At 66.3% G+C, this 115,343-nt stretch carries 97 protein-coding genes, 5 tRNA genes and 1 pseudogene (1 of these 103 only partly in view); 48 read left to right on the top strand and 55 right to left on the bottom strand.

Annotation, left to right across the window (positions count from 1 at the left end; genetic code table 11):
• The first annotated feature begins 168 nt into the window (after positions 1–168).
• Positions 169–510 carry a hypothetical protein gene (locus N5J29_RS08920; RefSeq protein ID WP_065181234.1) on the top strand — a complete coding sequence of 114 codons (342 nt, stop codon included), beginning with the start codon at positions 169–171 and terminating at the stop codon, positions 508–510.
• 93 nt (positions 511–603) lie between these two features.
• Here N5J29_RS08920 and N5J29_RS08915 read toward each other — a convergent pair.
• The 3 genes from N5J29_RS08915 to uvrB all read right to left on the bottom strand — a co-directional run bounded on the left by N5J29_RS08915 (position 604) and on the right by uvrB (position 2,980).
• A tRNA-Val gene (locus N5J29_RS08915) sits at positions 604–678 on the bottom strand.
• A 97-nt stretch (positions 679–775) separates the two neighbouring features.
• Positions 776–850 (bottom strand) — tRNA-Val (locus N5J29_RS08910).
• A gap of 105 nt (positions 851–955) precedes the next feature.
• Entirely contained in the window at positions 956–2,980 is a 2,025-nt protein-coding gene (gene uvrB, locus N5J29_RS08905; RefSeq protein ID WP_053520440.1) for an excinuclease ABC subunit UvrB, read from the bottom strand.
• Positions 2,981–3,108: 128 nt separating this feature from the next.
• Here uvrB and N5J29_RS08900 point away from each other — a divergent pair, with 128 nt between their 5' ends.
• Positions 3,109–3,639, top strand: coding sequence for a GspH/FimT family pseudopilin (locus N5J29_RS08900; protein WP_164152706.1), 531 nt, complete (start codon positions 3,109–3,111; stop codon positions 3,637–3,639).
• Between the two features lie 57 nt (positions 3,640–3,696).
• On the opposite strand, the gene N5J29_RS08895 is transcribed toward N5J29_RS08900, so the two are convergent.
• The 11 genes from N5J29_RS08895 to grxD form a co-directional block, all read right to left on the bottom strand.
• Positions 3,697–3,773 (bottom strand) — tRNA-Asn (locus tag N5J29_RS08895).
• A 66-nt stretch (positions 3,774–3,839) separates the two neighbouring features.
• Positions 3,840–4,253 (bottom strand): type IV pilin protein, encoded by a 414-nt coding sequence (locus tag N5J29_RS08890; protein ID WP_053516619.1) that lies wholly within the window; start codon positions 4,251–4,253, stop codon positions 3,840–3,842.
• Between the two features lie 23 nt (positions 4,254–4,276).
• The gene (locus N5J29_RS08885) at positions 4,277–8,854 is read right to left on the bottom strand and encodes a PilC/PilY family type IV pilus protein (RefSeq protein ID WP_164152708.1); all 4,578 of its coding nucleotides are present in this window, start codon (positions 8,852–8,854) and stop codon (positions 4,277–4,279) included.
• A complete protein-coding gene (locus N5J29_RS08880) occupies positions 8,851–9,339 on the bottom strand; it encodes a PilX N-terminal domain-containing pilus assembly protein (protein WP_065181230.1) in 489 nt (162 codons plus the stop codon). Before N5J29_RS08880 ends, N5J29_RS08885 begins: the two co-directional genes overlap by 4 nt.
• A 7-nt stretch (positions 9,340–9,346) precedes the next feature.
• Positions 9,347–10,534, bottom strand: coding sequence for a PilW family protein (locus N5J29_RS08875; RefSeq protein ID WP_239519813.1), 1,188 nt, complete (start codon positions 10,532–10,534; stop codon positions 9,347–9,349).
• Positions 10,534–11,001 (bottom strand): type IV pilus modification protein PilV, encoded by a 468-nt coding sequence (gene pilV, locus N5J29_RS08870; RefSeq protein ID WP_164152710.1) that lies wholly within the window; start codon positions 10,999–11,001, stop codon positions 10,534–10,536. Before pilV ends, N5J29_RS08875 begins: the two co-directional genes overlap by 1 nt.
• Complete coding sequence (locus tag N5J29_RS08865; protein ID WP_065181387.1) at positions 10,998–11,516, bottom strand: GspH/FimT family pseudopilin; 519 nt, start codon at positions 11,514–11,516, stop codon at positions 10,998–11,000. Before N5J29_RS08865 ends, pilV begins: the two co-directional genes overlap by 4 nt.
• Before the next feature lie 162 nt (positions 11,517–11,678).
• Entirely contained in the window at positions 11,679–13,067 is a 1,389-nt protein-coding gene (gene ppnN / locus N5J29_RS08860; protein WP_065175860.1) for a nucleotide 5'-monophosphate nucleosidase PpnN, read from the bottom strand.
• A 252-nt stretch (positions 13,068–13,319) separates the two neighbouring features.
• The gene (locus N5J29_RS08855; RefSeq protein WP_164152712.1) at positions 13,320–16,553 is read right to left on the bottom strand and encodes a TonB-dependent receptor; all 3,234 of its coding nucleotides are present in this window, start codon (positions 16,551–16,553) and stop codon (positions 13,320–13,322) included.
• 233 nt (positions 16,554–16,786) lie between these two features.
• Positions 16,787–17,563, bottom strand: coding sequence for an SDR family NAD(P)-dependent oxidoreductase (locus tag N5J29_RS08850; protein ID WP_164152714.1), 777 nt, complete (start codon positions 17,561–17,563; stop codon positions 16,787–16,789).
• Complete coding sequence (gene grxD / locus N5J29_RS08845; protein ID WP_053516610.1) at positions 17,560–17,880, bottom strand: Grx4 family monothiol glutaredoxin; 321 nt, start codon at positions 17,878–17,880, stop codon at positions 17,560–17,562. The genes N5J29_RS08850 and grxD overlap by 4 nt, the downstream gene beginning before the upstream one ends.
• A gap of 121 nt (positions 17,881–18,001) precedes the next feature.
• Between grxD and N5J29_RS08840 the strand changes: the two genes are divergently transcribed.
• Positions 18,002–18,580 (top strand): superoxide dismutase, encoded by a 579-nt coding sequence (locus N5J29_RS08840; protein ID WP_065181386.1) that lies wholly within the window; start codon positions 18,002–18,004, stop codon positions 18,578–18,580.
• Between the two features lie 58 nt (positions 18,581–18,638).
• Here N5J29_RS08840 and N5J29_RS08835 read toward each other — a convergent pair whose 3' ends face one another.
• The 3 genes from N5J29_RS08835 to purE form a co-directional block, all read right to left on the bottom strand.
• The gene (locus N5J29_RS08835; protein WP_053516609.1) at positions 18,639–18,980 is read right to left on the bottom strand and encodes a carboxymuconolactone decarboxylase family protein; all 342 of its coding nucleotides are present in this window, start codon (positions 18,978–18,980) and stop codon (positions 18,639–18,641) included.
• A gap of 97 nt (positions 18,981–19,077) precedes the next feature.
• Entirely contained in the window at positions 19,078–20,223 is a 1,146-nt protein-coding gene (locus tag N5J29_RS08830) for a 5-(carboxyamino)imidazole ribonucleotide synthase (RefSeq protein ID WP_065175858.1), read from the bottom strand.
• Positions 20,220–20,723, bottom strand: a complete 504-nt coding sequence (purE, locus tag N5J29_RS08825; protein WP_053516607.1) for a 5-(carboxyamino)imidazole ribonucleotide mutase — start codon at positions 20,721–20,723, stop codon at positions 20,220–20,222. The genes N5J29_RS08830 and purE overlap by 4 nt, the downstream gene beginning before the upstream one ends.
• 58 nt (positions 20,724–20,781) lie before the next feature.
• Here purE and N5J29_RS08820 point away from each other — a divergent pair, with 58 nt between their 5' ends.
• From N5J29_RS08820 to N5J29_RS08805, 4 genes are all read left to right on the top strand, one after another.
• Entirely contained in the window at positions 20,782–21,051 is a 270-nt protein-coding gene (locus N5J29_RS08820; RefSeq protein WP_005408847.1) for a Trm112 family protein, read from the top strand.
• Positions 21,048–21,899, top strand: a complete 852-nt coding sequence (nadC, locus tag N5J29_RS08815; RefSeq protein WP_111186038.1) for a carboxylating nicotinate-nucleotide diphosphorylase — start codon at positions 21,048–21,050, stop codon at positions 21,897–21,899. Before N5J29_RS08820 ends, nadC begins: the two co-directional genes overlap by 4 nt.
• Before the next feature lie 168 nt (positions 21,900–22,067).
• A complete protein-coding gene (locus tag N5J29_RS08810) occupies positions 22,068–23,054 on the top strand; it encodes a DUF2272 domain-containing protein (RefSeq protein ID WP_053516604.1) in 987 nt (328 codons plus the stop codon).
• A 68-nt stretch (positions 23,055–23,122) separates the two neighbouring features.
• On the top strand, positions 23,123–23,473 hold the full coding sequence (locus tag N5J29_RS08805) for a DUF3301 domain-containing protein (RefSeq protein ID WP_053516603.1): 351 nt from the start codon (positions 23,123–23,125) through the stop codon (positions 23,471–23,473).
• A 933-nt stretch (positions 23,474–24,406) separates the two neighbouring features.
• On the opposite strand, the gene N5J29_RS08800 is transcribed toward N5J29_RS08805, so the two are convergent.
• The 7 genes from N5J29_RS08800 to N5J29_RS08770 form a co-directional block, all read right to left on the bottom strand.
• A complete protein-coding gene (locus N5J29_RS08800) occupies positions 24,407–24,859 on the bottom strand; it encodes a ClpXP protease specificity-enhancing factor (RefSeq protein WP_053516602.1) in 453 nt (150 codons plus the stop codon).
• 85 nt (positions 24,860–24,944) lie between these two features.
• Complete coding sequence (locus N5J29_RS08795) at positions 24,945–25,580, bottom strand: glutathione S-transferase N-terminal domain-containing protein (protein WP_053516601.1); 636 nt, start codon at positions 25,578–25,580, stop codon at positions 24,945–24,947.
• A 134-nt stretch (positions 25,581–25,714) separates the two neighbouring features.
• Positions 25,715–26,464: a cytochrome c1 gene (locus N5J29_RS08790; RefSeq protein ID WP_164152716.1), complete on the bottom strand. Its 750-nt coding sequence runs from the start codon at positions 26,462–26,464 to the stop codon at positions 25,715–25,717.
• On the bottom strand, positions 26,457–27,716 hold the full coding sequence (locus N5J29_RS08785) for a cytochrome bc complex cytochrome b subunit (protein ID WP_053516598.1): 1,260 nt from the start codon (positions 27,714–27,716) through the stop codon (positions 26,457–26,459). Before N5J29_RS08785 ends, N5J29_RS08790 begins: the two co-directional genes overlap by 8 nt.
• Positions 27,716–28,336 (bottom strand): ubiquinol-cytochrome c reductase iron-sulfur subunit, encoded by a 621-nt coding sequence (petA, locus tag N5J29_RS08780; protein WP_053516597.1) that lies wholly within the window; start codon positions 28,334–28,336, stop codon positions 27,716–27,718. The genes N5J29_RS08785 and petA overlap by 1 nt, the downstream gene beginning before the upstream one ends.
• A 189-nt stretch (positions 28,337–28,525) precedes the next feature.
• Complete coding sequence (locus N5J29_RS08775; RefSeq protein WP_164152718.1) at positions 28,526–29,443, bottom strand: lytic transglycosylase domain-containing protein; 918 nt, start codon at positions 29,441–29,443, stop codon at positions 28,526–28,528.
• Positions 29,444–29,489: 46 nt separating this feature from the next.
• Entirely contained in the window at positions 29,490–30,458 is a 969-nt protein-coding gene (locus N5J29_RS08770; protein ID WP_164152720.1) for a WYL domain-containing protein, read from the bottom strand.
• An 81-nt stretch (positions 30,459–30,539) separates the two neighbouring features.
• On the opposite strand from N5J29_RS08770, the gene N5J29_RS08765 reads away from it, so the two are divergent.
• Together N5J29_RS08765 and miaB are read left to right on the top strand one after the other, a co-directional pair.
• Positions 30,540–31,160, top strand: coding sequence for a glutathione S-transferase (locus N5J29_RS08765; RefSeq protein WP_053516594.1), 621 nt, complete (start codon positions 30,540–30,542; stop codon positions 31,158–31,160).
• A 133-nt stretch (positions 31,161–31,293) separates the two neighbouring features.
• On the top strand, positions 31,294–32,715 hold the full coding sequence (gene miaB, locus N5J29_RS08760; RefSeq protein WP_065176220.1) for a tRNA (N6-isopentenyl adenosine(37)-C2)-methylthiotransferase MiaB: 1,422 nt from the start codon (positions 31,294–31,296) through the stop codon (positions 32,713–32,715).
• Between the two features lie 244 nt (positions 32,716–32,959).
• Here the strand turns inward: miaB and N5J29_RS08755 are convergent, their stop codons facing one another.
• From N5J29_RS08755 to N5J29_RS08745, 3 genes are read right to left on the bottom strand one after another with little or no spacing between them, the layout of a single operon-like run.
• Positions 32,960–34,516: a hypothetical protein gene (locus tag N5J29_RS08755; RefSeq protein ID WP_164152722.1), complete on the bottom strand. Its 1,557-nt coding sequence runs from the start codon at positions 34,514–34,516 to the stop codon at positions 32,960–32,962.
• A complete protein-coding gene (locus N5J29_RS08750) occupies positions 34,513–37,821 on the bottom strand; it encodes a phospholipase D-like domain-containing protein (protein ID WP_164152725.1) in 3,309 nt (1,102 codons plus the stop codon). Before N5J29_RS08750 ends, N5J29_RS08755 begins: the two co-directional genes overlap by 4 nt.
• A 2-nt stretch (positions 37,822–37,823) precedes the next feature.
• Positions 37,824–41,003: a type VI secretion system Vgr family protein gene (locus N5J29_RS08745; RefSeq protein ID WP_164152727.1), complete on the bottom strand. Its 3,180-nt coding sequence runs from the start codon at positions 41,001–41,003 to the stop codon at positions 37,824–37,826.
• Between the two features lie 297 nt (positions 41,004–41,300).
• Between N5J29_RS08745 and N5J29_RS08740 the strand changes: the two genes are divergently transcribed.
• The 6 genes from N5J29_RS08740 (at position 41,301) to N5J29_RS08715 (ending at position 46,586) form a co-directional block, all read left to right on the top strand.
• The gene (locus tag N5J29_RS08740) at positions 41,301–42,287 is read left to right on the top strand and encodes a PhoH family protein (protein ID WP_053516587.1); all 987 of its coding nucleotides are present in this window, start codon (positions 41,301–41,303) and stop codon (positions 42,285–42,287) included.
• Positions 42,284–42,769, top strand: coding sequence for an rRNA maturation RNase YbeY (gene ybeY / locus N5J29_RS08735; protein ID WP_053516586.1), 486 nt, complete (start codon positions 42,284–42,286; stop codon positions 42,767–42,769). Before N5J29_RS08740 ends, ybeY begins: the two co-directional genes overlap by 4 nt.
• A 61-nt stretch (positions 42,770–42,830) precedes the next feature.
• Positions 42,831–43,385 (top strand): hypothetical protein, encoded by a 555-nt coding sequence (locus N5J29_RS08730; RefSeq protein ID WP_053516584.1) that lies wholly within the window; start codon positions 42,831–42,833, stop codon positions 43,383–43,385.
• A 64-nt stretch (positions 43,386–43,449) separates the two neighbouring features.
• Positions 43,450–44,331, top strand: coding sequence for a transporter associated domain-containing protein (locus N5J29_RS08725; RefSeq protein ID WP_053516583.1), 882 nt, complete (start codon positions 43,450–43,452; stop codon positions 44,329–44,331).
• A complete protein-coding gene (locus N5J29_RS08720) occupies positions 44,328–45,557 on the top strand; it encodes a DUF4105 domain-containing protein (protein WP_065181220.1) in 1,230 nt (409 codons plus the stop codon). Before N5J29_RS08725 ends, N5J29_RS08720 begins: the two co-directional genes overlap by 4 nt.
• 6 nt (positions 45,558–45,563) lie before the next feature.
• Positions 45,564–46,586, top strand: a complete 1,023-nt coding sequence (locus N5J29_RS08715) for a magnesium and cobalt transport protein CorA (protein WP_053516581.1) — start codon at positions 45,564–45,566, stop codon at positions 46,584–46,586.
• A gap of 57 nt (positions 46,587–46,643) precedes the next feature.
• On the opposite strand, the gene N5J29_RS08710 is transcribed toward N5J29_RS08715, so the two are convergent.
• From N5J29_RS08710 to N5J29_RS08665, 10 genes are all read right to left on the bottom strand, one after another.
• The gene (locus tag N5J29_RS08710) at positions 46,644–48,008 is read right to left on the bottom strand and encodes an NAD-dependent succinate-semialdehyde dehydrogenase (RefSeq protein WP_065181219.1); all 1,365 of its coding nucleotides are present in this window, start codon (positions 48,006–48,008) and stop codon (positions 46,644–46,646) included.
• A gap of 63 nt (positions 48,009–48,071) precedes the next feature.
• The gene (locus tag N5J29_RS08705; RefSeq protein ID WP_005415928.1) at positions 48,072–48,914 is read right to left on the bottom strand and encodes an ABC transporter permease subunit; all 843 of its coding nucleotides are present in this window, start codon (positions 48,912–48,914) and stop codon (positions 48,072–48,074) included.
• A complete protein-coding gene (locus tag N5J29_RS08700; RefSeq protein WP_053516578.1) occupies positions 48,911–49,843 on the bottom strand; it encodes an ABC transporter permease subunit in 933 nt (310 codons plus the stop codon). The genes N5J29_RS08705 and N5J29_RS08700 overlap by 4 nt, the downstream gene beginning before the upstream one ends.
• The gene (gene potA / locus N5J29_RS08695; RefSeq protein WP_065176213.1) at positions 49,840–50,976 is read right to left on the bottom strand and encodes a polyamine ABC transporter ATP-binding protein; all 1,137 of its coding nucleotides are present in this window, start codon (positions 50,974–50,976) and stop codon (positions 49,840–49,842) included. Before potA ends, N5J29_RS08700 begins: the two co-directional genes overlap by 4 nt.
• A gap of 164 nt (positions 50,977–51,140) precedes the next feature.
• Positions 51,141–52,682 carry an efflux transporter outer membrane subunit gene (locus N5J29_RS08690; RefSeq protein WP_164152729.1) on the bottom strand — a complete coding sequence of 514 codons (1,542 nt, stop codon included), beginning with the start codon at positions 52,680–52,682 and terminating at the stop codon, positions 51,141–51,143.
• Positions 52,682–54,238: a DHA2 family efflux MFS transporter permease subunit gene (locus N5J29_RS08685; protein WP_053516574.1), complete on the bottom strand. Its 1,557-nt coding sequence runs from the start codon at positions 54,236–54,238 to the stop codon at positions 52,682–52,684. The genes N5J29_RS08690 and N5J29_RS08685 overlap by 1 nt, the downstream gene beginning before the upstream one ends.
• Positions 54,235–55,401: an HlyD family secretion protein gene (locus N5J29_RS08680; protein WP_164152731.1), complete on the bottom strand. Its 1,167-nt coding sequence runs from the start codon at positions 55,399–55,401 to the stop codon at positions 54,235–54,237. The genes N5J29_RS08685 and N5J29_RS08680 overlap by 4 nt, the downstream gene beginning before the upstream one ends.
• A 152-nt stretch (positions 55,402–55,553) precedes the next feature.
• Complete coding sequence (locus N5J29_RS08675) at positions 55,554–56,663, bottom strand: polyamine ABC transporter substrate-binding protein (RefSeq protein WP_074901055.1); 1,110 nt, start codon at positions 56,661–56,663, stop codon at positions 55,554–55,556.
• Positions 56,664–56,755: 92 nt separating this feature from the next.
• Positions 56,756–58,153 (bottom strand): glutamine synthetase family protein, encoded by a 1,398-nt coding sequence (locus N5J29_RS08670; protein WP_065181214.1) that lies wholly within the window; start codon positions 58,151–58,153, stop codon positions 56,756–56,758.
• Complete coding sequence (locus N5J29_RS08665; RefSeq protein WP_065176208.1) at positions 58,150–58,911, bottom strand: gamma-glutamyl-gamma-aminobutyrate hydrolase family protein; 762 nt, start codon at positions 58,909–58,911, stop codon at positions 58,150–58,152. The genes N5J29_RS08670 and N5J29_RS08665 overlap by 4 nt, the downstream gene beginning before the upstream one ends.
• Positions 58,912–59,072: 161 nt before the next feature.
• Here N5J29_RS08665 and N5J29_RS08660 point away from each other — a divergent pair, with 161 nt between their 5' ends.
• The 3 genes from N5J29_RS08660 (at position 59,073) to N5J29_RS08650 (ending at position 63,825) form a co-directional block, all read left to right on the top strand.
• Positions 59,073–60,350, top strand: coding sequence for an FAD-binding oxidoreductase (locus N5J29_RS08660; protein ID WP_065181213.1), 1,278 nt, complete (start codon positions 59,073–59,075; stop codon positions 60,348–60,350).
• 98 nt (positions 60,351–60,448) lie between these two features.
• Positions 60,449–62,050 carry an MASE1 domain-containing protein gene (locus N5J29_RS08655; RefSeq protein ID WP_164152733.1) on the top strand — a complete coding sequence of 534 codons (1,602 nt, stop codon included), beginning with the start codon at positions 60,449–60,451 and terminating at the stop codon, positions 62,048–62,050.
• Positions 62,051–62,244: 194 nt separating this feature from the next.
• Complete coding sequence (locus N5J29_RS08650; protein ID WP_065176206.1) at positions 62,245–63,825, top strand: MASE1 domain-containing protein; 1,581 nt, start codon at positions 62,245–62,247, stop codon at positions 63,823–63,825.
• A gap of 39 nt (positions 63,826–63,864) precedes the next feature.
• Here the strand turns inward: N5J29_RS08650 and N5J29_RS08645 are convergent, their stop codons facing one another.
• Positions 63,865–64,275, bottom strand: coding sequence for a hypothetical protein (locus N5J29_RS08645; protein WP_227255205.1), 411 nt, complete (start codon positions 64,273–64,275; stop codon positions 63,865–63,867).
• A 358-nt stretch (positions 64,276–64,633) separates the two neighbouring features.
• On the opposite strand from N5J29_RS08645, the gene N5J29_RS08640 reads away from it, so the two are divergent.
• Complete coding sequence (locus tag N5J29_RS08640; RefSeq protein WP_164152737.1) at positions 64,634–65,977, top strand: diguanylate cyclase; 1,344 nt, start codon at positions 64,634–64,636, stop codon at positions 65,975–65,977.
• An 86-nt stretch (positions 65,978–66,063) separates the two neighbouring features.
• Positions 66,064–66,525 (top strand): bacteriohemerythrin, encoded by a 462-nt coding sequence (locus N5J29_RS08635; RefSeq protein WP_053516564.1) that lies wholly within the window; start codon positions 66,064–66,066, stop codon positions 66,523–66,525.
• On the opposite strand, the gene N5J29_RS08630 is transcribed toward N5J29_RS08635, so the two are convergent.
• Positions 66,526–67,806, bottom strand: a complete 1,281-nt coding sequence (locus N5J29_RS08630; RefSeq protein WP_053516563.1) for an MFS transporter — start codon at positions 67,804–67,806, stop codon at positions 66,526–66,528. It abuts the gene before it with no gap.
• A gap of 149 nt (positions 67,807–67,955) precedes the next feature.
• Entirely contained in the window at positions 67,956–69,452 is a 1,497-nt protein-coding gene (locus N5J29_RS08625; protein ID WP_065181211.1) for an aldehyde dehydrogenase, read from the bottom strand.
• 147 nt (positions 69,453–69,599) lie between these two features.
• Between N5J29_RS08625 and N5J29_RS08620 the strand changes: the two genes are divergently transcribed.
• From N5J29_RS08620 to N5J29_RS08595, 6 genes are all read left to right on the top strand, one after another.
• Positions 69,600–70,952: an aspartate aminotransferase family protein gene (locus N5J29_RS08620; RefSeq protein ID WP_111185729.1), complete on the top strand. Its 1,353-nt coding sequence runs from the start codon at positions 69,600–69,602 to the stop codon at positions 70,950–70,952.
• A 63-nt stretch (positions 70,953–71,015) separates the two neighbouring features.
• Positions 71,016–71,894 (top strand): plasmid replication/partition related protein, encoded by an 879-nt coding sequence (locus tag N5J29_RS08615; protein WP_164152990.1) that lies wholly within the window; start codon positions 71,016–71,018, stop codon positions 71,892–71,894.
• Positions 71,895–72,009: 115 nt separating this feature from the next.
• Complete coding sequence (locus N5J29_RS08610; protein ID WP_128987861.1) at positions 72,010–73,296, top strand: DUF445 family protein; 1,287 nt, start codon at positions 72,010–72,012, stop codon at positions 73,294–73,296.
• 276 nt (positions 73,297–73,572) lie between these two features.
• Complete coding sequence (locus N5J29_RS08605) at positions 73,573–73,887, top strand: DUF3649 domain-containing protein (protein ID WP_164152991.1); 315 nt, start codon at positions 73,573–73,575, stop codon at positions 73,885–73,887.
• On the top strand, positions 73,884–75,512 hold the full coding sequence (locus N5J29_RS08600; protein ID WP_164152992.1) for a PepSY-associated TM helix domain-containing protein: 1,629 nt from the start codon (positions 73,884–73,886) through the stop codon (positions 75,510–75,512). The genes N5J29_RS08605 and N5J29_RS08600 overlap by 4 nt, the downstream gene beginning before the upstream one ends.
• Complete coding sequence (locus N5J29_RS08595) at positions 75,509–75,835, top strand: DUF3325 domain-containing protein (protein WP_053518217.1); 327 nt, start codon at positions 75,509–75,511, stop codon at positions 75,833–75,835. The genes N5J29_RS08600 and N5J29_RS08595 overlap by 4 nt, the downstream gene beginning before the upstream one ends.
• Positions 75,836–75,866: 31 nt before the next feature.
• Here N5J29_RS08595 and rlmKL read toward each other — a convergent pair whose 3' ends face one another.
• Both rlmKL and N5J29_RS08585 read right to left on the bottom strand, forming a co-directional pair.
• Positions 75,867–78,005, bottom strand: coding sequence for a bifunctional 23S rRNA (guanine(2069)-N(7))-methyltransferase RlmK/23S rRNA (guanine(2445)-N(2))-methyltransferase RlmL (rlmKL, locus tag N5J29_RS08590; protein WP_164152993.1), 2,139 nt, complete (start codon positions 78,003–78,005; stop codon positions 75,867–75,869).
• A 145-nt stretch (positions 78,006–78,150) separates the two neighbouring features.
• Positions 78,151–78,678: a hypothetical protein gene (locus N5J29_RS08585; protein WP_111185879.1), complete on the bottom strand. Its 528-nt coding sequence runs from the start codon at positions 78,676–78,678 to the stop codon at positions 78,151–78,153.
• A gap of 72 nt (positions 78,679–78,750) precedes the next feature.
• Between N5J29_RS08585 and N5J29_RS08580 the strand changes: the two genes are divergently transcribed.
• Positions 78,751–79,317 (top strand): N-acetylmuramoyl-L-alanine amidase, encoded by a 567-nt coding sequence (locus N5J29_RS08580; RefSeq protein ID WP_065174726.1) that lies wholly within the window; start codon positions 78,751–78,753, stop codon positions 79,315–79,317.
• A 71-nt stretch (positions 79,318–79,388) separates the two neighbouring features.
• Here N5J29_RS08580 and N5J29_RS08575 read toward each other — a convergent pair whose 3' ends face one another.
• The 3 genes from N5J29_RS08575 to N5J29_RS08565 form a co-directional block, all read right to left on the bottom strand.
• A complete protein-coding gene (locus N5J29_RS08575; protein WP_053518214.1) occupies positions 79,389–80,291 on the bottom strand; it encodes a sulfurtransferase in 903 nt (300 codons plus the stop codon).
• Positions 80,288–81,100, bottom strand: coding sequence for a CoA pyrophosphatase (locus N5J29_RS08570; protein ID WP_065181204.1), 813 nt, complete (start codon positions 81,098–81,100; stop codon positions 80,288–80,290). Before N5J29_RS08570 ends, N5J29_RS08575 begins: the two co-directional genes overlap by 4 nt.
• A gap of 166 nt (positions 81,101–81,266) precedes the next feature.
• Positions 81,267–81,968 (bottom strand): FKBP-type peptidyl-prolyl cis-trans isomerase N-terminal domain-containing protein, encoded by a 702-nt coding sequence (locus N5J29_RS08565; RefSeq protein WP_005408797.1) that lies wholly within the window; start codon positions 81,966–81,968, stop codon positions 81,267–81,269.
• Between the two features lie 167 nt (positions 81,969–82,135).
• On the opposite strand from N5J29_RS08565, the gene N5J29_RS08560 reads away from it, so the two are divergent.
• From N5J29_RS08560 to rnt, 15 genes are all read left to right on the top strand, one after another.
• Positions 82,136–82,918 (top strand): enoyl-CoA hydratase-related protein, encoded by a 783-nt coding sequence (locus tag N5J29_RS08560; RefSeq protein WP_065181203.1) that lies wholly within the window; start codon positions 82,136–82,138, stop codon positions 82,916–82,918.
• Positions 82,919–82,922: 4 nt separating this feature from the next.
• Positions 82,923–83,276, top strand: a complete 354-nt coding sequence (locus tag N5J29_RS08555) for a hypothetical protein (RefSeq protein ID WP_053518210.1) — start codon at positions 82,923–82,925, stop codon at positions 83,274–83,276.
• Positions 83,276–83,965, top strand: coding sequence for an endonuclease III (gene nth, locus N5J29_RS08550; protein WP_065181202.1), 690 nt, complete (start codon positions 83,276–83,278; stop codon positions 83,963–83,965). Before N5J29_RS08555 ends, nth begins: the two co-directional genes overlap by 1 nt.
• A gap of 192 nt (positions 83,966–84,157) precedes the next feature.
• Positions 84,158–85,369, top strand: coding sequence for an OprO/OprP family phosphate-selective porin (locus N5J29_RS08545; RefSeq protein WP_053518208.1), 1,212 nt, complete (start codon positions 84,158–84,160; stop codon positions 85,367–85,369).
• 208 nt (positions 85,370–85,577) lie between these two features.
• Positions 85,578–86,597: a phosphate ABC transporter substrate-binding protein PstS gene (gene pstS / locus N5J29_RS08540; RefSeq protein ID WP_065174722.1), complete on the top strand. Its 1,020-nt coding sequence runs from the start codon at positions 85,578–85,580 to the stop codon at positions 86,595–86,597.
• Between the two features lie 349 nt (positions 86,598–86,946).
• Positions 86,947–88,035 (top strand): phosphate ABC transporter substrate-binding protein PstS, encoded by a 1,089-nt coding sequence (gene pstS, locus N5J29_RS08535; RefSeq protein WP_164152994.1) that lies wholly within the window; start codon positions 86,947–86,949, stop codon positions 88,033–88,035.
• Between the two features lie 82 nt (positions 88,036–88,117).
• Positions 88,118–89,086: a phosphate ABC transporter permease subunit PstC gene (pstC, locus tag N5J29_RS08530; RefSeq protein WP_053518204.1), complete on the top strand. Its 969-nt coding sequence runs from the start codon at positions 88,118–88,120 to the stop codon at positions 89,084–89,086.
• Entirely contained in the window at positions 89,086–89,949 is an 864-nt protein-coding gene (gene pstA, locus N5J29_RS08525; RefSeq protein WP_164152995.1) for a phosphate ABC transporter permease PstA, read from the top strand. Before pstC ends, pstA begins: the two co-directional genes overlap by 1 nt.
• Positions 89,950–89,968: 19 nt before the next feature.
• A complete protein-coding gene (gene pstB / locus N5J29_RS08520; RefSeq protein ID WP_053518202.1) occupies positions 89,969–90,799 on the top strand; it encodes a phosphate ABC transporter ATP-binding protein PstB in 831 nt (276 codons plus the stop codon).
• A 67-nt stretch (positions 90,800–90,866) separates the two neighbouring features.
• Positions 90,867–91,574, top strand: coding sequence for a phosphate signaling complex protein PhoU (gene phoU, locus N5J29_RS08515; protein ID WP_053518201.1), 708 nt, complete (start codon positions 90,867–90,869; stop codon positions 91,572–91,574).
• A 257-nt stretch (positions 91,575–91,831) separates the two neighbouring features.
• On the top strand, positions 91,832–92,182 hold the full coding sequence (locus tag N5J29_RS08510; RefSeq protein WP_053518199.1) for a hypothetical protein: 351 nt from the start codon (positions 91,832–91,834) through the stop codon (positions 92,180–92,182).
• Positions 92,169–93,047 (top strand): DUF692 domain-containing protein, encoded by an 879-nt coding sequence (locus N5J29_RS08505; protein WP_164152996.1) that lies wholly within the window; start codon positions 92,169–92,171, stop codon positions 93,045–93,047. The genes N5J29_RS08510 and N5J29_RS08505 overlap by 14 nt, the downstream gene beginning before the upstream one ends.
• Complete coding sequence (locus N5J29_RS08500) at positions 93,040–93,795, top strand: putative DNA-binding domain-containing protein (protein WP_128987826.1); 756 nt, start codon at positions 93,040–93,042, stop codon at positions 93,793–93,795. Before N5J29_RS08505 ends, N5J29_RS08500 begins: the two co-directional genes overlap by 8 nt.
• Positions 93,796–93,818: 23 nt before the next feature.
• A complete protein-coding gene (locus tag N5J29_RS08495) occupies positions 93,819–94,349 on the top strand; it encodes a DoxX family protein (protein WP_111185747.1) in 531 nt (176 codons plus the stop codon).
• Between the two features lie 140 nt (positions 94,350–94,489).
• Positions 94,490–95,074, top strand: coding sequence for a ribonuclease T (gene rnt, locus N5J29_RS08490; protein WP_053518226.1), 585 nt, complete (start codon positions 94,490–94,492; stop codon positions 95,072–95,074).
• A 63-nt stretch (positions 95,075–95,137) separates the two neighbouring features.
• On the opposite strand, the gene N5J29_RS08485 is transcribed toward rnt, so the two are convergent.
• The 6 genes from N5J29_RS08485 to N5J29_RS08460 form a co-directional block, all read right to left on the bottom strand.
• Positions 95,138–98,164, bottom strand: coding sequence for a ligand-binding sensor domain-containing diguanylate cyclase (locus N5J29_RS08485; protein WP_065181197.1), 3,027 nt, complete (start codon positions 98,162–98,164; stop codon positions 95,138–95,140).
• A gap of 432 nt (positions 98,165–98,596) precedes the next feature.
• Positions 98,597–99,271 (bottom strand): PoNe immunity protein domain-containing protein, encoded by a 675-nt coding sequence (locus N5J29_RS08480; RefSeq protein ID WP_164150828.1) that lies wholly within the window; start codon positions 99,269–99,271, stop codon positions 98,597–98,599.
• A gap of 401 nt (positions 99,272–99,672) precedes the next feature.
• Positions 99,673–100,437: a PoNe immunity protein domain-containing protein gene (locus tag N5J29_RS08475; RefSeq protein WP_279924275.1), complete on the bottom strand. Its 765-nt coding sequence runs from the start codon at positions 100,435–100,437 to the stop codon at positions 99,673–99,675.
• Positions 100,438–100,449: 12 nt separating this feature from the next.
• Positions 100,450–102,168: a PAAR domain-containing protein gene (locus N5J29_RS08470; protein WP_204313616.1), complete on the bottom strand. Its 1,719-nt coding sequence runs from the start codon at positions 102,166–102,168 to the stop codon at positions 100,450–100,452.
• Positions 102,169–102,381: 213 nt separating this feature from the next.
• Positions 102,382–103,791, bottom strand: coding sequence for an ATP-binding protein (locus tag N5J29_RS08465; protein ID WP_053518188.1), 1,410 nt, complete (start codon positions 103,789–103,791; stop codon positions 102,382–102,384).
• Positions 103,792–103,797: 6 nt separating this feature from the next.
• The gene (locus N5J29_RS08460; RefSeq protein ID WP_053518224.1) at positions 103,798–104,526 is read right to left on the bottom strand and encodes a response regulator; all 729 of its coding nucleotides are present in this window, start codon (positions 104,524–104,526) and stop codon (positions 103,798–103,800) included.
• A gap of 205 nt (positions 104,527–104,731) precedes the next feature.
• On the opposite strand from N5J29_RS08460, the gene N5J29_RS08455 reads away from it, so the two are divergent.
• From N5J29_RS08455 to N5J29_RS08445, 3 genes are read left to right on the top strand one after another with little or no spacing between them, the layout of a single operon-like run.
• A complete protein-coding gene (locus N5J29_RS08455) occupies positions 104,732–105,976 on the top strand; it encodes an efflux RND transporter periplasmic adaptor subunit (protein ID WP_111185757.1) in 1,245 nt (414 codons plus the stop codon).
• The gene (locus tag N5J29_RS08450; protein ID WP_065181192.1) at positions 105,973–107,931 is read left to right on the top strand and encodes a MacB family efflux pump subunit; all 1,959 of its coding nucleotides are present in this window, start codon (positions 105,973–105,975) and stop codon (positions 107,929–107,931) included. Before N5J29_RS08455 ends, N5J29_RS08450 begins: the two co-directional genes overlap by 4 nt.
• Entirely contained in the window at positions 107,928–109,367 is a 1,440-nt protein-coding gene (locus tag N5J29_RS08445) for an efflux transporter outer membrane subunit (RefSeq protein WP_164150826.1), read from the top strand. The genes N5J29_RS08450 and N5J29_RS08445 overlap by 4 nt, the downstream gene beginning before the upstream one ends.
• A gap of 93 nt (positions 109,368–109,460) precedes the next feature.
• On the opposite strand, the gene rlmB is transcribed toward N5J29_RS08445, so the two are convergent.
• From rlmB to rnr, 3 genes and pseudogenes are all read right to left on the bottom strand, one after another.
• Entirely contained in the window at positions 109,461–110,204 is a 744-nt protein-coding gene (rlmB, locus tag N5J29_RS08440) for a 23S rRNA (guanosine(2251)-2'-O)-methyltransferase RlmB (RefSeq protein ID WP_164150824.1), read from the bottom strand.
• Between the two features lie 92 nt (positions 110,205–110,296).
• Positions 110,297–110,791, bottom strand: coding sequence for a GFA family protein (locus tag N5J29_RS08435; protein WP_164150823.1), 495 nt, complete (start codon positions 110,789–110,791; stop codon positions 110,297–110,299).
• A gap of 30 nt (positions 110,792–110,821) precedes the next feature.
• A pseudogene (gene rnr, locus N5J29_RS08430) lies at positions 110,822–113,053 on the bottom strand (ribonuclease R); the annotation flags it as partial.
• Positions 113,054–113,409: 356 nt separating this feature from the next.
• On the opposite strand from rnr, the gene N5J29_RS08425 reads away from it, so the two are divergent.
• Both N5J29_RS08425 and N5J29_RS08420 read left to right on the top strand, forming a co-directional pair.
• A tRNA-Leu gene (locus N5J29_RS08425) sits at positions 113,410–113,494 on the top strand.
• 130 nt (positions 113,495–113,624) lie between these two features.
• Positions 113,625–113,709: transfer RNA gene (locus N5J29_RS08420), tRNA-Leu, on the top strand.
• Positions 113,710–113,772: 63 nt separating this feature from the next.
• Here the strand turns inward: N5J29_RS08420 and N5J29_RS08415 are convergent.
• Entirely contained in the window at positions 113,773–114,519 is a 747-nt protein-coding gene (locus tag N5J29_RS08415; RefSeq protein ID WP_164150820.1) for a sulfite exporter TauE/SafE family protein, read from the bottom strand.
• 100 nt (positions 114,520–114,619) lie between these two features.
• Between N5J29_RS08415 and N5J29_RS08410 the strand changes: the two genes are divergently transcribed.
• Positions 114,620–115,343, top strand: the 5' portion of a protein-coding gene (locus tag N5J29_RS08410) for a LysR family transcriptional regulator (protein ID WP_279924338.1). 176 nt of this gene lie beyond the right edge of the window; 724 of the gene's 900 nt are visible here — the first part of the coding sequence; the start codon lies at positions 114,620–114,622; the stop codon falls past the right edge of the window.

Raw genomic sequence — 115,343 nt, 5'->3', positions numbered from 1 at the left:
TGTGATGGCCGCGATTGCGCGGGCGCCGCAAGTCTACGCCTGCCCGGTGCGGATTCATCGGCGCCTGGCTGCGTTTGGCGGCTCAATCCGGGTGTTCGTCGCAGGCTGGCTGTGGTCCCGGCGGCGAAGTGCCAGTCTGCCTGCACTTTCCCGCTGGAGCACCGTGCCATGCCGATGCTTGCCCTGTTGCTGCTGTGCGCTGGCGCGTTCGGTCACGCCACCAGTGCCGACGAGCCCGTGCTGGTCGATCTGCCCCTACAGTCCGGATCATCGACGAGGGTGGCGCAGCCCGCCATGCAGCGCGAACTGGAACCTGCGAGCCTGCGGCTCTTCCACCTGCGCCAGGATCGACTGCTGCGGGTGGGACAGCAGTGCCTGTCGCAGGAACAGGCCGATGGCCATCGCGAAATCGTCGGCGAGGCACGCATGATCCAGCTGTGGGAGCGTATCGATGGGCACTGGCGGATACGGCGGACGCTCGTCATTGACCACCGGGCCACGCGGACGTGACATCACGCGGCCATTGCATGCGCCCATGAAAAAAGCCGGCGATGGCCGGCCTTTCGTATTACCACCGCTGCACCGGCAGGGCCGGGAGCCAGGTGGTGGGCGGTACAGGGTTCGAACCTGTGACCCCTACCATGTCAAGGTAGTGCTCTACCGCTGAGCTAACCGCCCATCGTGTTACTGCGGCCCGCCAGCGGGCCTCTTTACGTAAAAACCCGGCGCCAGGGCCGGGCTTTCAATTCACGACCGCCCTCTTTCGAGAACGTCGTGGTGGGCGGTACAGGGTTCGAACCTGTGACCCCTACCATGTCAAGGTAGTGCTCTACCGCTGAGCTAACCGCCCGTTTGGGGTCTGAACGTCCGCGAATGCGTCGGTGCAGGCCGCGTATATTACGGATGCCGGCCCGGAAGCGCAACACTTTTGTGAAGACGTGCGGCACTGTCGCGTTCAGCCCAGGCTGGCCTCCTTCAGCTGTCGGATCTGGTCGCGGACGCGGGCCGCGTCCTCGAATTCCAGGTCCTTGGCGTGCTGGTACATCTGCTGTTCCAGAGCCTTGAGACGCGCCGCCAGCTGCGCCGGCCCGAGCGCGCGGTAGTCGGCCACATCCTCGGCCACTCCAGGCCTGCCCTTGCCTTTTCCCTTGCGCGATTCCTTCTCGGCCGCTTCGGATCGGGCACCTTCCAGTACGTCGGTGATCGGACGCGCCACCGAGCGCGGAATGATCCCGTGCTCTTCGTTGTACTCGACCTGCTTGGCGCGTCGGCGGTCGGTCTCGTCGATCGCGGCCTGCATCGAACGGGTCACCTTGTCGGCGTACAGGATGGCCTTGCCGCGCACATTGCGGGCCGCACGGCCGATGGTCTGGATCAGCGAACCGGTGGAGCGCAGGAAACCCTCCTTGTCCGCGTCCAGGATCGCTACCAGCGACACCTCGGGCATGTCCAAGCCCTCGCGCAGCAGGTTGATGCCGACCAGCACGTCGAACTTGCCCAGGCGCAGGTCACGGATGATCTCCACGCGCTCGACGGTGTCCACGTCCGAATGCAGGTAGCGCACGCGGATGCCATGCTCGGTGAGGTACTCGGTCAGGTTCTCGGCCATGCGCTTGGTCAGCGTGGTGACCAGCACGCGGTCGCCGGCCTTGATGCGCTCGTTGGCCTCGCTCATCAGATCGTCGACCTGGGTGGCGACCGGGCGGATCTCCACCATCGGGTCGATCAGGCCGGTCGGCCGCACCACCAGCTCGGTCACTTCGTCGCCCGACTCGCGCATTTCATACGGGCCCGGCGTGGCCGACACATAGATGCTGCGCGGCGAGCGCGCCTCCCACTCTTCGAAACGCAGCGGACGGTTGTCCAGCGCCGAGGGCAGGCGGAAGCCGAATTCGACCAGGGTTTCCTTGCGCGACCGGTCGCCCTTGAACATCGCGCCGATCTGCGGAATGGTCACGTGCGATTCGTCAATCACCAGCAGCGCGTCGGCCGGCAGGTAATCGAACAGGGTCGGCGGTGGCTCGCCAGGGCCCTTGCCGGTGAGATGCCGCGAGTAGTTCTCGATGCCGTTGCAGTAGCCGACCTCGGCCATCATCTCCAGGTCGAACTGGGTGCGCTGGGCAAGGCGCTGCGCCTCGACCAGCTTGTTCTGTGCGTAGAGCTGCTCAAGCCGCTCCTTCAGTTCCACCTTGATGGTCTCGATCGCCGCGAGCACGCGTTCGCGGGTCGTCGCATAGTGGGTCTTCGGGTAGACGGTGAAGCGCATCAGGTTGCGCAGGGTTTCGCCGGTGAGCGGATCGAACATCGTGATCTTCTCGACCTCGCCATCGAACAGCTCGATGCGCAGCGCCTCGCTGTCCGACTCCGCCGGGAACACGTCGATCACTTCGCCGCGCACGCGGAAGGTGCCGCGCTGCAGCTCGTATTCGTTGCGGGTGTACTGCAGCTGCGTCAGATGATTGATCAGGTCGCGCTGGTCGATGCGTTCACCCTTGGACAGGATCAGGCGCAGCGACAGGTAATCCTCGGGCGCACCCAGGCCGTAGATCGCCGACACGGTGGCCACCACGATCGCGTCGGGCCGCGACAGCAGGGTTTTGGTCGCCGCCAGCCGCATCTGCTCGATGTGCTCGTTGATCGAACTGTCCTTCTCGATGAAGGTGTCCGACGACGGCACATAGGCCTCGGGCTGGTAGTAGTCGTAGTAGCTGACGAAATACTCCACCGCGTTGTGCGGGAAGAACGCCTTGAATTCACCGTACAGCTGTGCGGCCAGCGTCTTGTTCGGCGCCATGATCAGCGTCGGCTTCTGGATCTGCTGGATGACATTGGCGATGGTGTAGGTCTTGCCCGAGCCGGTCACACCCAGCAGCGTCTGCTTGGCGATGCCGGACTCGAAATTGCTGGTCAGCTTCGCGATGGCGTTCGGCTGGTCGCCCGCCGGTGAATACGGCGAGACGAGTTCAAAACTGTCGCTCATGATGTTGCCAGATCCCGGGAACGGCCAGTATACGGGGCATCCGGTGACGGCCGGCTGAGGGGAAGCCGGACACCCCGACGCGCCAACCTCCAATGGAGACCGGCCGGCGGGGCCGGCAGGCTGGGGGCATGCTCCAGACCCTCTGCAAACACCCCGCGCGCAAGGCCCGGGGGCTCCACCTGCCTGAAATGCTGGTGGTCCTGATGATCCTGTGCGTACTGCTGGCTGTGGCCTGGCGCCCCTGGCAGCGCGCGATGCGCCAGCTGCAGGCCGAATCCCTGCGTGCCCAGCTGGTCGGCAGCCTGTCGCTGGCGCGCAGCACCGCCATCACCGAGGGACGCCCGGTCACCGTGTGCGGCTCCGGCGACGGCAGCCGCTGCGACAACCGCTGGAGCCAGGGCTGGCGCGTTCAGGTTGAGCCGCGGGTGGCCAGCGGGGGAATGACCACCCTGCTGCACACCCTGGAGAACCGCCATCGCCATGTGGAACTGCGGGCGAGCGACCATCGCGCCCACATCCGATTCCGCACTGACGGGCGCAACGCCGGCACCAACCAGTCCATCGTGCTGTGCGTGCAGGGCCTGGAACACAGCCGCGTGATCATCAACATCCCCGGACGGATCCGGAGCCTGCGCCCACGCGTGCCTACGCCCTGCTGATCCGGCGCGGCCTGCCCCAACGAAAAAAGCCGCGATTGCTCGCGGCTTTCTCGAAACTGGCGCCCGAAGTTGGACTCGAACCAACGACCCCCTGATTAACAGTCAAGTGCTCTAACCGGCTGAGCTATTCGGGCGGGGTGCGCATTCTAGCCAATTCCAGAAGTGGGGTGCAAGCCCCTTCCACACTCGCCGCTGCCGTCTTACCAGCACTCCGGGTTGGTCTTGCTGTCCGGCGTCTTGCGGCCCGCCTGATCGAGTGTCAGCGTGCCGCACGCGTCCTTGTCCTGGCCGGTTTCCGGAACCGCCTGCAGGGTATAGGTCCCGGCGGTCGCCTTGCCGTCGAACGATATGGCATAGCGGGCCGAGCCCTGCCGCGGCGACTGGCTGAACGGCAGCGAGAATCCGTCGTAGCTGTTCTGCACGGTGTGATGCCGCTCGAGCAGCTGCGCGATCTCGACCAGGTCAGCCTTGGCCATCGCGCGGTGCGTCTTCAGCACATGTCGCTGGTAGGAGGGCAGCGCCACAGCCGCAAGTACCGCGATGACGGCAACGGTGATCATCAGTTCGATCAGGGTGAAGCCCGTTACCTGCTGTTGTCTGCTGGATGTGCGCATGGCAGCTCCCGTATTCCTGGTAGTCATCGGATCTGGCGCCACGACTGGCGACCACAGGCACGCTGGCCATACGCAGTATCCGCGCCCGGCGTGTTCAGAGCCACGATGCAGCGGTCCAGCGATCCATCGACCGTGCACTTCGGATCGCTGGGATCGCAGCCCTTCAAGGTGGTGCTGTTGACATTGGTGGACAGCACGGGGGCACCGGTTGCGATGTCTCCGCCTCGGGTCAGCGCACCGGCACCGCAGTTGGCGCCGCACAGCGCGTTTCCGCCGACCTCGTCGGTCAAGCCGCTCATCGCCGGCTGGCCGGTCAGCATGTTCAGGCGATAGCGCCAGTTGGTGCCGCCGCCGGTGCCGCAGACCGCCTGCCCGGGCACATAGGTGGTGAACATCACCGCGCCGCCCTGCAGCGTCGGATAGCCGAAGAAGCGCTCACCCTCCACGTCGGAACCCACGATCAGGTCGACGTACCAGCCGCGCTTGCTCGCGTAGTCCACGCCGTTGCCCGACACGTCACGGAAGCCGGCACCATTGGCACTGACGGTCTGCCCCACCAGCGAATCACGGCTGGAAATGGCAGTGGAGAGGTTGTCCCAGAGCCCATACAGCGTCTGCACCGGCGAATTACGGGTCACTGCATTGTCGTCAGCGGTGAAGTAGCGACCGGTACCGAAGAACAGGCTGACGCCACCGCCCGGCCCCGCCGAGACTTCGATCGCGCCGGTGATCGGCTGAGCGACAGCGCTGCGCACCGCAGTGAACAGCGGCGTGCCGTTGAGGGCCACATTCCAGGCGCTGGGATCACCGCCACGCAGGTCGAAGCGCCACATGTTGCCCTGCATGTCGCCGCCATAGACGGTATCGGCCAGGCCACTGCTGTTGTGCAGCGCTACCGCGGTGACATGGTTGAGGCCATTGGCGACTGCATACTTGCCCGCCGTGGGGTACACGCGCTTGAGGATCTCGCCGGTGCGGATGTCGACCACATAGAGCACCGGTCGGCCGGTGCTGGAATTGACACCGTTGCCGAACAGGGCGACGAACCGGGGCGGACTGTCCGCATTGGGCCCGGCGACGGGCACCACGACCGGCTTGCCCATGACGAAGCCCAGGTCCGATTCGGTCTTGCCGGAAATCTCCCACAGCACGTTGCTGGAGGTGAATCCGGTCGGATTGCTGATATCCAGGGCGAACACCGAACCGTTGCCCACTGCCGTGGCCGACGGCCCGCGCGACGCGCCGCCGCCGCCGGTCGAACCGACCAGTACCGTGCGCCATGCATCGCCGTAGTAGACGTCCGACGAGGTCAGTCCGCCGTCCACGTAGTAGCGATGTCCATAGGTGGGGTTGGCCAGCTCCGCCATGTGCTGCAGCGAAGCCGATGGAATGAAGGCGAACTGCTCGCTGCCCGCCGAGGTGCCGGTGCTGGCATTGAAGCCATGCAGCATGCCGTCGTTCGCACCGACGTAGACCATCGAAGGTGGGCCACCGTTTGCCACCTTGGTCGCCAGGTAGGCCCGATAGCTCAAACCGAGCGTGGTCTTCCAGCTCACTCCCCCCTGCGCCTGCCACGAGGTGAAGCCGTAGTCGTCCTTGTTGGACACAATCTCCACGCTGGAATTGACGATATCGCCGAGCAGTGAGCTGCGCGGGCGGAAACCGCTCACCGGTGAGCCGCGCAGGTAACTGACCAGATCCGCCACGGTGTGCGAACCGAACCAGTTCGGCACCGTGTTGAGCCCCATGTTGCCGAGCTTCTCGGCGCGATCACGCCCGGGAACGTTGTCGGCGGTGAAATCGGCCGCTGCCACCGGCACCAGTTGGTTGGACGTGTTCACATAGGTGGGTGCGGTCGACATCACGATGGTCCGCCCGGAGGCGCTCATCTTGGTCGACGCACGCCACAGTTCAGCGCCGGCGCCTCCGGTGCTCGTGGTCTGGCTGGCGATGACATCACCGGTCCAGTCGTTCGAGCCCGACGGCACCGTGTAGTGCGCGGACACGGTGAAGGAGCCGGCGTTGACACGGGCGCCGGTGCCGCTGCCACCCACCGGGGCCTCGCCAGCCGCAGCGCTGTCGAAGATCGATTCCAGCGCGGACTTCAGCTTGGCCGGATTGCGCGCCAGGAAGTAGTTGTCCGGTACACCCGGCACCTTGCTGTCCCACTTCCTGCCTTCCGGCACGCCGTACTTGGCGGCGTACCACAGCGGGCTTTCCAGCTGCCCGGCCTGGCCGGTACCCAGTTTGTAGCGCATCACGACCGCGCCGGTCCAGGTAGCCGGCGGATCGGCGCTGGTGCTCAGCACAGAACCGTTGCGGTTGCCGGGGCGCAGCACCAGCCGCTGCACGTTGTCAGCCGCATTGGAGCCCACGATCGTGTAGCCGGTCAGCATCGCGTTGCCTGCATAGGCGGACAGGTTCTCGATGCGGACCAGCACTTCGTCTTCGCCGACCTTGTTGCGAACGGCGTTGTTGCTGCATTCACCACTGTTGGAGCGCCAGCAGATGTTGCGGAATGGCGTCGTGCCACCGTCGCTGCAGGTGCTGCCAACGCAGTAGCTGAGCATGGAGACCACGTCGTTGTCGTGGTCATTGCCCCACAGCGAATCCTCCCAGACCAGCGAGAAACTGCCGGCCTTGCCATCGGCTCGGTAGTCACGGCCATAGACGTAGTTCGGCGATACCGCTGATCGCTTGGTGCCGACGCCGACCGAGCCGAGGAAACAGCTGCGCCAGCCGCTGCTGTTAATGCCCGCTCCTTCGGTGTTGTTGGCCTGGCACAGGGGGGCCAGGGTGATCTTGCCATTGCCCACCGGAATCTCGAACTTCGGCAGGCTCTCAGCCATGGCCACGGTGTAGGTGGTGGCGGTCAGCTTGTAGGTGTTGGGTTTGTCCTGCACGCCCGGACGCAGATCGGTCTCGGCAGCGGCCTTGGCCAGCCCCGAGATCAGGTAACTGCCTTCCGTGGACGGCACGTCCGGGCAGATGCCGCGCACGAGCGAAAGGCCTGTCACCTTGACCGCACGGCAGATGTCCTCATGGGTGTTGATCGAGGCATAGCGATTGGTCAGGCCGACACGGCCTGCCATGTAGCTGCCACCGGTGATGTTCTCCTGGTTGCCGATCGCATCGGTCGCCGCCGCTGCCGTGGTCAGGCCAGTGACCGTACCGATGTTGTCGCTGTCGAAGGACGGCAGGCCCGAGGACATCACCAGGATGTTGCAGGTAGCGCAGTAGGAGTTGCCGCCGTCGTTCGGCGAGCGGTACGGATCCTTCCAGGCCACCGAATTGGGCAGGCCGCTGAGATCACCGCTGGCGCTGTAGATTCCCTTCGTTTCTCCCTTGATGTAGCGCAGCGCTTCGGCATACATCTCCGCCAACGGATTGCCCCAGGCGCTGCACTTCTTGGATGCGTTGCCCGGGTCGGTCAGGTTGCCCCGGCCGTCGAAGCCCTGGCGATTCAGGATGCTGTAGTCGTCACAGTCAGTCCATTTGTCCTTCCAGTTCCACTGGTCGATGCGGAAGTTGGAGATCGTATTGATGATGCCCTCGGCCCCGCCCGTCAGCGTGTTGCAGAACTGGCCATTGGACAGGTTGATCTCGTCGCCGGCTGCGCAGAAGGTCGTGCCGTTGCCGGCGATCTTGCCGATGTTGCGACGGACCACGCCGCCATCGCGCGGATTGACATAGGTGCCGGTGACCAGACCAAACCGCAGACGGCCACTTTCACCATAGGACTGCAGCAGTCCCGCCGGTTTCAGGTAGTCCCGGGTGCCGTCGTTGTACTTGCGGCAGAACGCTTCCTGGAAGGTTCCAGAACCGGTGGCGCAGACTTCAACCCGGACATTCAGGTCGGCCGCGACCGATCGGGGGGAGTCATCCTTGCCCTCGTCGCTGCGCCCCACGATGCACTGATAGCCGGCAGTCGAGGCCCATTCACCCCAGCTGCCACTGGCAACGCGCATCAGCGGTGCGCCGGTGGCACTGATGCTGGCATTGCAGAACGACATGGTCGTCTTGTACGGGGTGAAGTTGTTGATGTCGGCGCCGCTGTACACCTTGACCCAGGCGTGCAGGTCGTTGGGAATCTGCGCCCGCTCCAGCACCGTCTTGCTGGCGGTATCGGTGATGCGATGGCCGCCGTACAGCACGTAGCGCATCACATCCAGGCGGCTCATGGTCGCCCAGTTGAGGAAGTTGCCGGACCAGGTACCCGAACAGGTGTGTCTCTGCGTGCCGGTCGCCTTGGCCGTGGCCTTGAACTGGCTGCTGCTGTACGTGTAGCAGAGATTGGAGTCGAAGTACCCGGAGTAGTCGAATTTGTCCTGGTAAGTGGTGTCGAGCGTGCCGTCCTCGTCCAGATCGCTGTAGTCGCTGTAGGCCTTGTTGAACAGCTGCTCGTCGCGCGACATCACCATCATCATCAGCGGCGGCTGTGTCTTCTTGCTGTAGAGCGGCTCCTGCGCGATGTCATAGTCGCCAAGCGCAGCGAACAGCGGATAGACCAGTGCGCCCACGCCCACCAGCACGGCAGCGGCGGTGCCTGCACGCAGCCACGGGGAGGAGACAAGGCGGGAGAATCGGCGCGGAGTATTCATGGAATGAAGATCGTGTCGATGACGGCGCTGGAAGAAGGATTGGCCGGATCGTCACTGGCCAACACGGTGATCTGGTAGATGTTCTCGGTCTCTTCGTTCTTGCGCCGCCCCAGGCCCAGCGGCCCGACCGGCACGCATTTGTCCAGGCGGCGGGTATTGATCGCCGTTGCCGTGGTCTTGCCATCGGCCCAGGTCGCCGGGTCGAACACCGGGCTGCACTCTTCCTGGTTGGCCTCGAAGATCTTGCCGCTGTCGATGACAGCCTGGATCGCCGCTTCCTGCGAACGCACGTCGGCCTCGGCGTTCTGGAACGCCTGGTTCGAGCGCAGGTAGTTGGCGGCCATGCGTTCCTGCATGCCGGTCACCTGCATGCCGGCGATGCCGATCAGGGCCAGCAGGATCAACATGATCAGGGCGACATACAGCACCGCGCCGCGCTGTTGGCGGTGCGATGCGAAGGAGGGGGGGCGCGGGCGCGGATGCATGGTGGCCTCAGTTGCCGAAGAGGCGATTGCGGAGGGCGATGGTGGTCTGGTAAACGGCGCGCATGCGGCCGTCCTCGGGCGCGGTGAATGTCACGCCCATCGAGGTCAGTACCGCATTCTGGTCGGCCTGAGGGGCTGCCGAGGGATCGGGACTGGCCATCACCAGGCCCATCTGCACGGCGCCCACGCGCCGCCAGGCGTTGATGTTGGGATTGGCCGATGCCTGCACGGTGGCAGCGGTACCCTGGCGATCAATGAAGCCGGTCGGGTAGGCACTGGTCAGGCGACGATCCTGGCCGTACAGCAGCTGCATGTTCTCCACACCCTCCACCAGGGCCTCCGGCGCGCCGGCGACCAGCGCACCGTTGGGCGTGGCGTTGAAACGCACACGGTACAGTGAGGAACGTGCGCTGGCAGCGTCGTAGCCCACGTAGTACACAGCGCTTTCCGCACGATGCAGCATCGCCTGGCCTGCGGTCACCGGACGGATGAAGTTGCTCGCATTGTTCGGTGCATCGCCGAAGGTGATCGTGCCCCCTGCCTTGTCGATGCTGCGCGCCTGGAAAACGGTGGCGCTGGCGCAGTCGGCAGCGCCGTACAGCCCGGAATCGGCAACGCCACTCTGCAGCACGGCGAGTCGCGCCTTGTCGAAACTGAAAACCGGCTGCGCGACGGTACCGCCGGAAGCCGTGACCGGCACGCCGTCCGGCATCAGGTATCGCAGGGCGACGATGTCGCTGCCGTTGACCCGGTTGGGCAGCGCCGCAGCGAATTCATCGGGCAATGCGGGTGTGTAGGCGGTGCCGCCCGTCGCCGGAGTGGCCGGCAGCGTCACCGCATCGCCGGGCGCCGTATCGGTCGCCTCGTAGCCCTGGATGGATCGCTGGAAGTCCAGAGCCGGATGAGGCGTGGCCGCGAACGTCGTAAACAGCGAGACGCCATCCGGCGACTGCCGGGCCTGATCGTTGACGCAGCCGAAATGACCTGCCATGCGCAGTTCGCGCTGCAGGGTATCCATGGCGAAGCGACTGTTCTCCTGCACGCGCGCCAGGCCATCGGACAGCTGATAGGCAGCACGCGAGGCCGCGAACACCTGGACGACACCAAGCATGACGATCACGCCGATGGTCAGCGCGATCATCAGTTCGACCATGGACAGGCCGGCCATGCGACGGGCCGGGGAATACACACGCATCACAGGCGGCTCCCGGCACTGAAGGTGGTATCGCTGGCGTCCGCGTTCCATCGCTCGTCACCCCACGTCACGCTGACCGTGTACTGGGTACCGGCACGTGCGACCTTGGCCGTGGCCCCGTCCCCCAGCGCCTTGCCGAGACGACAGGTCCAGTCCAGGGTGAACGCGTCCTTGCCGATGTCGTTGCCGACCGGTGGCAGGCAGTTCTTGGCCGCGGTGGTCGCGGTGTAGTCGCCCACGTAGGACGGTGCCATCGAGCGGTTCATCCGCAGCTGATCAAGCATTTCGTAGGTCAGGTTGGTCGCCTGGGTGCGATAGTTGGCGCTCTGCACGAAGCGCACGTTCATCGTCTGCAGCAGTGCGAAACCCAGCAAACCGACACCCAGCACCAGGATCGCGATCAATACCTCGATCAGGCTGAAGCCGCCCTGCGCTTGGCGCGGGGAACGGAAACGCGGCGTTCTCACTTGCAGTCCTCCTTCAACAGACGCACCTGCCCGGTCGGGGACAGGCGCAGCGTGCGCTGCAGCGGCTGCTTGCCGCAGTTGTCCGGGCGCAGCGTCAGGTCGAGCGTGGCATTGGCGCGATTGCGGCCCCGCGGGTCGAAACTCACCGACAGGTCGGGCGTACCGACGGCGACCAGCGCCGAACGCCCGGGGCTGTAGCGCAGGACGGTTTCGCCGGCACTGAGCGCGCCGTCGCCGTTGCTGTCTGCCCAGACCAGCCAGCCATCGGTCCAGCTGTCGCCATCACAGGACGTGCCTCCGGCAGAGGCACACACGCCGCCGCCCCTGCGGTTCTTCACCGCTTCACTGCGGGCCAGCGCCATCGACGCGATGAGGTCATTGCTGGTGGTGGCTATGCGGTTGGAGCGGATGGTGCTCTGGAAGCTCGGAAACGCGATCGTCGCCAGCACGCCCAGCACGACCACCGCGATCATCAACTCAACCAGCGTGAAGCCGTTCTGCCGGCGCAAAGACATGTGGACGCTCCCCAGCGTATTGATCGCCACCATGGGCCATCGCCCTGCCGCCAGCAAGCGGCGGCAGGATGAACGGTCAATCCGGGGCGACGGGCGTCAAACGCTTGACGAACCGCCCTTCCCCACCGCTGCCGGCGCGATCCCCATCGCGCCGGCACGGTCTCAGGCCAGCACCTGGTAACAGGGCTGGTACTCGCCGGAGATCTTCATCCGGCGCTGCTCGACGAAGGCGCGCAGCAGCGCGTCCAGGGCCTGCATCATGTCCGGGTCACCGTGGATCTGGAACGGCCCGAACTGCTCGATGCGGCGCATGCCATCCTCCTTCACATTGCCGGCAACGATGCCGGAGAAGGCACGACGCAGGTCCGCCGCAAGGGCATGCGGCGCACGCCCATGGTGCAGATCCAGTGCAGCCATGGCCTCATGCGTCGGCACGAAGGGCTGCTGGTACTCCCACGGAATCTCGATGGACCAGTTGAAGAAGAACGAATCCTTCTGCGCCAGACGATGCTCGCGCACGCGCTTGATGCCGGCGGACATCTTCCTGGCCACGGCAACCGGGTCGCCGATGATGATCTCGTAACGCTCGGCGGCAGCATCGCCCAGGGTCAGCCGGATGAAGCGGTCGATCTGCTCGAAATACGGCGCAGCCACGGTCGGGCCGGTCAGGATCAGCGGGAACGGCAGGTCCCTGTTCTCGTCGCGCAGCAGGATACCGAGCAGGTACAGGATCTCCTCGGCGGTGCCGACACCACCGGCAAACACGATGATGCCGTGACCGATGCGGACGAACGCCTCCAGGCGCTTCTCGATGTCCGGCATGATCACCAGGTGGTTGACGATCGGGTTGGGCGATTCGGCGGCGATGATGCCCGGCTCGGTCAGGCCGATGTAGCGCGTCACCGTCTTGCGCTGCTTGGCGTGGGCGATCGTGGCCCCCTTCATCGGGCCCTTCATCGCACCCGGTCCGCAGCCGGTGCAGATGTCCAGGCCGCGCAGGCCCAGCTCGTAGCCCACCTGCTTGGTGTACAGGTATTCGTCGCGCGAGATCGAGTGACCGCCCCAGCAGACCACCAGGTTCGGGTCACCTGGGTTGAGGATGCGCGCGTTGCGCAGCAGGCCGAACACCGCGTTGGTGATGCCTTCGGAGGACTCCAGTTCGGCCGCGTAGGCCGGGCCCATTTCGATGGCCATGTAGGCGAGGTCGCGGACCACGGCAAACAGCAGTTCGGCCACGCCGCGGATGATTTCGCCATCGACGAAGGCCATCGCCGGCGCATTGACCAGGTCGATGCGCACACCGCGATCCTGCTGCGCGACCTGGATGTCGAAGTCGGGATAGAGATCGCGCGCCGCGCGCGGATCATCCGACGCACTGCCGCTGGTCAGCACAGCCAGCGCGCAGCGGCGCAGCAGCTCGTGCATGCCGCCGCCGGAGGCGTCGCGCAGGCGCGCCACCTCTGCCCGCGACAGCACATCCAGCCCACCGCGCGGGTAGATCCGCGCGTCCTGCACCGGCAGCGCACGGGCTGCCTTTTCGTTCGTGGTCATATCCAACGTTTCGCTTCCTTCAAGGTTTCCGACTGTACTGCCGCCCCCTTAAAAAGCAAAACGGCCGGGAATCCCGACCGTTGGATGTGTGCTGACCGCGTTCGCCATTCCGGGACCGCATCTGCGGCATCGGCGCCGCGCACGAAACCGGATGCTACGCCGATGTCGTGGCCACTGCAAGAACTTTCACCCGAACGGGAAACGGCCGGGTTACCCCGGCCGTTTCCGTCTACTGCGTGATGTTCCGACGGATCAGAACTTGTACTTCAGGGTCAGCTGCATCGACCAGCGCGACACGGCAGTGTTGCCCTTGTCGTTGTTGTTTTCCTGGATCGCGGGGTTGTCGGTGGAACCGGTGAACGAGTACACGTACTTGCCGGTCGCCGGGTCGATACCCGCGTAGTTGGCGACGCGACGGGTGGCGTAGAAGCCGTAGTCGTCGATCAGGCCCCACTTCTTGTTCAGCAGGTTGCCGACATTCATGATGTCCAGCGCGATCTCACCCTTGTGGCTCCTCACGAAGCCCGGGAACTCCTGGCTGATGCGGACGTCGAAGGTGTTGATCCACTTGGCACGGTGCGAGTTGGCCGGGACCACGCTGCCACGGTAGGCATCGAGCTCCGGATTCTGCGCCAGCCAGTTGAAGAAGTCCTGCTCCATCTGCGCGCTCTGCACGAAGCGACCACCGACCACCGAACCGAACAGCACGTCACCCGGGCCGCTCGGCACATAGAACAGATCGTTGGTGGTAGCACCGTCGCCGTTGGCATCGTTGTAGAAGATGTAGCTGTACGGACGGCCCGAACGACCTTCGTAGAACAGGCCGACGCGGGTGGCGTTGTCACCGAAGAAGTTGTGCTTCCACTCCAGGGTGCCGGTGATGCGGTCCTTGATCGCGTAACGCGAGTCGTAGGCCACGTCTTCGTTGGCGTTGAAGATCAGCGTGTTGTTCCAGTTCGAGGTGTTCTGCGAGCTGGTCAGCGGGCTGACTTCCTTGGACTTGGTATAGGTGTAACCCAGCGACCAGCCCCAGTTCTCGGTCAGCGGCTTGGCCAGCGAGAAGGTGGCCTGCGTACCACGACCCTTGTCGGTGTTGCGCATGACCAGCACGTCGCCGATGTCGCTCGGACGGTTGGCACGGTCGGTGGCACGGTTGGTGCCGGTGGTCATGCCGAAGTTGGTGCCACCCGACATGCGGCTGTTTGCCGGATTACGGCCATTCGCATCCCAGTAGATCGCACGACCGTCCTGGCCGTAAGCGGTCGGCGCCGAAACGTCGAGACGGTCGAAGTAGATGCCGTCCTTGACCTTGGTCATCAGGACTTCGGCCGACGCCACGATGCCGTACCACGGCAGCTCATGGTCGAACGCCAGGTTGGCCTTCCACACCGACGGCAGGCGGGTGCCCGGGGCGATGATGTCGACGTTCTGGCGCGCAGCTGCGGGGCCACCAGCCGGAATGTACGGATTGTTGCCGTCCGGGGTGAAGCCGCTGGTCAGGTTGCGCTCATCGTACTCGATGTAGTTCAGGCCGGTGTTCTGGTAGGCACCCGCCAGCCACACGTTCGGGGCAGCGCCGCCGAACAGGCCCACGCCGCCACGCAGCTGGGTCGGGCGCTCGCTGTCGAAGGTGTAGTTGAAGCCGACGCGCGGCTGCACCAGGTTCTTGTCGACCAGCTGGGTGTTGTTGAAGCCGTACAGCTGCTCGATGCGCGGGTTGTACAGGCGCTGGCTGCTGAAGTCAGGCATGTCGACGCGGACACCGAACATCAGGCTCAGGTTGTAGTTGATGGCCCAGGTATCCTGGACGAACACACCGGTGTTCTTCAGGGTGAAGTCTGCCGGGATATCACTGCGGCTGCCGCCGGCGCGCGGGGCACGCAGCTGGTAGCGCGCGATGCGACCGTTCAGGAAGTCCTCGACGCTGTTGAACTCGTAGACGCCGTTGAGGTTGCGGCCGTAGAAGTTCATCAGGTCGTTCTTCGAGTAATCGAAGCCGAACTTGACGGTGTGATCGCCGATGTACCAGGTACCGGCACCGAAGGCGCTCAGTTCCTTCGATTCCACGATGTTGACGTGCGTGTTCTGCTCGGTACCGACGTACAGCGAGTCGTTACCCGAACGGATGCGGATCTGCGGCATGTCGACCAGCGGAACGCGGTTGGCCGAGTAATCCTTGTGCGAGACCTTGAACTCGGTCGAGAAGTTCTCGGACCAGTCGCTGAACAGTTCGCCCATCCAGGTTTCGTATTCGGTCGGCTGCTGGTACCAGAAGTTGCTCAGCGAGATCGCACTGGTGCTGACCTGCGGGAAGCGGACGACGTTCTGCTCCATCTTGTTGTAGCGCAGGGCCGCACGGTGGTTTTCATTGATGTTCCAGTCCAGCTTGACCGCGTACTCTTCGATTTCGGTCTTGCTGTTCGGTGCCGTCAGGCTGCCCGGGTCATAGCCGAGTCCACCCAGGAAATTCTGGACGTCGGTGATCTGCTGCTGGGTGATGGTGCCCTTGCCGATCGGGGTGTCGCTCAGGCTGATGCCAGCGGCCGAACGCTCGTACTTCTCGTAGTTGCTGAAGAAGAACAGCTTGTCCTTGACGATCGGGCCGCCGAAGGTCATGCCGTAGGTCTTCTCGTCCTCGAAGCCGTTGAACTTCTCGCCACGCAGTTCCTCGCGGACCATGTCCTTGTCGCGGTAGGAACCGTAGACAGTGCCATGGAACTCGTTGGTACCCGACTTGGTCACGGCATTGATCACCGCACCGGTACCACCGGCGATGGTGGTGTCGTAGTTCGCGAGATCGATGTTGATTTCCTGGATGGCATCCATCGACACCGGCTGACGCTCGGTCGGCAGGTTGTTGGAGCCCAGGCCGAACGGATCGGAGGCACTGATGCCGTCGATACGGATCGCGTTGTAACGGGTGTTCTGACCGCCAGCCGAGATCGCGCCGTCAGCCTTGCTGACCTGCGAGATGCGCGGGTCCAGGCGGATGTAGTCCTGGATGTTGCGGTTGGCCGACGGCAGCGCGTCCATCGTTTCGCGGGTCACGTTCGAGCCGGTACCCATCTTGGTGGCGCTGAAGATGTCCAGGCCGCCCGCGGTGGCGACAACATTCACGGCGTCCAGGTTGGTGGCCGCCACGTCGCCGGTCAGGTTGGCATTGACGGTGTTGACCTGGTTCAGGTTCAGGTAGACACCCTCTTCGGTCTTGGTGCCTTCACCCGGCTTGGTGATGGTGATGGTGTACGGACCACCCACGCGCAGGCCGCGCGCGTTGTAACGACCCGACGCATCGGTCGTGGCGCGCGAAACGGTGCCCGACTCGGTGTGGGTGATGGTGACTTCAGCACCGGCGACAGGCTGGCCAGCGGCGGACACGACCTGGCCGCCGACACCTGCAGAGGTGCTCTGGGCGAAGGCGGGAGCGGCAGCAAGTGCGGCCACGAGACCAAGGGTGAGCTTGGACATCCGGAGTGGGTGGGTCATCTAGGGTAGCCTCGATACGAGTTGGCGATGGCGGAAAAAAAGACGCATCCAAGCGGCCTTGCGGGTGGCCGACTGGACAGTGATCTGGGGTTCCCGACCGTGTTGGCTGAAGGCAGCCATAACGGTTAACACTAGATTAACACGCTACGCCATCAATGTGACGGTTGTGCGACAAACGGCACCGGATCGCAACGCAATCATGACGGGATCTTCATTCCGCCTTACGTCGCCCTTCACCCTGCCGGGCGTGCGCTGCCTGCATCCAGGATCTGCCCCCGCCAGGCCGAGCCGGCGCTGGACAGCAGGGTCACGGCCGCGGCGGCGGCGGCCTCGGGCCCCTGCGCAGCCGGGTCCTGGTCGATCGAGTAGGCACGGGCGCGCAGGGCCGTGCGCAGGGGCCCCGGGTACAGGCCGCTGACCCGGACCGGACTGCGGCCCAGCTCATCATGAAGGCTGGCGATCAGGCCGCGCAGGCCATGCTGGGCGGCGCCATAGCCTCCCCAGTAGGCCTGCCCCACCCGTTCCGGGTCATCGACCGTGAACACCAGCGCCGCATCCTCGCGCTGGCGCAGCAGCGGCAGGCAGGCCTGCGCCAGCCAGGCGGGTGCGGTCAGGGTGACGTGGACGGCGCGGGCGAAACTTGCCGGGTCGGCCAGTTCGAACGGGGTCAAGCCCGGAAAGTGGGCGGCGCAGACAAGTAGCCCGTCCAGTCGCCCCAGCTCCGTCTGCAGCGCCTGGGCGAGGTCGGCGTAGTCATCGGGACCGGCCCCTTCCAGATCCAGCGGATACAGCAGGGGCTCGGGACCGGCTGCCTGCACCTGGGCGTAGACCCGGTCCAGCCGGCGCGGCTTGCGCCCCAGCAGGACCACGGTCGCGCCTGCGCTGGCGGCGGCCACTGCGGCGGCACTTCCGAGGCCACCACCGGCACCGGCCACAAGCACCACGCGGTCCTGCAACGGGCGGCCATCGAGCGCCCCGTTGGTCGGTGACGTCGATGGCGGCGCACTCATCCCAGGGTCGCCTCTTCGACGATGCGCTTGAGCTCGCCGGATTCGAACAGCTCCATGATGATGTCGCAGCCGCCGATCAACTCCCCGTTGATGAACAGCTGCGGAAACGTCGGCAGGTTGGAGAAACGCGGCAGGTTCGCGCGGATTTCCGGCTCCTCCAGCACATTGACGGTGCGCAGGGAGACGGCGCCGGCAGCCATCAGCGCCTGTACGGCGCGGCTGGAGAAGCCGCACGTCGGGTATTGCGGGGTGCCCTTCATGAACAGCACGAGCGGGTAACGATCGACCTCGGCCTGGATTTGCTGCATTACCGCCACAACCACACTCCTTGCTTCGCCGGACAAACCGACCGCGATGGTCGGCTAGACTGCCCAAGGTAGCCGCCATTGTAAGCGGATGGAACCGGCTGCCGCCGCCCCTCTGTCCACGAACCTGTCCATGCCCGTCGAACTGCCTGCCCTGCCCTACCTGTCCGGCTCCCTGCAGCCCCATCTTTCCGCGCAGACCGTGGAACTGCATCACGGCGCGCACCATCGTGCCTACGTCGATGCGGTCAATGCCGGCATCCACGGCACCGAATGGGAAGAGGCCTCGCTGGAGGAGATCGTCCGTCATGCCCAGGGCGCCCTGTTCGACGCCGCGGCCCAGGCCTGGAACCACGGCTTCTATTGGCAGTGCCTGCGCCCGCGCGGCGGCGGTGAGCCACAGGGACGGCTGGGCGAGCTGGTCAAGCGCCAGTTCGGCGACGTGCAGCGCCTGCGCGAGGAGTTCAACCGTACCGCGCTGGGCCTGTTCGGCTCCGGCTGGGTGTGGCTGGTGCAGCATCCCGGCGGCCAGCTTGGCATCCAGGCCACCCGCAACGCCGGCACCCCGCTGACCGGCGACAGCACGCCGCTGCTGTGCTGCGACGTGTGGGAACACGCGTACTACACCGACTACCAGAACGACCGCACGCGCTACCTGGAGGCATTCTGGCAGCTGGTCAACTGGGAATTCGCCGAGGGCCGGCTGCGCTGAGAGCATCCGCCGGGCGTCGCCCGGCAGCACCGGGCCATGCCTGGCGACACGGCGGGCATCAGGCGCTCTCGTGCGCCGCCACCGCATCCATGACCCGGGCCGAGTACACCAGTGCCGCGCCCGCGTTGAGCGAAACCGCCACCCCGAGCGCCTCGGCGATCTCCTCGCGGCTGGCGCCCTGCTTGAGCGCGGCATCGACGTGCACCGTGATGCAGCCGTCGCAACGGGTGGTCACGGCGACCGCCAGCGCGATCAGTTCGCGGGTTTTTGCATCGAGATGGTGAGTCTGGGCACCGGCATTGGCCAGAGTGGCGTAACCCTTGATGGTATCCGGCGAGAGCTTGCCGATCTCGCCGATACGGCCCTTCAGTTCCTTGCGGTATTCGTTCCAGTCGAGCATGACGATGACTCCGGGGAAAGGAGCCTTACGCTATCACCCTGGTTGATGCGCCGATGCGTGCATCGGCGCGTCACAGCGTTGCGCTTCCGCGTCGCGGTCAACCGCGCAGCGCCCGCACCGCCGGTGCGACCTGCAGCTGGCGCCCCAGTGCCTCGCCCACCTGTTCCAGCGCCGTGGCCAGTGCGCCGGCCTGGTCGTCGCGCAGCGTGGCGTGGCCCACCTTGCGGCCTTCGCGGGGCTGCTTTCCATAATCGTGCCAGTGGCCGCTGGCCTGGGCCAGCACCGGCGCCGGGTCCGGCATCTCGCCCAGCCAGTTGAGCATGCAGGCGTGGCCGAGCATGCGGGTACTGCCCAGCGGCAGGCCCAGCACGGCGCGAAGATGATTCTCGAACTGCGAGGTCTCGCTGCCTTCGATGGTCCAATGGCCGGAGTTGTGCACGCGCGGCGCCATCTCGTTGGCCAGCAGTTCGCCGTCCCGGCAGAACAGCTCCAGAGCGAACACGCCCACGTACTGCAGATGCTCGGCCAGCCGTCGGGCATAGCCGATGGCGGCATCCTGTTCGGCGGCCGACAGCACAGCAGGCGCCACACTGGCCGAAAGCACGCCATCCACATGCCAGTTGCCGGTCACCGGCCAGGCCTGGAAACCGCCGTCACGACCGCGCACGGCCACCACGCTGACCTCGCGCTGGAAAGCCACGAAGCCCTCCAGGATCAGGCCGGTGTGCTCGACCTGGGCGCCCAGGGCCTGCCAGGCAGCGTCGATGTCGGCTTCGCTGCGCAACCGGAACTGGCCCTTGCCGTCATAGCCGAGGCGACGGGTCTTGAGGATGCACGGCAGGCCGAACGCGGCCGCCTTCGCGGCGAGCTCCTCGCGGCTGCGGATATCGGCGAACGGCGGCAGCGGAATGCCCAGCTGCTGGAACAGCGTCTTCTCGCTCAGGCGGTCCTGCGCTACAGCCAGCGCTGCGGGCGGCGGATACACCGGCACCCGCTCGGCCAGCCACTGCGCACTGTCCGCGGGCACATTCTCGAAGTCGAACGTCACTACATCGACTTTGGCGGCGAAGTCCGCCAGCGCCTGGCGGTCATCGAAGGCACCGACGGTGAGCGGTGCCAGCGGCCCGCTGCAGGCGTCCGCCGCCGGATCGTACAGTTCGAAGCGCAGTCCCAGCGGCGCACCGGCCAGGACCATCATGCGGGCCAGCTGGCCGCCGCCGAGGATGCCGACAGTCAGGTTCATTGGCGCGGGTCGTCGTGGGCCATCACATCTTCGGTCTGGCGCGTGCGGAAGGCATCCAGCGCCTGGCCGATGGCCGGCTGGTCGCTGGCCAGCATCGCGGCGGCGAACAGCGCGGCGTTGGAGGCACCCGCATTTCCGATGGCGAAGGTAGCCACCGGAATGCCGGCCGGCATCTGCACGATCGACAGCAGCGAGTCCATGCCATTGAGCGCCTTGGACTGCACCGGCACGCCCAGCACTGGAACCGCGGTCTTGGCCGCGATCATGCCCGGCAGATGCGCGGCACCGCCGGCGCCGGCGATGATCGCGCGCAGGCCACGTCCACCCGCCTGTTCGGCATAGCTGAACAACACATCCGGCGTCCGATGGGCGGACACCACCTTCACTTCAAACGGAACACCCAGGGCCTCAAGCTTCTGGGCGGCGTGCTGCATGGTTTCCCAGTCGGAGCGGGAACCCATGACGATGCCGACGAGCGGCGCGTTCGGATTGGGGGTCATTGGCCGTCACCTGCCTTAAAGACGTATTCTAGCCGTCTTCCACGCAAGACGAAGAACCATGGATCGCAAGCTGCTCGACCTGCTGGTGTCGCCGGACACCCGCCAGCCCTTGTCCCTGCTGGATGGCAAGGGCCTGGAAGCCCTCAACAAGGCGATTTCCGCCGGCGCGGTGAACAAGGCCGACGGCAACCCGCTGGCACAGCCGCTGCGCGAGGCCCTGGTCACCCGTGACCGCAAGCAGGTGTTCCGGGTCGACGACGGCATCCCGGTGCTGCTGGCCGAGGAGGCCATTCCAACCGCGCAGATCGCTGACTTCCCGGCCGCATGAGCATGCTGCCGACGCCGGATGCGGCCGTCGTCGCCGCCGATGTCGCCCGCGCGCTGGCGGAGGATCTGGGCAGCGGCGACGTCACCGCCGCCCTGCTGCCCGACCAGGCTGACAGCGCCTACCTGCTGTGCAAACAGGATGCGGTGATTGCCGGCCGGCCGTGGTTCGATGCCACCCACCGCGCGCTCGACCCGGACGTGCGCATCGAATGGCGCATCGCCGAAGGCGAGTCCGTCACTGCCGGTACGGTACTTGCGCTGCTGCACGGCCGCAGCCGCAGCCTGGTCAGCGCCGAGCGCACGTCGCTGAACTTCCTGCAGACCCTGTCCGGCACCGCTACCACCACGGCGCGCTACGTGGCCGCCGTGGCAGGCACCGGCACGCGCATTCTCGACACCCGCAAGACCCTGCCCGGCCTGCGCCTTGCACAGAAATACGCAGTGCGCTGCGGAGGCGGGGAAAACCATCGTTTCGGCCTGTACGACACGGTGATGCTGAAAGAAAACCATATCCGTGCCGCCGGTTCGCTGGCCGCTGCGGTGGCGGCCGCGCGTCGGCAATGGCCACGGTTGCCGCTGGTGGTCGAGGTCGAAGACCTGACCCAGCTTCGTCAGGCGCTGGAGTCCGGCTGCGAGCGCATCCTGCTCGATGATTTCAGCCCCGACCTGCGCCGTGAAGCCGTACGCATCACCGCCGGCCGCATTCCGCTGGAGGTGTCGGGCAGCGTCGGCCTTGGCGGCCTGCGCTCGATCGCGGAGGACGGCGTGGACTGCATCTCCATCGGCGGCCTGACCAAGCATGTACAGGCCATCGATCTGTCACTGAAGCTGGGCCCACCGCCGGGTTGAGGCCCGGTAACGCCTGACGCAACCGCGTTGCCCGCCGGGCATGGCCCGGCGCTACCGGACGCGTCATGCACTGGGGAGCGCCGGGCCATGCCCGGCCGACATTGACGGATCCACCCGGCGTTCACGACGGCGCTGCGACGCTGCGCGCATCCCCCACTGGAGCCGCGCATGCGCCGGATGCTGTTGCCTGCCTGTCTGCTGCTCGCGTCAATGCCCTTGTCCGCCGCTGCGGCCGAGGCCTGTGATGTCCCGCCGCGCTTCGGCCTGAGCCCCTTGGCCATTGCCATCCGCAACGCGGCATGCAACGAGCATCGGCTGTGGTTCCGCCCCTTCATCGACCGCGATGGCCGCGCCGCCAGCCTCAGCGTCACGGAAGCCGAGAACGAGCATCTGGCCGACAACGGCCTGATTGCCTGGCAGCGCGTCTCCCACTACTGGCGTGACAGCGGGACGCTCAACGCCATGGGCAGCATCGCCGGTGCCAGCAGTTGTGCCGCACCACTGGGCTCGCGCTATACCGACAGCGACTGCCGTGCCTTCCTGATCGACAATCCCTGGTCGGCTGCCTTCATTTCCTGGGTGATGGTGCGCGCCGGGGTCCCCGGCTTCAACACCTCGCCGCGCCACATCGACTACATCCGTGCTGCCTACCAGGGTGGCCCTTCCGGCGTGCCTTACCGGCTGGCCGATCCAGCCACGGCTAAGCCGGCCCCCGGTGATCTTCTGTGCTTCCTGCGCGACCGCAGCACCACGCTCAGCTACAGCGGACTGGTACAGGCGCTTGGCAATGGCTCGGTCGGCCATTGGAAGTCGCACTGCGAAGTGGTGGTCGCGGCCAATCTCGGCGGTGACCAGACCTTGTACCTGGTAGGCGGCAACGTCATGAACACCGTGGCGATGCGGCTGCTGCCGCTGGATCGGACCGGACTGATCCAGTTGCCTGCGGCCCGCGAACGCGACAGCACCGGCATCGAGCCCAGCTGCACGCCGGGGCGCGAGGACGAATGCAGTTTCAACCGCCAGGACTGGGCCGCACTGCTGCAGCTGACTGCGACCGCGCCGTTGATCGCACCGGCACCGGCAGCGGCAACGCCACCGATGACCACAGCGCCCGCAGTGCAGCCGGCTTCCGGTGATCCGCAGCGGATGAACTGAATCTTCTGCTTGATCCAGCAGGCATTCGCCGCCATCTTTGCCGCATCGACACCCGACGCCCTGGAACCATGCCCACCCTGCTGCTGTTGCTGATTGCCGGCGCCATCGTCTACTTCTTCTGGAACGCTGCCCGCTCCGCCGCCGAGCGCGCGGTCGAGCTGGGACGCAACGCCTGCCGCGCCGCCAATGTGCAGTGGCTGGACCAGGCGGTGCATGCCACCGGCCTGCGCCTGTCGCGCGGCGAGGATGGCCGGCTCGGTTTCGAGCGCACCTTCAAGTTCGAATATTCCTACGATGGCATCGATCGGCATGTGGGCCGGATGGTGCTGCGCGGCGATCAGCTGGTGTCGTTCACCGGCCCGGGCGCGGCGCGGATCAGCCAGATCCGGCCGGATGTGGACGATGCCGAGGATGTCTGAGATTCGAGCAATGCAGAGCGCGTGACCGATCCTTCCCGGGCCACCTCTTCCCCGTCCTTTGAAATGGGGGCAGCGCCCTCTGCGCCTTCTGCGGAAATGCGGGCGAGTAGGCGAAAACGCAATTTTTCACGTTGATAATCGCATACCCCCGTGTTAGAACCTGAGGCGAGCGAGCTTCTGGAATCCCTCGGCAACTGGCACCCTATTCAGTTGATTTCGCTCGCCTTGGCGGCGATCTGCTAGCGATCTACCGCCCACTCTCGAAAGACTCGACTGCGTAACAGGCACATCAAGGAGAGATGTTGATGTCAATGATTCTCAATCAGCAGCTACGGAAAGGTGCAAGCTGGATTCGCGTGGGATTGATCGCCACATTCTTAGTGGTTATTTCTTCGTTTGCGCCGAGCGCGTTCGCTGGGCAATGGGTGCAAACGGGACGGGCATTCCATCTGGACTCGGAAGGAATAGCCCCATACGCGGTGTTCTGGACGAATTACTGCCACGGCGGCGTAGCAGGACCAACTGGCGTTTACACCTATGGGGAGACTGGACCCGAGGGCTACGGGTCATGCCCTACTGACGTAAGCACCGGCTGGGCGGCAAACATCGGGTCCCACGTCGGCTACTGCCGCCCGGATCCCGAAAGCATGGGTGGTGGGTACTCCTGCGAGGAGCGCACCTACACTATTGTCGGCCAACCCCAACTTCCAGGAACATTGCCCTCCTCCTGCAGTGTCCCCGGGACCTACGCATTGACCTACTTTCGTCGGGCAGAACTGGTCTACTTTGGAAGCGGCGATAATCCCAACGACTACTACGACCGAGTCTTGGAAACCTCGCTCGAGTACTACTGCCAATAGATTTCAAATCTGACAATTGAATGGAGTCGGCGATTGACCTCGCCGACATCCGTTTGCGCATCCGAATTCTGAACTACTTGACCACGCGCAGGTTCGGCCGGCCCTTCGGCGGCGGCCCTGCCGGCGGCGTATCCTCCGGCGGCGTGTCGTCGTCATGCAGCACTTCGTCGCCGGTCGACGCCGGTTCGCTGCCCGGAATGTCATCCGGCAGTGCCATGCCCTGCCCGGTCTCGCGGGCGTAGACGGCCAGCACGGCACTGATCGGCACCTGCACCGGGTAGCTGGTACCGGAAAAGCGCGCCGAGAAGCTCACCATCTCGTTGTCGATCATCAGGCGCACTACCGCGCGTTCGGCGATGTTGAGCACCACTCTGCCATCCTTGACCGCCGAAGGCGGCACCTGCACGCCGGGGACGCCGGCGTCGACCAGGATGTGCGGGGTCAGCTGGTTGTCATTGATCCATTCCACCAGTGCCCGCAGCAGGTACGGGCGGTGGCTGGTCATGTGGAAGAAGTCTTCGGTCATGCGTGAAGTGTACGCGCCCGACGCCCCGACCGGGGCGGATCGCCTGCACGCCGGTCGGCGTGCAGACGGGAAAGCAGCGGCCGGCTCAGACGGGCAGGTCGCGCAGCTTCTTTTCCTGCTCGGTCAGGCTGCGCACGAACCCCGGGTGGCGGAAGATGCGGTTGCCGTAATCCTCGATGGCCTTGCCGTCCTTCGGCAACGGCACATCAAGTGACTGCAGGCGCCAGATGATCGGCGCCATCGCGCAGTCGGCCAGGCTCATTTCCGGGTTCAGGAAGAACTTGCTGGCCTTGAACAGCGGCAGCGACGCGGTCAGCAACTCCTTCAAGCGCTTGCGCCCGGCCTCGGCCTGGGTCTTGTTGCCCAGCTGGATGGCCTGCACCTGCGGCACCCAGTCGTGCTCGATGCGCAGCATCGCCAGGCGGATGCGTGCACGTGACAGCGGATCGACCGGCATCAGCGGCGGATGCGGATAGCGCTCGTCAAGGTATTCGCTCACCACCGAAGCGGCGTACAGCACCAGTTCGCGCTCGACCAGGGTCGGCACCGAATGGTACGGATTGAGGTCGATCAGGTCTTCGGGCGGATTCTGCGGATCGACCGCAACGAAATCGAACGTCACACCCTTGGCCGCAAGGACCAGGCGCACACGGTGGCACAGTACATCGTCGTTCGAGGAAAACAGCGTCAGTGTATTGCGCATGCGTACGCTCGCCGCCATCAAAGGCTCTCCTACGACAGGAGACCGCCTGCCGCATCGGCGCCGCCAGCACCGTGCCGGCGGTCGACTTCTCCCCGAGTGTGCAACCGACCATCACAAAAGCCAATAGGCCCAGCCAACGGCCGGCGGCAGAATCAGTGAACGTCCTTCCAGTATTCCTTCTTCAGCAGGTACACCAGGAAGGTCAACAGGGCCAGGAACAGGATCACCCACACGCCCAGCTGCTGCCGCTTGAGCGCAGCCGGTTCGCCAGCGTATTCGAGGAAGTTGGTGATGTCCCGCACGGCCTGGTCGTACTGGCCGGCATCAACCGAGCCGGGGCTGTCGATGCGCAGCCCGGTCACCGGCGGGTCCATGCCTGGCCCTTCGGCCTTGCCGTGCACGGCATGCTGCAGGCCCTGCATTTCCCAGAGCGGGTTGGGCATGGAGGCGTTGGCGAACAACGCGTTGTTCCAGCCCAGCGGGCGGCTGCTGTCGAGATAGAACGACTTGAGGTAGGTGTAGACCCAGTCGCTGCCCCGCACACGCGAGATCAGGCTCAGGTCCGGCGGCATCTTGCCGAACCACTTCTCGGCCTGCTCCTTGGGCATCGCCACCGGCACCGGATCGCCGATTGCCGCACCGGTGAAGTTGAGGTTGTTCATCACCTCTTCCTCGGTCAGCCCCAGGTCCTGCGCCATCCGCGAGTAGCGCAGGTACTTCAGCGCGTGGCAGCTGGAGCAGTAGTTCATGTACAGCTGCGCGCCGCGCTGCAGCGATGCGCGGTCACCGAGGTCGTTGCCGGCCTGCAGCAGCTTGGTGCCGCCTTCGGCAGCGGTGGCCAGGGAACTGCCCAGCATCAGGGCGGCCGCGAGGGCCAGCCGGACCATCCAGCGCTCAGTCATGCGTGGTCACCCTCTCCGGTACCGGCTTGGTCTTGTCCAGCCTTGTCCATAGCGGCATGGTGATGAAGAACGCGAAGTACAGGAAGGTCAGCACCCGCCCGATGTAGGTCTCGTGCACGTCGGTACCCGGACCGGAGCCGATCACGCCCAGCCACACGAAGCACACGGCCAGCATGCCCAGCATCACCTTCGAGATCCAGCCGCGGTAGCGCACCGACTTCACCCGCGCCTTGTCCAGCCAGGGCACCAGGAACAGGATGGCGATCGCCGAGAACATCACCAGCACGCCACCGAGCTTGTTCGGCACCACGCGCAGCATCGCGTAGTACGGGGTGTAGTACCACACCGGTTTGATGTGTTCCGGGGTCACCAGCCGGTTGGCCTCGGTGAAGTTGTCGTGCTCCAGGAACAGGCCGCCAAAGCCGGGGGCGAAGAAGATGATGAAGGCGGCGATGATCAGCAGGAAGCCGGCGCCGACGCCATCCTTGAGCGTGTAGTAAGGATGGAAGGGAATGCCATCGGCCGGTGCATTGGGCGACCAGCGGTTGCCCTTGGGCCCCTTCTTGATCTCCACGCCATCCGGGTTGTTGGACCCCACTTCATGCAGCGCGCCCAGGTGCAGCACCACCAGCAGCAGCAGCACCAGAGGCAGTGCGATCACGTGCAGCGCGAAGAAGCGGTTGAGCGTGGCATCGCTGGGCAGGTAATCGCCCATGATCCACTCGGTCAGGCCATTGCCGATCACCGGAATCGCGCCGAACAGCGAGATGATCACCTTGGCGCCCCAGAACGACATCTGGCCCCACGGCAGCACGTAGCCCATGAAGGCCTCGGCCATCAGCACCAGGTAGATCAGCATGCCCAGGATCCACACCAGCTCGCGCGGTTTCTGGTAACTGCCATACAGCAGCCCGCGGAACATGTGCAGGTAGACCACGATGAAGAACAGCGATGCACCGGTGGAGTGCATGTAACGGATCAGCCAGCCCCACTCGACATCACGCATGATGTATTCGATGGAGCCGAAGGCCTCCGCCGCGCTGGTCTTGTAGTGCATCGTCAGGAAGATGCCGGTGACGATCTGGTTGACCAGCACCAGCAGCGCCAGTGAACCGAAGTAGTACCAGATGTTGAAGTTCTTCGGCGCGTAGTACTCGCTGACGTGCTTGCGGTAGATCGGCATCAGCCCCGGCGCGCGGGCGTTGACCCAGTCGGCGACGCCTGTCGCGGTACGGCTCAGGATATTGGCCATCAGGCTGCCCCCTCCGGATCGACACCGATGATGAGCGTGTTGTCGTCCTGGTAGTGGTGCGGTGGCACCAGCAGGTTGATCGGCGCCGGCACGTCCTTGAAGACGCGGCCGGACATGTCGAAGCGCGACTTGTGGCAGGGGCAGAAGTAGCCGCCCTTCCACTGCGGGTCATACGGTTCGGGGCGGATCTCGGCCACCATCTCCGGCGAGCAGCCCAGATGCGTGCACAGGCCGACCAGTACCGACACATCGGGCTTGATCGAGCGCAGCTCGGGATTCTGCTTGAGCACGTAGGCGGGCTGCTGGTCCTTCTCGCCGGACTCCGGGTCCTTGAGGCGGTCGTCGAGCCCATGCAGCGCGTCGAGGATCGCCTTGGACCGTTTGACGATCCAGATGGGCTGGCCGCGCCATTCCACGATCAGGCGCTGGCCTTCCTGCAGGGCACTGATATCGGCCACCACCGGTGCTCCCGCGAGCTTCGCGCGGGCACTGGGGTTCCACGATTTGATGAAAGGAACTGCGGTGAATCCGACGCCGACGGCGCCAACCACGGCTGTGGTGGCAGTAAGAAAACGCCGACGTCCGGTATTGACTGGATCGTGTACCCCATCGTTGGCCATCCGGCACTCCGATATTGATTAGGTAGCTTTAAGGCTGCCAGCGGTCTGGTGGGGGCCAGAGCCGCATTGAATCATGGGCGAGTGTAGCGGAACCGTTACGCGCCACACAACGCATTGCAACAACTCTTTGCACCGTGTGCCGACCGGCAGCCGGCGATGGGCCGTCAGTCGGCACCGGCACCGGCCGGACTACTGGTGACTCAAGGCACTGCGGTAACGCTCGGCCAGCTGGCCCACCCGACGCACGTAGTACTGGGTTTCGCTGTAAGGGGGCACGCCACCATGGCGGTCGACCGCACCTTCCCCGGCGTTGTAACCGGCGGCGGCCAGGGTGAGGTTGCCGTTGAATCGCTTCAGCAGCCACGACAGGTACTGCACGCCGCCACGGATGTTCTGGCCCGCATCGTAGGAATCACTGACCCCGAAGCGCGCGGCAGTCGGCGGCATCAGCTGCATCAGGCCCTGCGCACCGGCGCGGCTGAGTGCGGTCGGATTGTAGGCCGACTCGGCATGGATGATCGCCCGGACCACCGCCTCCTCCACGCCGAACTCGCGCGCGGCCGAAGCGATCTCGGTCTGGAACGCCGTCGTGTTCAGACGCACGGTGCCGAAGTCCACGCGCGGGTTGGCCCCGCAGGCGTAGCAGCGCTCCATGAAGCTGTAGCGGATGGTGCGCACCGGCCCCAGGTGGGCAACCTGGCTGGGCCGCGCACTGGTGTAGTGGCGCACCCCATCCTTCATATAGGAATAGACCTGGCCACTGACCATGCGCCCGGTGCGGGACGTGCCGGCAGCAACTGCCGGAGTCGAAGCAGGCACCGGTGCAGCCGGCACGGGCACGGCTGCACTGGCGGCCACCGCCACCGGATTGCGCTCGATGCTGGCCACGGTGGCCGGCACAGGCCTGGCGACAGTCGCTGCCGGGCGGGCCGGGCGGGCGGCCTCCCGGCTGTAGCGGATGGTGCTGCATTGGGCACCGGCCACACGCTTGCTCACATAGCTGGTGACCCCGTCTGCCCCCTGGCACTTGTACAGGGTGCCGGCGCTGGCCGGCGCAGCGGTCAGCGCAGCGATGATGATCGCCGTTGTCCCCAGTCTCCCCTTCATGGCCGCGAGTGTCCCAGCTTCGCCCCGCGTTGCCAAGCCGTGCGGCTCAGCCTGTGACGTCAGGCACAGCCAGCAGCTGCGCCAGCCCGCCCAGGCGCTGCGCCAGTTCCTGGCGCAGCGCCGGCGGCGTGGTCCACAGCTCCAGCGGCACCCGGTCGAGGCTGAGAATCTGCGCCAGCATCATGCCGCGGCTTTCCGCGCCCATGCGCAGCAGGCAGTGATCGGCACCCTCGGCTTCGAGCACGCCACACCAGGGGGGAATGCGACCTTCCAGCTCGGTGTGGCTGCCGGCCAGGCGCAGCACCACCTGCAGTGCGAACGGCGCCTGGCTGACCGCCTGCCGCACCATCACATCCGGCGGTGCGGGCGTGCGCCGATGCAGGCCGGGCTCGGCCAGCGCGCGCACCGCGCCCATCCGGTCCACCCGCAACGTGCGCCAGTCCTGGCGGCCCAGATCCCAGGCCAGCAGGTACCAGCGACGTCCGTAGTTGACCAGATGCTGGGCCTCGACCTCGCGCTGGGTCACCGCGTCCTGCGCGCTGCGGTACTCGAAGGCCAGCCGGGTTGCCTGGCGGCAATGCTGGGCCAGGCGCCCCAGCAGACGTGCATCGGTGGAAGGCAGATCCGACAGCGTCGCGGTAGCGGCGTGCACCTCGCCAGCCTGCTGGCGGCGGCGGGTCGGCACCAGTGGATCGAGCTTGGACAGCAGACCGCGCGCGGTCTCGTCGATGCCGGCCACCGTCGCCGAGGCCGCACGCAGGGCGATGGCCAGGGTGGTCGCCTCCTCTTCGTCCAGCAGCATCGGCAGTACCGGTGCGCCCGCTCCCAGCTGATAGCCGCCCCCTACCCCGGCCGACGCCCTGACCGGATAGCCCAGCTCGCGAAGGCGCTCGATGTCGCGGCGGATGCTGCGCCGATTCACCCCCATGCGCTCGGCCAGTTCAGCCCCCGACCACTGTCGGCGGGCCTGCAGCAGGGCGATCAGGCGGAGCAGGCGATGGGCGGTATGGCGCATGAGGGATCGAGGACAGAAGTCGTCCGCAATAGTGCCCCAGCATGGTCCCCAGTTCACCCCTCTGCTGCAAGGAGCACTGCCATGACGTCCCGCCAGATCACCCTCTATCACGCTGCCCGTTCACGCTCGAGCGGCGCCGTGGCCCTGCTTGAAGCCCTGGGTGCCGACTACCGCCTGCATGTGCTGGACCTGAAAGCCGGCGCCAACCTGGCCCCGGCCTACCTGGCCATCAACCCGATGGGCAAAGTGCCGGCGATCATCCATGAGGGCGCGCTGGTGACCGAGCAGGTGGCGATCTACCTGTATCTGGCCGATCTCTACCCCGAAGCCGGCCTGGCACCGCCGATCGGCTCGCCGCTGCGCGGCCCCTACCTGCGCTGGATGGCCTTCTACGGCGCCTGTTTCGAGCCGGCGATGATCGACCGCGCGATGCGCCGCGACCCGCCTCCGCAGTCGATGTCGCCCTACAACGACGCCGAAACCGTCCTGCAGGTGATCGAGGCGCAGCTGGCGCAGGGGCCTTACCTGCTGGGTGAGGAAATGAGCGCCGCCGACGTGCTGTGGGGCAATGCCCTGAAATGGACCACCGACTTCGGTTTGGTGCAGCCCGCCCCCGCCACGGCGGACTACATCGCCCGGATGGGCGCATTGACGGCCTTCGACCGGTCGCGGCAGATCGACGCGGAGCTGATCGCGGCGTAAGGGCGCCCGCCGGGCACGGCCCGGCGCTACCGGGCGCGGCAGGGGCCGTGCCCCATGAGCGTGCACCGCGGCGGGAGGCGCAGGATGCGGGTAGAATTGCCCGCTTTCCCGCCACCCGAATGGATTAAGCGCCATGACCGGGACGCCAGACGTCTTTCCGCCCGCCACGCCGGGCGGCACCCCGCTCGTTGCCCTGCCCTCCGCTCCGCGCACGCCGGAGCAGATCAAGGGCAAGCTGTACATCAAGACCCACGGTTGCCAGATGAACGAGTACGACTCGGCCAAGATGGCCGACGTGCTCGCCGCCAGCGACGGCCTGGTGCTGACCGACACCCCGGAGGATGCCGACGTCATCCTGGTCAACACCTGTTCCATCCGCGAGAAGGCGCAGGAGAAGGTGTTCAGCCAGCTCGGCGTCTGGAAGGGGCTGAAGAACCAGGGCCGCGAGGTCATCATCGGCGTCGGTGGCTGTGTCGCTTCGCAGGAGGGCGAGGCCATCATCAAGCGCGCGCCGTTCGTGGACCTGGTGTTCGGCCCGCAGACGCTGCACCGGTTGCCGGAGCTGATCCGTGCGCGTCGCGAGCAGAAGCGACCGCAGGTGGACATCAGCTTCCCGGAAATCGAGAAGTTCGACCGCCTGCCGGAGCCGCGCGCTGAAGGCGCGTCGGCGTTCGTGTCGATCATGGAAGGCTGCTCGAAGTACTGCTCGTTCTGCGTGGTGCCCTACACGCGCGGCACCGAAGTCAGCCGTCCATTCGAGGACGTGGTGGTGGAAGTGGCACAGCTTGCCGCGCAGGGCGTACGCGAGATCAACCTGCTCGGCCAGAACGTCAACGCCTACCGTGGCCCGTATGGCGATGGCGAGTTCGCCGATCTGGGCCTGTTGATCCGCACCATCGCCGAGATCGATGGCGTCGGCCGCATCCGCTTCACCACCTCTCACCCGCTGGAGTTCAGCGACTCGCTGGTGGACGCGTTCCGCGATGTGCCGCAGCTGGCCAACTTCCTGCATCTGCCGGTGCAGGCCGGCAGCGACCGCGTCCTGTCGGCGATGAAGCGCGGCTACACCGCGCTGGAGTTCAAGTCGAAGATCCGCAAGCTGCGCGCGGTGCGCCCGGACATCTCGATCAGTTCGGACTTCATCGTCGGCTTCCCCGGCGAGACCGAGGCGGACTTCGAGAAGACCATGAAGCTGATCGAGGACATCGGCTTCGACCACAGTTTCTCCTTCATCTATTCGCGTCGTCCGGGCACTCCGGCCGCCGACCTGGAAGACACGCTCAGCGATGCCGAGAAGCACGCGCGGCTGTCGCGCCTGCAGGAGCGCATCAACGCGCACGCCGCCGGCATTTCCGCGAAGATGGTCGGCACCGTGCAGACGGTGCTGGTGGAAGGTCCTTCGCGCAAGAACCCGAACGAGCTGACCGGCAAGACCGAGAACATGCGCTCGGTGAACTTCCCGGCGCCGGCACGCCTGATCGGTCAGTTCGTGGATGTGGTGATCACCGAGGCATTAACCAATTCGCTGCGCGGGCGGGTGGTGACGGAAGGCTGATCGCCGGGGCGGGGGGAGCCATGTACGGCTTGCCCCCACACAGCAGTCGTGGTGATTTTCTCACCACGCCACGCATACCCTCTGTGCAGAAGGCTCTGCGTCACCTATCCACAGGTTGATTGCGCGTCGTTCCACAGTGATTGTGGAAAAGCGGTGGGTCTCAGGGGCGAGCCCGCCGGGCCTCGTTGCTGGCCGCAACCTTCGCTTAACGGGTCTGCTCTGAGCCTCAGAAGGACGCACCGCGCTACTCGCTCAGGAATCCCAGCTTCGTCGTCCCGAATCCGTACCGGGTCTCCATCAGCTTCTTCACCGGTCCCATGCCCTCTATGATCATCCTGCCGTCCGGCGTCCCGCAGCGTGTGCCCACCTGCGTCCTGCCGTACTGCAGTTCGGCTTCACGACTGCGCTTGGGACGGGGATCGGGCTCCCACCAGGGGAAATGGGCATACGGCTTGTTGGTCGAGACTTCATGGCGCCAGCACACGAACGAGAGCGTCTCGTTGCCTGCTGCGTCATAGTCGTAGACGCGGTAGGAGCTGTAGCCGCTGGTCAGCGGCGTGAGCTTCAACACACCCTTCTCTGCGTATGCGCGCAGGTTCTCGGTGTAGCCACCACTACCGGGAACCGGGCCGAACAGGATCACCCGCGTGAGCCTGCCGTTTGCGTCGTAGTTTTCCTGGCGATTCAGATCCAGCGTGCGCCACTGGCGTTCGTGGGGCTGCTTGGCACCGGGCCCGAAGACCTCGAAGATCCGTCGATGCGAGCGATGGTAGTACTCCCGGACGCGGGTGTAGTCAGTTACTCCTTCGAACAATCCCGTGGCAAGTTCCATTGGAACGCGCTCGCCGGGGAAGGTATACCGCAGCTTGTGCCGACGGTCCCGGCTACGCTGCGCGAAGAGCGCAGTAGCGTCGGATTGCACGACAGTCATGGAGGAGTCCCGAACCCCCAAAAGGCCTTGCCTATCACTTCCGTGAAAGGTGATCGCCACTTCTCTGCGACCATTCGCCCCATCAACATACATGTAGCCACTCGCAATCCACGCTCCGTCCGTAGTTTCGGCGTCCGTTGCCGTGTCGTCACGTTCTGGCTGCTCACCACGCTTCCTTGTGGCCTCCTTGTCAACAACTGAAACCAACGCGCCATCCGACCGATACGTGAAGTACCAGGTCATCTTCTTCGAGGCCTTTTCACGCAACTGCGAGCACGTGAAGTCAGGAACATCCGAAACACTCATCCCGGAACTCTGATTGGCCACCTCTATGCGGCCATCATTATCATAGAGCGCACAGAACGTAGTCTCCCTATGCCCCTTCGCGTCAGTTGCATGAATCGACGTCAATTGACCGACCGAATCATAATCGAGCTCATACATCTTGTGCAGCTCGAAATACGGATACACGGGCCTCACCGCAGGATGCAGGCGCTCAGGAGGTGCTTCACCAGTCAGCTTGGATTTCCGCTTTCTCCATTCCTCAGCACGGCAAATCCGTTGCCCTTGACCACTGCTTTCCAAGTAGTAGACCGAACCGCCATTCGAGTCGAATGGCTCATTCTTCAACTCAGACAGGTCAGGACCGATACTGATCCTTATGTAAGGTTCCGCCTCGTTCGCGCGACTGAGACTGGCGCCCACTGCATCTCCTCCGCCAACCAAGCTCGGCGTGAACTTAACCACCAATCCGTTGCCCTGAGAGCGGCCATCGTCTTCATTGATTGAAATACAACCTGCATGCGCGGCTTGCACAGCGCACAGAGCACCAACCGCATGCAGGGCTTTCAACAGCAAGCGCTCAATCACACCTTCTCTCCTTGATTCAATGCAGCATGTCGAATCGAATATGCCAATTCACTTGAACTGCCTCCCTCAACAGGCACGGCTGCAATGATCTCGCTCGGCATCGTGGCAACCGGATCGTCCATGTTGCTCCCCCAAAGCAGCGGCATGGTGACCCAGAAGCCTTTGATCCGTGGGCGTCCCGGCTCGCCCCGAAGAAAGTCTGTCGCCCTACGCACATCGTGCCGACCTACTACACTGGTCACATAGTCGCTAACGACACTAGGCTCCTCCATGAAATCTGGCTGCAGGTCAGGTGGTTGCGCATGCAACATGCGTTTGACGTGACCCTTGTCATTCAAGCCTGCGGCGGGAAATCCATGAAGCACGGAGTCGTAGCGAGGGAACGAGTCGCGGGGGACATTGGTGAAGACACGCTGATAAGCGGCGGAATTTGAATCGGCAAGATTCCTGATGCTTCTCCACGTCTCGGCACTTGCTGGCCTGTCCACCGTCAGGGTTGGCACGTTCTTGTTGAACCAAGGCAGATACGTCTGCGCCGCTTCCACTGCCGAGTATGGCTTGTTCTCCTTCTCCGGCAGCTTTTGAATCTCCTGGCCCAGAAACTTCCTCCACAGCTTCAACCGCAGCTCCCGCGCAAACGTTCGGGTTATTACCTGCACGCCGTTGCCCAGATCCATCCGCTTCGCCTCGCCATCAACGATCACCGCGGCGATCTCGGTATCGCCTGTCCCCAGCAGGCTGCGGTCATTGCAGTTCGCGCTGCCGATGATCGCCACCGCGTCATCAACGATCAGCAGCTTGGAATGCACATAGCACTGCTCAGTCACCACATACAGGGAGGGGCCATGCTCGGAGCCGATCGTGTGCGGCGGCAGATGATCGCTTCTGCGCGTTTCGGCCAGCACGCCGTAGCTGCGCAGATTCATCACCGACAGGTATTCCTTCCAACGCCCGGCCTTGACCTCGGCCTGCAGGTCGGCCTCCTCCACGCTGGCCTCGCGGATGTCCTTGTCGCGTGCGATCAATGATCGGCAGATGCGCCGGATCAGGCTGTCGTCACCACGCAGCAGGGTCTGCTGCACCCAGTACTGCTGCTTCACCACGGCACCGTCTGCCAGGCTGCCCTCCGGGTGCACCGGCAGGGTGATGTACACATGGAAGCCTTGCCGGGCCAGGATCGCACGGCGGATGCGCGCGGCGAGGGCGGCCACCAGCGGGTTGCTGGCCGCCGACTTCACTCCCTGCCTGCGCTCCACAACATCCTGCACGATGTCGGCCCTGCCTACCGGGCCGCTCATGGCCACACCGCGTTCCACGTGACCAAGCTTCGCCTTTTCGGCATCCGTCGCATCCCGCCGCTCCCCGCCCTTCACTGCGGTTTCCACCACGCTGCCCGGATCCGCGTCGGACCAGCCACAGTCGGAAATGAGGAACTGCGTTTCCAGATAGATGTAGGCACTGGCCGATGCGATGCAGTTGACCATTGCGTCGAGAATGGAGTGCATCGGCTGCTCACGCTCCCAGTACGGCTGCAGGCAGCTGGCGTCGTCCAGGTTCAGGCCGAGTTCCCTGCACCCCTTCTTCTCCAGCGCATGCAGGGCGGTGCCCGAGGAACGCACGATCTGCACGCTGATCTTTCCCGCCGTGCCGGGCACCGTCAGGTCACCGAACACCGCCTGCATGCCCCCCATGGACTGCAGCCACTGATCGCTCAATGGCGTCAGTTCCATGCCACGCGCCAGGGTGGTCTGCTCGGGCAGCGCTGTGTCGAGCCATTCATTGGTCTTGCGAAGGCCAGTATTCAGACCCTTGCGCAGCAGCGAGCCGATGGTCCGGTCGCCACGCTGGTTCTGCCAGACCATGGCATTCCAGCGGTGCATGAAGTTGCTGCAGATATCGAACACGGCCGGGCCCGCGATCTGCGCGTGCACGTCCTGCCAGGGCATGCGAGGCTGGCGGCCACTGTCGAGCAGCCGCTGGGTGCGATCAACCGGCGTATTGATCCACTGCACCAGCGATTCCCAGTCTTTCTTCGCCTTGTCGATCTTTGCTTCTATTTCGCTGAGTCGGCCTTCGATGTCCGCGCGCAGGCTGCGCGGATCGAGCAGGTAGCCCGCCGCTTTCTCTGCAGTCTGGAAGGGCCGCAGCGCTGCCGCCCGGATGTCGTTCTTCTGCTGGTCGAGCCAGCTGCCGAACTTCTTCGCCTGGATGGCGCTGAAGCCTGCCACCGCACGCCCTGCTGCGGCAGCCGCCTGGACCGGATTCAGTTTGATGGCTTCGTCGGCGGCACGGTTCGACGCGGCAATGACATCTGCATATTCCTTGCCGATCTCCTCCAGTGTCGTCTGGATGGCCAGGAACGTGCGCGCGACGGTGCGCTTGACCGCCATCCCCTCTTCCATGCCGGGGATGATCCACTCGGCGATCTTCCTGAGGCCTTCGCGCTCAAGCGCGTCGGGTACGCCCAGCTTGTCTGCATAGTCCTGCAGCTCCGCCAATGCGGCCCCGGCATCCCACTGCGCCTTCATCTGGTCCAGTGCGATGGCCATGCCAGGCACATACGCCTGTGCGAAGCCGGGACGGACGCGGCCTGCCGCATCCGGGCTGGTATCGGGCTTGTCCAGCGTGAGCTCCGTCTCATCATCCGTCATGCTCCGATACTTGCTCAGGCAGTTGTTGTAATGGTCATTGATCACGTGCAGCGTCGGGTCGCAGACCACGTCGAAGTTGCCGTCGTCCCAACGGCCATGGGCGACGTCGAGTCCTCCGACGAAGCCGATGCGTCCGTCTACCACCAGGATCTTCTGGTGGTGCGAGAAGGCGATGTTGAAGGCATCGGTGCGGCCGGTCGCCGGGTTGTGCAGGCCCACCTGGACCTGCCCGGGCGTCTTGTCATCCTGCATCTTGTACAGCGCCGTGCGCACCTCGTTCTCGTGGGTGTAGGCGGCCGCCTCCACGCTGTCGTAGAGCAGTACCCGCACATCCACGCCGCGCTGGTTGATAGCGTCGAACAGCAGCTCGCTCAGCCGCGCGGAGTGCGCGTCGCCGCGCGCGTCCATCTCGGTATCGAAGTTCATCTGCCAGTCGGCGATGAAGATGAACTTCTGCGCGCCGCGGATGGCATCGGCCATCGCCTTCATGGCCGAGCGCCCGTCGGTGAACGCGTCGACGCGGTTCCCGTGCCGCACCGGCGCGAACTGACGGTCCGGTGGTGCGTAGTAGTCGCCGCTGGTCGTGCCTTTCTGGCCATCCCTGCAGATGAGAGAGGCGCGCTCGACCCTGCCCCATGCGTTGGCGTCTGCCATGATCAGATCTCCTTGCGCCGGGCCGGGCTGGCGTCGATGTGGGACTGGAACTCGTACTCGGCGCGCTGCCGGTAGGCATGCAGTGCGGCATCGTCGGGCAGGTCGGCCAGACTCTTGCCATAGTTGATCGCCTCCAGCGTGTCCAGGGTTGCCCGCACCCCCGGGGAGCCGCTGTATGGCCGGGGCCGCTGCAGCGGGATCACGTCGATTCCGTGTACCAGGAACAGGCAGCCGGGATGGCGGCCTGCGTCACTCCAGATCCTCGCGCACAGCGCATCGTCCAGGCTGACATCGCCCTGTGCGTCGGCCTCACCTTCGGCCAGGGTCTCGGCCCAGCGTTCCGGCAGCAGGGCGCTGTCACGCTGCTCATCGTCCAGGGCGCGGTGCGTGCGCACGATCCTCCAGGGCTGCCCGCCCAGCGGCACACCCTGTGGGCCCGGGATGTCCTGCAGCCTGAAAGCAAGCTTCGGAACCTGCCCGTCCAGCGCGCTGGACGGCATGTCCGGCAGGGGACGGGTCAGCTGCGCCGGGCCGACGAAGGTGCGCTGCCCGGCCTGGACGGTCACCGTGCCGGGGCAGACCAGCACCAGGTTGCCATCTTCCAGCGTAATGCTGGCGCCACCGGCGGTGGCGACGTGCAGGGTGTGCGGTGCGGCAAGCTCCACAGCCCCTTGCCCGCTCGCTGCACGCACGGTGCTGCGCGCCTGCAGGTGGATCATTTCGGACTGGGCCCGGATGTCCAGTACCTCCTGCCCAGCGACGATGGTCAATGCCGCATCACCGGCAAAGGTGCGGCCACTGGCCGCCAGCATGCCCACCGCCTGCGCCGCGTGCAGGCGCGCACCGCCGGCCACGTTGGCATCGGTGTGCCCGCCACTGGACAGTGCCACATTCCGGGCACCGCCCCAGTGCAGTGCCTGCCCGGCCACCATCATCAGACCGGCCTGCCCATGCAGGCCCAGCGTTGGCTGGCCGGTATGCGGAACATCGCCGGGCGCAGGGCGGCCCTCCTCATCGGCGCTGGCCTGCGCATAGGAAAGTCCGGTCACACTGGCCCGCGCAACCCGTTGCAGACCTGCCACGCCGGTGCTGTCCTCCCGTACTGCGTGGCTGTCCAAGCCAGCCGTGCCGTGCATCGTAGCCGCGCCATGGCTGGACGCGGCCAGGAGGGCGGCCTGCTGCAGCAGCGCGCCGGCCGCAGCCACTTCGCCTGCGGGTGACAGCGCAGCGTGGCCACGCGCGGTCAACCAGACGCCCCGTTCGGCACGCAGCGCGCCCCACGCGTCAGTGCGCAGTTCCGCGCCTTCTCCGCGCAGGGAACCACGATGGTTGTCAGCCATGTGCAGCAGATGACCAAGATTCAGCTCGCTGCTGGCGTGGCTGCTGGCCAGCTGCACGCGCAGCTGTGCGTCGGAATCATCGAAGGCCAGCCGGTTGTAACCCGTTCCGGACCATTCCCGTGACTGGATGCCCCATACCGCCCCGGCATGCCGGTGCTGGTCCTGCCCCGGTGCCATCGCGTGCCAGACAGGCGCATGGCCGCCGGCCGCATTGCCCTGTGCGCTCGGGCGGGAGTCGGTGGCATGCCCGAACAGGCCGCCGCTTTCGTCTGCGGCCGCTGCTCCGGCCGGGGTGCGCGCAACGCCCGCCTCGCCACGACCGTTGTACAGCGCGCCCAGCACCAAGGGCTGATCGATGTTCCCGTCCAGAAAGCCGATCACCACCTCCTGGCCGACACGCGGCAGGAACTGTGCACCGACGCCCGGCCCAGCGTAGCGCTGCGCGACCCGCAGCCAACAGGCCGTACCGGCATCTGTGGCGTCCTGAAGATGCAGACGCACCCGTACCCGGCCCAGGTGATCGGCGTACAGAGCGGCATCATCACGGCCATCGCCAGCGATCACCGTAGCGGTCTGATGGCCTGGCGCGAGCGGCCGCGGGTGGATGCGTTCGCCGGTGCCGTCGGCCAGCACGGGCCGCCACGGTCGATTCCGATCGACGGCGCGGAAGCGATTGGCATAACCCAGGGTTGCGTTTGCCTCCAGCGCCACGCCGGGCATGGCTGAACCGGCCTCAAGCCAGCGGGCCGGTGCCGCAGCGCGTGGTTGCTCCGCCCCCTGCGCGATCGGCGGCGGATTGCACCCGTAATGCAGCAGTTCGGTCGGCAGCAGGCTCGGCGTCGAACCAGCGCCCGCGGCCAGAACGCGGATGAAGCGACCGACCTGCAGGCTGCGTACGCTGCCTGCCGCCAGCCAGCCTGCACTGCCGGCCTCGTGCGCTTCAGCTGCTCGCCGCGCGCGACGATACCCCTCATCGGCACCAGCCAGGGCGTGTGTGCCCACCGGCTCATAGACCTCGCGCGGGCTGCGCCCGGCGTCCTGCAGTGGCATCTGCACATGTCGGACGGTGGCCGCCGGGCCATCGTCGGTGACAAGCGAGAGCCGGCTGCTGCCCAGCCGACGCCACCTGCCCAGCTGCTGCAGGACATCTGCGCGCTCGGTGGCGTCGTCACGGTGGAAACGGATACCGCCGTCCCGGGCCGATTGTGGATTCTCAGGTTGCACGCTGCTGTCGGCGAACAGCACGAGCGTCGATCCGCCGCTGCTGTCGCTCTCGAACGTGCCCGCAATGCCTTCATCGGCCAACAGCCGCTGCACGAACTCAAGGTCCGGCTCCCGATACTGGATGCAGCAGTCGCGCACGGGTGCGGCGGCCAGAGCGGCCAGGGCATCGTCGCTCCAGCGCCAGCGGGCCAGTCCGCTGTGCGTGCCGAACACGTCCTCGACGATGTCCCGCACGGTCCGCTGCTGATGGACACGGCTGCGCCGCGCATGCCGCAGGAACCACGTCCATGGCACGAGATGCAGCCGATAGCGCGCCAGACCGCCGTCTGCGCCAAGGAGGTGAGCGGCGGCGATGTAGCCGCAGCGATGGTGGTCCTGGCCATCATCGAGGCAGGTGACCAGCGCGGCGCTCAGTCCCGGCCAGTCTGCGCATGACAGGCCCGCATCCGGGTGCACGGCATCTACCCAGTAATCGAAACCGTTGACCAGGCTTTCGTGGCCCCACCACTGTTCGACGAACAAGGGAGGCAGGCCCTCAGCCTGCAGCCGATGCAGTTGCCCGTTCGACCCGAGCCCCGCCAGCGGCGCGTGCGCAGCTGCCGTATGTGAAACATCCATGACCTCTCCCTGGCCGGGCGCTCCGCCCCGACGCTCAATGCCTGTGAACCTTCCCGTGGCCACCGCTGCTTCCGGTTTCCGTTCCCCACCCGGCCGTGACGCTTTTTTCACCACCGGCGCAGGAAGCTTGTGGCACAAGCATTGCGAACGTCTATCCACAGGTTCCCGCAGGCCCGATCCACACCCCGTGTGGAAAACCGCGTCACAGCCCCCGTACTGGCCGTGTGCGCCCCCGCGCGCTACCCTTGTTTCCCCTTGAAGACACTGTGGTGGAAGGCTTCCGCCCCACCTCCAGCAATGAAAAACATCGAGCATCGAGACTTCACCCTGTCGCCGGAAGACAACGCGCGCCTGGCCAACCTGTGCGGCCCGTTCGACGGCCATTTGCGACAGATCGAACTGAAACTCGGCGTGGAGATCGCCAATCGCGGCTTCGTGTTCCGCATCAGTGGACCGAAGGAAGCCAGCGTGGAAGCGCAGAAGCTGATCGAGGCCCTGTACGCCGAAGCCGGCGAGACCACCTTCGACAACCACGCCATCCACCTGCGCCTGGCCCAGGCCAACGTGGAGCAGATCGCCGAACGCTCGTACGAAGCACAGGACGTGGCGATCCGGGTCAAGCGTGGCACCGTGCGCGGTCGCGGCGCCAACCAGGGCCGCTACCTGCACCAGATCGCCACCCATGACATCAACTTCGGCATCGGCCCGGCCGGTACCGGCAAGACCTTCCTGGCTGTGGCCAGCGCGGTGGAAGCGCTGAACGAGTCGCGCGTGCAGCGCCTGATCCTGGTGCGGCCTGCGGTCGAGGCCGGCGAGAAGCTCGGCTTCCTGCCCGGCGACCTGACCCAGAAGGTCGACCCCTACCTGCGGCCGCTGTACGACGCCCTGTACGAAATGATGGGCGTGGAGAAGGTGGTCAAGCTGCTGGAGAAGAACGTCATCGAGATCGCACCGCTGGCGTACATGCGTGGCCGCACGCTCAACGACGCGTTCGTGATCCTGGACGAGGCGCAGAACACCACCATCGAGCAGATGAAGATGTTCCTGACCCGGCTGGGCTTCGGCTCCACCGCCGTGGTCACCGGCGACCTGACCCAGACCGACCTGCCCAAGCACCTGAAATCGGGCCTGCGCGATGCCATCGACGTGCTGCGCGATGTCGAGGGCGTGAGCTTCACCTTCTTCGAATCGCGCGACGTCGTCCGCCATCCGCTGGTGGCCCGCATCGTCAGTGCCTACGACCGCCGCGACCTGCATCAGATCCAACCCGGAGCGACATCATGACCCGTGGTCCCGTACGGCTGGACGTCGCCGTCAGTTACGCCCTGCCCCGCGCCGGACTGCCGGCTGCGGTGAGTTTCCGCAGGTGGGTTGCCGCGGCCCTGAAGGGCCGGATCCGCGAAGCCGACCTGGCGATCCGCGTGGTCGATGCCAAGGAGGGGCAGTCGCTGAACCGCCACTACCGTGGCAAGGACTACGCCACCAACGTGCTCAGCTTCCCGGCCGAAGTGCCCGAAGGCCTGCCCAAGGGCGTGAAGTTCCCGCTGCTGGGCGACCTGGTGATCTGTGCCCCGGTGGTCGAGCGCGAGGCCGGCGAGCAGGGCAAGGCGCTCAACGCCCACTATGCGCACCTCACCGTGCACGGCGTGCTGCACCTGCTCGGCTGGGACCACGAAGATGACAAGGAAGCCGAGGCGATGGAGCAGCTGGAACGCGAGATCCTGGCCGAGCTCGGCATCGCCGACCCTTACGCCGGCGAGCGCTGAGCCCGCCCCCCTGACCGGAAGGCAGCCGAGCCCAGGCTCGGCGCCACCACGGAGTGCCGCTGTGTTCCTGCCCCTGCTGCTTGCCACCTCTGCGTCCGCCGCTCCGCTGGACCTGCCTGCACTGATCGAATGCCGCCAGGACGTGGCCGCCCATGCCGCGCTGGCGCCGCTGCTGGCCGACCCGCTGAAAGCGGTCGCCAGCGGCCTGCAACCCCTGCCGCAGGGCAACCGGTTCCTGAGCGAGTACCGGCTGGCGCAGCCCATCACGGTGTTCGGCACCCGCACGGACCGGGTTGCGATGGCCGGTGCCAGCATCATGGCCATCCTCGATGAGGCCGACCCCCGGCCACTGGCCAGGCGGCTCGGGCTGGAGACCGGATACGACCAGGACGGCAAGTTCATGGCGGGGCGCGAACTGGTCAGCCGTGACGTGACCGACCCGACCACCGGCGAGGCGCAGATCGAGTCGATCATCCTCAGTGTCTCAACGGTGGCCTCCCACCCGGGCCGGACGCTGGCCGGCTGCACCTACAGCCTGGACCTGCCCGAAGCACCGGCGTCCCGGCCTGAACTGGCGCCGCCCCCGATCACCGGCCCCGGCAGCGGGGGGCGCTGACAGGCCGCTACATCCTGCTAGACTGGCGCCAACGCCCGGCATGCCGGGTGCCCTTTTTCCAGAGATGTCTGAAGACGACAGTAGTAGCTCCCTGCAGGAGCACAGTGAAAAGAAGCGCGGCTGGCTGGAACGCCTGACGTCCGCGTTCTCCGGCGAACCCCATACCCGCGACGAGCTGGTCGCTGTCCTGCACACCGCGCAGGAAGAAGGTCTGATCGCCGCCGATACCCTGAAGATGATGGAAGGCGCCATTTCGGTGGCCGAGCTGACCGTGGGCGACGTGATGATCTCGCGTTCGCAGATGGTCTCGCTGCCGGTCGAAGCGCCCTTCCTGGAACTGATGAAGCAGGTGGTCGAATCCGGCCATTCGCGCTTCCCGGTGCATGGCGAGAACAAGGACGACATCCTCGGCATCCTGCTGGCCAAGGACCTGCTGCGCGGCGTGGTTGCCGACCACGGCCCGGCCAACGTACGCGAACTGCTGCGCCCGGCGGTGCTGATTCCTGAAGCGAAGAAGCTCAACGTGCTGCTGAAGGAGTTCCGCCTGTCGCGCAACCACATGGCCATCGTGGTCGACGAGTACGGCGGCGTCGCCGGCCTGGTCACCATCGAGGACGTGCTGGAACAGATCGTCGGCGACATCGATGACGAGCACGACGAAGCCGAGGACCCGTCGGCACAGATCGCGATCCAGGCCGACGGCCAGTACGTGGTCGATGCCCTGACCCCGATCGGGGATTTCAACGAGCGCTTCGGTGCCACGTTCTCCGACGAGGACTACGACACCATCGGCGGCCTGGTCACGGAAGCGGTCGGTCACCTTCCGGAGATCGGAGACGAACTGGCGCTGGACCGCTTCATGTTCCGCGTCGCGCGTGCCGATGCGCGCCGGGTACAGGCCTTCCACGTGACGGTGCTGCCACCGGACGCGCAGGACGACGCTTGAAACGGCGCGGGCTGATCCTCACCCTGTGGCTGGCACTGTGCATGCTGGCCACGGCCGTGCCTGCCATCGCCTTCGCGCAGGCGACGGCTACAGTCGCCGGAACTCCGGCGCCGCGCATCGGCGTGGTGACGATGCAGCCCGGCACGGTGTTCTTCGAGCGTTTCGGCCATGACGCCATCGTGGTGCTCGATCCGGCCAGTGGTGAGGCAACGTCGTACAACTTCGGCTACTTCGATCCGTCCGAGGATGACTTCATCGGTCGTTTCGTGCGTGGCGACATGATGTATTACCTGGTGGCGCTGCCCCTTCAGCAGGACCTGTCGTACTACGACGAGACCGGCCGCGGAGCGAGCGTGCAGTGGCTGGATCTGCGCCCGGACCAGGCGCGCGCACTGGCCGCCGACCTGGCCGAGCGGGCCAGGCCGGAGAACGCGCGCTACCACTACGACTACTACACCGCCAACTGCGCGACGATGGTGCGCGACACGCTGGACAAGGCGCTGGGTGGTGGACTGCATGCTCAGCTGTCCGGACGCTCGCGCGGTAATACCTACCGCAGCGAATCGGTCCGCCTGGCCTCGCCCGCGCCGTGGATGTGGCTGGGCTTCGACGTGGGCCTGGGCCCGTTCGCCGATCAGCCGCTGTCACGCTGGCAGGAAGCGTTCGTGCCGATGCGCCTGGCCGATGCCCTGCGCCAGGCGCGCAACAGCGACGGTCGTCCGCTGGTGCAGTCCGAGCAGGAACTGCTGCCGCACCGCATCGATCCGGAGCCCAAGGAATTCCCGCGCCGCTGGTGGCCGTGGCTGCTGTGCGGCCTGGCCATCGCTGCCGGCGTGCTGGCGTTGCGCAACCGGCCGCGCCTGCTGGCCGGACTGGGACTGCCGTTGTGGCTGCTGTGTGCCGTCGCAGGTGGCCTGCTGGTGTTCCTCTGGGGCTTCAGCACCCATTACGCCGCCTGGGCCAACCGCAACCTGCTGCTGCTTTCGCCGTTGTGCGTGCTGCTGCTGCCGGGCGCGGTCCGGCTGCTGCGCCGTCGCCCGCCGGGCCGCATGTTCACGGTCGTGCTGTGGCTGGTGGCACTGCAGGCCCTGGCCGCGCTGGTCCTGCACTGGCTGAGCCTGCAGGCACAGTACAACGTGCAATGGATCGTGCTGCTGCTGCCGATCCATGCTGCCCTGGCCTGGGTGCTGGGGCGCGATCGTCACTTGTCGGATACGCGGCACTGACGCACGATGGCGGGCATGTCACTGCCCGCCTCCGCTGCCGCACCTGCTTCGGCCAATCCCGCCTGCGTCATCAACTGCGTCCACTACGATGAGCAGGGCGTCCGCCATGACATCAGCCTGGACGCCATCAGCGACGTCATCGCCAGCGGCAACGGCTTCGTCTGGGTCGGCCTGTTCGACCCCAATGAAGACGTGCTGCTGAAGCTGCAGGAGGAATTCTGCCTGCACGACCTGGCGATCGAGGACGCGCGGAATGCGCACCAGCGGCCGAAGGTGGAAGCCTACGGCAACTCGCTGTTCGTGGTGATGACCACCGCGCAGATGGTCGATGAGCGCATCCAGTACGGTGAAACCCACGCCTTCCTCGGGCCGCGTTTCCTGGTGACCGTGCGCCACGGTGCTTCGCTGTCGTATGCACCAGTACGTGCCCGGGTGGAACGCGAGCCGCAGCTGCTGAAGATGGGTCCGTCGTATTGCCTGTATGCCGTCACCGACTTCGTCGTCGACAACTACCTGCCGATCACCAACCGCTTCCGCGACACGCTGGAGCTGCTGGAGAAGGACATCTTCGCCGAGAGCTACAAGCGCAGCACCGTGGTGCGCCTGTACGAGCTCAAGCGCGAGTTGAACAAGATGCGGATGGCCGTGGCCCCCTTGCAGGACGTGCTGGCGCAGCTGCGCCGCTACCAGGGCGAATTGATTCCGGACGAAGTGAAGCTTTACGTGCGCGACGTGCATGACCATGCGGTGCGCATCAGCGACGTGATCGATACCCTGCGCGAGATGCTGGGTACCGCACTGAGCGTGAACCTCTCGCTGGTGACGCTGGCGCAGGGCGAAACCGTGAAGCGGCTGGGTGCGTGGGCGGCCCTGCTGGCGGCGCCGACACTGATCACGAGCTGGTACGGCATGAACTTCAGTCACATGCCGGAGTTGAGCCAGCCATGGGCGTACCCGCTGATGATCGTCGGCGTGGGCGGCGTCTGCGTGGGCCTGTACCGGTTGTTCAAGCGCGCGCGGTGGTTGTAGAGCCGAGCCCAGGCTCGGGCTCGGCTGCTTCTTTACCGTGGCACACGGAATGCACCATCAGGCCACGTAGACAGTCTTGATGTTCATGAACTCATGGATGCCATGGTCCGCCAGTTCGCGGCCGAAGCCTGACTGTTTGCTGCCGCCGAACGGCAGCCGCGCGTCACTCTTGACGATGGCATTGACGAAGGCCGCACCGCATTCCATGCGCTGGGCGAAGGACTCGCCACGCACCGGGTCTCCGGTCCAGACACTGCCGCCCAGCCCGAAGCGGGTGTCGTTGGCCACGCGCAGCGCTTCCTCTTCATCCTTGACCCGGATCACCGCCGCCACCGGCCCAAACAGTTCCTCGTCGTAGGCGGGCATGCCCGGCCCGACCTGGTCCAGCACGGTGGCCGGATAGCCGGCATGCGTGCCCGCAATCGGCTCGCCGCCCAGCAGCACCCGCGCCCCCTTGGCCACACTCGCCTGCACCTGCTTGTGCAGCTCGTCGCGCAGGTCCGCGCGGGCCATCGGTGCCAGCGTGGTCTCGCGCTCGCTGGGGTCGCCATACCGGCGCTGACCAGCGGCCTCGACGAAGCGGCGGGTGAATTCATCGGCCACGCGCTCCACCACGATGAAGCGCTTGGCAGCGATACAGGTCTGCCCACTGTTGTCGAAGCGTGACTTCACTGCGGCCGCCACGGTCTTGTCGAGGTCGGCATCGTCCAGCACCACGAAGGCGTCACTGCCCCCCAGCTCCATCACCGACTTCTTCAGCTGGCTGCCCGCATTGGACGCGATCGAACGCCCGGCGCGTTCGCTGCCGGTCAGCGTCACCGCCTTCACCCGCGCATCGCGCAGCACCTCGGCTGCCTGGTCGTTGTCGATGTGCAGAACGTCGAACACACCGGCCGGCAGGCCACCGTCGCGGCACACCGCCAGGATCAGGTCCGCACACTGGGGCACGTTGCTGGCGTGCTTGAGCAGCGCCACGTTGCCGGCCATGAAGGCAGGCGCAAGGAAGCGGAACACCTGCCAGACCGGGAAGTTCCATGGCATCACCGCGAACACGCAGCCGATCGGCTCGTAGCGCACGTAGCTGCGCTGTGCCTCGGTATCGATCAGCTGGGGCTTGAGGTAGTCGGCGGCGTGATCGGCGTAGTACTCGCAGGCCGCCGCGCATTTGTCGACCTCGGCCAATGCCTCGGCCTTCAGCTTGCCCATCTCGTGCGTCATCGCCTGCTGCAGCTCGTCACGCCGCGTGCGCAGCTGCGCGGCAATGCCTCGCAGGACGGCACCCCGCTCCTGCAGCGAACGTGCGGCCCAGGCCGGGAATGCGTCGGCCGCGGCCTGCAGGCGCTGCTCGACGTCGGCAGCGCCCATCAGTTCATGGCGGTAGGTCACCTGGCCGGTGGTGGGATCGATGATCTCGACAGTCATGGGGGATCTCCTTCAGGCAGATCCCCAGTGTGCGCCCTTGCCCGTGAGCCGCGCGTTGCCGGATCAGCCGTTGTCCTGCCGGGCCAGCTGCAGGTCGCGCTGGCGCCGCTTCTCGGCGCGCGCGTTGATGTACCAGCCGATTACCGCCGCGATCGACACCGCCGATACCAGCAGCGTGGCCAGCGCATTGATCTTCGGGCTGATGCCCATGCGGACCGAGGCGAAGACCTTCATCGGCAGTGTTGTCGAGCCCGGCGTGGCGACGAAGCTGGCCACCACCACGTCATCCAGCGACAGCGTGAAGGCCAGCAGCCAGCCCGCTACCAGTGCTGGGGCGATGATCGGCAGCGTGATGCGGGTGAACACGGTCAGCCGGCTGGCCCCCAGGTCCATCGCCGCTTCTTCCAGCGACAGGTCCATTTCCTGCAGGCGCGAAGACACCACTACGGTGACGAAGCACAGGGTGAAGGTGACGTGGGCGATCCAGATGGTCGCCAGTCCACGCGCCGGGAAGCCCGGAATGGCCCCCATCGAGGCCAGCAGCGCCATCAGCGAGAAGCCCAGGATCACGTCCGGCATCACCAGCGGCGCGGTGACCAGCGCGCCGAACAGCGGCTTGCCGCGGAAACGCTTGAATCGGGTCATCACCATGGCCGCCAGCGTACCGAGCACCGTGGCGGTGCAGGCGGTCCAGAACGCCACCACCAGGCTGGTCCACATCGCGTCCATCAGTGCACGGTCGGCGAACAGATCGCTGTAGGCGCGGGTGGAGAAGCCCGCCCATACCATCGCCAGCCGCGAACTGTTGAACGAATAGAACATCAACAGCAGGATCGGCAGGTACAGGAAGGCGAAGCCGAGCAGCAGCACGCCCAGACCCAGGCCCTTGGCGGTACGCGGGCTCATGCCTGCTTCCCTTCCAGCAGGCGCTGCTGGGAACGGTTGAACAGCAGGATCGGCACCAGCAGCAGCAGGATCATCGCCACCGCCATCGCCGAGGCGCCCGGCCAGTTGCGGTTGTTGAAGAACTCGTTCCACAGCTGCCGGCCAACCATCAACGTCTCCGATCCGCCGAGCATCTCAGGGATGACGAACTCGCCGACCGCCGGAATCATCACCAGCATGCAGCCGGCGATGATGCCGGCCCTGGACAGCGGCAGGGTGATGCGCAGGAAGGCCTGCCACGGCTTCGCACCGAGATCGTAGGCCGCCTCCAGCAGGCGGTGGTCATGCTTGACCAGGTTGGCGTACAGCGGCAGCACCATGAATGGCAGATAGCAGTAGACGATACCGATATAGGCCGCGGTCGGTGTATCGATCAGCTGCAGCCTGGGCAGCCCCATGCCGGTCATCAGCGTCTGCAGACCGGTGAACTGCAGGAACTGGTCGAGCAGGCCGTTGCGGTCCAGGATCGCCTTCCACGCGTACACGCGGATCAGGAACGAGGTCCACGACGGCAACACCACCAGCATCATCGCCACGTTGCGCGCCGCCGGCGACAGCCGGGCGATGGCATAGGCCATCGGGTAGCCGATCAGCAGGGTCAGGAAGGTGGAGATCGCTGCGATCTTGATGGAACTCAGGAACGCCTGGGCGTAGATCGAATCGCGGAACAGCGCCAGATAGTTCTCGAGATTGAGCTTGAGCGAGAACCCGCCGTCCACGTACTGCAGCAGCCAGGTGTACGGCGGCGAGCCGACACGGCTGTGCGAGAAGCTGATCATCAATACGATCAGGAAGGGCACTGCGAAGAACAGCAGCAGCCACAGATACGGGACACCGATCACCGTGGCGCGCAGTCCCGGCAGCCAGCGCTTCAGCCCGGCGACACTCATGAGGTCAGCACCACGCCGTCATTGTCGCGCCAGTGCACCCACACGCTGTCACCCCAGGTCAGGCCATCGCTGGCCCAGCGCTGCGAATTGGCGAAGTTGGCCAGCACCTTGGCTCCACTGGGAAGCCGCACGTGGTAGACCGAGTGACTGCCGAAGTAGGCGATGTCCTCGATCACGCCCTGTGCCTTGTTGGTGTGCCCTTCCGGTTCGTCCTTGCCGATCATCACCTTTTCCGGGCGCAGCGCGAATGCGACCGGCTGCCCTTCATATCCAGTGATGCCATGGGCGATGTAGATCGGCGCCGGGAACAGCGGCGATCGTACGGTCACATACTCCGGCAGGTCCTCGTCGATCACGCCGTCGAACAGGTTCACCGAGCCGATGAACTCGGCGACGAACCGGTTGGCCGGCTGCTCGTACACTTCGTCCGGCTTGCCGACCTGCTGGATCCAGCCCGCATCCATCACCGCGATGCGGGTGGCCATGGTCATCGCTTCTTCCTGGTCGTGGGTGACCATCACGCAGGTCACGCCCGACGATTCGATGATGCTGACCAGTTCCAGCTGCATCTGCGAGCGCAGCTTCTTGTCCAGTGCACCCATCGGCTCATCCAGCAGCAGCAGCTTGGGGCCCTTGGCCAACGAGCGTGCCAGCGCCACGCGCTGCTGCTGTCCGCCGGACAGCTGATGCGGCTTGCGCTTGCCGAGGTGGCCCATCTGCACCAGCTCCAGCATTTCGCCGACGCGCCTGCCGATCGCATCCTTGCCCAGCCCGTCCTGCTTGAGGCCGAACGCGATGTTCTGCTCGACCGTCATGTGCGGGAACAGGGCGTAGGACTGGAACATCATGTTGACCGGCCGCTGATAGGGCGGCAACGCGTCCAGACGCTGCCCATCAAGGGTGATACTGCCCTTGGTGGGTGTCTCGAAGCCGCCCAGGCAGCGCAGCAGGGTGGATTTGCCGCTGCCGGAGCCGCCCAGGAGGGCAAAGATCTCGCCCTTGCGCACATCCAGATTGACGTCGTCGACGGCGACGAAACCGTCGAATTCCTTGCGCAGGTCACGAATGGAGAGATAGCCGGGCGCACTCACCGTATCAACGGCGGCGGCTTCCGGCTGGGCTTCAACGGGCATGGGGGCTCCGGGAGCGGGCGGTGGACAGCGGGCGCCATTCTACCGGCCAGGGGGCGATGACGGTATGACGGGGTATGGCGAGCGGCCGTCGCCCGGCGGGCATGGCCCGGCGCTGCCGGAGCCGGGCCATGCGGGTAGCGCCGGGCCATGCCCGGCGCAGAGGATCAGCGAACAGCCACCGGCGGCGCCTCCTGCCAGCCCAGCCCCAGGCTCTTCTGCAGCGCCACGTACCGCACCAGCAACTGCAGCCGCGCCTGGGCGACGGCATCCTGCGCCTGCAGCCGCTGGCGCTGCACGTCCAGCAGATCGATCTGCGAGGTGGCACCCGCCTGTCGACGCTGGCTCATCAACGCCAGCGAACGGTCCGCCGAAGCCTCGGCGCGGACACTGGCCTGCAGTTGCTGCCGGGCCGCACCGAAGCGCGCCAACGCGGTGTTGGCATCCTGCAGTGCAGCCAGCACCGTGCCCTCGTAGGCCGCCAACCGGGCCTCATTGCCGGCCCGAGCCTGGGCCACACGGGCCTTGTTCACGCCGAAGTCGAACAGCGACCAGCGCAGGAACGGGGCGACGATGGTGGCGGCTGAATCCCGCCCCAGGTCGGAAACCGAGGTGGCGCCCGCGCCGATGCTGCCCAGCAGGGTCACCTGCGGAAAATACGCCGAGATCGCCTGGCCGATCTGCGCCGAGGATGCCGCCAGCTCGCGCTCAGCCTTGCGCACATCCGGCCGGCGCTGGATCAACGCGCCCGCATCGTCCACCGGGACGCTGGCCGGCAGCACCGGCAGCGGCTGGTCTGCCGCCAACCGCGCATCCAGCGCCCCCGGCTCGCGGCCAACCATCAGGGCCAGCACATCTCGGGCTTCGTCGGCCTGTGCCTGTAGCGGCGGCAGCGCAGCCTGCTGCTGTTGCAGCTGGGCCTGCGCGCGCTCCACCTGCAGGTCCGAATCCGCACCGCGTTGGCGACGCTGACGGGTCAGCTGCAGGCTTTCATCGGCGGCTCGGAGGTTGTGCTCGGCCAGGGCGATACGCTCGCGGCTGCTGCGGTAGCCGAGGTAGACCTGGGTCAGTTCCGCGGCAAGCTGCACCTGCGCATCGGCCAGTGCTGCGGCGTTGGCCTCGGCTTCGGCGGCGGCCTGCTCGGCCGCGCGGCGTCGGCGGCCGAACAGGTCCAGTTCCCAACTGGCGTCGAAGCCCGCCACGTACAGCTCGGTGTCCAGATCGATATCGGCGAACTGCTGGCGCAGCTGCGCCGCCTCCTGCGGACGGCCGTTGGCCTCGGCCACGCCGGCGATGTTCTCGCCCAGACCGCGCACGCTGTTTTCCAGCGAATCCGGTGCCTTGATGTTGGCGTAGCCCGCCGCCGCGCCCACGCTGGGCAGCTGCTCGGCGCGGCGCTGTCGCTGCAGCGCGCGCGAGGCCAGCAGCTTGGCTTGGGCGGCGCGCAGGTTGGGGCTGTTGCGCAGCGCTTCGTCCACCAGCTGGTCCAGCAGCGGATCGTTGAGCGCGCGCCACCACTGGCTGGGCGGGCTGGCGGGCTGCACGCCGGCCTGCGCCGCGCGTGGGAGCTGCGCCTGCGCGGTAGCGACCGTGGCCACGTCCGGTTTCACGTAATCCGGCCCCACCATGCAGCCCGCCAGCAGCAGCGGCAGGGTGGCCGGGCACAGCCGGCGCAGAAGGAGGGGAACGGGCAAGGTCGTCGAAGTCATCAGTGCATCGCCAATGGAACGCCCTTGGGCAGGGGCTTGAGCAGGAAGACCAGCGGCAGGGTGGCCACCACGATCAGGCCGAAGATCCAGAACAGGTCGTTGTAGGCCATCACCATCGCCTGCATCTGCACCGTCTGCGCCAGCACGGCCATCGCCTGGGTGGCGTCGCCCAGCTGCTGGCCGTAGGCATGCAGCGCGTCCTGTGCGATGGTCGAGTTTGCGGTAACGCTGCTGCCGATCGCATCGATGTGCAGGGTGGTGCGGCGTTCCTGGAAAGTGGAAATGATGGCCAGCCCGATCGAGCCGCCGAGATTGCGCGCGGCGTTGAACAGGCCGGACGCATCGCTGGTGTACTCGCGCGGCACCGAGGTGATGGCCGCCTGGTTCAGCGCCATCATTGCCAGCGCCAGCCCACACCCCTGCAGCAGCTGGCCTATGACGAAGTGCGGGCCGATGCTGTCCGGAGTCAGCCCCAGATTGACGAAGCAGGCAGCGGCGAAGCACAGCATGCCGCCGAACACCATGATGCGTACGTCGACCGTTTCCAGCATCTTCGGCATCAACGGCATCAGCAGGATGGTCGGCAGGCCGGCCAGCAGCAGCACATAGCCGGCCTGCTCGGTGTTGTAGCCGGCGATGATCGCCAGGAACTGCGGGATCATGTACATGACCCCGAACAGGATCATGCCCACCGCCATCACCATCACGAACACTGCGCCGAAACTGCGCTGGAACAGGATGTTGAGGCGGATGACCGGCGCCTTGCTGGTGAACTGCGAAAGCGCGAGCAGCGCGAAGCCCAGCACCGAGACGATGCTGAGAACCACGATCATCGTCGATTCGAACCAGCGCTCGCGCTGGCCGTCTTCCAGCACCACGGTAAGCGCGGACAGGCCGGCGGTCATGCCGACGATGCCCAGCCAGTCTGCGCGCAGCAGCCCACCCCAATCAGACGTTTCATGCGGAAGGCCGAGCAGCAGCAGGGCAACCAGGCCGGCGCAGATCGGCACGTTGATGAAGAACGCGTAGTGCCAGCTGACGTTCTCGGTCAACCAGCCGCCCAGCAAGGGGCCGATCACCGGGCCCAGGATGACGGTCATGCCGAACAGCGCCGTGCCCAGAGGCTGCTGCTTCGGCGGCAGCCGCGTGCCGACGATGGTCAGCGCGGTCGGGATCAGCGCACCACCGGCAAAACCCTGCCCTACCCGTCCGGCGATCATCATCGGCAACGAATCGGCCAGGCCGCACATCACCGAGAACGCAGTGAACAGCGTGGCGCAGATCAGCAGGAAAGTGCGCAGGCCCAGCGTGCGCACGAACCAGCCGGTCAGCGGAATCATCACGATTTCCGAGACCAGGAAGGCTGTGGAGATCCAGGTGCCTTCGGTGCCGCTGGCACCCACTTCGCCCTGAATGGTGGGCAACGCAGCGTTGACGATGGAGATGTCCAGCGTAGCCATGAACGAACCGATGGTGCCGGCCGCGACGGCCAGCCAGGCCGCAGCATCCGCCTTGCCTCCGGCGACAGGTGCTGCATGGGCACGGGTGGCGTTCATCGCGCCGGCGCGGCCATGGCCTCGGCCTCGTCCTGGGTGCGCTCGCGCGCATCCTTTGCATTGCGGGTATCGACGGTCACTTCCACCGACATGCCCGGCACCAGCACCTTGCGAGCTTCGGCACCTGCCTCAACCCGGATGCGCACCGGCACGCGCTGCACGACCTTGGTGAAGTTGCCCGTGGCGTTCTGTGGCGGCAGCAGCGCGAACTGCGAGCCGGTACCCGGCGAAATGCTCTCCACCGTGCCGCGCAATGGGGTGCCTGGCAACGCATCGACCTTGATTTCGGCCGCCTGGCCGGCGCGCATCAGGCCCACCTGGGTTTCCTTGAAGTTGGCAACGAGGTACAGCGAAGCAACCGGCACGATGGTCATGGTGCGGGTACCGGCAGCAACAAACTGGCCAACCTGCACGGTCTTGTTGCCGACACGGCCGTCGATGCGCGCGCGCAGCTCGGTGTCCTCAAACGCCACTCTGGCCTGCGCAGCGTCGGCCTGCGCCTGCTTCAGTCCGGCCTGGGCCTGCTCGAGCTGGGCCTGGCTGGCTTCGATCTGGCTCTGCGCGCCCTGGATCTGTGCCTTGGCCGCGTCGTACTGGGCCTGTGCGCGCTCGACATCGTGGCGCAGGCTTTCAACGTGTTCATGGGTGTCGGCACCACTGGCCGCCAGCGGGGTGAAGCGCGCCAGCTCTGACCGGCCGAAACGCAGCGAGGCGGCGGCCGCGGTGAGCTGGGTCCGTGCCTGCAGCAGGCTGGACTGCTGGCCCTGCACCCCAGCGGCAGCAGCGGCGATGTCGGCTTCGCGCACGGCGATCACGGCCTCGGCCTGGTCCAGCGTGGCACGGTAGGTGCGCGGGTCGATGCGCAGCAGCGGTTCGCCAGCCTTGACCCACTGGTTGTCCTGCACCAGCACTTCGGTGACGTAACCGTTGATGCGCGGAGCGACCGCGACAGCGTCGGCCTGCAGATAGGCGTTGTTGGTGTCCTGCAGGTAGCGGCCGACCAGCAGGTGGTAGATCAGCCAGGCAACCAGGGCGATGACCACGACGGCGCCGATGATGGCCAGCGTCCAGCGGACCTTGGGGTTCTTCAGCGGCGAAGGCTTGTCCTCGGTGGAAGGCGTTTCGTCAGGGGCGGCGTCGGCGCGCTGGGGCTGTTCGGTCATTGTCTGAAGGCGGTGGTCGGTGCCATACGGGACGGTAGGGGAAGCGATGCGGAGGCAAGGTGAAAAAAAAAAAACGGAGGCCATTGGCCTCCGTTTCCTGTGCGCTGACGTCTGCCCGCATCCGCCGGGCATGGCCCGGCGCCACCGTCATCTCACCTGCCGGTCTTCACCTCGGTCCACAGACGGGTGTACAGCTTGTCCGTCTCCGGGGTGTTGATCGAATAGGTGAACATCTTCGCGGCCACATCGGCCGGCGGGTAGATGGTCGGGTCGGTACGGATCGCCTCGTCTACCAGCGGGGTCGCGGTCGGCACCGGGTTGGCGTAGTGGATGAAGTTGGTATTGGCCGCAGCGACCTTCGGCTCCAGCAGGTAATTGATGAACTTGTAAGCGGCTTCCGGATGCTTGGCGTCCTTCGGGATCGCCAACATGTCGAACCACTGCGGTGCGCCTTCCTTCGGAATCGAATAGGCGACATGCACGCCGTTGCTGGCCTCCTCGGCGCGGTCGCGGGCCTGGATGATGTCACCCGACCAGCCGACCACCAGGCAGGTGCCGCCGTTGGCCAGCGAACCGACGTACTGCGAGGAGTGGAAGTTCTGCACGTACGGGCGGATCGACTTCAACAGGTCGGCCGCCTTCTGCAGCTCGGCCGGATCGCCGCTGTGCGGGTCCAGGCCCAGATAGTGCAGTGCGATCGGGATCATGTCGGCCGGCGTGTCCAGGATGGTCACGCCGCAGTCCTTCATCTTGCTGATGTTCTCCGGCTTGAACACCAGGTCCCAGCTGTTGGCGATGTCGGCGCTGCCGCCGAAACGCTCCTTCAGCATGTCCACGTTGTAGCCGATGCCGGTGGTGCCGACCATGTACGGCACGCCGTAGCGATTGTCCGGATCCTGGGTGGCGATGCGCTTCATCACCGCCGGGTCCAGATTGGCCAGGTTCGGGATCTTGCTCTTGTCCAGCGGCAGGAACACGCCCGCCTGGATCTGCCGGCCGAAGAAGTTCAGCGTCGGCACCACCACGTCGTAGCCGCTGTTGCCGGCCAGCAGCTTGGTCTCGACCATCTCATCGCTGTCGAACACGTCGTAGGTCACCTTGATCCCGGTTTCCTTCTCGAAGGTCGGGATGGTGTCCTCGGCAATGTAATCGCTGTAGTTGTAGACGTTCAGGACCTGGCTGTCCTGACTGCCACCGTTGCCACCGCCACAGGCGGCGAGCATGGCGGAGGCCAGGCCGAGCGTGAGGATACGCAGCTTCATCGGGTGCTCCAGAATGCGGGGAGGGGGGCCGGCTCGGGCCGGCGACGGATGCCAGCCTACCCCCCGGCGGCGGATTTTTCTATTCCACGCTTTCACACGTTCAGCAGCAGGAACTCGCGCTCCCACGAGCTGATGACACGGAAGAAGGTCTCGTACTCCTTGCGCTTGACCGAGATGTAGGCCCGGCAGAAGCGCTCGCCCAGCAGCGCCTGCAGTTCGCCGCAGCGCTCAAGCCCGTCCAGCGCTTCGCCCAGCGAGCGCGGCAGGTTGTAGCCCAGCTCCTTGGCGCTGCCGGTGACCGGCGCGTCCGGCGCCAGCCGCTCGCGGATGCCGAGCAGGCCACAGGCCAGGGTGGCGGCCATCGCCAGGTAGGGATTGGCGTCGGAGCCCGCGAATCGGCTCTCCACTCGCATGTTCTCCGGTGTATCCAGCGGCACGCGCAGGCCGCAGGTGCGGTTGTCGAAGCCCCAGTGCACGTTGCTCGGCGACACCTCGCCGAACACCAGCCGGCGATAGGAATTGACGTTCGGCGCGAAGAACGCCATCGCCTGCGGCGCATACTTCTGCAGCCCCCCAAGATAATGGCCGAACACCGGGCTGAACTCGCCTTCGGCATCGGTCTCACCGGCGAAGACGTTGCTGCCATCGCTCACCCGCACCAGGCTCTGGTGGATGTGCATGGCGCTGCCCGGTTCGTTCTCCATCGGCTTGGCCAGGAAAGTGGCGTACACGCCGTGGCGCATCGCCGCCTCGCGCATGGTGCGCTTGAACAGGAAAACCTGGTCGGCCAGATCCATCGCATCGGCGTGGGTGAAGTTGACTTCCAGCTGTGCCGCGCCGGATTCGTGGATCAGCGTGTCCACGTCCAGCTTCATGGCATCGGCGTAGTCGTACATCAGGTCGAGGATGGGGTCGAACTCGTTGACCGCATCGATCGAATACGACTGCCGCGCTGTTTCCGGGCGACCGGAGCGGCCGGCAGGCGGCAGCAGCGGGAAATCCGGGTCGGTGTTCTTCTGCACCAGGAAGAACTCCAGTTCCGGCGCCACCACCGGGCGCAGGCCCAGCTCGGCGTAGGCCGCCAGCACGCGACGGAGCACATTGCGCGGCGCCAGCTCATGCGGCTCGCCATTCTTGGTGTAGCAGTCATGGATGATCTGCGCGGTGGCATCGGCGGCCCACGGCACCATGCGCACGGTGTCCGGATCCGGGCGCAGCATCATGTCCGAGTCCGACGGCGAGGTCAGTTCGTAGTAGTCATCCGGAAACTCGCCGGTGACAGTCGTGGCGAAGATGCCCTCGGGCAGGCGGGTCCCGTAGTCGTGCGAGAACTTATCGGCGGGAATGATCTTGCCGCGCGCGTTGCCGGTGATGTCGGGCACCAGGCATTCGACTTCGGTGATACGCCGCTCCTTCAGCCAGCGCAGCAGGCTGCTCTCCTGCGGTGCGGGGGGCGTTGCCGTCTTGCGCGGGCGCGTTCGGGAACTCATCGGGAATCCAGTTGGTTCTGTTGATGCTGCCGGCAAGCTTGGCCGAACGCACGGAAAATAGCGTGATAGAACGGCGCCTGCATGACGCGCCACTCCGGGTGCCACTGTACGCCGAGCACGAAGCGGTGGCGCGGGCTGCGTGCCGCCTCGACCAGCCCGTCATCGGCGCGGGCCTCGACCTGCAGGCCGCTGGCCAGGCGGGCAATGCCCTGGCCGTGCACCGAATTGACCTGCACCCTCCCCTCGCCGTGCCAGTCCGCCAGCCACCCATCCGCCACCAGTGTGACCGCGTGGGACGGCCCGTACTGCACGTCCACGGGCGCCTGCGGATCTTCGCGATGATCGGCCAGCCCGGGTACCCGATGGACCTGTGGATGCAGGCTGCCTCCCAGGGCGACGTTCAATTCCTGGAAACCACGGCAGATCGCCAGCACCGGCAGGTCCATCGCCAGCGCCTCGTCCAGCAGTGCGAAGGCATTGGCATCGCGCGCAGGATCATGCGCATTGCCGGGCCAGCTGCGGCCACCGTCGTAATGCTGCGGCTCGATGTTGCTGACCGCACCGGTCAGCAGCAGACCGTCGAGGCCCTGCAGCCAATCGCGCGCAGGTAGCGGCGGCTGCAGGCTGGGCAGCACCAGCGGCGTGACCTCCGCTGCCTCGGCCAGGGCGCGGACATACTTCTCGCCGGCCACCGCAAAGCGATGATGGCCAAGCACCGTACTGTCGGTGGGCAGGCCCACCCAGGGCAGGCGACGCATGGGGAAACTCCTTGGCGTGCAGACACGTTACCCGCAGGTCCGCGAGTGCGGCAAGTCGTCGCCATCACGCGCGAGGTGCCAAGTATCGGCGAAACTGGGGGCGTGAACGCCGATCAACCTCCTCCGCCCCGTCTTCCCACCCTGCGCCCGCGAGGCCCGCAGTGACGTCCGCCTTTCCAGCCAGCTGGTATGCCGCCAGCCTGCCGGAGCCGGCCGCCCTGCCTCCGTTGCAGGGCGACATGCAGGCCGATGTCGCAGTGCTCGGTGCAGGCTACACGGGCCTGACGGCGGCGCTGGAACTGGCCTCACGCGGCCAGCACGTGGTCCTGCTGGACGCCCACCGGATCGGCTGGGGCGCGTCCGGTCGCAACGGTGGCCAGGCGCTGGTGGGCTATGGCTGCGAGGTGGACGAACTGGAACGGCAGCTGGGCCGGGACGATGCCCGCCATCTGTTCGACTGGTCACGTGACGCCGTGCAGGCCATGCGCACCCGCATCGACCGCTACGGCATCGACTGCCATTGGCGTGAGGGCCACGCCAGCGTCGCCATCCGTGCCCGCCACGAGCGCGAGCTGCGTGCCCACTGCGAGCACCTGCAACAGCAATACGATTACCCGATGCAGTGGTGGGATCGGCAGACACTGCGTGGGCAGCTGGACAGCCCGCGCTATCGCGCGGCCATGTTCGATCCACTCAGCGCGCACCTGCACCCCCTGGCGTATGCGCGCGGCCTGGCCGACGCAGCGCGCGCGGCCGGGGTGGTCATCCACGAGAACTCTGCGGTCACCCGCGTGCAGCGCGGGCCTCGCCCGGCCCTGCACACCGCGCACGGCAGCGTCAGCGCCGCGCATCTGGTGATCGCCGGCAATGCCTGGCTGCAGGGCCTGCTGCCAGTGCTGGAGCACCGCATCATGCCGGTAGGCACCTATATCGGTGCCAGTGCGTGCCTCGGCCCCGAACGGGCCCGCGCCCTGATCCGTAATGACATGGCAGTAGCAGACACTGCCTGGGCGCTGGACTATTTCCGCCTGAGCCACGACCACCGTCTGCTGTTCGGGGGCCGCGCCAGCTACTCGGCGCTACCGCCGCCCGGGCTGCGCGGAGTGATGCAGCGACGCATGCACGCGGTTTTTCCGCAGCTGGCCGACGTCGCTCTCGATCAGGTCTGGGGCGGCTATGTCGACATCACCCGCAACCGCGCCCCGCATTGGGGACGGCTGGACGGCAATCTGTACTTCGCGCAGGGATTCTCCGGCCACGGCGTGGCGGCAGCCGGCCTTGCGGGTGACGTGATCGCCGCGGCAATCGCCGGCCAGAGCGAGCGCCTCGACGTGTTCCAGCGCCTGAAGCACGCGCCGTTCCCGGGCGGGCGCCTGCTGCGCATGCCGCTGCTGGTGGCTGCGATGTCGTGGTACAGGCTGCGGGATGCGTTGTGGTGACGATATCAGCGCCCTTGACGGGACTCCACGGCAGCGCGACTTGATCCCTTCACACCGATTGTTTGCATAATCTGCACAGGAGCAGGGGGAGCACGTGGATGCAGTGGTGGAAGGAAGGTCTACCGGTGAACATCCGGATCAGTCCCCAGGGACTGGTGCTGATGCTCATCTATGCCGTCGCCTGCGTGGCCACGCGCAAACTTTCGGTAGACCAGTTCTACCTGCCGGCAGGTGTGCGTGTGGCCGCCTTGCTGCTCTGTCCACCGCGCCTGTGGCCTTACCTGTTGCTGGGCGAGTACGCCTACTTCGCCCATCTGCGGATTCCGCTGCTCGAAAAATACGGGTTGGCATGGGTGCTTCTGGCCTCGGCATTTCTCATGCCGGCAGTGATGCTGATCGTACGCATGCACCGGAAGTTGCTTGCGCGCACCACGGTCCTCGGCGTGATCTCGATCGCGGTCTGTGCCGCGACGATCATCAGCCTGCTCAACCTCGGAATCTCGTACCTGCTCTGGGAGCCGCTGCATAACGCGTCGTTTATCACCAACGTAATGCGCTATGCGCTGGGCGACTTCACTGGGATCCTCATCCTGGCGCCACTCGCGCTGCTCTGGATCCGTCGCGCCGAGGAACAATGGACACCCCGGTCCGTTGCGGCCACAGTCGGAGCACTAGTAGCCATGCTGGTCATTGGCCTGCAGGCGACGCCGGTACCCGCCTCGATCACGGCCCCTGGCTCGCTGCAGTTGTTGTTGATCCTGCCTATTCCCGCAATCGCCCTGACCTGCCTGCTGGGATGGCGCGGGGCGGCCGTCGGTGTCGCCGCAGTGAACATGATTCTTGGTCTGAGCACCCCTTCTGACCACCCCGCATCATTCGATCAGGCGACCTTTGCCACCCAGCAGGCCATGGCCATCGCCAGCGTCGCCCTGTTGTTGCTGGGTGCGCGCATCACGCATTTCCAGAGCCAGCATCGGCTGCGTGAGGAAGACGGCAGAAACTCGATGAAACTGGCCCGCAGTACGCACATGGCCAGCGAAATGGATCTGCGAGAGCGAGCGGCGCACCTGCGCAGGCTGGGCGAGGGGATGGACCTGTCGCTCAACGAGATGGTGAACTGGCTGCACGCGCAAGGGCACCACGCTGTCGCCAACAGCCTGAAACACACATCAGAAGTCCATTCGCGCCAATTCCGCGCGCAGGCGAGCATGATCTACCCATCCGCCCTGGAGCGTCTCGGGCTTTACGTCGCTCTTCGTGCAGGTGGCGTGCGGGAGGCATGGGACAATACGCACCGGGTTACGCAGCCCCGGCTGACGGGCGACCCATGTCAGTTGGGAGTGGATCTGCAGCTGGCCGCATACCGGACCGTGGTTGAGGCCGTATCGTTGCTGCTCAGGTATGAGCCCGGTCAGATCTCCGTGCGCATCAGGTGCGGCGTCTTCAGACAGATGCACGGAGTACTGATTTCCGCCGCTCTTGTCGATCCTCACCATGCGCTTTCGCAACAGACTCAGGAACTGGTCCGTTCACAGCTATTGGGCCGGATCGTCGCCTATTCCGGGGTCGTCGATGTTCAGAAAAACAGGATCCGGATCGCCTTGCTGGATGGGCTGGCCACCTATCCGCAGGCCCCTCTGGCAGCACACTGTCCAGATGCGCCGTGGCCGTTCGACCAAGGTCGGCAATCTGCAACCTGACATAGAATTGCCAGTCAAAGCGCGATGGATGTCACTAATTCGCAGCAGTGCTGAACTGGTGTCGGCGGCAAAGAGCCAGGTAAGGAAGAAGAGATCCGATTGCGTAGGCGGGAATCTGCCGATACTGTCGCCAGAGGTGTAGACGTCCAGAGTGGATGGAACGCCACCATGGTACGAGCAAGGGAGGCTTGGGATTGAACTGGTGGAAGAACGATGTCGAGCTGAGCTTCCGGATACGCCCCATCGGACTTTTCATCGCTGGGATGTACGCCGTCACGTGCTGGGCCGCTCGTCAGGTCTCGCTCGACCAGTTTTACCTGCCGGCAGGCATACGGGTCGCTGCGCTGCTGCTCTGCCCTCCCCGCCTCTGGCCCTATCTGCTGCTTGGCGAATATGCTTACTTTGCCCAGATGCGATATCCACTCATCGGGAAGTATGGGCTGGCTTGGGTGATCCTGGGCTCCGTGTTCCTCATGCCAGCGGTAGCCTTGGTCGTGCGGGCGCATCGCAGATTCATGACTGCGACAACGGAGGGCTGGCTTCTCTCGATGGCGGTTTCCGCCGCGCTCATCGCCACCGCATTGAAACTGGGCTTGGCCCACCTGCTCTCCGAGAACCCGTCTTCCGTGCCATTTGCGACACGAGCTGTCCGCTTCGTGCTCGGTGATTACATCGCAATACTGACTGTCGCCCCACTCGCACTGCTCTGGATCCGGCGCCGGTCACTGTACGAGTGGAAGTTTTGGAAGCACGCGCCTACCGTAGCCGCATTGACACTACTGATATCACTGGGCGCATTCATGGCCTCGGGTGTCGAGCTCCCAGATGCCACCAAGACATCCCTGCAACTGGTGATGGCTTTGCCGGTTGTTGCCTTGACCTGCATCCATGGCTGGCGAGGAGCAGCTGTGGGTGTTCCGCTGTTGAACATAGTGATTGCAATGACAACACCAGCATCAGGACTGCCTGGTTCGTTCGACCAGCGAACATTCATGATGCAGCAGCTCATTGCCGTTGCAGGGACGGCGCTTCTTCTACTCGGTTCCCGCATCACTCAGCACTATCATCAGCATGCGCGCCATGATCTGGATGGGAGTCAGACGGCCAGGCTTTCGAGAACTGCTCATATGGCCAGCGAACTCGATCTGAGGCAGCGGGCGCTTGATCTCAGGAAGATCGCAGACGGCGTCGAGAAATCACTGAACCAGACTGCCGATCTTCTGAAAATGCACGGACACCATGCACCTGCAATGGATCTGCTGCACACCTCGACGACACATTCACGCCAGTTCCGTGAACTCACAAGCCTGGTGTATCCAACCGAAGTCGAGCAGGTCGGGTTGTATGTTGCCCTGCAGGTCAGCGGCATCAGCGAAAACTGGGACCGGACCAGCAGGGTTGCGCTCCCCCGCATGACGGGCGACCCCTGCAGGCTGAGCATTGCACTGCAGCTTGCTGCCTATCGAACCCTTACCGAAACGGTCGCACTGCTGCTCAAACACGAACGGGGGCAGATCCAGATCCAAGCACGCTGCGGCAGCCTGCATGGTCAACAGGGCATCCTGATCAGTGCATCTCTGTTGGACAGAGATCGCCACTTGTCGCTGGAAACCGCAAAACTGATCGTCGAGCGCCTGAGTTCACGTGCACTGGCCTATGGCGGTAAAGTGCAGACACGTCAAAACCGCGTAAGAGTGCTACTGCAGGAAACGGCCACGGGTGCAACCCACGGCAGCACGCATGCAGCGTGGATTGCTCGCGCCGACATCACCTGACTCTCACTCATCCGCCTCGATCAAGGAAAAGATCATGCTTCAGCGACTCGTAGCCGGCAGTTCGATCGCCCACGTTGCGTTGCTACCAGCACCATAGACGACCAGCGAGAACTCGGCTTGCCTGAGTACCACATGCCGCTGGGACTTTTCCGGCAATGCCAGCCGCTGCGACGGCAATGACACGGTAATCGGACTTTTGCCGGCCGGGAGCGTCCAGAACGTGGTGTCAACCTTGCCGATTATCAGCAGGACCTGTCCGGAGAGGTCATTCACCTGATAATAGTTGATTCCCTCACGCTCGAACCCATACACCAGCCAGTTCGGATCTGCACTCAGATTCGTCGCTGCTGGACGGGACTCACCAAGCCCCGCCTGAGCCATATGTGTTCCGTTGTCGTCACTCGGGCAGCATGCCGCCTCGGCGACGGCAGGTGCGGACAACAGAGTCATTGCAGGCATCAAAAAACGCAGACCAGAGAAATTCACACTCACCCCCGTGTTCGGTTGGACAACGCCAGGCAAACTCACTTCGCCACCCCATGACTGGATGGGCTCTCGGCCTCGCTTGCGGGCTGCCTCAGCCGGACGGAGTCAACCTCAGGCCGCCGGCAGGGTGGCGCAGCCAGCATAACCATCATCCAGCACCAGCGCCACGAGCAGAACTTCCGCCACTCCGCTCGTCGGGCCCCGACACTGAACGTGTCGGCCGGCGTTCACGCGATGACAACGCATGCGGTACCACCACTAAAGTTACGGCCGAAACCGCCGCTACCCGTGCCAAGACTTCCCTGACGTGAGCCTCCGCATCATGCCCGTCCTGCCGCAGGCCGCCGTCGATGGCGACCTCGCCGATCCGCTTCCGCAGCGGATCCTGCTGGTCGAAAACTCCCGTGCCTTCACCGGCATGCTGCGCGAGGCGATCGAAGAGCGCCTGGAGCTGCCCGTCGTGGTCGCCTCCACCCTGGCCGAGGCCGACCGCCTGCTCAATGAGGGCGGCGGCTGGTTCCTGGTCCTGACCGGCCTGGTTCTGGCCGATGGCGACAGGGACGCGGTGGTCGAATTCTTCCTGAAACGCGATCTGCCCACCGTGGTGGTCAGTGGCGTGTATGACGAGGATCTGCGCAAGCGCGTGCTGCAGCAGCAGATCATCGACTACGTCCTGAAGAACACGCCCGGCAGCATCGACTATCTGGTGTGGCTGGTGCAGCGCCTGGAACGCAACCGTCGCATCGCCGCGCTGGTGGTGGACGATTCGCCCTCGGCACGCGGCTATGCGGCCGCGCTGCTGCGCATGTACGGCCACGAAGTGTACGAGGCTGCCGATGGCAATGAAGGCCTGGCGGCGATCGAGGCCCATCCTGCGATCCGGCTGGCGGTGGTCGACCAGGAGATGCCCGGCATGCAGGGCGTGGAATTCACCCGCCGCCTGCGCACCCTGCGCTCGCGCGACAAGGTGGCGGTGATCGGCATTTCCGGCAATACCGACGCATCACTGATTCCGCGCTTCCTGAAGAACGGCGCCAACGACTTCCTGCGCAAGCCCTTCTCGCGCGAGGAATTCTTCTGCCGCGTGTCGCAGAACGTGGACCAGCTGGAGCTGATCGGCACCCTGCAGGATCTGGCCACCCGGGACTTCCTGACCGGCCTGCCCAACCGCCGCTGCTTCCTGGAACAGAGCCAGCGCCAGCTGCCCCAGCTGCAGACCCATGGCCAGAGCGTGGCGGTGGCGATGATCGACATCGATCACTTCAAGCACATCAACGATACGCACGGCCATGAGGCCGGCGATGACGCCCTGCGTGCCGTGGCCGGGGCGGTGGCCGTGCATGCGCGCAGCCAGGACTTGATCGCGCGCTTCGGCGGCGAGGAGTTCTGCCTGCTGGTGCCGGACATGGAGCAGGACGAGGCAATGCTCTACTTCGAGGAACTCCGCCAGCGCATCGCGGCGCTGGAAGTGGATATCGGCACCGCCACACTGCGCATGACCGTCAGCATCGGCCTGTGCTGCCTCCGCCCGCAGCGCGATGCGCTGCATCGCCTGATTTCCGAGGCCGACCGTCAGCTGTACCTGGCCAAGGCCGGTGGCCGCAACCGGGTCAGCTGCACCACCATGGGCAGCCCGCTGCGTCCGCGCGAGCCCGCCCTGCCCTGATCGATCCGCTTTGATCCAGATCAACGCTGCCTGCCGGCAGCAGCCCTACAGTCGGCCCCGACATCACGCATGAAGGGGAGCCGGGGATGGCATTACTGGTCTGGCAGGACGATCTGAACATCGGCATCGATGTGATCGACCAACAACACCGCCGCATCATCGAGATGCTCAATCACCTGCATGTGGCCCAGGCCAGCATGCAGCGTGCCGCTGTCGGCGAAGTGATCGACGAGGTGGTTGATTACACCATGTCGCACTTCGCGTTCGAAGAAGAGCTGATGGAGGAAGCCGGCTATCCGTTCTGCGCTGCCCACAAGCGCGTGCATGAGGTCTTCATCAAGCGCGTGGCCGAGTACCGGCTGCGGTTCCAGGCCGGCGAGGACATCAGCGACGAGCTGCGCACGATGCTCTCGCGCTGGCTGTTCAACCACATCCGCGGCGACGACCAGGCCTACGCCGAACAGGTCAAGTCACATCTGAACCAGTTCACCCGTGAACACCAGGGCGGGGGCTGGCTGGGCCGCACGCTCAAGCGGATCTTCGGCTGATCAGCGCACGCGACGCTGCAGTGCCACCAGCGCGGCCAACGTCGCAACCGCGGTCAGGCACAGGTAGTAGCCGACCGCGACCAGGCCGAAGCGCTCGGCCAGCCAGGTCGCCAGGTACGGAGCGGGCGCCGCACCGAGAATGCCGGCCAGATTGAACGACAGCGATGCGCCGGTATAGCGCACTTCGACCGGATAGATCTCGGCCAGGAATGTGCCGCAGGGGCCATAGGTCAGGCCCATCAGGAACAGACCCAGGCACAGGAAGCCCAGCACCAGCCACGGGCTGCCGGGCTGGAACAACGGCGCAAACAGCAGGCCGAAGCCCAGGATCAGCAGGCTGGCCACGATCATCGTCCGGCGGGTGCCCCAACGGTCGCCGTAGCGCGCCGACAGCGGGATGCCCAGCGCGAAGAACAGCATGGCGGCCATCTGCATCAGCAGGAACTGCTCGCGGCTGTAACCGAGTACCGCCGTGCCATGGCCCAGGCTGAATACCGTCATCAGATAGAACAGCACGAAGGTGGCGAATGCGCCCAGCGTACCCAGCAGCATCGGCACGGGATGGTCGCGCAGCACCGTCCACATCGGCAGCCGCACCGGCGCTCTGCGTTCCAGTGCCTTCTGGAAGTCCGGCGTCTCATGGATGTTCAGGCGCACCCACAGGCCCAGCCCGACCAGCAATGCGCTGGCCACGAACGGAATACGCCAGCCCCACTGCAGGAAGTCGTCCTGCCCCATGCTTCGGCCCAGCACCAGGAAGATGCCTGCCGACAGCAGGAAACCGAGCGGCGCGCCCAGCTGCGGGAACATGCCGTACCACGCGCGCTTGCCCGGTGGTGCGTTCTCGGTTGCCAGCAGCACCGCCCCGCCCCACTCGCCGCCCAGCCCCAGCCCCTGGCCGAACCGGCACAGCGCCAGCAGCGCCGGAGCCCACAGCCCGATCTGCGCATGGGTCGGCAGCAGGCCGATTGCGACAGTCGACAGTCCCATGGTGAGCAATGCCGCGACCAGGGTGGCCTTGCGGCCGATGCGGTCGCCGAAGTGGCCGAATACCGCCGAACCCACCGGCCGCGCGATGAACGCCACGGCGAACGTGGCCAGGGATTGCAGCAGCGCGGCCTGGTCACTGCTTTCCGGAAAGAACAGATGCGGGAACACCAGCACCGCGGCGGTGGCGTAGATGTAGAAGTCGAAGAACTCGATGGTCGTGCCGATCAGGCTGGCCAGCAGTACACGGCGAGGGGAATTCACGGGTGACGCGGCAGCGGTGATCGTCGACATCGGCAAGGCAGGCAATCCGGATCGTCCGATTCTGCCACGCATGACCCGGCAGGCGTGACGATGGTTTCAGCCGACACGGATGCAGCCACACGCGATCCGATGTGTTCAGGGCGGCGGTGCTGCCGCTCCCTTCGGGGCGCGGCCTGCTGCTACAGCTGGATCCAGGTGGCCTTGATCTCGCTGTACTTGTCGAAGGCATGCAGTGATTTGTCGCGCCCATTGCCGGACTGCTTGTAGCCCCCGAAGGGGGCGGTCATGTCACCGCCGTCCCAGCCGTTGACCCAGACGCTGCCCGCGCGCAGCTGCCGCGCAACCCGGTGTGCCCGGCCCAGGTCCCGCGTCCACACGCCCGCCGCCAGGCCGTAGCGGCTGTCATTGGCCAGGCGCACCGCTTCGGCCTCGTCGTCGAAACCCAGCACCGCCAGCACCGGACCGAACACCTCCTCGCGCGCCAGGGCCTGTTCCGGCCGGACTTGGTCGAACACGGTCGGCTGCACGTAGCAGCCGCCTGCTTCCACCTCGGCGCGGCGTCCCCCCAGCAGCAGGCGCGCTCCGTCAGCTTCGGCCATGGCGATGTCCGCCAGTACCTTGTCCACATGCGCGGCATCGACGAGGGCACCCATCGGTGCGTCGGCCTCCAACGGGTGGCGCGGCTGCATGCGCTGGCCATGGGCGATCACCCGATGCACGAACTCCTCGCGGATCGAACGCTGCACCAGCAGCCGCGAGCCGGCGGTGCAGACTTCTCCCTGGTTGAAGAAGATGCCCTGCGCCACCCCCTTGGCCGCCTGCTCCAGGTCGGGCGCATCGGCAAACACGATATGCGGGCTCTTGCCGCCGCACTCCAGCCAGACCCGCTTCAGATTGGAGCGCCCGGCATGCTCGAGCAGCTTGGCGCCGGTGGCGGTGGAGCCGGTGAAGGCCAGCACGTCGACATCCCTGTGCAGCGCCAGCGGCTCGCCCACGCGGGCACCATCGCCCGGCAGAACGTTGAGCACGCCATCAGGCAGACCGGCCTCGCTGGCCAGCGCTGCCAGCCGCAACGCCGTCAGCGGCGAGCGCTCGGAAGGCTTGAGGATCACCGAATTGCCCATGGCCAGCGCCGGCGCGATCTTCCAGCAGGCCATCAGCAACGGGAAGTTCCACGGCACGATGGCGCCGACCACACCCGCAGGCTCACGCGTGACCAGGCCCAGCTCCTGGGGGCCGGTCGGTGCGATCTCTCCGTACAGCTTGTCCACCGCCTCTGCGGTCCAGGCCAGGCAACGCACCACGCCCGGCAGGTCGATGCGCCGTGCATCGCGCACCGGCTTGCCCATGTCCAGCGTTTCCAGCAGGGCCAGTTCGTCGGCATGCGCTTCCACCAGCGCCGCCAATGCCAGCAGCACGCGCTTGCGTTGCGCAGGGCTCACCTGCGACCAGTGGCCGGCCTCGAAGGCGCGCCGTGCCACCTGCACGGCACGCTCCACGTCCTGCGCGTCGCAGTCGGCGACGGTGCCAAGCACGCGGCCGTCGATCGGGCTGACGCAGTCGAAGCGGGCACCGCTGGCGGCATCCACGTAGCGGCCCGCGATGAAGGCCTGGCCGGGAATGGAGAGCTGGCCGGCCAGCGCCTGCCAGTGGCTGCGGTCGGGGAAATCGGCCATGACAGGATCCTGCAGTGCGTGTCGTTCCGGTTATACCGGTGCCGCCGCGACCTCGCCGTGACAGGCCATGCCCCGTGTGCACGGCGGGCATGGCCCGGGCGATGACGGCTGCGCTACAGTCCCTGCATCGGACCCGACGGAACCGGCATGAAGAACCCCGCGAGCGACGTGCACGAGCTGGCCATCCAGCGCCCCGACTCCCTGGAGGCGTACTGGATGCCCTTCACCGCCAACCGCCAGTTCAAGGGCGCGCCGCGCATGCTGGTACGGGCCGAAGGCATGCATTACGAAGACGTGGACGGGCGCCAGGTTCTCGATGGCACCGCCGGCCTGTGGTGCTGCAATGCCGGCCACGCCCGCCCGCGCATCGTCGAGGCGATTGTCGAACAGGCACGCACCCTGGATTACTCACCCGCCTTCCAGATGGGTTCGCCACCGGCATTCGCGCTGGCGCAGCGCCTGGCCGCGCTGGCTCCGGCCGGGCTCAACCACGTGTTCTTCACCAACTCGGGCTCCGAGGCGGTGGATACCGCGATGAAGATCGTGCTGGCCTATCACCGCCAGCGCGGCGAAGGCCAGCGTACCCGTTTCATCAGCCGCGAGAAGGCTTATCACGGTGTGGGCTTCGGCGGCATGGCGCTCGGCGGCCTGCCCAACAACCGCCGCCAGTTCGGCCTGCAGCTGGCGGGCGTGGACTATCTGCGGCACACCCTGGATCTGCAGCGCAATGCGTTCAGCAAGGGCCTGCCGCGCCAGGGCGCGGAACTGGCCGACGATCTGGAGCGGCTGATCGGCCTGCACGACGCGTCCACCATTGCGGCCGTGTTCGTCGAGCCCATCGCCGGTTCTGCGGGAGTGATCCTGCCTGCGCCCGGCTATCTGCAACGGCTGCGGGAGATCTGCGACCAGCACGGCATCCTGCTGGTGTTCGACGAGGTCATCACCGGTTTCGGCCGGGTCGGCATGCCGTTCGCCGCGCAGCGTTTCGGCGTCACGCCGGACCTGCTGACCTTTGCCAAGGGAGTCAGCAACGGCGCGGTTCCGCTGGGTGGCGTGCTGGCCAGCGATGCGGTGCACGCCGGCCTGATGCAGGGCCCGGCACAGGCCATCGAGCTGTTCCATGGCTATACCTATTCGGGGCACCCGCTGGCCTGCGCGGCAGCCCTGGCCACACTCGACGTCTATGCAGAGGAGCGCCTGTTCGAGCGCGCCATCGAACTGGGCGAGTACTGGCAGGAGCGGCTGCACGCCCTACAGGGGCTCCCCAACGTGATCGACATCCGCAACTTCGGACTGGTCGGTGCGGTCGAGCTGGCCCCGCGCAAGGATGCTCCGGGCAGCCGTGGTCACGAGGTCTACCGGCGCTGTTTCCACGACGGCGGACTGCTGGTGCGCTGTACGGGCGACATCATCGCGCTGTCGCCGCCACTGATCGTGGACAAGCCCCAGATCGACCAGATCACCAGCACTCTGGGCGAGATGATCCGGGCCACCGCGTAAGCCCGGGCCGGCGACAGCAAGCAGGTACAATGGTCGGTTCCGTTCCTGCCCGTTGCCGTGCCCATGGACATCGTCGTCAAAGAAGAACTCAAGGCCTACATCGACCCGCTCACGCCCGACGAATATGAGGCGCTGGAGCGCAGCATCCTCGCCGAGGGCTGCCGCGATGCACTGGTACTGTGGGGCGATGTCCTGGTGGATGGCCATAACCGCTACGGCATCTGCCAGAAGCATGGCCTGCCGTTCAACACGGTGCAGAACAGCCGCTTCCAGAGCATGGAGGACGTGCACCTGTGGATGATCGAACAGCACCTGGGCCGCCGCAGCGTGTCCGATTTCCAGCGCGGCGTGCTGGCCCTGCGCAAGCGCGACATCCTGTCGGCACGCAAGCAGATCGAGCAGGCCCAGCTGCAACGCGAAAGCGATGGCACCGCCGCATCGGCCGACGATGCCGGTGAAGACAGCCCACCGTGGGAACCCGCGCCGAAACTCAGCCGTGCGGAACTGGCCCGCGAAGCGAAGCTGAGCACCAGCCAGGTCGGGATGATCGAACGCATTCACGCACAGGCGGCCGCCGAAGTCGTGGAAGCGGTCAAGGCCGGCGTGATCTCGATCAGCGCGGCCGCGGCCGTGGCCAACCTGCCCGAGGAAGAGCAGCGCGCGGCAGCCGCAGGCGGCAAGGACGAACTGAAGCAGGCCGCCAAGCGCGTACGCGAGTCCAAGCGCAAGCCGCGCGCGGCGAAGCCAGAACCGGCGGAAATGGCGTTCGATGAGCCCAGCGAGGACGAGATCGCCCTGCGCGATGCGGAAGTGCTGTCCGCGCTGGAGCAACTGGGTGAGGATGCGCCGGCGCTGCGCCGACGCGTCGTCGCGCTCACTCGCGAGAACGATGCCCTGCGCACGCAGCTGGCGGCATTGCGCAGGCAGCTGGAAGCGCTGTAGCAAATGGTTAGCGCTGGGCGATGCCCGGCGAGCGCAGCGGGCCCTGAAAAGCCGCCAGGCATGGCCCGGCACTACCGATGCGCCGGCATCATCCGGTGGCGGTTAGACTGCCGCCATGACGTCCGCAATCGATCCGCGCCGCGCCCAGCTGCGACGCCTGAAAGCCATCGCCCTGGGCCTGCTGGTGTTGATGTTGGCCGGTTTTGCGGTCAGCCACTGGCAGGGCGAGCGCGGCGCCTGGGCCTGGGTATCCGCCTTCTGCGAGGCGGCAGCGGTGGGCGCGCTGGCAGACTGGTTCGCGGTGGTCGCCCTGTTCCGCAGGCCGATGGGCCTGCCGATTCCCCATACCGCCATCATTCCGCGCAGCAAGGAGCGCATCGGCGACAGCCTGGCGCTGTTCGTGCGCGATCAGTTCCTGGAACCACAGGTGCTGCTGGCCAAGCTGAAGGTGTTCGATCCGGCTGGCCGTCTCGGCAGTTGGCTGGCCGAACCGGCACGCGCACGCATGCTGGCCGACATGGCACGCGGCTGGGCGTTGCAGGCACTGGACTTCTTCGATGAACGCGCCGTGCGCCGGCAGCTGCACGCGTTCGTGGTGCAGCAGTTGCGACAGTGGAACGCGGCATCCACCGCCGGCGAGCTGCTTGCCCTGCTGACCGCCGACGGGCGCCACCAGCGTGTGCTGGACGAGGGCCTGCAGAGGCTGGGACGCTGGCTGGAGCAGCCGGAAGTGAAGGAGCGCGCGTCGCAGCTGATCGTGCGCTACATCCAGCGCGAATGGCCGACGCTCTCAAGCACGGTGAACTGGGTGAAACCCATCGACGAGATCGGGGACAGCCTGGCCGAGCGGCTGGCACGCGCCGTGCTGGAGGAGCTGCAGCAGGTACTGGCCGAGCCGCAGCATCCGCTGCGGCAGGATTACGAGGCGTGGCTGGGCAACTACGTCCAGCGCCTGCGCGAAGACCCGGCGCTGGCCGAGCGCATCGAACAGCTCAAGCAGGAGATGATCGACCATCCTGCCCTGCAGGAGTACGTGCAGGGGCTCTGGGCACGCATCCACGCCAGTCTGCGCGCCGACCTGCAGCGCGAGGATTCGGCGCTGGTCGGCCACCTGCAGCGCAGCCTCGCCTCGCTGGGAAGCACCCTGCAGTCCGACCCGGCACTGCGCGACGCACTGAACCAGCATCTGCTGGAAGGCGCACAGCGCCTGACCGGGCGACTGCGCGAGGGGGTCACCACGCACATCGCACAGACGGTCAGGGGCTGGGATGAGCGCCATCTGGTCGAGCAGCTGGAACTGAGCGTCGGCCGCGACCTGCAATTCATCCGCTTCAACGGCACGCTGGTTGGCGGCCTGATCGGCCTGCTGCTGCACGCGGCAACGGTGGTGTTCCGCTTCTGAGCGGCGGGTCCGCTGACCTGCTGCGTGGGCACGGAACGACTCATCTTTCGTCACGCAGCCTTGATTAACAGAATGCGAATGCCTATCATTTACTGATCGGTGGTGCGCTTGGCCGCACGGGCAAGGAAGACCTGTCCGGTGCCCATGTACAGCCCTGACCTCCGGCTGCCCGTCTGCGCGGGCAGCGCTGCATTGATGGGACACGCTGGGCGACGTGCGCGGGGCGCAAGGGGGCCGCAGGCGCGTTCGATCCCCTCCCCGACCGACAGGACCACCGTGGACCGCTCGCCCGCAACCGCCAGCTCCCGTGTTTTCTTCCGCAACCCGCGCTGGGGCATCCTGTCGCGCTCGCTGGCCGCGATCTTCGGTGGCTATGCGCTGGCCTCCATGACCGGCGTGTTCTGTGCCGTCGTCCTGCCGGGCGCGCGGGGCCAGACCGTGCTGACCGGCATGCTGCTGGCCATCCTGGTTGCCGCCTGTGCCGCGCTGTGGGCATTCGCCACCCGCAGTGCCCTGCGTGCGTGGATCGGCATCCTCGCCCCTGCCCTGCTGATGACCGGCATCGCGCGGCTGATGGGAGCCTGGGCATGAAGAATGGATTCCGCCAGTCGATGGCCTGGCTGCACACCTGGACCGGCCTGCTGGTCGGCTGGCTGCTGCTGCTGATCTTCATGGCCGGTACCGCAAGCTACTACCGTGAAGAGATCAGCCGCTGGATGCGCCCGGAACTGCCGGCCAGCACCGTCAGCATCGATGTGGCCGCGCAACGCAGCGTGGACTACCTGCAGGCCCATGCGGGGCAGGCCCAGACCTGGTTCGTGACCCTGCCACAGCCGCGCAACCCGGCCATGCAGCTGTTCTGGCGCCTGCCACCCGAGCTGGCCGATCCAAGCCGTGGCCGACGCGGTGCCTTCGGCGATGCCACGCTCGACCCGAACACCGGCGACGAACTGAACGCCCGCCAGACGCGCGGCGGAGATTTCTTCTACCGCCTGCATTTCGACCTGCACTACATCCCCGTGCTGTGGGCCCGTTACCTGGTCGGCTTCTGCGCCATGTTCATGCTGGTGGCCATCATCACCGGGGTGATCACCCACAAGAAGATCTTCAAGGACTTCTTCACTTTCCGCAAAGACAAGGGCCTGCGCTCCTGGCTGGATTTCCACAATGTCAGCGCGGTGATGGCGCTGCCCTACCACGCGATGATCACCTACACGGGCATCGTCACCCTGATGATCATGTACCTGCCCTGGGGCGTGAAAGTGGCCTACCCGCAGGATGAGGACAAATTCTTCAGCGAAGCCTTCGGTGGCCTGCCTGAAGTAACCGCGCCGGCCGAAGGCCGCGCCGCGCCGCTGCCGATCGCCCGCCTGCTGGACGATGCGCGCGCCCACTGGCATGGCGCCGAAGTGGCCGGCTTCACCGTGTCCAATCCGGGCGCGCGCAACGCGGTCATCGACATCCGCCAGCGTGACGGAAAGCGTCTTTCCATCGACACGCCTTCGCTGCGTTACGACATGGTGGACGGCAGGCTGCTGGAACAGACCCCGGCCTCCGGTGGTGCCACCGCCACCCGTGGCGTGCTGTATGGCCTGCACCTGGCGCGCTTCGCCGACTGGGGGCTGCGTGCGTTGTTCTTCCTGTCCGGCCTGGTCGGCTGCCTGATGGTGGCCAGTGGCGTGGTGCTGTGGGCAGTGAAGGAACGACCGAAGCATGCCAAGAGCGGGCGCACCGGCTTCGGCCTGCGCCTGGTCGATGCGTTGAACATCGGTACCGTGGCCGGCCTGCCGATCGCCTTTGCCGCCTACTTCTGGGGCAATCGGCTGCTGCCGCTGGATCTGGCCGATCGCTCCAATGCCGAAGCCAACGTGTTCTTCTATGCGTGGGGCGGCGCCCTGCTGACCGCGTTCGTCTGGCCGAAACGGGTGATGTGGACGTGGCAGCTGTACCTGGGCGCAGCCGCATTCGCGCTGGTTCCGGTGGTCAACGCGCTGACCACCCACGCCCATCTGGGCATTACCCTGCGCAGCGGTGACTGGGTGCTGGCGGGCTTCGACCTGTCGATGATCGCCTTCGGTGCGATGCTGGCGCTGTGCGGCTGGCGCATGCAGCGCTGGACGCCACCGCTGTCTGCGGCCGAGAAGAAAAAACGTGCCGCGGCAACCGTTGCGCCCAGGGCACCGACCGAAGCCACCGAAGTGGAGGCCAGCGCATGATGCTGCTGGCGCTGGCGCTTTCCTTCTCCGCGTTCACCGCATTGTCGCTGGCAATGGAAAGGCACCAGCACGATCTGCACGGCAAAGCCGCCGTTCCGGCACGGCGCGCCCAGTGGCGGGTTCTGGGCTGGTTGCTGCTGGCGGTCACCTTCGCCCTGTGCGTTGCCGACCATGGCTGGGCCATGGGCCCGGTGCAGTGGCTGGGCGTGATGACGGTGGGCGGCGTGACGCTGTCGTTCGGGCTGTATCCCTACCGCCCGCGGTGGATCGTGCCGCTGGCGATCACCCTGCCGTTGCTGGGCCTGGTGGTGGCGCTGGCATAGCCGGTAGCGCCGGGCCATGCCCGGCGAACCTTCAACCCAGACGCTTCAACTCCCACGCACGGTGGATGCGTGCGTTGCGCTCGAAGTCCGGACCGATGGTACGCGCAGTGATCTCACGGCACTGGGCGAACTCGGCGATCGCGTTCTCTTCCAGCTTGAAACGGCGGAAGTTGTTGGAGAAGTACAGAACGCCTGCCGGTGCCAGCCGTGCCACCGCTGCACGCAGCAGCCGCAGCTGCTCGCGCTGCACATCGAAATCATCGGCGCGGGCGGAGTTGGAGAACGTCGGCGGATCGCAGAAGATCACATCGTACTGTCCGCGGTCGGCTTCCAGCCAGGCCATCGCATCGGCCTGCACCAGAAGATGCTGGTTGCCGCCCTGACCATTCAGGGCCAGGTTGTCGTAGCACCATTGCAGGTAGGTAGCGGACAGGTCGACGCTGGTGGTGCTGGCCGCGCCGGCCACGGCTGCCTGCACACTGGCCACGCCGGTGTAGCAGAACAGGTTGAGGAAGCGCTTGCCACGCACCTGCTCGGCCATCATCCGGCGCAGCGGGCGATGGTCCAGGAACAGGCCGGTATCGAGATAGTCGAACAGGTTCACCTGCAGCAGCGCATGATTCTCGCGCACCACCACGAACTCGTCGCGCTGCTCGAAACGGCCGTACTTGCTGCCGCCCTTGCCACGCTCGCGTGACTTCATCGATACCTGTTCGGGCGGCACGCCGAATACCTCACGCGCGGCGGCCAGCAGTTCGTTGCGGCGGCGGCGCACGTCGTTCTCGGGAATCGCCGCCGGTGCAGCGTATTCCTGCACGTGCAGGAAGGTACGGCGCTGTCCACCGTCCTCTTCGTAGACATCGATGGCCGCCGCGTATTCCGGCAGGTCCGCATCGTAGGCGCGGAAGCAGGTGATGTCCTCGCGCGCGCGCCAGCTCTTGAACTTCTTCAGGTTCTTGCGCAGGCGGTTGGCCACCATCTGCGCACCTTCGCTCAGCTCCCGCGGCTGTGCCGGATCACGCCCCGGCACCGCGATCGGGTCGCAGACGATCAGCGCGCATTCCAGCGCGCCATTGAACATCTGGTACTTCTTGGCCGCACGAAGACCCGTGGCGAAGGCCAGCTCGTCGTTGCCGCACAGCAGGCTGGCGCGCCACTGCGGCACCGCCTTCTGCAGCGCGTCGCCCAGGGCGCGGTACAGCGCCGGATCGGCGGCCAGGCGCTCGTCGTAGGGCGGGTTGCAGACCACCGCACCGATCTCCTGCTCCGGCGAGGTGAGCTCGGATACGTCGGCGCGGGTGAAGCGGATGGCGTGGGCCACGCCCGCCACTTCGGCATTCTCGCGTGCCGCTTCGATCGCCGTCGGATCGATGTCGCTGCCGTGGATCACCGGCTTCAGCGCGGCCAGGCCGGTGGCCTCGCGCTCGCGCGCCTCGCTCTGGATCGCCTTCCAGGCCACCTTGTCGAAGCCCAGCCAGCGGCTCGGCGGCAGGCTGCCGTGGCGCATCAGGCCCGGCGCGACGTCGGCCGCCATCAGCGCGCCTTCGATCAACAACGTGCCGCTGCCGCACATCGGGTCCAGCAGGCCACCACCGGCGGCATGCAGACGCGGCCACTGCGCCCGCAGCAGCAACGCGGCCGCCAGGTTCTCCTTCAGCGGCGCTTCGTGCGCGGCCCCCCGCCAGCCACGGCGGTGCAGCGGGCCGCCGCCGAGGTCGATCGACAGCGAGGCACGGCCCTTGCGCAGCGACAGGTTGACGCGCACATCCGGCAGATCGGTGTTGACCGACGGCCGCTCCAGGCCCTCATCGCGCATGCGGTCGACGATGGCGTCCTTGATCCGCTGCGCGGCAAAGCGGGCGTGGGTGATCTTGTCGCCGGACACATGCGCATCCACCGCCAGGGTCATCTCCGGCTTGATGTGCTCATGCCACGGCAGCGCACGCACGCCGTCATACAGCGCCTGCTCGTCCGGGCATTCGAACTCGTCGATCGGCCACAGTACGCGGCTGGCCAGACGTGACCACATCACGATCCGCAGCGCCTGCTCCAGCTCGCCCTCGGCATTGACGCCGGCAATGGTGGCAGTGGCCTTGTCCAGGCCCAGGGCCGACAGTTCATCGGCAAGCAGATATTCCAGGCCCTTGGCGCAGGAGACGAAGAATTTCACGGGATCGGTTCGCAGGTGGTCGGGCGCGGCAGGGGAGCCGCGCCAGTCGGAAAGGAGGGCCGTGGGCACGGCCGGCAGGCCCGCGCCGGGGGCGGCGGGGCTGCCATTGTAGTCAATGCGGGCCGGCGCGCCGTGCGCCCCGGCTTCACAGTTGGCGCAGCAGGCGCTCGAAGGCGTGTGCGGATGCCTCCACGTGCCGTTCCAGGCGGTGGCCATCGTCCACCAGCAGCAGCTGTGCCGAGCGCGCCTGCGCCCAGGCGATCACCCCGGCGGCAGGCACGACATCATCGTGCCAGGCCTGGATCACGGTGGTGGGGACCGCTGCGGCGTCCAGCGCCGGCATGGGCCCCATGGTGGTCGGCGGGACCATCAGGAACAGGCCCGCCACCGGTACCTGCAACGAGGCGATCGCAGAGATGTAGGCGCCCAGACTGGAACCCGCCAGCACCAGCGGCCCTTGTGCCGCCGCATGTGCAGCGCGTTCCAGCAGGCGCTGCAGACGCCCCGGCACGTCACCGACGCGGCTCACTTCGCTCATCGCGTCCAGATCGGTGTAGTCCGGCCGCTCATGGGTCCAGCCCAGGCGTTGGGCGACCTCGGCCAGTGCCGTGACCTTGGTGGCCTCCGGCCCGCTCTCGAAGCCATGGGAGAGGATGCAGTGACCGCGGCTCATGCGCACGCTCCGCAGGCGCGCACCGACAACGAAAGAGAATGCAGGTTCATTGCGCAATGCTAGCATCGCCGCATGCCCAACCCGCTCCTGCCCGGCCTGCTGCTGCAGCCCCTGCCCTATCACGACCTTCTGCCGCTGCGCGCGCCGGACACGCTGGAGATGGTGGTGATCCACTGCACCGAGCTGCCCGACCTGGCCACGGCCCGTGCCTATGGCGAGCGGGTGCTGTACGACAGCGGCGCCGGCAACAGCGGCCATTTCTACATCGACCGCGACGGCAGCGTCGTGCAGTACGTGGCACCTGAGCGCGTGGCCCACCACGTCCGCGGCATGAACGCACGGACGCTGGGCATCGAGCTGGTCAACAGCGGGCGCTACCCCGACTGGTTCGACAGCCGTCACCAGGCGATGGACGAGCCGTACACCGAGCCGCAGCTGCAGGCCCTGGAACAGCTGCTGCTGGCCCTGGTGGCGCGCTACCCCTCACTGCAGCGGATCGCCGGCCACGACCAGCTGGACCGGGAACAGGTGCAGGCCAGTGACGATCCGACGTTGAGCGTGGCCCGCAAGCGCGATCCGGGGCCGTTGTTTCCGTGGGCTCGGGTGCTGGCGAAGGTGCCCCTGCAATCGATCGGGTAACCGGCAGGACTGCCGCCTGAAGGGGGCAGATCCGTTCTGCGCGGGAAAACGGATCTGACCCCGGTTCTGTCTCAGGTACCGCTGGCGACCGGTCGGCTGCTGTCGCTCACCCAGCCGCTCCAGGAATCGGCATAGATGCGCGCCCCGGACAGGCCCGCCGCTTCCATCGCCAGCAGCAGATGGCACGCCGTCACGCCGGAACCACACATCAGTACGACCTGCTGCGGATCGCGATTGCCGATGATGCCCTGCAGCTCGGCACGCAGCTCCTGCGTATCGCGCATGCGGCCATCGAGCACATTGGATGCGAACGGGCGGTTGACCGCGCCGGGCACGTGGCCGGCCACCGGATCCAGCGGTTCGACTTCGCCGCGGAAGCGCTCTCCCGCGCGGGCGTCCAGCAACCAGCCCGGCGCATGCTTGAGCCGGGCGGTGATCTCGTCGGCGTTGGCGATCTGCGTGGTGTCAAAGCGCCCCGGATAGGCAGGCTGGGCCGGAACCTCGCCCGCACCGGTCGCCAGCGGCAGCCCCGCTGCCTGCCAGGCCGCAATGCCTCCATCGAGCACCGCCACCCGCGCGTGGCCCATCAGGCGCAGCAGCCACCACAGGCGCGCGGCGGCCATGCTGCCATCGCTGCCGTCGTAGACCACCACCTGGGTCTCCGGGGCGATACCCCAGCGACCCAGCCGTGCGGCGAACGCGTCGCTGTCCGGCAGCGGGTGGCGACCGTGGCCGGCACGGGTGAGGTCGGACAGATCCCGGTTGAGATCGGCGTACACCGCACCGGGGACATGACCGGCCAGGTACTGGCCCTCGCCCGCCTGCGGATCGCCCAGCGACGCGCGCGCATCGACCACACGCACGGCGGTGCTCGCCGTTGCACGGGCGTCGACCACGCGCACGTCCTCGCCCAGTGCAGCGGCGAGGGTGGCGACATCGACCAGGGTGGTCCACGGCGGATCGATCGGCTTCATTGCACTTGCTCCAGGCGGCGACGCAGGTTGTAGAGAATGGCCGCCGTCGCCCCCCAGATCCGCTGGCCGGGCCAGCCGTACTCGAGCACATGACGGATGCGGCCACGATGGTTGATTTCGACCTGGCGCAGGTTGTCGGCCGCCATCAGGTAATCCAGTGGCACCTCGAACACCTCGGCCACTTCACTGGGCTGCGGCACGGGCACGAAGTCCGGATCGACCACCGCCACCACCGGGGTGACACGGTAACCGGTGATGGTCACGAACGGATCGAGGTAGCCCAGTGGCTGCACCTGCGCAGGCGCCAGCGCGATTTCTTCCTGGCTTTCGCGCAGCGCTGCGGCCAGCGCATCGCGATCATCCGGCTCGGTACGGCCGCCGGGAAAGCCGACCTGGCCGCCGTGCTGTCGCAGGGTTTCAGTGCGACGGGTCAGGATCACCTGCGCGCCGCTGGCACGCGGCACGATGCCGGCCAACACCGCCGCTTCCACCGGCGGACCCGGCGGCAGCAGGTCGATCAGTTCACTGCGGTTCCAACCGTCACCGGCGGGCGGGGCGGCCAGCGGATGCAATGCGCGCAACAGGCGATCATGGTCGGCCAGCGAGCCGTGCAGCGATTGTTGCAGCTGCTCGCGCAGCGGCAGCACGCGATGCAGGATGTGGCTGCGTTCGCTGTCGCTCATCGACGACCACCGTGTGATCTCGTCGATGTGCCGCCGGCAACCGCGGCACAGCCGGTTGCCATCCAGCTTGCACGTTCCGATGCAGGGGCTTGCGACAACACGCGCCGGGTCTTCCGTAGTTTGCACGTTGCAACAGTAGCGCGATTGCGCTGAATTTGCGCGGGCTGAAGATGCGGCATGCGGTCCTTCGCCGCGCGCCTTCGCCGAGCATGGCCCGATGCTGCCGGCCGCGCGCGGCGCAAACAAAAACGCGCCGGTGGGATCACCGGCGCGTTGATGTTGATGCGGAGGCTTACTTGACGCTGACCAGCTTGATCTCGAACTGCACGGCCACGTTCGGCGGGAACGGGGTGCGCGGGTCGGCACCGTACGCCTGGTCCGGCGGCAGGGTGACTTCCCACTTCGAACCCGCCGGCATCTGCAGCAGGGTCTCACGCATGGCCTTCATTTCGACTTCGCTGACCTTGATCGACGGAATCTGCTGGGCCGGGCGGGCCTCGGTCGGGCGCTGGCCGTACGGGAACGGACCGGCAACTTCCAGCTGCACGGTGCTGGCCTGGGTCGGCTTGGCACCCTTGCCGGCTTCGATCACGCGGTACTGGACGCCGCTCGGCAGGGACTGCACGCCGGCCTTGGCCTTGTTCGCCGCGATGAACTGATCGCTCTTGGTCTTGTTTTCGGCAGCGGCCTTTTCGTACTCGGCCTTGGCGGCCTGGGCACGACCCTGCTCGCGCTTCTGGAACGCTTCAACGGCCGGCTTCAGCTGCTCGGCGGTGATCGCCGGCTGCTTCTTGGCGTAGGCGTCCTGCAGACCCTTCACCACCGAGTTGATGTCCAGCTGCTCACCACGACCGGTCAGCTCCGCCAGGTTGTTGCCGTAGTCGTAACCGAAGTAGTAGCTCAGCTTGCCCTTTTCGGACGAGACGTCCTGGGCGAAGGCATTGCCCGTCAGGGCCAGGGCCGCGACGGCGACCGCGATAGAACGCAACTTCATCAAACAGTTCTCCAGGGGTGGTAACTCAGGGACGTTCTGCGCCGCCCTGAGGCGACGGGTTAGGATAACGGCCACAACGTGTAACCGCTACTCACCACGCAGGCTATGACCTGTCTGCGCGGGCAGAGTTCAAAATCACTCTTTTTTAACGTTCCAGGAGTTTCACCGTGGCCGATGACCTGATCGCTGTCACCGACGATGGCGCCATCCGCACCGTGACCGTCCAGCGCCCGGACAAGCTCAATGCCCTCAATGCCGCGACCCTGCAGGGTCTGGCCGATGCGTTCAGGGACGCCGCGGCCGACCCCGAGGTGCGTGTGGTGGTGCTGACCGGTGCCGGCCAGAAGGCCTTCGTCGCCGGCGCCGACATCGCCGAGATGAACACACTCAGTGCGGTTCAGGGACGTGATTTCTCCCTGCTCGGCCAAGGACTGATGCGTCAGATCGAACGCATGCCCAAGCCGGTCATCGCCCGCGTCAACGGTTTTGCCCTGGGCGGCGGCCTGGAACTGGCGCTGGCCTGCCATCTGCGCGTTGCCGCTGACTCGGCCAAGGTCGGCCAGCCGGAGATCAATCTCGGCCTGATCCCCGGCTTCGGCGGCAGCCAGCGCCTGCTGCGCCTCTGCGGCCGGGCTGCCACCCTGGAACTGTGCCTGCTGGGTGCGCCCATCGATGCCGCCCGTGCGCTCGCGCTGGGCATCGTCAACGAGGTGGTGCCGGCGGCCGATCTGGACACCCGTGTGCAGGACATCGCCCGGCAGCTGGCACGCTCGGCGCCCCTGGCGCTGCGCGCCCTGCTTGATGCGGTCCACGTCGGCGGCGAGTGCAGCCTGGAGGCGGGACTGGAGTACGAAAGCGCGCAGTTCGGCCTGCTGTTCGCCACCGAGGATATGCGCGAAGGCACCGGTGCCTTCCTGCAACGCCGTCCCCCCGCCTTCCAGAACCGTTGACCCCATGGCATCCCGACCCAACCCCGCGCTGCTGTTCGCCCGGGTCCAGGCAGACGATCTTGATGGTGCCCTGCAGGCCGGCCTGATGGACTATGTCGCCAACGAAGGCGACACACACGAGGTTCCCGGGCACCCGGAACTGCCGGAGGTGCTCAGCCAGGCGCGGCAGCAGTTGCAGCGCGCGTGGGCCGCACGTGACCGTTACCGCGCACGCGCGGTGCGCCTGGCCCGCCGCGACGCCGAACGCGATGCGCGTCGCACGCCGCGCCCGGCGCCGGACGTGAAACCTGCGCTGCCCGCCGCCGCTGCCGCCATCCTCGCCCGTGCCAAGGCACGCGCCACCGGCAAGGAGCGCTGATGGCCACCGCGAAGAAGGCCGCCCGCGCGCCAGCGCGGCGTGGCAGCAGCATGCCGCGCGCCGACGTGGTGGAAATGTTCACGCGCCTGCGCGAACTCAACCCGCATCCGAAGACCGAACTGGAATACAGCTCGCCGTTCGAACTGCTGGTGGCGGTGGCGTTGTCGGCGCAGGCCACCGATGTCGGCGTCAACAAGGCCACGCGTCGCCTGTTCCCCGTTGCCAACACGCCCGCGCAGATCCTGGCGCTGGGCGAGGACGGACTGAAGAAATACATCGCCACCATCGGCCTGTTCAACGCCAAGGCGAAAAACGTGATCGCCACCTGCGCGATCCTGCTGGAGAAACATGGCGGTGAAGTACCACGCGAACGCGAGGCACTGGAAGCCCTGCCCGGCGTCGGCCGCAAGACCGCCAACGTCGTGCTCAACACGGCTTTCGGCGAACCTGTGATGGCGGTGGATACGCACATCTTCCGCGTTGCGAACCGCACGGGACTGGCGCCGGGAAAGAACGTGCGCGAAGTCGAGGACAGGCTGGTCAAGGCGATTCCTGATGAATTCCTGCTCGACGCACATCACTGGTTGATACTGCACGGACGCTACGTCTGCAAGGCACGCAAGCCGGACTGCCCGGGATGCGTGATCGCTGATCTGTGCCGCTTCAAGGACAAGACACCGGCCCCCTGAGGCATCCCGCAGCGCCTGCGGGTAAATGCCATCGCAGCGCAATCCCCACGTCATATCGGCCCGGCATCAATGCCGGGCCCAGTCGTGGCAAGGGTCGCGGCGGACAGACTGCGCGCGGAAACTGTCACATTTACGCAATCTTTACCTTCTAGCCTGCGCGCATCTTCCCACCTGCCTGCAAGGCTCCTCTCCATGAAACTGCATCACCAACTCCTGACGGTGGCCGTGGCCGCTGCGCTCTATGTGCCGGCTGCCCACGCTGAAGTCGCCATCGACGTGATCGGCGGTTCGGAAATCACCTTCGAAGGCCTGGTCCAGGCCGACGGCAACTGGTTCCACAACGACGTCGTGGACCTCAATGGTGGCGATGCCGGCAATGGCAAGGACAGCGAGTTCGAGCTGCGCCGCGCCGAGCTGGTGCTCAAGGGCAAGGGCCCGGGCAACGTGGAGTGGGTGCTCGGCTACGACGCCAAGGCGGACAAGTTCCTCGACACCAACGTGAAGTACAAGCTGCTGGGCAATGCCAACCATTTCATCCAGGTCGGCCAGTTCAAGCAGCCCAACAGCCTGGAAGAGCTGTCCAGCACCAAGAACAACGACTTCATCTCCAAGGCCGCGGTCACCAACACCTACGCGATCGCCCGCCGCCTGGGTGGCGCCTACAGCTACGGCCAGGACAACTGGTCGGTCACCGCCAGCGCCTTCGGCCGCGAGCTGACCCGCAACCTGGCCCATGGCAGCGGCTACGGTGCGCGTGGCACCTGGGCTCCGATCAACGAGAAGGGCCAGGTCCTGCACTTCGGCCTGAGCTACGTGGACTACGACGCCGACGCCGACACCCTGCGCGTGCGCGCACGTCCGAACGCCGACCTGGCCACCGCCCGCCTGATCGACAGCGGCAACCTGACCGACACCGACCGCGTCAGCACCGTCGGCGCCGAAGCCATGTACTTCCAGGGCCCGTTCAAGGCCCAGGCCGAGTACTACACCAGCAAGGCCAAGCGCTACGACCACGACAACTACACCAGCGACGGCTACTACATCAGCGGCCTGTGGAATGTCACCGGCGAGACCTGGAGCTACAAGGGCGGCACGCCCGGCACCGGCCTGCCGAACAACCCGGCCAGCGGCCAGTGGCAGCTGGGCGTGCGCTACGACCACATGGACCTCAACGACGGCAACCTGGCCGCGAACCCGGTCGCCGGTCGCCCGCCGATCGTCGATGGCGTGCTCGGCGGCAAGATGGATGTGTGGACCGTCGGCGCCAACTGGTACTGGCGCTCGAACTTCAAGCTGATGCTGAACTACGTGAAGGTCGACAGCAAGAAGTACAGCTCCAGCGCCCGCGGCTTCGTCAATGACGATCCGAACATCCTGGAAGCCCGCGCGCAGTTCTTCTGGTAAGAGCCCGCGTCATCGCATCACGCATCGGCAAGGGCACGACTGCGGTCGTGCCCTTGCCACGTGCGGTGACGCCTGTAACGCAGCGCGATCCCCTCATCCGATGTCACACCGGCGTCATATGACAGACCTTTCCGTGTCACGGAATGGTTATGGAATGTGCACCGATACGTTGGGCAACCGCCCTTCGACCACCCCAGGAGTCTCTCCCGTGATCCACGCCTTCAAGTCGCGCGCCGCTGTCGCCATCCTGGCCGCGTCGTCCGTGTTCGCCGCCAATGCTGCCGATGTCACCGGCGCGGGCGCCTCCTTCATCTACCCCGTGATGTCCAAGTGGTCGGCGGACTACAGCACCGCCACCGGCAAGAAGGTCAACTACCAGTCGATCGGTTCCGGCGGCGGCATTGCCCAGATCAAGGCAGCGACCGTCGATTTTGGTTCCTCCGACGCGCCGCTGAAGCCGGAAGAACTGGCTGCGGCCGGCCTGGCCCAGTTCCCGTCGGTGATCGGCGGCGTGGTGCCGGTGATCAACGTCGCCGGCGTCGCACCGGGTGCGCTGAAGCTCGATGGCCCGACCCTGGCCAACATCTTCCTGGGCAAGATCACCACCTGGAACGATCCGGCCATCACTGCACTGAACCCGGGCCTGACCCTGCCCAGCGGCAAGATCACCATCGTGCACCGCTCCGACGGTTCGGGCACCACCTTCAACTTCGTCAACTACCTGTCCAAGGTCAGCCCGGAGTGGAAGAGCAAGGTCGGTGAAGGCACCTCGGTGCAGTGGCCGGCGGGCATCGGCGGCAAGGGCAACGAAGGCGTGGCCGCCTACGTCAAGCAGATCAAGGGTGGCATCGGCTACGTCGAGCTGTCCTATGCGCTGCAGAACAAGATGTCGTACGCGGCAATGAAGAACGCCGCGGGCAAGATCGTGCAGCCGTCGGACGCCTCGTTCTCGGCCGCCGCCGCCAGCGCCGACTGGGCCAATGCCCGTGACTTCTACCTGGTGATGACCAATGCCCCGGGTGCCGATGCGTGGCCGATCACCGCCACCAACTTCATCCTGGTCCGCAAGCAGCCGAAGAACGTCGCCGGTGCCAAGGCCACGCAGGAGTTCTTCCGCTGGATCTACAGGAACGGCGACCAGCAGGCCAAGCAGCTTGATTACGTCCCGCTGCCGGACACCCTGGTCCGCCAGATCGAGACCTACTGGACCCAGAACCTGAAGTACTGAGCAAGACCTCCCCCGCAGGAGCGGGGCCGGCGGGTCCTCTCTCCCCCGCCGGCCCCACCGGGCGCGAGATCCTCGGGATCTCGCGCTCTTCTCGTTTGTGGGGTCCGGCCTGCCGTCGCCGGGGGACGTGGGGCTCGACCCTGCACCGGCCCGACAACCCTGCCGGTGCGCAGATCGGGCGGCCGCGGCGGTCTCCGGGGGTGTCCGCAGTGGGCGAGGCCCCTGTGAAACCCTTGTCGGAACGTGATCCAGGACACCTCTGTCATGGACGTCATACGGCTGTAACAAAAACATCATTTCATAGCCGCATCCGCCGACGCCGTCGGCTCTTCCCCGCTATGGAGTGACCATGAAACTGCACTCGGCCGGCCTCGCCGCCCTTTCCCTGGCCATTGCCCTGGGCCTGTCGGCCTGCGGTGGCGACAAGCAGGCCGCGCAGCAGCCGGCCGCCGACGGTGCCGCTGCCCCGGCTGCCGCCGGTGCGAAGGTGACCGCCGAAGTCTCCGGCGCCGGCGCGTCCTTCATCTTCCCGCTGGTGTCGAAGTGGTCGGCCGACTACAACGCCAGCACCGGCGCCAAGATCAACTACCAGTCCATCGGTTCCGGCGGCGGCATCGCCCAGATCAAGGCCGGCACGGTCGACTTCGGCTCGTCCGACAAGCCGCTGAGCAGCGAGGAGCTGGCGCAGGCCGGCCTGGCCCAGTTCCCGTCGGCCATCGGCGGCGTGGTGCCGGTCGTCAACATCGAAGGCCTGGAAGCGGGCAAGCTGCGCCTGAGCGGCGCCCTGCTGGCCGACATCTTCCTCGGTAAGGTCAAGACCTGGAACGACCCGGCGATCGTCGCTGCCAACCCTGGCGTGACCCTGCCGGACGGCAAGATCACCATCGTCCACCGTTCGGACGGCTCGGGCACCACCTTCAACTTCTCCAACTACCTGTCCAAGGTCAGCCCGGAGTGGAGGAGCAAGGTCGGCGAAGGCACCTCGGTGCAGTGGCCGGACGGTGTGGGCGGCAAGGGCAACGAAGGCGTCGCCTCGTACGTCAAGCAGATCAAGGGCTCGATCGGCTACGTCGAACTGGCCTACGCGCTGCAGAACGCCATGCCGTACACCTCGCTGCAGAATGCCGCCGGCACCTGGGTGCAGCCGAGCGCGGAGACCTTCGCCGCTGCGGCCGCCAGCGCCGACTGGGCCAGCGCCAAGGACTTCAATCTGGTCATCACCAATGCTCCGGGTGAGCAGGCGTGGCCGATCACCGCCACCAACTTCATGCTGATGCAGAAGCAGCCGAAGGATGCCAAGCGCAACCAGGACACCCTGGCCTTCTTCAAGTGGGCCTTCGAGAACGGCCAGGCCCAGGCCAACGAGCTGCACTATGTGCCGCTGCCGGCCGAACTGGTCACGCAGATCGAGGCCTACTGGGCGACCGAACTGAAGTGATGGATCCGACGGTGCCCGCCGCGTGCGGGCACCGTGTCTTCCACGCCGTGCCGCCCCGCCCCTTCCTGGCCCTGCCGTCCCCATGAATGCCATCGCCCAGCCTGTAGCCGCCCCGTCCACGCGTGACGCGCGTGATGCCCGCAACGACAAACTGTTCCGATGGGTGCTGGTCGGCACCGTCATCTTCGTCCTGATCGCCCTGGCCTGCGCGGCTCTGTCGATGCTGTGGGGCGGCCGTCATGCCCTGCAGATGCAGGGCCTGAGCTTCTTCTTCTCTTCCGACTGGAATCCGGTCGAAAACAAGTTCGGTGCGCTTGCTCCGATCTACGGCACCCTGGTCACCGCGCTGATCGCGATGGTCATCGCCGTGCCGGTCAGCTTCGGCATCGCCTTCTTCCTGACCGAAGTGGCGCCACGCTGGCTGCGGGGGCCGGTCGGCACCGCCATCGAACTGCTGGCAGGCATTCCCTCCATCATCTACGGCATGTGGGGCCTGTTCGTGCTGGTACCGGTGATGACCGAGTACGTCACCCCGTTCCTCAACGAAACGCTGGGCGAATGGCCGGTCATCGGCCCGATCTTCCAGGGCCCACCGCTGGGCATCGGCATGCTGACCGCCGGCTTCGTGCTGGCCATCATGGTCATCCCGTTCATCTCTTCGGTCATGCGCGAGGTGTTCCTGACCGTACCGACCCGCCTGAAGGAATCGGCCTATGCGCTGGGGTCGACCAAGTGGGAAGTGAGCTGGGACATCGTGCTGCCCTACACCCGTTCGGCGGTGATCGGCGGCGTCTTCCTCGGCCTTGGCCGCGCACTGGGCGAGACCATGGCCGTGGCCTTCGTGATCGGCAACAGCGTGCGCCTGTCGCCGTCACTGCTGGAGCCGGGCACCACCATCGCCGCCCTGATCGCCAACGACTTCGGCGAGGCCACTGAAACCTACCGCTCGGCGCTGCTGCTGCTTGGCTTCGTCCTGTTCATCGTCACCTTCGTGGTGCTCGCCATCGCCCGCCTGATGCTGATGCGCCTGGCCCGCAAGGAGGGCAACTGATGTCCACCACCGCTGACTCGCTGTACCTGCGCCGCCGCATCGGCAATGTCGTCGCCATCGCGCTGTCCTGCGCCACCGCGCTGTTCGGTCTGTTCTTCCTGGGCTGGATCCTGTTCACCCTGGCCGCGAAGGGCCTGGCCGGCATCAACCTGGACCTGTTCACCAAGATGACACCGCCGCCGATGCAGGAAGGCGGCCTGGCCAACGCCTTCTTCGGCAGCGCGGTGATGTGTGCGCTGGCGATCGGCATCGGCACCCCGCTGGGTGTCCTGGCCGGCACTTGGCTGGCCGAGTACGGCAATGCCCGCAAGGCCGGCACCGTGGTCCGCTTCGTCAACGACATCCTGCTGTCGGCCCCGTCGATCGTGCTGGGCCTGTTCGTGTACACCCTGTACGTGATGCAGACCGGCGGCCAGTTCTCCGCCTTCGCCGGTGCGCTGTCGCTGGCCTTCATCGTGCTGCCGGTGGTGGTGCGTACCACCGACGAAATGCTGCGCCTGGTGCCCTCGCAGATGCGCGAAGCGGCGCTGTCGCTGGGCATCCCGCAATGGAAGGTGATCGTGCAGGTGCTCTACCGCAGCGCCTCGGCCGGCATCATCACCGGCATCCTGCTGGCGCTGGCCCGCATCTCCGGTGAGACCGCACCGCTGCTGTTCACTGCCTTCGGCAACCAGTACTGGAACAGCAACGTGTTCCAGCCGATGGCCTCGGTGCCGGTGGTGATGAACCAGTTCGCCGGCAGCCCGTACGAATCCTGGCAGGTGCTGGCCTGGGCCGGTGCCCTGGTGCTGACCGTCTTCGTGTTGCTGGTCAGCCTCGCCGCCCGCGGCCTCCTGCTGCGCAACCGCATCCCCCATGACTGACCTTTCCGTGGAAACCACCATGAACGATCTTTCCAATGCCGTGCCGATGCAGCGCATCGCCGTGCCGGCCTCGCACGAGAACCTGCATACCCCGGCTCCGGTCAAGCTCGCTGCGCGTGGCCTGGACTTCTACTACGACAAGTTCCACGCCCTCAAGGGCATCAACCTGGAGATCCCGGAAAAGCGCGTCACCGCGCTGATCGGCCCCTCCGGTTGCGGCAAGTCGACCCTGCTGCGCATCTTCAACCGCATCTACGCGCTGTACCCGAAGCTGGAAGCACGCGGCGAAGTGCTGCTGGACGGCGAGAACATCCTGTCGCCGAAGTTCCCGATGAACCGGCTGCGCAGCAAAGTAGGCATGGTGTTCCAGAAGCCGGTGCCGTTCCCGATGACGATCTTCGAGAACGTGGCCTACGGCATCCGCCACCACGAGAAGCTGTCCAAGGGTGAGATGAGCGACCGCGTCGAGCAGGCACTGCGTCAGGGCGCGCTGTGGGACGAGGTGAAGGACAAGCTCAACCAGAGCGCGCTGGGTCTTTCCGGTGGCCAGCAGCAGCGCCTGTGCATCGCCCGCGCCGTCGCCCTGCGCCCCGACGTGCTGCTGCTGGACGAACCGACTTCGGCACTGGACCCGATCTCCACCAGCCGCATCGAGCAACTGGTGGAAGAGCTCAAGAACGATTACACCATCGTCATCGTCACCCACAACATGCAGCAGGCCGCCCGCGTATCGGACTACACCGCCTTCATGTACCTGGGCGACCTGATCGAACATGACCGCACCGAAGTGATCTTCTCGCAGCCGTCCAAGCAGCAGACCGAAGACTACATCACCGGTCGCTTCGGCTGACCGGACCGCGGCTTCTTCACAGACAACGCCAGTCGGGCATGGCCCGGCTCTACATGACGGAACAACCATGAATCTTCCCAACGACCACATCGTCAAGAGCTACGACGAAGAGCAGCAGCGCCTGGTGGCCGAAATCGTGCGCATGGGCGAGATGGCCGTCGCCCAGCTCGAAGCATCGATGGACGTGATCGAGAAGCGCGATGAGAACGCCGCCCATCGCATCATCGCCAACGATGAGGCGATCGATGCACTGGAGCAGCAGATCAGCCACGACGTGATGCGCCTTGCGCTGCGCGGCCCGATGGCGCGCGACCTGCGCGAAATTCTTGCGGGCCTGCGCATCCCCGCCGACATCGAGCGGATCGGCGACTACGCGGCCAACGTTGCCAAGCGTTCGATCGCACTGGGCAAGGTGCCGCCGCTGCCGCAGATCCAGGGCCTGCGCGCCCTGGGCCGGCTGGCCGCACAGCAGGTGCGCCGCGCCATCGCGGCCTACCGCGACAATGATGCCGAGGCGGCGCTGGCCCTGCGCGAGGATGACGCGCGCCTGGATGCGCAGTACACCGCGCTGTTCCGCGAACTGCTGACCTACATGATGGAAGATCCGCGCAACATCACGCCGTGCACCCACCTGCTGTTCATGGCCAAGAATCTGGAACGCGTGGGCGACCACGCCACCAACATCGCCGAGAACGTCTGGTTCCTCGTGCATGGAGAGCAGCCGCTGCCGCCGCGCGAGAAGCGCGACGAAACCTCCAGCACCGGTCAGCCCTGACGCTGCACTGCAACACCGGAGTCGACTCCAGAGTGGCCGCTGTCCGCGCGACAGCGGCCTTTCTTTTTGGGCCTTCCAGCATTTCCAAAGGCGCCGCGCCTGCCTGGCAAGGCCCCGCCCCCTGACTGCGCGGAAAATCTCACGAAAATTTGAGTTCTCTGCGAGGATTCGTTGAGTAGGATCGGCGCACGATCGCTTCCACCGGCACCTCTGCCGGCCACCCGGGCACCTGCCCACACCACCCAGGAGCACAACCGATGAGCAGTACCAACAAGACCCTGTCCCTGCTGACCGCTACCGCCCTTGTCGCCGGCCTGGGCATGACGGCCAGCGCTTCGGCTCTGAGCATGAGCGATCTGGCGCAGGGCTATCTGGTGGCCGGCCAGGCCGCCAAGGCCACCGATGCCAAGGCTGCCGACGCGCGTACCGGCGACGCCGCCAAGCATGCCGAAGGCAAGTGCGGCGCCGATGGCAAGAGCGCCGAAGGCAAGTGTGGTGGCGACAAGGGCAAGGCCGCCGCCGGCACCGATGCCAAGGCCAAGAGCACCGGCGACAAGAAGGCGGCCGAAGGCAAGTGCGGCGAAGGCAAGTGCGGTGGCAAGCACTGACGTCCGCGCCAGCGCTGTCCACCGGCGGTCGCCGCTTCCCGCGGCGGCCGCCGGGTTGGGCCTGCGCCGCGCGCTGCTGCAGGCGCTGCGCGAGGCGCCGGCCGGCGACTTCGACTTCCTCGAATGTGCGCCGGAAAACTGGATCCACGTAGGCGGCCCGGCAGGCGATGCACTGGCCGAACTGGCGGCGCGGCATCCGCTGAGCTGCCATGGCCTGTCGCTGTCGCTGGGCGGCAGTGCACCGCTGGACACGCAGCTGCTGGCACAGGTTGGCCGTTTCCTGGACGAGTACCGCGTGCCGCTTTACAGCGAGCACCTGAGCTACTGCAGCGACGACGGCCATCTGTACGACCTGCTGCCGATTCCGTTCACCGATGAAGCCGTGCGCCATACCGCCACGCGCATTGCCCGTGTGCAGGACCTGCTCGGCCGGCGCATCGCGGTGGAGAACGTGTCCTACTACCTGGCACCGGAACCGTCCATGGACGAACTGTCCTTCACCAACGCGGTGCTTGCCGAAGCGGACTGCGACCTGCTGCTGGACGTCAACAACGTCTACGTCAACGCCTGCAACCATGGCTACGACGCCGACACGTTCATCGCCGGCCTGCCGGCACAGCGCATCGTCTGCCTGCACGTGGCCGGGCACCTGGATGAAGCGCCGGACCTGAAGATCGACACCCATGGCAGCGCCGTGATCGATCCGGTCTGGGAGCTGCTGGCACGTACCTATGCGCGCATCGGCCCCCGCCCCACCCTGCTCGAACGCGACTTCAACTTCCCCCCATACGCCGAGCTCCAGAGCGAGCTGCAGACCATCCGCCGCCTGCAGGCCGCCCCAGCCGGAGGCAGCACGCATGGCTGAAGCGCCGGAACGGCTGCGTGCGCAGCAGCACGCGTTCACCGCCCATCTGCGCGACCCGGACACCGTGGCCGCGCCGGCCGGCATGGAGCCGCGACGCGTAGCGGTGTACCAGCGCCTGCTGTTCAACAACCTGCTGGGTCTGTTGAGCAACGGGTTCCCGGTCTGCGTGCGCCTGCTCGGTGAACCGGGCTGGAGTGCCCTGGTGCGCAGCTACTTCGCGACGCATCGCTGCCGCAGTCCGCTGTTCACCGAACTGGCTGCCGAGTTCGTGCAGTGGCTGCAGGCACAGCCGCAGCTTCCGCATCCGGCGCTGGCCGAGCTGGCCCACTACGAGTGGGTGGAAACGGCGTTGTACCAGCTGCAGGCCGAGCCGCTGCCGGTGGCCGGCGCGATCGATCCGCGGGTGGTCGCCCTGCAGCGTTCGCCGCTGGCCTGGCCCTTGCTGTATCAATGGCCGGTCCACCGGCTTGGCGCGGACGATGCGCCGCGCACGGCTCCGGCCGAGCCGACCGGCCTGCTGGTCCGGCGCGATGCTGACGGTGAGGTGCGTTTCGCCAGCCTCAGCCCACTGGCGGTGCATCTGCTGGCCCGCATCGGCGAGCAGCCCGGCGCCGATGGCAACACCTACCTGCGGCAGCTGGCACTGGCACACGGGCTGGAGGAGCACGCGTTGGACGAGGCCGGTGCCGCCCTGCTGCAACAGTTCCTGCAAGCCGGCGTAATCGGCCCGATCACGCCGCCGCCCTGACGCCCCACTCCCGGAGATTCCCGATGAACTACCCGATCCTGGCCACCGCGCGTGGCCAGCTGGACCGTCTCGCCCCCTGGTTGGCCCCGCTGGGCCTGCGCGTACTGCTGGCCTGGGAGTACTTCGAATCCGGCCTCGAGAAACTGCACGGCCAGAACTGGTTCGCCGACCTGCAGCAGGCCTTTCCGTTTCCATTCGACCACTTGCCGGCCGCGCTGAACTGGCAACTGGCCACCTGGTTCGAACTGCTGGGTGCCGCCTGCCTGCTCGTCGGTTTCGGCACCCGCTTTGCCGCTGCCAGCCTGCTGGTGCTGACCGTGGTGGCGACCCATGCGGTGCACTGGCCGATGGAATGGCACTCGCTGGGCGACCTCGCCATGGGGTATGCAATCAGCGACCAAGGCTTCGGCAACTTCAAACTGCCCGTACTGTTCATGGCGATGCTGCTGCCGTTGCTGTTCGCTGGCGCCGGCAGGCTGAGCGTCGATGCACTGCTGGCCCGGCATGGCGCTGGCGGGGGCACCTGGGCGGGAGCCGGTCCGCGATGCCGCTGATTGGCGCGCCGCCCGCAACGCCCCATCCGGCCGCGCGCACCGGGCGCTCAGGAACGCTCTGCTAGAATCCACGCATGACCGACCCCACCCCCGCACCTGACGTCGCCCCCGTTTCCGCAGTACCGCAGGCGCAGCGTGCGATGTCACAACGCTTCCGTGGCTTCCTGCCGGTGGTGGTGGACGTGGAGACCGGCGGCTTCGACGCCCAGCGCAACGCGCTGCTGGAGATCGCGGCGGTGCCGATCGAGATGGACGAGAACGGCCTGCTCTTCCCCGGGCAGACCGCCAGCGCGCATGTCGTGCCGGCCGAAGGGCTGGAAATCGATCCGAAGTCGCTGGAAGTCACCGGCATCATCCTGGATCACCCGTTCCGGCTGGCCAAGGAAGAGCGCGCCGCGCTGGACCATATCTTCACCCCGGTTCGCGCCGCAATGAAGAAGTACGGCTGTCAGCGCGCAATCCTGGTCGGCCACAACGCGCATTTCGACCTCGGTTTCGTCAATGCCGCCGTCGCCCGGACCGGGCACAAGCGCAATCCGTTCCACCCCTTCAGCGTATTCGACACGGTGACGCTGGCCGGCATCGCATACGGGCAGACGGTGCTGGCACGTGCTGCCAATGCGGCGGGACTGGGCTGGGATGCCAACGAAGCGCATAGCGCGGTGTACGACACCGAGCAGACGGCACGGCTGTTCTGCACGATCGCCAACGCCTGGCCGCGGTAACCGTCAGCGCCCCTCTCGCCGCGCAGGCGTGGGTGCCGACCGTGGGCCGGCACCGCCGGCGCGTCAACCGATGCTCGTGCGATCCCGCCCGTCACTCTTGGCACGGTAGAGCGCGCGGTCGGCGCGCTGGTACAGCAGGGCCGGGGTGCGGTCTTCAGCCTCCAGTTCGACCAGTCCCGCACTGAAGGTCACCCTCAGCCCATCCACGCCCGCCCAGTCCGGGTGGTCATGGAACAGCCCCCGCAACCGCGCGCACAGCTGCGCGGCTTCCTCCAGCCGGGTGTCGTTGAGCAGCAGCGCGAATTCTTCGCCGCCCGTGCGCGCAGGCAGGTCCGAGTCACGACAGGCCGTGGCGATCACCCGCGCCACCTCGACCAGTACCGCATCACCGGTACTGTGGCTGTAGCGATCGTTGACAGCCTTGAAGTGATCGATATCCAGCACCACCAGGCATAGCGGGTGGCCGCTGCGCTGCGATCGTGCGAAGTCACGCGCCAGGGTTTCATCGAAGCCGCGGCGGTTGGCCAATCCGGTCAGCGCATCCTCCCGCGCCTGGCGCTCGAACGCTTCGGCCTGCCGTGCGAGGCGTTCGGCCAGCTCGGTCTTCTCCTGGTTCACCGCCTGCAGATGGACGGTCTGGGCCTGCAGGTCGAAGGTGGCCTCGTCCACGCGGCGAGCCAGACGCAGGTTGCTGGCCTTCAGCTGCTGCAGCAGGAAGCGGTACAGCGCCACCAGCCCGGCCAGCAGCAGGATGCCGCCCAGCGCCTGCACGCTGCGCCGTTGCCACCAGAACGGCTCCACGCTGAAGCTCCATACGGCTTCCTGCTGGCCCCAGGCGCCACTCGGGTGCGCGGCGGCCACGTGCAGCGTGTAATCGCCCGGTGGCAGGCCAACGAACTCCACGCTGCGCTGTGGACCGCGCTCGACCCAGCCGCTGTCCAGTCCATCCAGGCGCGTGCGGTAGCGGATCCGGTCCGACATCAGGTAGCTCAGGCCGACATAGCTCACCGCGAGGCGACGACCACCGGGAATCAGATTGCGTTCGGCGCCCTCCCAGTGCACGGGCGCGCCGTCCACCTGCACGTTCTCGATCGCCGCTGGCGGTGCCCGCCGTTCGCGGAAGCGCTGCAGGCGCTGCGGATCGACCGTACTCAGGCCCCCCGCGGTGACCACCCAGAAGGTGCCATCCTGGCGCAGGATCGCCGAGGGGCCGGAGCTGCCGTTGGCCTGTGCATTGGCCATGCCGTCGATCTCGTTGTAGCGCTCCACGCTCACCCGCGGCGCGCGGCCGTCGGCCACGGCATTGAGAGTCGCCATGTCGGTGCGCAGCACGCCACGGTTGCTGCTGATCCATACGTTGCCCAGCCGGTCGGGTACCAGCTGGAACACCGCGTCGACCGGCATGCCCTGCTCCAGGCCGACGCGGGCCAGCCGCCCGCCCTGCCAGCGGTACAGGCCACGATCACTGCTGATCCACATCGCGTCACCCAGCTGGTGGAAGCCGAACACACTGCGTCCGCCCCCCAGCGGCGCCAGATCGATCGCCTGCACACGGTTGCCGCGCAGCACGCGGATGCCCTCGATCGTGCCGATCCACAGGTTGCCCTGGTGATCGTGTTCCAGCGCTGTGATCAGCCCGGTCGGCATGCCCGCCACCGGCGACACCTGCACCCGGTCGCCGTCGATGCGCACCACTCCCTTCTGCGTTCCGGCCCAGACCGCCCCGCTCGAATCCACGCTGATCGCGCGGATGTTGCCACCCGGCATGCCATCGTCGGCGGCGTAGTTGTGGCGCAGGCGGCCGTCCCGGGACAGGCGGTAGACGCCGTCACCGAAGGTTCCCACCCAGAGATCGCCGTCCGGCCCCTGCGCCAGGCTCAGCACCGACGGCGCCTTGCCACCGCGGTTGTGCAGCGGCATGGCCTGGAAACGGCCATCGGCATTCTGTCGATCCAGGCCACTGGCACTGCCCACCCACAGCTGGCGGTCACGATCTTCCAGCACGGTGCGCACGTAATCGCCGCTGAGCCCATCGCGCTCGGTGTAGCTGCTGAACAGGGTCTCGCGCAGGCGGTAGAGGCCGCCGTTGGCCCCCACCCAGATGCTGCCCTCGTCATCCTCGCGCAGGCTCACCACGCGCCCGCCCGGCAGGCTCAGGCCCGCAGGCAGCCGCTCCAGTCCATGCGAGGAAATCCGCAGCAGCCCCTGGTTCTCGGTGCCCAGCCAGAGATCACCGTGGCGGTCCTGCAGCATCGAGGTCAGGTGCAGCTGGCCCGGCAGCCGGTGCACCAGCACCAGCCGGTCATCCTCGACCCGGTACAGGCGCTCGCCCGCCACGATCCACAGCGCACCGTCCGGCGCCCGGTACGGCCAGGACAGGCCACTGCCCGCGCCCAGCCCCCAGGCGGCGGGCGCGCGCTTCAGCACGCCATCGTTGTCACGCAGTACCAGGCCATCGAGCGTGCCGACCCAGACCCGATCCTGCGCATCCACCACCAGTTTGGTGAAGCTCATCGCCATCGGCAGATCGGCAGCCGGCGCCTGATAGACAAGGCCTTTGTCCGGCGCGAGATAACCCAGGCCCTTGCCTTCGTAGAGCAGCCACAGGCGCCCCTGGCTGTCCATCTGCATCGACTGGATCAGTACCTGCGGGGTATCCGGCTGGTGCTCCCACACACGCCACTGGCCATCACTGCCACGTCGGCTGACATTGCCGCGCGAGTCGCTGATCCACAGCCCGCCCTGACGGTCGACGAACAACGCGCCGATGCCGTTGTCGCGCAGCCCGGGCCGCGTGCTGCGGTCGTACACGGTGAAATCCAGGCCGTTGTAGCGCACCAGGCCTTCCCAGGTGGCAAACCAGAGATGGCCTTCCGGCGTCTGCGCGATGTCGCGCAGCGAGTTGTGCGGCAGGCCGTTGCGCGAGGTCCACACATCGATGGCGTAGTCGCGCAGCGGCGGTGCACCGCTCTGTGCCTGCAACGGCAATGCAGCAGCCAGCAGCAGCCACAGAAGGCTGTGTCGCAGCACCGCCCTCCAGTCCCACGCGTGACGCTCCACCCAGCGCCCGTCGTCCCCCTGCCCGCCCATCACCGCAGCAGTGGCGGCCGGGTACTGCGGCCAGGCGGGGCGGCAGGTGGAAATGCCCAGGCAGCGCGGGGCGGCGTGCCGACGGGAACAGGCTGGCTCATCGGGGGGCGTCTGGGGAGATGCGCGAATGATAGGGCAAACGCCAGCCCGCCGCGCCTGCCCAGCCGTGCCCCCCCCCCTCCCCCGGGCAGCAATGGCGGGCTTTCTGGCTCATCCGTGCAGGCGGTACGGGTTTCTGGCGGAAGGGCGTGGTCCGGCACACCTTCCCGAGCCCAGGCGGTGACCACAGGCAGGACCAGAAGACCCCTCGCCTGGCGCCTCTGCGGAGGGACAGCTACGTCCTGTCGCCAGCACGACGCCTGTAATAAGCCACCAGATCGGCCGGGTAGTACTCGTGGTCGCGGAAGCTCGCATCGTCGATGTCGAACAGCATCACGACCAGCGCGGCCTCGAAGGCCCAGTAGCCATGTAGCCGCTGTCGTCGTCACGGTGATTCCCGTGCCAGTACACGTTGCGGCTGCCTGCATACCAGCCGTCCAGGAATTTCTTTACGAGCCCGGGCCGGTCCGAGGGTGAGGCGATTGCTTCCATGAGCGGGCTGTACTGGCGATACAGCACCTGCCTCGCCGGAACTCTTCCGTCTTCAACCAGCAGTATCGCGATTTCGTCAAAGAGTCGATCCTTTCCCGCATTCCCAATCAGCGTGAGGGCCTTCGCAAGGTAGGTCGAACCCATACCGGCGCTGACCGCGATCGCCAGCCACCAGAGGTGATCGACGTAGTGATCTTCACGAAGATCCTCGAACTGTGCACGATAGTTCTGGTCCTCCAAAGGCAATTGATCACACTGATGCAGGAGCTGCGCATGCGAAACAAGCAGCTGGTTCAGGTCATCATGAAGCAAAACAATAGCGTCGCCCCTTGAGAATCGCATGACCAACCGACGAAGGATGCGACCGGACACATCCGACGCGCCGAGAACACATCCCTTGGGAGGATAGGCTCGAGTCGCGATTGAATGATCAGTACGCGCCACCTCCACGGAGTCATAATCGATCCAATCCGTGAAGTACGGCTCCAGCATCCGGGTGTCACGCTGCGCACTCATGCGCCATCGCCCCACGGGCCGATCAAAGAACCAGTGTCGCCGATTTTTTCATCACCAATGTATGTCAGGCGGCGGATCCGGGTAGCTGTAGGCCACATCGATGCCATTCTCTCCCGGACGATACACGCCATCGGTCTTTCCCACTGGCGTCAGGCCCTTGCCCAGCATCGCCTGATGCGCCATCGCCTCGCCGAACGCGGCGCCTGCGGCGCGCGTGCGCCGCCCTCGCCATCCATGTGGCCGCCGAGCACTCGGTATCGGGTAGGGTCGCCGTAGTGGCGATGCAGCACCACCTCACCTCCGGCGACCGCGTCGCGGGCGACGAAGCCGCTGGCTGATCACATCGCCGCCGCGCTCGATTCGTCCCCGCACCCGGTGCAAGCATCTGAGCCGCCTGACCATCAGATACCTGCGCCAGCACAACGCCTGTAATAAGCCACCAGATCGGCCGGGTAGTACTCGTGGTCGCGGAAGCTCGAATCGTCGATGTCGAACAGCATCACGACCAGCGCGGCCTCGAAGGCCCAGTAGCCCATGTAGCCGCTGTCGTCGTCACGGTGATTCCCGTGCCAATAGAGGTTGCGGCTGCCCGCATACCAGCCATCCAGGAACTTCTTTACGAGCCCCGGTCGGTCCTGGATCGATGCGACGGCCTTTGCTAGCGGAAGGTACTGGCGATACAGCACGTGATTGGCAGCGGGTCGGCCTGTGTCTCCCAATGCAATCGCGACTCTGTCGAAAAGCTCGTCTTCCCCGGCGTGCTTCATCAAGCCAAGTGCACTTCGCACATAAGAGCCCTCCATACCCGCGGCAACCGAGAATGCCAACCACCAGAGGTACTTTGTGTACCTGTCCGGCCGAAGATCCTCCCATACTGCACGAATCGTCTGATCCTGTGCGCCCAAGGCATCGGCGCACAGATCAACGCGCCGCCTTGCAAACAACAGTTCTTCCAGTCCCCCCAGCACTTCAACCAGATCGTCGCCACGCGAGTAGCGCATGACCATTATCTGAAGGAGCAGGGAAAACACGGAACTCGATGCATTGGCGCGCCCGACGTCGGTGTACCGGTGTGAATCAATGCGATCAACAACCTCTGCAACCTCATCCAGCCGGAACTCGATGATTCCAGAGAAATATGCCTTGGATTTCCTGCTATCGCGCATCATCGGTCCAGTTCAAAATGATGAAGGGCCAATCACCCTTCCGTCCATGCCAAGCTTGTAGGACTGCGTCGTGCCATCTTCGGCCACCGTGATCAGAATCGACTCAACCCGCCCCTGATTCATCGCATCCCTCATCCTTCTTGCCTCTACGACCCCCACCTTGGAATCAAGACGCTCGTTTATCCATTCACTATCCATCTGCCGCGTACCGTCCCTGTACGGTCCACCCAACCGGCCCGTGTTGTACTTCGCTTCGGTGATCACATAGTCGGGCGGCGGATCCGGGTGGCTGTAGACCCCATCGATGCCATTCTCTCCCGGACGATACACGCCATCGGTCTTTCCCACTGGCGTCAGGCCCTTGTCCAGCATCGCTTGATGCGCCCTCGCCTCACCGAACGCGGCACCTGCGGCGCGCGTGCGCGGCAGCCGGGTTTCCACCACCCCATCGGCATCCGGCGCCCGGCTTTCCGTGTGCCGACGCTTGCGCAAGCGCAATGCCCGCGCCAATGCGGTGAACGCCTCGCCCAGCTCGTCCAGCAGCGCCGCCAGACGCTGCCCCAACCGCCCGATCCGGGCCGCCCAGGTTGCGCCGCCATAGGCGGTTCCGGCCGTGCCTGCGCTGAACGCGCCCAGCAGCACGCTGATCACGACATCGAGCGCAAACTGGCTGCCGTAGCGCTGGGTCAGCTCCTGCAGCTCGTCTGGCGGCACCGCCTTCGCCCAGTCCGCGGGGAACGCCGCCAACAGCTGCCAGGTCGGGCCGTCGTCGAACAGCAGGATCAGCTGCTCCTTGATCGCACTGGCCTTGTCCAGCACCTGCTCGCCTGCTGCACGATGCCCCGCGATGCGTGCATCCAGCCCGTCCCAGTCGCCCGTCAGCAGCAGTCCGCTCAGTTCGCGCAGTTCCGCATCGGCCTTGAAGCGCAGCACCGCCAGCTGCCACACCGCTTCCACGCTGCCGCTGGCCCAGTCCCATGCGCCTCTGGCCTGGCCTTCGATGCGATTCAGTTCCATCAAGAAGGCCTGATGCGCAGCGCTGGCACTGTTCCATTGCCGCCAGTCCGCAGCAAAATCCTGCCGGGTCTGCTGCACGATGCGCTGCAGGGCCGCGCGAAGGCGTTCGCGGCAGGCCTCGATCTCGGCCGAGTCGGTGCTGTCGGCCTCGTGCTGGTAGATCACCTGCACCGGCCCCACGCTTACCTGCGGCAGGCGTGCACGACCTTCGTCATCGAGATGGCCGCTGAGCACGCGGCCATCGGACAGGGTGGCCCGGTAACTGACACCGCGCGCGGGCGTGCAGTCCAGGTCGCCGTAGTGGCAATGCAGCACGACCTCGCGCGTAGCGACCGCATCGCGGGCAACGAAACCGCTGGGCGGCGGCGTGGCGTTCCACAGGTCCACTGCTGCCGGCGCGGCAGGCGGCGCGGAGACCGACGTACCGCCACCGCCACCGCCTCCGCCGTCAACCACATACACCAGCGACTGAGCACCTCCGAGCAGCCTGCAGCCACAGGCCAGCGAATCGCCTTCGCGCGCGATCGGCTTGCCATCGAGGATCAGCGTCGGGTCCCCGGTGACGATCTCGAACGCGCCGCCATGCTTCGGGCACGTTGCCTTGTCGCCCACGCAGGCGACGGCCTTGCCTTCGATATCCGTATTCGACGATCCGGTCAGCACCCGCCCGCCGCCCGTGGTGGCGTCGCCCACCACGATCCACATCCGTGCCATCTGCCATCCGCAAGGAACTTCGATGGCTTCAGGTGACCGGCCGCACGCAGCGCAGGCAATTCAACGCTGACGCAATTGCCTCGACTGCCTGTAAAACGCCTTGCAGCGCAGGCAATTACCGTGGGTGACGCATTCGCCCTATCGTGCTGCAGGCAGGGCTATCGCGTCAGTTTTGCGTGGGGCCTGCCGGAACGCAGCCCCCACCGCGTCTGCTCAGCCTGCCCGACCCGGCGCCACCACCTGTGCACTGGCCGGCCATTGCACCACGGCTTCCAGTCCGCCCTCGGCACGGTTGCGCAGCCACAGCCGCGCGCCGTCCTTCTCGGCCAGAGCGCGCGCAATGGTAAGGCCCAGCCCGGCCCCACCGGTTTCGCGCGAACGCGAGGTCTCCACCCGCACGAACGGGTCGAACACGGCTTCCAGCTGGTCGTCGGCCAGGCCGGGGCCATCATCGGCCACCACCACGGTGATGCTGCCGCCGCCCCGCTCGATGCGCACCCGCACGCGCTGGCCGTACATCACCGCGTTGTCCACCAGGTTCGAGAACAGGCGGTGCATCGCCAGTGGCCGCAGCATCAGCACCGCATCGCTCCTGCCCTCGAAGACGACATCGGCCCCACCTTCTGCGGTGTCCTCGACGATGCTCTCCAGCAGCGAATCCAGGTCCAGTGCTGCGCGCTGCTCGGCGCTCTCGGCACTTCGGGCCAGTTCCAGGCCCTCGCGGACCAGTGCCTGCATCGCAGCCAGATCGCCGATCAGGCGCTCGCGCAGTGCCTCATCGGTCACGTTCTCCAGCCGCAGGCGCAGGCGGGTCAGCGGTGTCTGCAGATCGTGGGTGATCGCCGCCAGCATCTGCGTACGCTCGGCCAGGTGTCGCTGCAGGCGGTGCTGCATGGCATTGAAGGCCTCGGCGGCGCGCTGTACTTCACGCGGGCCGCGCAGCGGCAGCGGATCGCGCTGCAGGTCGTCGCCAAGATCCTCGGCGGCGGCGGCCAGCTCCTGCAGCGGTGCGCTGGCCATGCGGGCCACGATGTAGGCCAGTACCGCGATGGCCAGCACAAGCAGGGTCAGGAACAGCGGGTCCACGGCCAGGATGCCGTTGTGGGCCACCGCCGGGGAATCCAGTGCCAGCTTCAGCAACGTACCGTCGTTGAGGGTGACGTCCACCGCGCGGCATTTGGGCGGGATGAACGCCGGATCGCGCTCGCGAGGATGCTTGCGGTAGCCGGGCGGCGGCGGTGGCAGCAGTTCCTGCAGCCTGGGAATGCAGGAGCGGAACGAAGTGAAGTGCACCTGCGCCCGCGCGACCGGGCCCGGGCGGTCCTCCAGCACTTCCATCAGCGCAGCATCGGCACGTCCCACGCGCGCACCGGACTGCAGCGCGCGCACGCTCGGCCCGCCCACTTCCAGCAGGCGCTCGCGCAGCTCGGGATTGCCGTCGAGCAGATTGACGTAGCCCTGCAGGCGATCGGCGATGCGGTTGAGGTTCTGCCGCTCGAACTCCTGCTGCCGCTTGGAGGTGGCCAGCATGGTCGCTCCGATCGCCGCCACCGACATGCCCAGCAGCAGGATCACGAACAGCCGCCCGACCATCGAGGACAGAAAGTGGCGCAGGCGATTCATCGCGGCTTATTCCAGGTTGACGGCCGAGGCGAGGACATAGCCTTCGTTGCGCACGGTCTTGATCAGCCCATCGGGACCGCCATCGTCACCCAGCTTGTTGCGCAGGCGGCTGACCTGCAGGTCGATCGCGCGATCCTGCGCCTCATAGTTACGGCCGCTGCTGAGCGCGACCAGCTGCTCGCGCGACAGGACCTTGTTGGCATGTGCGATGAATACCCGCAGCAAGCGGAACTCCGCGCCGGACAGCACCACCACGCGCCCATCCGGATCGACCAGGTGGCGGTGCTCCAGATCGAACACCCAGCGCGAGAATCGTGCACGGCGCACCGCCAGTGGCTCCAGATTGGCCGGCAGGGCTTCGGTACGGCGCAGCACGTTGCGGATGCGCGCCAGCAGCTCGCGCGGCTCGAACGGCTTGGCCAGATAGTCATCGGCGCCCATTTCCAGGCCCAGCACGCGATCGATCGGTTCCGCGCGGGCGGTCAGCATGATCACCGGCGTGTTCGAGCGTGCGCGCAGGTCACGGCACAGGGTCAGGCCATCCTCGCGCGGCAGGTTGAGGTCGAGCACGATCAGGTCCACGTGTTCGCGCTCCAGCAGCTGGCGCATGCTGGTGCCGTCGGCCGCCGTGCTGACCTGGTAGCCGGCGCGGCCGAGCTGTTCGGCCAGCAGGGTGCGGATGTCGTTGTCGTCGTCGACGATCAGCAGTCGATGCATCGGGTTTTCAGTCTCCATGTCGCGGATCATCCCGTGTCGGGAGCTGAACCGCATCCTGGCCAATGCGTACCACTGTATCCACCCGCGGGCCGGATACCTGTCGATACGCGCTTTCGCCGACAGTGTTACACACAGACACACCCTGAGGATTGAGCGGTTGATCGCCCGGTCTTCACAATGCCCACCATCGCCGCCATCGCGGCACCGAGAGTGAAGCCACCACGTGATCCGCCGCCTGTTGCCCGCAACCCGCCGGGGCCGCCTGATGCTGGCCGCCCTGCTCGTCCTGATCGCTGCCGTGGCCGCCTGGTGGCTGCTGCGCAAGCCGGCCGCTCCGGCCCTGGCCACCACCCCCGTAGGCCGTGGCGACATCGAACAGACCGTTGAGGCGACCGGCGTGATCGACGCCTACAAGCTGGTCAGCGTAGGTGCGCAGGCCTCCGGCCAGATCAAATCGCTGAAGGTGCAGCTGGGCGATACGGTGAAGGAAGGCGACCTGATCGCCGAGATCGACGCCACCACCCAGCAGAACCAGGTGCTCAACGCACAGGCCTCGCTGGACCAGGTGATCGCGCAGCGGGCGGTGCAGCAGGCGACACTGCGCCAGGCCGAGCTGGAATTCGCACGCCAGCAGCAGATGCTGGCCGCCGAGGCCACCTCCCGCCAGGAGTACGATGCCGCCGAAGCACAGCTGAAAACCGCGCGCGCCCAGCTGCAGTCCTACGAGGCACAGATCAAGGGTCGCGAAACCGAGCTGGGCACCGCCCGGGCCAACCTGGCCTACACCCGGATCACCGCGCCGATGGACGGCACCGTGGTCGCCGTGGTCGCCGAGGAAGGCCGCACGGTGAACGCCAACCAGACCGCGCCGACCATCGTCATGCTGGCGCGCCTGGACGTGGTGACGGTCAATGCCGAGGTGTCCGAGGCGGACGTTGTGAAGATCAAGGCCGGCATGCCGGTGTACTTCACCACGCTGGGCGACCCGGACCGGAAGTATCACGCCACGCTGCGGCAGATCAATCCGGCACCGGCATCAATCGCCAATGAAAGCTCGTCCAGCTCCAGCAGCTCTTCCAGTTCCAGCTCCAGCAGCGCGGTGTACTACAACGCCCTGTTCGACGTGGAGAACCCGGACGGCACCCTGCGCATCGACATGACCGCGCAGGTGTCGGTCCTGCTCAAGCAGGCCAAGGGCGTGCTGATGGTACCGGCGGTGGCACTGGGGCCGAAGACCCGCGACGGCGAGCGCGTGGTACGGGTGGTGGATGATCGGGGCCAGCCACAACCGCGCAAGGTCAAGGTCGGCATCAACAACGGTGCATCGGCTGAAATCCTCTCAGGTCTGCAGGAGGGCGAACGCGTGGTGGTCGGCGAGGCCAGCGCAGCGGCAGCGTCTGCGGGCGGCGGCAACCGGGGAGGCATGCAGATGCGCGTCGGCGGCCCGGGCATGGGCCCGCGCCGATGAGCACGACGGCGCCGTTGCTGCGCCTGCGTGACCTGCGACGCGAGTTCCCGGCCGGCGACGACGTCATTGCCGTGCTGCGCGACGTCAACCTGGACATCCACGCCGGCGAAATGGTCGCCATCGTCGGCCAGTCCGGTTCGGGCAAGTCCACCCTGATGAACATCCTCGGCTGCCTGGATCGCCCCACCCGGGGCAGCTACCAGGTGGCCGGCCGAGAAACCGGCCGGATGCAGCCGGACGAGCTGGCCGAACTGCGGCGCGGGCATTTCGGCTTCATCTTCCAGCGCTACCACCTGCTCGGTGACCTGGATGCACGCGGCAACGTGGAAGTGCCGGCGGTATACGCGGGCAGCCCCGGCCCGGTACGCAACGCGCGGGCCGAGCAGCTGCTGCAACGGCTCGGGCTGGGCGATCGCATGCATCACAAGCCGGGCCAGCTGTCCGGTGGCCAGCAGCAGCGCGTGTCGATCGCGCGTGCACTGATGAACGGCGGGGAGGTGATCCTGGCCGATGAACCCACCGGCGCCCTGGATACGAAATCCGGCGAAGAGGTGATGGCAATCCTGGGCGAGCTGCATGCCGAGGGACATACCATCATCATCGTCACCCACGACATGAGCGTGGCCGAGCATGCCCAGCGCATCATCGAGATCCGCGATGGCGAGATCATCGCCGACCGCGCCAATCCTGACGCGCCGTCCTATCGCGCGCGACGCGAGGCCAGCACCGGTGTTGCCCACGGCAACAGCTGGCGCGCAGCGCGCGACCGCTTCACCGAAGCGTTCCGCATGGCCCTGCTGGCGATGAACGCGCATCGCCTGCGCACGTTCCTGACCATGCTCGGCATCATCATCGGCATTGCTTCGGTGGTCTCGGTGGTCGCGCTCGGCAACGGCTCGCAGCAGCAGATCCTGCAGAACATCAGCGCGCTGGGCACCAACACCATCGATGTGTATCCCGGCCGCGGTTTCGGCGACATGCGCTCTGCGCGGGTACAGACGCTCAAGGCCAGCGATGCCGATGCGCTCTCACGGCAGAGCTACGTGGACAGCGCCACGCCCAGCGTGTCGACCTCGGTCACCGCGCGTTACCGCAACCAGTCCTCCACCGCCCAGGTCAGCGGCGTTGGCGAGCAGTTCTTCCGGGTGAAGGGCGTGACCCTGCTCAGTGGCAGCTTCTTCGATGCCGATGCGGTGCGAGGGCTGGCCCAGGTCGCGATCATCGACGAGAACACCCAGACCCAGTTCTTCCCCGATGTCGATCCTGTCGGCCAGGTCATCCTGCTCGGCAACGTGCCGGTGCGGGTGGTCGGTGTCGCCAAGCGGCAGAGCTTCGGTTTTGGTGGCAGCACCAGTCTCAGCATCTGGGTGCCGTACACGACCGTGATGTCACGCATGCTGGGCCAGAGTCACGTCTCCAGCATCACCGTGCGCGTGGATGACGCCACGCCGATGGACGCCGCGCAGGAGGCGATCACCCGCCTGCTGACGATGCGCCATGGTACCGAGGATTTCTTCCTCAGCAACAGCGCCGAAATCCGCGAGACCATCGAGCAGACCACACGCACGATGACCCTGCTGATCGGCGCGATCGCCGCCATCGCACTGCTGGTCGGTGGCATCGGCGTGATGAACATCATGCTGGTCTCGGTCACCGAGCGGACCCGCGAGATCGGTGTGCGCATGGCCGTGGGTGCCCGGCAGAGTGACATCCGCCAGCAGTTCCTGATCGAGGCGGTGCTGGTGTGCCTGCTCGGAGGCCTGCTCGGCGTCGGCCTGGCGCTGCTGCTGGGCTCGATGATCGGACGTTTCGCCAGCGACTTCCAGGTGCTGTTCTCCACCGCTTCGATCATCGCCGCATTTGCCTGTTCCACCCTGATCGGCGTGGGCTTCGGCTTCCTTCCCGCGCGCAATGCCGCGCAGCTCGACCCGGTGGAGGCCCTGGCCCGCGAATGAAGACGATGCCCATGCTCCCCTTTCCTGCTCCCTCGCGCCTGCTGCTGGCCGGCGCCGTACTGATTGCCCTGTCCGGCTGTGCCTCGGTCGGCCGTTATCCGGTTGCCGATCCCGACGTGGCTGCTACTTATGGGCGTGGCAATGCCGCACTCAACGCACCGGTGGACGCTCCGCGCAGCAGCCTGGATACGCCTGCCCGCGACATCCGAGAGGATGTCTGGTGGAGCGGTTTCGGCGATGAACGTCTGGACCGGCTGGTAGCCCGGGCGCTGGCCGCCAACAGTGACCTTGCCGCCGCCGGCCTGGCCGTGCAGCGTTCCCGCCTGCAGGCCGGACTGGCCAGCAACGCGCTTTGGCCACAGCCGTCCTCGTCGGGCGTCAGTGGCAGCGGCAGCCGTGCCACCGACCAGGCCGACGACTGGCGCCGCAGCTATTCCACCGGCGTTTCGCTGGCCTGGGAAGTCGATCTGTGGGGCCGGCTCAGGACCCAGCGCGACATCGCACGCTGGGAGGCTGAAGCCACCGAGGAAGATCGACAGAACACCGCCCTGCTGGTGATCGGCGATGCCATCAGCCAGTACTGGGCGTTGGCGTATCTCAACCAGTCGATCAGCACCGGCCAGGCCAACCTGGAGCGGCTGGAACGCACCCGCGAACTGGTCCAGGCCCGTTTCGACGCCGGTGCGGTTTCGCGCCTGGAAGTACGCCAGGCCCTGCAGAACCTGCAGTCGCAGCGCGCTGCGCAGAGTGCGCTGGAACAGCAGCGCGTGGAAGTGCGCAATGCGCTGACCGTGCTGCTCGACGGCACCCCCTGGCCGCAACAGGACGAGCCGCAGAACCTGCAGCAGGCACGCAGCCCTGCCATCGCTGAAGGCCTGCCGGCGGACCTGCTCGCTCGCCGTCCCGACCTGCGCGCGGCCGAGCTGCGGCTGCGCAACAGCCTGAAGACGATCAAGGTCACCGCCACCCAGTACTACCCGGCGTTGAGCCTGACCGGCAGCCTCGGTTCCAGCGCGACCTCGCTGGGCGATGTCCTGCGCAATCCGGTGGCCACGCTCGGTGCCGGCCTGTCCCTGCCCTTCCTCAACCTGCAGCGCGCACAGCTGGATACCGACGTGGCCGGTACCAACTACCAGATCGCCGCGACCGGGTTCCGCAAGACGCTGTACACCGCGCTGTCGGAAGTGGACAACGCGCTGTCGGCACGCGAGCAGCTGGCGCGCCAGGTGGCGGCGTCGCAGGCCTCGTATGACGAGGCGGTGGAAGTGGAACGCATGCAGGAAGTGCGCTACCGCGTGGGTGCCACCGACCTGCGGACCTGGCTGGAAGCCCAGCAGACCCGGCGCGATGCGGAGTTGTCACTGGCCCGCGTCCGGCAGAGCCAGTTGACCAACGATGTGACGCTGTTCAAGGCGCTGGGCGGCAGCGCGGGGTAGCGCCGGGCCATGCCCGGCGGCGTGGAGCGCGGCACGCCATGAGCGTGGTCGGACTGGATCCGCCGGGCATGGCCCGGCGCTGCCACGGGACGATCAGCCGCGCTGGCGCACGGCCTCGAACAGGCTGACGCCCGCGGCGACCGATACGTTCAGGCTCTCGATCTCGCCCGGCATCGGGATCTTGACCAGTCTATCGCAGTTCTCGCGGGTCAGGCGGCGCAGGCCGTCGGCTTCACCCCCCAGCACCAGGGCGATGTTGCCCTTCAGGTCCAGATCGTACAGCGACGCGGTCGCTTCACCGGCCAGGCCGTAGATCCACACGCCCTGCTTCTGCAGATCCTTCAGGCAGCGCGACAGGTTGGTCACGGCCACCACCGGGATACGGTCGGCGGCGCCGGCCGAGGTCTTGCGCACGGTGGCATTCACCGTCGCCGACTTGTCCTTGGGAATGATCACCGCAGTGGCACCGGCCGCCGCGGCCGAACGCAGGCAGGCGCCCAGGTTGTGCGGGTCCTGTACCTCATCCAGCACCAGCAGCAGGGCCCGGCCTTCAGCGGCAGTGACCAGGCCTTCCAGTTCATTCTCGCTGTAGGTGCGCGCAGCGGCATAGCGCGCGGCCACGCCCTGGTGGCGGACCGCACCGCCAACGCCGTCCAGCGCCTGCGCGGTGACCCGGCGGACATCGATCCCCTTGCGGCGCGCGTTCTCTTCGATTTCGGTCAGGCGTGGATTCTTCGCACCGGCCTCGACCAGCACTTCGCGGACGTTCTCGGCGTCGTTCTCGATGGAGGAGGCGACGGCGTTGACGCCGACGATCCACTGGCTGTTCTTGCTCATGCGGGCGGGACCGGAAAGGGGGTGGCTATGGTAGAGCATCGGCGACGGCCGCGCTTCGCGCTCGCCGGGCAGGGCCCGGCGCTACCCGCCGTTCACCCGTCGGCTGAACGACTGCGCGGCGGCCAGTGTGGCGTGTCGTGGTCGGGGTGCTGGTGGGAAACGATCGCAGCCAGGAAGTCCAGTGCCGCCACGTCCTCCTCCGTGCGGCGTGCCGGCAGGGTGCCCAGGGCATCGACGAAGGGCAGCTTGCGCTCGACACCGTACTGGATCGTCGGCGGCAACCGTTCCGGCTGGTCAAACGCCCCCGCCGCCACGGCCATGCCGTCGGGGGCTTCATAGGTCAGCGGCGTGCCGCAGTCGCCGCAGAAACCGCGCCGGACCACATTGGAGGACTGGAAATAGCGCGGCTGGCCGCGGGTCCAGCTGAACTGCACGCCGCGCACCGAGACCAAAGGCGCGTAATACGCGCCAAAGGCCTTCTGGCACATCCGGCAGTGGCAGATCGAACTGTCGGACAGCTCACCGCGCACCTGGAAGCGGATGGCACCGCACTGGCAGCCGCCGCTGTACTCGGGTTGGCCCTGCATGCTGCTTTCCTCCGGAACGGGCTCTACGGATCAGTACTTCTCTTTCCTGCGCTTGGTCGGTTTGCCGCGTTCGGGCAGCGGCGACAGTCCTGCCTCTTCTTCCTCGCCCTTGTGTTCGACCAGCCGGAAGTCGATCTTGCGCTCTTCCATGCTGGCCTTCAGTACGAGGATGCGCACGCGGTCACCCAGCCGGTAGCTGCTGCCACGACGTTCACCGGTCAGTGTCTTGCGGGTCGCATCGAACTTGTAATAGTCCTGCGGCAGCTGGGTGACATGGACCAGGCCCTGCACCTTGGAATCGTCCAGTTCCACGAACAGACCGAAGCTGGTCACGCCACTGATCACGCCATCGAACTGGCCGCCGACATGCTTCTCCATCCATGCGGCCCGGTAACGCTCGTCGACCTCGCGTTCGGCCTCGTCAGCGCGGCGCTCGCGCTCGGAGCACTGCAGCGCCAGCGCTGCCATCTCGCGTGCGGTGTAGGTGAACTTGTCCAGCGGCTTGCCCGACAACGCATGCTTGATCGCGCGATGCACCAGCAGATCGGGATAGCGGCGGATCGGCGAAGTGAAGTGCGCGTACGCCTCCAGCGCGAGCCCGAAGTGACCGTGGTTGTCCGGACTGTAGACGGCCAGGCTCTGGCTGCGCAGCAGCACCGACTCCAGCAGGGTGGCATCGGGACGGTCGCGGATCTTCTTCAACAGCTTGGTGTAGTCACCGGGGCGCACCTTCGACCACGGCGGCAGACTCAGCTTGAACTCCTTGAGGAATTCCAGCAGGTCGGCGTACTTGGTCTCCGGCGGCTTCTCGTGGACGCGGTACGGCGCCGGCACATGGTGCGACAGCAGGTACTTCGCCGCCTCCACGTTGGCGGCGATCATGCATTCCTCGATCAGCTTGTGCGCGTCGTTGCGCACCAGCATGCCGGCCTGGGTGACTTCGCCACGATTGTCCAGCACGAAGCGCACTTCACTGCTCTCGAACTCGATGGCCCCGCGCTTTGCACGTGCCTTGGCCAGCACCTTGTACAGCTGGTGCAGGCGCTGCACCTGGGGCAGCAGATCGCCGATGACGGCCTTCGCGCCGGCATCGTCCTCGCCCACGGCCTGCCACACCTGGGTATAGGTCAGACGTGCGTGCGAATTCATCACCGCTTCGTAGAAGCGCGAGTGGACGACCTGGCCATCGCGGTCGATCTGCATGTCGCAGACGAAGCACATGCGGTCGACCTTGGGCATCAGCGAGCAGATACCGTTGGACAGGGTCTCCGGCAGCATCGGTACGACGAAGCCCGGGAAGTACACCGAGGTAGCGCGCTTCTGCGCCTCCTCATCCAGCGGCGTGCCCGGACGCACATAGTTGGAGACATCGGCGATGGCCACCACCAGACGGAATCCCTCCGCGTTCGGCTCGCAATACACCGCATCGTCGAAGTCCTTGGCATCCTCGCCATCGATGGTCACCAGCGGCGTGCGACGCAGGTCGACGCGGTCGCCGATCATCGCCGGCTCGACCACCAGCGGCACCGCGGCGGCCTCGTCCAGCACCTCCTGCGGAAACTCGAACGGCAGCTCGTGGCCGTGGATGGCAGTCTCCACCACCAGCGAGGCGGTCAGCTTGTCACCCAGTACCGCGATGATGCGGCCGATCGGCGGACGGCGGCTGTCCGGCGCCTGCGTCAGCTCGCAGACCACCAGCTGGCCATCACGCGCACCTCCGGTCTGATCAGGCGGCACCTGCACGTTGCGCTGCACGCGCTTGTCATCAGGCACCACGTAATTGATGCCCATCTCGATGCTGAAGCGACCGATCAGACGGGTCATGCCGCGCTCGAGCACGCGGGCGATGCTGCCTTCGCGGCGGCCGCGATGATCGATGCCGGTGACACGCGCCAGCACCTTGTCGCCGTGCATGACCTTGCGCATTTCATAGGGCGGCAGGAACAGGTCGTCGCCGCCCTCGACCGGGCGCAGGAACCCGAATCCTTCCGGATTGGCGATCACCACACCGGTGACCAGGCTCAGCGCCTGCACCGGCGCGAAACCTCCACGGCGGTTCTGCACCAGCTGGCCATCGCGGACCATCGCACCCAGCCGGCGCGACAGCGCTTCGGCCCGGTCCGGCGCGGTCAGGCCCAGGCGGGCACCCAGTTCCTCGGCAGTCTGCGGCCCTTCGCAGCGCTCCAGCAGGGCCAGAATGGCCTCGCGGCTGGCGATGGGCTGTTCGTATTTCTCGGCTTCGCGGGACGCGTAGGGATCCTCGATCACCTTGCCGGCCGGCGGCAGCTTGCGGCCCGGCGCCGGTCCCGGGGCGTCGCCACCACGGCCCGGGCGACCGCGCGGCGGTGCGCCGCCACCCCCCAGTTCCGGGAACCAGCCCGGCAGTGGCTTGCCCGGCTGGGAGGTACGGGCTGCACCCGTCTTGGCGCCCTTCTTCGGGGCCTGGCTGCGGGACTTGCTCCCGCCCTTGCTTGGTTTTTTGGTAGTCATCGCCCTCCATGGTAGCCGCTGACGGCGTGCAGAACCGGTCAGCGACCCGCTTGCAGGCGCCACGTGAAAAAACTCCGCGAAGTCGTTGACAGCCTGCGGATTCATCTTCACAATTGCGCCTCTGGAACGCCCAGGTGGCGGAATTGGTAGACGCACTAGTTTCAGGTACTAGCGGGTAAAACCGTGGAGGTTCGAGTCCTCTCCTGGGCACCAACGAAAAATCTCCTCGCCTCGGCGGGGATTTTTTTTGCCCGCGTTTCCTGCCGTCGTCCCGCAGCGTGGCCGGGCGTTCACAAGGGTGTTGACACCCCCGTCACGGCACCCCATAATCTCGCTCCTCGACGCCCAGGTGGCGGAATTGGTAGACGCACTAGTTTCAGGTACTAGCGGGTAAAACCGTGGAGGTTCGAGTCCTCTCCTGGGCACCACGTCGAGACTGAGAGAAACCCGCGAAAGCGGGTTTTTTCATGTCCGGGCGCCAGCCAACGGGATCAGAACAGCGGTCGCAGCACCAGCTCCAGGCCCAGCAGCAGCAGGAAGCCCAGGAAGCACACGCGGAACACCCGCGCACTGATCCGCTGCCGGATCACCTGCCCCAGCCACATGCCCGCCAGCGCCGGCAACACCGCCAGCGCGCTCAATCCCAGCTGCTGCACACCGAATGCGCCGTGCAGCACCAGCCCACCCGTCAACGAGAGGGTCGACACCGTGAACGCCAGGCCCAGCGCCTGCACCAGCTCTTCGCGCTGCAGCCCCAGCGACTGCAGGTACGGCACCGCCGGCATCACGAACACACCGGTCGCCCCGGTCACCACGCCGGACAACGCCCCCACCAGCGGCCCCAGCCAACGCTCACGCCGCTGCGGCACACGGAACACCGGCGCAACCAAGGCATACAGCGCATACACCACCAGCGCCACGCCCAGCGCCACGCGCGACCACGTGCGGTCGACCCGCACCAGCAACGTCGCCGCGCCCAGGGTCACCACCACCACGGCCAGCATCATCGGCCACAGGCGTCGCACGATCGGCCCCAGTGATGGCCCGGCCAGCAGTTGCCAGGCGTTGGTGACGAAGGTCGGAATGAACAGCATCGACGCCGCCGCCACCGGCGACAGCGCCCCTCCCAGCAGGCCCATCGCCACGGTCGGCAGGCCCATGCCGGTCACGCCCTTGACCACCCCCGCCAGCATGAACACGGCGACCAGCAGACCATAGAAGAATGTCGTCTCACTCATGCCGTCATTGGAACCAGCGCGCCTTCCGCGCACAATGCGGCTTATGCGCCCCACCCTTCGGCTGGCCCGAAGGCAGGCGGCACGCAACGAGGGCCGTGACATGCGGATGGACATCGCCGACCTGCGCCTGTTCCTGGCCGTGGCCGACGCCGGCAGCATCACCGCAGGCGCCGCGCAGGCGAACCTGGCGCTGGGCTCTGCCAGCGAACGCCTGCGCGCGATCGAGAACGACGCCGGCACCGCGCTGCTGGTGCGTCACCCGCGCGGCGTGAGCCTGACCGAAGCCGGGGCCGCCCTCGCCCACCACGCGCGCCAGATCCTGCATCAACAGGCACAGCTGCGGGGCGAACTGCAGGCCTTCGCGAAGGGCGCGCGCGGCACCCTGCACCTGTATGCCAACACCGCCGCACTGACCAGCTACCTGCCTTCCCGGTTGGCTCCCTGGCTGGCCGAACGCCCACGCCTGCACGTCGAACTGCACGAACGCACCAGCCCTGAAGTGGTCCGCGCCCTGACCGCTGGCCAGGCCGAAGCGGGAATCATCAGTGATGCGGTCGAGGCAACCGGCCTGCAACGCCATGTCGTTGCCGAGGATCCCCTGGTGATGCTGCTGCCCGCAGGCCATCGTTTCGCGGCCCGTCGCACGCTGGCCTTCGCCGATGTGGCCAGCGAAACCTTCGTCGCGCTGGCCGATGGCAATGCGCTGCAGACCTACATCGAAACGCAGGCACGCGACATCGGCCATCGGTTGGACGTGCGCATCCGCATGAAGACCTTCGAAGGCGTGTGCATCATGGTGGGTCACGGCATCGGCGTAGGTATCG

The organism is Stenotrophomonas sp. GD03680 (assembly GCF_029844625.1).
Taxonomy (GTDB): Bacteria; Pseudomonadota; Gammaproteobacteria; order Xanthomonadales; family Xanthomonadaceae; genus Stenotrophomonas; species Stenotrophomonas maltophilia_P.
Note: the sequence above shows the minus strand (reverse complement) of the source record. Positions and strands in the feature narration are given on the sequence as shown.

What these genes read in the sequence shown, in the direction of transcription:
- N5J29_RS08920 (WP_065181234.1), top strand. Translation starts at nt 169, where the DNA reads ATGCCGATGCTTGCCCTGTTGCTGCTGTGCGCTGGCGCGTTCGGTCAC.
- uvrB (WP_053520440.1), bottom strand. Translation starts at nt 2,980, where the DNA reads ATGAGCGACAGTTTTGAACTCGTCTCGCCGTATTCACCGGCGGGCGAC.
- N5J29_RS08900 (WP_164152706.1), top strand. Translation starts at nt 3,109, where the DNA reads ATGCTCCAGACCCTCTGCAAACACCCCGCGCGCAAGGCCCGGGGGCTC.
- N5J29_RS08890 (WP_053516619.1), bottom strand. Translation starts at nt 4,253, where the DNA reads ATGCGCACATCCAGCAGACAACAGCAGGTAACGGGCTTCACCCTGATC.
- N5J29_RS08885 (WP_164152708.1), bottom strand. Translation starts at nt 8,854, where the DNA reads ATGAATACTCCGCGCCGATTCTCCCGCCTTGTCTCCTCCCCGTGGCTG.
- N5J29_RS08880 (WP_065181230.1), bottom strand. Translation starts at nt 9,339, where the DNA reads ATGCATCCGCGCCCGCGCCCCCCCTCCTTCGCATCGCACCGCCAACAG.
- N5J29_RS08875 (WP_239519813.1), bottom strand. Translation starts at nt 10,534, where the DNA reads ATGCGTGTGTATTCCCCGGCCCGTCGCATGGCCGGCCTGTCCATGGTC.
- N5J29_RS08865 (WP_065181387.1), bottom strand. Translation starts at nt 11,516, where the DNA reads ATGTCTTTGCGCCGGCAGAACGGCTTCACGCTGGTTGAGTTGATGATC.
- ppnN (WP_065175860.1), bottom strand. Translation starts at nt 13,067, where the DNA reads ATGACCACGAACGAAAAGGCAGCCCGTGCGCTGCCGGTGCAGGACGCG.
- N5J29_RS08855 (WP_164152712.1), bottom strand. Translation starts at nt 16,553, where the DNA reads ATGACCCACCCACTCCGGATGTCCAAGCTCACCCTTGGTCTCGTGGCC.
- N5J29_RS08850 (WP_164152714.1), bottom strand. Translation starts at nt 17,563, where the DNA reads ATGAGTGCGCCGCCATCGACGTCACCGACCAACGGGGCGCTCGATGGC.
- N5J29_RS08840 (WP_065181386.1), top strand. Translation starts at nt 18,002, where the DNA reads ATGCCCGTCGAACTGCCTGCCCTGCCCTACCTGTCCGGCTCCCTGCAG.
- N5J29_RS08835 (WP_053516609.1), bottom strand. Translation starts at nt 18,980, where the DNA reads ATGCTCGACTGGAACGAATACCGCAAGGAACTGAAGGGCCGTATCGGC.
- N5J29_RS08830 (WP_065175858.1), bottom strand. Translation starts at nt 20,223, where the DNA reads ATGAACCTGACTGTCGGCATCCTCGGCGGCGGCCAGCTGGCCCGCATG.
- purE (WP_053516607.1), bottom strand. Translation starts at nt 20,723, where the DNA reads ATGACCCCCAATCCGAACGCGCCGCTCGTCGGCATCGTCATGGGTTCC.
- N5J29_RS08820 (WP_005408847.1), top strand. Translation starts at nt 20,782, where the DNA reads ATGGATCGCAAGCTGCTCGACCTGCTGGTGTCGCCGGACACCCGCCAG.
- nadC (WP_111186038.1), top strand. Translation starts at nt 21,048, where the DNA reads ATGAGCATGCTGCCGACGCCGGATGCGGCCGTCGTCGCCGCCGATGTC.
- N5J29_RS08810 (WP_053516604.1), top strand. Translation starts at nt 22,068, where the DNA reads ATGCGCCGGATGCTGTTGCCTGCCTGTCTGCTGCTCGCGTCAATGCCC.
- N5J29_RS08805 (WP_053516603.1), top strand. Translation starts at nt 23,123, where the DNA reads ATGCCCACCCTGCTGCTGTTGCTGATTGCCGGCGCCATCGTCTACTTC.
- N5J29_RS08800 (WP_053516602.1), bottom strand. Translation starts at nt 24,859, where the DNA reads ATGACCGAAGACTTCTTCCACATGACCAGCCACCGCCCGTACCTGCTG.
- N5J29_RS08795 (WP_053516601.1), bottom strand. Translation starts at nt 25,580, where the DNA reads ATGGCGGCGAGCGTACGCATGCGCAATACACTGACGCTGTTTTCCTCG.
- N5J29_RS08790 (WP_164152716.1), bottom strand. Translation starts at nt 26,464, where the DNA reads ATGACTGAGCGCTGGATGGTCCGGCTGGCCCTCGCGGCCGCCCTGATG.
- N5J29_RS08785 (WP_053516598.1), bottom strand. Translation starts at nt 27,716, where the DNA reads ATGGCCAATATCCTGAGCCGTACCGCGACAGGCGTCGCCGACTGGGTC.
- petA (WP_053516597.1), bottom strand. Translation starts at nt 28,336, where the DNA reads ATGGCCAACGATGGGGTACACGATCCAGTCAATACCGGACGTCGGCGT.
- N5J29_RS08775 (WP_164152718.1), bottom strand. Translation starts at nt 29,443, where the DNA reads ATGAAGGGGAGACTGGGGACAACGGCGATCATCATCGCTGCGCTGACC.
- N5J29_RS08770 (WP_164152720.1), bottom strand. Translation starts at nt 30,458, where the DNA reads ATGCGCCATACCGCCCATCGCCTGCTCCGCCTGATCGCCCTGCTGCAG.
- N5J29_RS08765 (WP_053516594.1), top strand. Translation starts at nt 30,540, where the DNA reads ATGACGTCCCGCCAGATCACCCTCTATCACGCTGCCCGTTCACGCTCG.
- miaB (WP_065176220.1), top strand. Translation starts at nt 31,294, where the DNA reads ATGACCGGGACGCCAGACGTCTTTCCGCCCGCCACGCCGGGCGGCACC.
- N5J29_RS08750 (WP_164152725.1), bottom strand. Translation starts at nt 37,821, where the DNA reads ATGGCAGACGCCAACGCATGGGGCAGGGTCGAGCGCGCCTCTCTCATC.
- N5J29_RS08745 (WP_164152727.1), bottom strand. Translation starts at nt 41,003, where the DNA reads ATGGATGTTTCACATACGGCAGCTGCGCACGCGCCGCTGGCGGGGCTC.
- N5J29_RS08740 (WP_053516587.1), top strand. Translation starts at nt 41,301, where the DNA reads ATGAAAAACATCGAGCATCGAGACTTCACCCTGTCGCCGGAAGACAAC.
- ybeY (WP_053516586.1), top strand. Translation starts at nt 42,284, where the DNA reads ATGACCCGTGGTCCCGTACGGCTGGACGTCGCCGTCAGTTACGCCCTG.
- N5J29_RS08725 (WP_053516583.1), top strand. Translation starts at nt 43,450, where the DNA reads ATGTCTGAAGACGACAGTAGTAGCTCCCTGCAGGAGCACAGTGAAAAG.
- N5J29_RS08715 (WP_053516581.1), top strand. Translation starts at nt 45,564, where the DNA reads ATGGCGGGCATGTCACTGCCCGCCTCCGCTGCCGCACCTGCTTCGGCC.
- N5J29_RS08710 (WP_065181219.1), bottom strand. Translation starts at nt 48,008, where the DNA reads ATGACTGTCGAGATCATCGATCCCACCACCGGCCAGGTGACCTACCGC.
- N5J29_RS08705 (WP_005415928.1), bottom strand. Translation starts at nt 48,914, where the DNA reads ATGAGCCCGCGTACCGCCAAGGGCCTGGGTCTGGGCGTGCTGCTGCTC.
- N5J29_RS08700 (WP_053516578.1), bottom strand. Translation starts at nt 49,843, where the DNA reads ATGAGTGTCGCCGGGCTGAAGCGCTGGCTGCCGGGACTGCGCGCCACG.
- potA (WP_065176213.1), bottom strand. Translation starts at nt 50,976, where the DNA reads ATGCCCGTTGAAGCCCAGCCGGAAGCCGCCGCCGTTGATACGGTGAGT.
- N5J29_RS08690 (WP_164152729.1), bottom strand. Translation starts at nt 52,682, where the DNA reads ATGACTTCGACGACCTTGCCCGTTCCCCTCCTTCTGCGCCGGCTGTGC.
- N5J29_RS08685 (WP_053516574.1), bottom strand. Translation starts at nt 54,238, where the DNA reads ATGAACGCCACCCGTGCCCATGCAGCACCTGTCGCCGGAGGCAAGGCG.
- N5J29_RS08680 (WP_164152731.1), bottom strand. Translation starts at nt 55,401, where the DNA reads ATGACCGAACAGCCCCAGCGCGCCGACGCCGCCCCTGACGAAACGCCT.
- N5J29_RS08675 (WP_074901055.1), bottom strand. Translation starts at nt 56,663, where the DNA reads ATGAAGCTGCGTATCCTCACGCTCGGCCTGGCCTCCGCCATGCTCGCC.
- N5J29_RS08670 (WP_065181214.1), bottom strand. Translation starts at nt 58,153, where the DNA reads ATGAGTTCCCGAACGCGCCCGCGCAAGACGGCAACGCCCCCCGCACCG.
- N5J29_RS08665 (WP_065176208.1), bottom strand. Translation starts at nt 58,911, where the DNA reads ATGCGTCGCCTGCCCTGGGTGGGCCTGCCCACCGACAGTACGGTGCTT.
- N5J29_RS08655 (WP_164152733.1), top strand. Translation starts at nt 60,449, where the DNA reads ATGCAGTGGTGGAAGGAAGGTCTACCGGTGAACATCCGGATCAGTCCC.
- N5J29_RS08645 (WP_227255205.1), bottom strand. Translation starts at nt 64,275, where the DNA reads ATGACTCTGTTGTCCGCACCTGCCGTCGCCGAGGCGGCATGCTGCCCG.
- N5J29_RS08640 (WP_164152737.1), top strand. Translation starts at nt 64,634, where the DNA reads ATGCCCGTCCTGCCGCAGGCCGCCGTCGATGGCGACCTCGCCGATCCG.
- N5J29_RS08635 (WP_053516564.1), top strand. Translation starts at nt 66,064, where the DNA reads ATGGCATTACTGGTCTGGCAGGACGATCTGAACATCGGCATCGATGTG.
- N5J29_RS08630 (WP_053516563.1), bottom strand. Translation starts at nt 67,806, where the DNA reads ATGTCGACGATCACCGCTGCCGCGTCACCCGTGAATTCCCCTCGCCGT.
- N5J29_RS08625 (WP_065181211.1), bottom strand. Translation starts at nt 69,452, where the DNA reads ATGGCCGATTTCCCCGACCGCAGCCACTGGCAGGCGCTGGCCGGCCAG.
- N5J29_RS08620 (WP_111185729.1), top strand. Translation starts at nt 69,600, where the DNA reads ATGAAGAACCCCGCGAGCGACGTGCACGAGCTGGCCATCCAGCGCCCC.
- N5J29_RS08615 (WP_164152990.1), top strand. Translation starts at nt 71,016, where the DNA reads ATGGACATCGTCGTCAAAGAAGAACTCAAGGCCTACATCGACCCGCTC.
- N5J29_RS08610 (WP_128987861.1), top strand. Translation starts at nt 72,010, where the DNA reads ATGACGTCCGCAATCGATCCGCGCCGCGCCCAGCTGCGACGCCTGAAA.
- N5J29_RS08600 (WP_164152992.1), top strand. Translation starts at nt 73,884, where the DNA reads ATGAAGAATGGATTCCGCCAGTCGATGGCCTGGCTGCACACCTGGACC.
- N5J29_RS08595 (WP_053518217.1), top strand. Translation starts at nt 75,509, where the DNA reads ATGATGCTGCTGGCGCTGGCGCTTTCCTTCTCCGCGTTCACCGCATTG.
- N5J29_RS08585 (WP_111185879.1), bottom strand. Translation starts at nt 78,678, where the DNA reads ATGAGCCGCGGTCACTGCATCCTCTCCCATGGCTTCGAGAGCGGGCCG.
- N5J29_RS08580 (WP_065174726.1), top strand. Translation starts at nt 78,751, where the DNA reads ATGCCCAACCCGCTCCTGCCCGGCCTGCTGCTGCAGCCCCTGCCCTAT.
- N5J29_RS08575 (WP_053518214.1), bottom strand. Translation starts at nt 80,291, where the DNA reads ATGAAGCCGATCGATCCGCCGTGGACCACCCTGGTCGATGTCGCCACC.
- N5J29_RS08565 (WP_005408797.1), bottom strand. Translation starts at nt 81,968, where the DNA reads ATGAAGTTGCGTTCTATCGCGGTCGCCGTCGCGGCCCTGGCCCTGACG.
- N5J29_RS08555 (WP_053518210.1), top strand. Translation starts at nt 82,923, where the DNA reads ATGGCATCCCGACCCAACCCCGCGCTGCTGTTCGCCCGGGTCCAGGCA.
- nth (WP_065181202.1), top strand. Translation starts at nt 83,276, where the DNA reads ATGGCCACCGCGAAGAAGGCCGCCCGCGCGCCAGCGCGGCGTGGCAGC.
- N5J29_RS08545 (WP_053518208.1), top strand. Translation starts at nt 84,158, where the DNA reads ATGAAACTGCATCACCAACTCCTGACGGTGGCCGTGGCCGCTGCGCTC.
- pstS (WP_164152994.1), top strand. Translation starts at nt 86,947, where the DNA reads ATGAAACTGCACTCGGCCGGCCTCGCCGCCCTTTCCCTGGCCATTGCC.
- pstC (WP_053518204.1), top strand. Translation starts at nt 88,118, where the DNA reads ATGAATGCCATCGCCCAGCCTGTAGCCGCCCCGTCCACGCGTGACGCG.
- pstA (WP_164152995.1), top strand. Translation starts at nt 89,086, where the DNA reads ATGTCCACCACCGCTGACTCGCTGTACCTGCGCCGCCGCATCGGCAAT.
- pstB (WP_053518202.1), top strand. Translation starts at nt 89,969, where the DNA reads ATGAACGATCTTTCCAATGCCGTGCCGATGCAGCGCATCGCCGTGCCG.
- phoU (WP_053518201.1), top strand. Translation starts at nt 90,867, where the DNA reads ATGAATCTTCCCAACGACCACATCGTCAAGAGCTACGACGAAGAGCAG.
- N5J29_RS08510 (WP_053518199.1), top strand. Translation starts at nt 91,832, where the DNA reads ATGAGCAGTACCAACAAGACCCTGTCCCTGCTGACCGCTACCGCCCTT.
- N5J29_RS08500 (WP_128987826.1), top strand. Translation starts at nt 93,040, where the DNA reads ATGGCTGAAGCGCCGGAACGGCTGCGTGCGCAGCAGCACGCGTTCACC.
- N5J29_RS08495 (WP_111185747.1), top strand. Translation starts at nt 93,819, where the DNA reads ATGAACTACCCGATCCTGGCCACCGCGCGTGGCCAGCTGGACCGTCTC.
- rnt (WP_053518226.1), top strand. Translation starts at nt 94,490, where the DNA reads ATGTCACAACGCTTCCGTGGCTTCCTGCCGGTGGTGGTGGACGTGGAG.
- N5J29_RS08485 (WP_065181197.1), bottom strand. Translation starts at nt 98,164, where the DNA reads ATGGGCGGGCAGGGGGACGACGGGCGCTGGGTGGAGCGTCACGCGTGG.
- N5J29_RS08480 (WP_164150828.1), bottom strand. Translation starts at nt 99,271, where the DNA reads ATGAGTGCGCAGCGTGACACCCGGATGCTGGAGCCGTACTTCACGGAT.
- N5J29_RS08475 (WP_279924275.1), bottom strand. Translation starts at nt 100,437, where the DNA reads ATGCGCGATAGCAGGAAATCCAAGGCATATTTCTCTGGAATCATCGAG.
- N5J29_RS08470 (WP_204313616.1), bottom strand. Translation starts at nt 102,168, where the DNA reads ATGGCACGGATGTGGATCGTGGTGGGCGACGCCACCACGGGCGGCGGG.
- N5J29_RS08465 (WP_053518188.1), bottom strand. Translation starts at nt 103,791, where the DNA reads ATGAATCGCCTGCGCCACTTTCTGTCCTCGATGGTCGGGCGGCTGTTC.
- N5J29_RS08460 (WP_053518224.1), bottom strand. Translation starts at nt 104,526, where the DNA reads ATGGAGACTGAAAACCCGATGCATCGACTGCTGATCGTCGACGACGAC.
- N5J29_RS08450 (WP_065181192.1), top strand. Translation starts at nt 105,973, where the DNA reads ATGAGCACGACGGCGCCGTTGCTGCGCCTGCGTGACCTGCGACGCGAG.
- N5J29_RS08445 (WP_164150826.1), top strand. Translation starts at nt 107,928, where the DNA reads ATGAAGACGATGCCCATGCTCCCCTTTCCTGCTCCCTCGCGCCTGCTG.
- rlmB (WP_164150824.1), bottom strand. Translation starts at nt 110,204, where the DNA reads ATGAGCAAGAACAGCCAGTGGATCGTCGGCGTCAACGCCGTCGCCTCC.
- N5J29_RS08435 (WP_164150823.1), bottom strand. Translation starts at nt 110,791, where the DNA reads ATGCAGGGCCAACCCGAGTACAGCGGCGGCTGCCAGTGCGGTGCCATC.
- N5J29_RS08415 (WP_164150820.1), bottom strand. Translation starts at nt 114,519, where the DNA reads ATGAGTGAGACGACATTCTTCTATGGTCTGCTGGTCGCCGTGTTCATG.